General features: G+C 49.6%; 80 protein-coding genes and 1 pseudogene (2 of these 81 cut by a window edge). 59 read left to right on the top strand and 22 right to left on the bottom strand.

The window, feature by feature from the left end; all coding sequences use genetic code 11:
• The 16 genes from EKO24_RS20235 to EKO24_RS20310 form a co-directional block, all read left to right on the top strand.
• Positions 1 to 1,070 carry the end of an ATP-binding protein gene (locus EKO24_RS20235; protein ID WP_161990637.1) on the top strand. The gene continues 1,684 nt to the left of window position 1, outside the view, so only the last 1,070 of its 2,754 coding nucleotides appear in the window; its start codon lies off the left edge, out of view; it ends in the stop codon at positions 1,068 to 1,070.
• Entirely contained in the window at positions 1,067 to 3,532 is a 2,466-nt protein-coding gene (locus EKO24_RS20240) for a two-component system response regulator (protein WP_127026992.1), read from the top strand. Before EKO24_RS20235 ends, EKO24_RS20240 begins: the two co-directional genes overlap by 4 nt.
• Positions 3,533 to 3,662: 130 nt before the next feature.
• Complete coding sequence (locus EKO24_RS20245; RefSeq protein ID WP_127026993.1) at positions 3,663 to 5,849, top strand: pentapeptide repeat-containing protein; 2,187 nt, start codon at positions 3,663 to 3,665, stop codon at positions 5,847 to 5,849.
• A gap of 204 nt (positions 5,850 to 6,053) precedes the next feature.
• The gene (locus tag EKO24_RS20250; RefSeq protein ID WP_127026994.1) at positions 6,054 to 6,632 is read left to right on the top strand and encodes an HdeD family acid-resistance protein; all 579 of its coding nucleotides are present in this window, start codon (positions 6,054 to 6,056) and stop codon (positions 6,630 to 6,632) included.
• An 11-nt stretch (positions 6,633 to 6,643) separates the two neighbouring features.
• Entirely contained in the window at positions 6,644 to 7,000 is a 357-nt protein-coding gene (locus EKO24_RS20255) for a hypothetical protein (RefSeq protein ID WP_127026995.1), read from the top strand.
• 162 nt (positions 7,001 to 7,162) lie between these two features.
• Positions 7,163 to 7,657: a low molecular weight protein-tyrosine-phosphatase gene (locus EKO24_RS20260; RefSeq protein ID WP_277752515.1), complete on the top strand. Its 495-nt coding sequence runs from the start codon at positions 7,163 to 7,165 to the stop codon at positions 7,655 to 7,657.
• Between the two features lie 12 nt (positions 7,658 to 7,669).
• Positions 7,670 to 8,389, top strand: a complete 720-nt coding sequence (locus tag EKO24_RS20265; RefSeq protein ID WP_127026996.1) for a dienelactone hydrolase family protein — start codon at positions 7,670 to 7,672, stop codon at positions 8,387 to 8,389.
• Between the two features lie 258 nt (positions 8,390 to 8,647).
• Positions 8,648 to 11,278, top strand: a complete 2,631-nt coding sequence (gene gyrA / locus EKO24_RS20270; RefSeq protein ID WP_127026997.1) for a DNA gyrase subunit A — start codon at positions 8,648 to 8,650, stop codon at positions 11,276 to 11,278.
• On the top strand, positions 11,278 to 12,357 hold the full coding sequence (gene serC / locus EKO24_RS20275) for a 3-phosphoserine/phosphohydroxythreonine transaminase (protein ID WP_127026998.1): 1,080 nt from the start codon (positions 11,278 to 11,280) through the stop codon (positions 12,355 to 12,357). Before gyrA ends, serC begins: the two co-directional genes overlap by 1 nt.
• Before the next feature lie 119 nt (positions 12,358 to 12,476).
• Positions 12,477 to 13,562, top strand: a complete 1,086-nt coding sequence (pheA, locus tag EKO24_RS20280; RefSeq protein ID WP_127026999.1) for a prephenate dehydratase — start codon at positions 12,477 to 12,479, stop codon at positions 13,560 to 13,562.
• 102 nt (positions 13,563 to 13,664) lie between these two features.
• Positions 13,665 to 14,774, top strand: coding sequence for a histidinol-phosphate transaminase (hisC, locus tag EKO24_RS20285; RefSeq protein ID WP_127027000.1), 1,110 nt, complete (start codon positions 13,665 to 13,667; stop codon positions 14,772 to 14,774).
• Positions 14,767 to 15,645, top strand: a complete 879-nt coding sequence (locus EKO24_RS20290) for a prephenate dehydrogenase (RefSeq protein ID WP_127027001.1) — start codon at positions 14,767 to 14,769, stop codon at positions 15,643 to 15,645. Before hisC ends, EKO24_RS20290 begins: the two co-directional genes overlap by 8 nt.
• 1 nt (position 15,646) lies before the next feature.
• Positions 15,647 to 16,966, top strand: coding sequence for a 3-phosphoshikimate 1-carboxyvinyltransferase (aroA, locus tag EKO24_RS20295; protein ID WP_127027002.1), 1,320 nt, complete (start codon positions 15,647 to 15,649; stop codon positions 16,964 to 16,966).
• Positions 16,966 to 17,622, top strand: coding sequence for a (d)CMP kinase (gene cmk / locus EKO24_RS20300; protein WP_127027003.1), 657 nt, complete (start codon positions 16,966 to 16,968; stop codon positions 17,620 to 17,622). The genes aroA and cmk overlap by 1 nt, the downstream gene beginning before the upstream one ends.
• Positions 17,623 to 17,721: 99 nt before the next feature.
• Entirely contained in the window at positions 17,722 to 19,389 is a 1,668-nt protein-coding gene (rpsA, locus tag EKO24_RS20305; protein ID WP_127027004.1) for a 30S ribosomal protein S1, read from the top strand.
• A gap of 64 nt (positions 19,390 to 19,453) precedes the next feature.
• Positions 19,454 to 19,759 carry an integration host factor subunit beta gene (locus tag EKO24_RS20310; protein WP_006893893.1) on the top strand — a complete coding sequence of 102 codons (306 nt, stop codon included), beginning with the start codon at positions 19,454 to 19,456 and terminating at the stop codon, positions 19,757 to 19,759.
• 75 nt (positions 19,760 to 19,834) lie between these two features.
• Here the strand turns inward: EKO24_RS20310 and EKO24_RS20315 are convergent, their stop codons facing one another.
• Together EKO24_RS20315 and EKO24_RS20320 are read right to left on the bottom strand one after the other, a co-directional pair.
• The gene (locus tag EKO24_RS20315; protein WP_127027005.1) at positions 19,835 to 20,434 is read right to left on the bottom strand and encodes an NUDIX domain-containing protein; all 600 of its coding nucleotides are present in this window, start codon (positions 20,432 to 20,434) and stop codon (positions 19,835 to 19,837) included.
• Positions 20,427 to 21,554: a PQQ-dependent sugar dehydrogenase gene (locus tag EKO24_RS20320; RefSeq protein WP_127027006.1), complete on the bottom strand. Its 1,128-nt coding sequence runs from the start codon at positions 21,552 to 21,554 to the stop codon at positions 20,427 to 20,429. The genes EKO24_RS20315 and EKO24_RS20320 overlap by 8 nt, the downstream gene beginning before the upstream one ends.
• A gap of 114 nt (positions 21,555 to 21,668) precedes the next feature.
• Here EKO24_RS20320 and htpX point away from each other — a divergent pair, with 114 nt between their 5' ends.
• From htpX to galU, 6 genes are all read left to right on the top strand, one after another.
• Positions 21,669 to 22,544 (top strand): protease HtpX, encoded by an 876-nt coding sequence (htpX, locus tag EKO24_RS20325; protein WP_196240043.1) that lies wholly within the window; start codon positions 21,669 to 21,671, stop codon positions 22,542 to 22,544.
• Between the two features lie 86 nt (positions 22,545 to 22,630).
• Positions 22,631 to 22,861 carry a DUF2835 domain-containing protein gene (locus EKO24_RS20330; protein ID WP_127027007.1) on the top strand — a complete coding sequence of 77 codons (231 nt, stop codon included), beginning with the start codon at positions 22,631 to 22,633 and terminating at the stop codon, positions 22,859 to 22,861.
• 74 nt (positions 22,862 to 22,935) lie between these two features.
• Positions 22,936 to 24,273: a dihydrolipoyl dehydrogenase family protein gene (locus tag EKO24_RS20335; protein ID WP_127027008.1), complete on the top strand. Its 1,338-nt coding sequence runs from the start codon at positions 22,936 to 22,938 to the stop codon at positions 24,271 to 24,273.
• Positions 24,270 to 24,989 carry a DUF445 domain-containing protein gene (locus EKO24_RS20340; protein WP_127027009.1) on the top strand — a complete coding sequence of 240 codons (720 nt, stop codon included), beginning with the start codon at positions 24,270 to 24,272 and terminating at the stop codon, positions 24,987 to 24,989. Before EKO24_RS20335 ends, EKO24_RS20340 begins: the two co-directional genes overlap by 4 nt.
• The gene (locus tag EKO24_RS20345; RefSeq protein WP_127027010.1) at positions 24,989 to 25,771 is read left to right on the top strand and encodes an alpha/beta fold hydrolase; all 783 of its coding nucleotides are present in this window, start codon (positions 24,989 to 24,991) and stop codon (positions 25,769 to 25,771) included. The genes EKO24_RS20340 and EKO24_RS20345 overlap by 1 nt, the downstream gene beginning before the upstream one ends.
• A 132-nt stretch (positions 25,772 to 25,903) precedes the next feature.
• Positions 25,904 to 26,785, top strand: coding sequence for a UTP--glucose-1-phosphate uridylyltransferase GalU (galU, locus tag EKO24_RS20350; RefSeq protein ID WP_143733268.1), 882 nt, complete (start codon positions 25,904 to 25,906; stop codon positions 26,783 to 26,785).
• 270 nt (positions 26,786 to 27,055) lie between these two features.
• Here the strand turns inward: galU and EKO24_RS20355 are convergent, their stop codons facing one another.
• From EKO24_RS20355 to EKO24_RS20365, 3 genes are all read right to left on the bottom strand, one after another.
• Positions 27,056 to 28,384: a hemolysin family protein gene (locus tag EKO24_RS20355; protein WP_127028804.1), complete on the bottom strand. Its 1,329-nt coding sequence runs from the start codon at positions 28,382 to 28,384 to the stop codon at positions 27,056 to 27,058.
• Positions 28,385 to 28,556: 172 nt separating this feature from the next.
• Positions 28,557 to 29,909, bottom strand: a complete 1,353-nt coding sequence (locus EKO24_RS20360; RefSeq protein WP_127028805.1) for a sigma-54-dependent transcriptional regulator — start codon at positions 29,907 to 29,909, stop codon at positions 28,557 to 28,559.
• Positions 29,906 to 31,381, bottom strand: a complete 1,476-nt coding sequence (locus EKO24_RS20365) for an ATP-binding protein (protein ID WP_241674729.1) — start codon at positions 31,379 to 31,381, stop codon at positions 29,906 to 29,908. Before EKO24_RS20365 ends, EKO24_RS20360 begins: the two co-directional genes overlap by 4 nt.
• A 218-nt stretch (positions 31,382 to 31,599) precedes the next feature.
• Between EKO24_RS20365 and EKO24_RS20370 the strand changes: the two genes are divergently transcribed.
• The 12 genes from EKO24_RS20370 to EKO24_RS20420 all read left to right on the top strand — a co-directional run bounded on the left by EKO24_RS20370 (position 31,600) and on the right by EKO24_RS20420 (position 47,421).
• A complete protein-coding gene (locus EKO24_RS20370) occupies positions 31,600 to 32,712 on the top strand; it encodes an efflux RND transporter periplasmic adaptor subunit (RefSeq protein WP_127028807.1) in 1,113 nt (370 codons plus the stop codon).
• Positions 32,713 to 32,729: 17 nt separating this feature from the next.
• Positions 32,730 to 35,888 carry an efflux RND transporter permease subunit gene (locus EKO24_RS20375; RefSeq protein WP_127028808.1) on the top strand — a complete coding sequence of 1,053 codons (3,159 nt, stop codon included), beginning with the start codon at positions 32,730 to 32,732 and terminating at the stop codon, positions 35,886 to 35,888.
• Between the two features lie 5 nt (positions 35,889 to 35,893).
• Positions 35,894 to 36,316, top strand: a complete 423-nt coding sequence (locus tag EKO24_RS23440) for an outer membrane factor lipoprotein domain-containing protein (protein WP_277752516.1) — start codon at positions 35,894 to 35,896, stop codon at positions 36,314 to 36,316.
• Positions 36,238 to 37,320 (top strand): TolC family protein, encoded by a 1,083-nt coding sequence (locus tag EKO24_RS23445; RefSeq protein WP_277752517.1) that lies wholly within the window; start codon positions 36,238 to 36,240, stop codon positions 37,318 to 37,320. Before EKO24_RS23440 ends, EKO24_RS23445 begins: the two co-directional genes overlap by 79 nt.
• Positions 37,321 to 37,593: 273 nt before the next feature.
• Entirely contained in the window at positions 37,594 to 39,279 is a 1,686-nt protein-coding gene (locus tag EKO24_RS20385) for a SulP family inorganic anion transporter (RefSeq protein ID WP_127028809.1), read from the top strand.
• Between the two features lie 38 nt (positions 39,280 to 39,317).
• Complete coding sequence (gene hyfB / locus EKO24_RS20390; protein ID WP_127028810.1) at positions 39,318 to 41,444, top strand: hydrogenase 4 subunit B; 2,127 nt, start codon at positions 39,318 to 39,320, stop codon at positions 41,442 to 41,444.
• Positions 41,444 to 42,388: a respiratory chain complex I subunit 1 family protein gene (locus EKO24_RS20395; RefSeq protein WP_127028811.1), complete on the top strand. Its 945-nt coding sequence runs from the start codon at positions 41,444 to 41,446 to the stop codon at positions 42,386 to 42,388. Before hyfB ends, EKO24_RS20395 begins: the two co-directional genes overlap by 1 nt.
• Complete coding sequence (locus EKO24_RS20400) at positions 42,388 to 43,065, top strand: formate hydrogenlyase (protein ID WP_127028812.1); 678 nt, start codon at positions 42,388 to 42,390, stop codon at positions 43,063 to 43,065. The genes EKO24_RS20395 and EKO24_RS20400 overlap by 1 nt, the downstream gene beginning before the upstream one ends.
• Positions 43,062 to 44,525 carry a hydrogenase 4 subunit F gene (locus tag EKO24_RS20405; RefSeq protein ID WP_127028813.1) on the top strand — a complete coding sequence of 488 codons (1,464 nt, stop codon included), beginning with the start codon at positions 43,062 to 43,064 and terminating at the stop codon, positions 44,523 to 44,525. Before EKO24_RS20400 ends, EKO24_RS20405 begins: the two co-directional genes overlap by 4 nt.
• Positions 44,522 to 46,099: a hydrogenase large subunit gene (locus EKO24_RS20410; protein WP_127028814.1), complete on the top strand. Its 1,578-nt coding sequence runs from the start codon at positions 44,522 to 44,524 to the stop codon at positions 46,097 to 46,099. Before EKO24_RS20405 ends, EKO24_RS20410 begins: the two co-directional genes overlap by 4 nt.
• Before the next feature lie 9 nt (positions 46,100 to 46,108).
• Positions 46,109 to 46,624, top strand: coding sequence for an NADH-quinone oxidoreductase subunit B family protein (locus EKO24_RS20415; RefSeq protein ID WP_127028815.1), 516 nt, complete (start codon positions 46,109 to 46,111; stop codon positions 46,622 to 46,624).
• A gap of 128 nt (positions 46,625 to 46,752) precedes the next feature.
• Positions 46,753 to 47,421 (top strand): DUF2490 domain-containing protein, encoded by a 669-nt coding sequence (locus tag EKO24_RS20420; RefSeq protein ID WP_421743947.1) that lies wholly within the window; start codon positions 46,753 to 46,755, stop codon positions 47,419 to 47,421.
• Between the two features lie 58 nt (positions 47,422 to 47,479).
• On the opposite strand, the gene EKO24_RS20425 is transcribed toward EKO24_RS20420, so the two are convergent.
• Entirely contained in the window at positions 47,480 to 48,028 is a 549-nt protein-coding gene (locus EKO24_RS20425) for a ribonuclease E domain-containing protein (RefSeq protein ID WP_127028817.1), read from the bottom strand.
• A gap of 293 nt (positions 48,029 to 48,321) precedes the next feature.
• On the opposite strand from EKO24_RS20425, the gene EKO24_RS20430 reads away from it, so the two are divergent.
• The 6 genes from EKO24_RS20430 to mtaB all read left to right on the top strand — a co-directional run bounded on the left by EKO24_RS20430 (position 48,322) and on the right by mtaB (position 54,614).
• The gene (locus tag EKO24_RS20430) at positions 48,322 to 49,251 is read left to right on the top strand and encodes a peptidylprolyl isomerase (RefSeq protein ID WP_127028818.1); all 930 of its coding nucleotides are present in this window, start codon (positions 48,322 to 48,324) and stop codon (positions 49,249 to 49,251) included.
• Between the two features lie 61 nt (positions 49,252 to 49,312).
• Positions 49,313 to 49,912 carry a PilZ domain-containing protein gene (locus EKO24_RS20435; RefSeq protein WP_127028852.1) on the top strand — a complete coding sequence of 200 codons (600 nt, stop codon included), beginning with the start codon at positions 49,313 to 49,315 and terminating at the stop codon, positions 49,910 to 49,912.
• Positions 49,913 to 49,918: 6 nt separating this feature from the next.
• Complete coding sequence (gene birA / locus EKO24_RS20440; RefSeq protein WP_127028819.1) at positions 49,919 to 50,914, top strand: bifunctional biotin--[acetyl-CoA-carboxylase] ligase/biotin operon repressor BirA; 996 nt, start codon at positions 49,919 to 49,921, stop codon at positions 50,912 to 50,914.
• The gene (locus tag EKO24_RS20445) at positions 50,911 to 51,642 is read left to right on the top strand and encodes a type III pantothenate kinase (RefSeq protein ID WP_127028820.1); all 732 of its coding nucleotides are present in this window, start codon (positions 50,911 to 50,913) and stop codon (positions 51,640 to 51,642) included. The genes birA and EKO24_RS20445 overlap by 4 nt, the downstream gene beginning before the upstream one ends.
• Positions 51,643 to 51,967: 325 nt before the next feature.
• Positions 51,968 to 53,197 (top strand): nucleoside recognition domain-containing protein, encoded by a 1,230-nt coding sequence (locus EKO24_RS20450; protein ID WP_127028821.1) that lies wholly within the window; start codon positions 51,968 to 51,970, stop codon positions 53,195 to 53,197.
• A 118-nt stretch (positions 53,198 to 53,315) separates the two neighbouring features.
• Entirely contained in the window at positions 53,316 to 54,614 is a 1,299-nt protein-coding gene (mtaB, locus tag EKO24_RS20455) for a tRNA (N(6)-L-threonylcarbamoyladenosine(37)-C(2))-methylthiotransferase MtaB (RefSeq protein WP_127028822.1), read from the top strand.
• A gap of 66 nt (positions 54,615 to 54,680) precedes the next feature.
• Here mtaB and EKO24_RS20460 read toward each other — a convergent pair whose 3' ends face one another.
• Positions 54,681 to 55,925: a vWA domain-containing protein gene (locus tag EKO24_RS20460; protein WP_127028823.1), complete on the bottom strand. Its 1,245-nt coding sequence runs from the start codon at positions 55,923 to 55,925 to the stop codon at positions 54,681 to 54,683.
• A gap of 146 nt (positions 55,926 to 56,071) precedes the next feature.
• On the opposite strand from EKO24_RS20460, the gene EKO24_RS20465 reads away from it, so the two are divergent.
• Entirely contained in the window at positions 56,072 to 57,622 is a 1,551-nt protein-coding gene (locus tag EKO24_RS20465; protein ID WP_143733269.1) for an ABC1 kinase family protein, read from the top strand.
• Between the two features lie 152 nt (positions 57,623 to 57,774).
• Here the strand turns inward: EKO24_RS20465 and EKO24_RS20470 are convergent, their stop codons facing one another.
• Entirely contained in the window at positions 57,775 to 61,011 is a 3,237-nt protein-coding gene (locus tag EKO24_RS20470; protein WP_127028825.1) for a bifunctional diguanylate cyclase/phosphodiesterase, read from the bottom strand.
• Between the two features lie 376 nt (positions 61,012 to 61,387).
• On the opposite strand from EKO24_RS20470, the gene EKO24_RS20475 reads away from it, so the two are divergent.
• Positions 61,388 to 61,744 (top strand): hypothetical protein, encoded by a 357-nt coding sequence (locus EKO24_RS20475; RefSeq protein WP_127028826.1) that lies wholly within the window; start codon positions 61,388 to 61,390, stop codon positions 61,742 to 61,744.
• A 108-nt stretch (positions 61,745 to 61,852) separates the two neighbouring features.
• Here the strand turns inward: EKO24_RS20475 and EKO24_RS20480 are convergent, their stop codons facing one another.
• Positions 61,853 to 62,131 carry a hypothetical protein gene (locus EKO24_RS20480; protein WP_127028827.1) on the bottom strand — a complete coding sequence of 93 codons (279 nt, stop codon included), beginning with the start codon at positions 62,129 to 62,131 and terminating at the stop codon, positions 61,853 to 61,855.
• A gap of 313 nt (positions 62,132 to 62,444) precedes the next feature.
• Here EKO24_RS20480 and EKO24_RS20485 point away from each other — a divergent pair, with 313 nt between their 5' ends.
• Positions 62,445 to 63,311 carry a hypothetical protein gene (locus EKO24_RS20485; protein WP_127028828.1) on the top strand — a complete coding sequence of 289 codons (867 nt, stop codon included), beginning with the start codon at positions 62,445 to 62,447 and terminating at the stop codon, positions 63,309 to 63,311.
• 150 nt (positions 63,312 to 63,461) lie between these two features.
• Here the strand turns inward: EKO24_RS20485 and EKO24_RS20490 are convergent, their stop codons facing one another.
• The 7 genes from EKO24_RS20490 to queF all read right to left on the bottom strand — a co-directional run bounded on the left by EKO24_RS20490 (position 63,462) and on the right by queF (position 67,377).
• Complete coding sequence (locus EKO24_RS20490) at positions 63,462 to 63,704, bottom strand: CopG family antitoxin (protein WP_127028829.1); 243 nt, start codon at positions 63,702 to 63,704, stop codon at positions 63,462 to 63,464.
• Positions 63,701 to 63,988 (bottom strand): BrnT family toxin, encoded by a 288-nt coding sequence (locus tag EKO24_RS20495; protein WP_127028830.1) that lies wholly within the window; start codon positions 63,986 to 63,988, stop codon positions 63,701 to 63,703. Before EKO24_RS20495 ends, EKO24_RS20490 begins: the two co-directional genes overlap by 4 nt.
• Before the next feature lie 480 nt (positions 63,989 to 64,468).
• A complete protein-coding gene (locus EKO24_RS20500) occupies positions 64,469 to 65,104 on the bottom strand; it encodes a hypothetical protein (RefSeq protein ID WP_127028831.1) in 636 nt (211 codons plus the stop codon).
• Between the two features lie 209 nt (positions 65,105 to 65,313).
• Positions 65,314 to 65,553 carry a hypothetical protein gene (locus tag EKO24_RS20505; protein ID WP_127028832.1) on the bottom strand — a complete coding sequence of 80 codons (240 nt, stop codon included), beginning with the start codon at positions 65,551 to 65,553 and terminating at the stop codon, positions 65,314 to 65,316.
• A gap of 170 nt (positions 65,554 to 65,723) precedes the next feature.
• Complete coding sequence (asd, locus tag EKO24_RS20510; protein WP_127028833.1) at positions 65,724 to 66,584, bottom strand: archaetidylserine decarboxylase; 861 nt, start codon at positions 66,582 to 66,584, stop codon at positions 65,724 to 65,726.
• Entirely contained in the window at positions 66,581 to 66,865 is a 285-nt protein-coding gene (locus EKO24_RS20515) for an EscU/YscU/HrcU family type III secretion system export apparatus switch protein (protein WP_127028834.1), read from the bottom strand. Before EKO24_RS20515 ends, asd begins: the two co-directional genes overlap by 4 nt.
• Before the next feature lie 122 nt (positions 66,866 to 66,987).
• On the bottom strand, positions 66,988 to 67,377 hold the full coding sequence (queF, locus tag EKO24_RS20520; protein ID WP_127028835.1) for a preQ(1) synthase: 390 nt from the start codon (positions 67,375 to 67,377) through the stop codon (positions 66,988 to 66,990).
• A gap of 109 nt (positions 67,378 to 67,486) precedes the next feature.
• Between queF and smc the strand changes: the two genes are divergently transcribed.
• The 5 genes from smc to EKO24_RS20545 all read left to right on the top strand — a co-directional run bounded on the left by smc (position 67,487) and on the right by EKO24_RS20545 (position 74,915).
• Positions 67,487 to 70,999 carry a chromosome segregation protein SMC gene (smc, locus tag EKO24_RS20525; protein WP_127028836.1) on the top strand — a complete coding sequence of 1,171 codons (3,513 nt, stop codon included), beginning with the start codon at positions 67,487 to 67,489 and terminating at the stop codon, positions 70,997 to 70,999.
• Positions 70,999 to 71,694 carry a cell division protein ZipA C-terminal FtsZ-binding domain-containing protein gene (locus EKO24_RS20530; RefSeq protein WP_127028837.1) on the top strand — a complete coding sequence of 232 codons (696 nt, stop codon included), beginning with the start codon at positions 70,999 to 71,001 and terminating at the stop codon, positions 71,692 to 71,694. Before smc ends, EKO24_RS20530 begins: the two co-directional genes overlap by 1 nt.
• Positions 71,695 to 71,858: 164 nt before the next feature.
• A complete protein-coding gene (locus EKO24_RS20535; RefSeq protein ID WP_241674730.1) occupies positions 71,859 to 73,781 on the top strand; it encodes a helix-hairpin-helix domain-containing protein in 1,923 nt (640 codons plus the stop codon).
• Between the two features lie 75 nt (positions 73,782 to 73,856).
• The gene (locus EKO24_RS20540) at positions 73,857 to 74,360 is read left to right on the top strand and encodes a hypothetical protein (protein WP_127028839.1); all 504 of its coding nucleotides are present in this window, start codon (positions 73,857 to 73,859) and stop codon (positions 74,358 to 74,360) included.
• Positions 74,361 to 74,669: 309 nt separating this feature from the next.
• Positions 74,670 to 74,915, top strand: a complete 246-nt coding sequence (locus EKO24_RS20545) for a nucleotidyltransferase family protein (protein ID WP_241674731.1) — start codon at positions 74,670 to 74,672, stop codon at positions 74,913 to 74,915.
• 69 nt (positions 74,916 to 74,984) lie between these two features.
• Here EKO24_RS20545 and EKO24_RS20550 read toward each other — a convergent pair whose 3' ends face one another.
• The 3 genes from EKO24_RS20550 to EKO24_RS20560 form a co-directional block, all read right to left on the bottom strand.
• Complete coding sequence (locus EKO24_RS20550) at positions 74,985 to 75,257, bottom strand: type II toxin-antitoxin system RelE/ParE family toxin (RefSeq protein ID WP_127028840.1); 273 nt, start codon at positions 75,255 to 75,257, stop codon at positions 74,985 to 74,987.
• Positions 75,254 to 75,466 carry a TA system antitoxin ParD family protein gene (locus EKO24_RS20555; protein ID WP_127028841.1) on the bottom strand — a complete coding sequence of 71 codons (213 nt, stop codon included), beginning with the start codon at positions 75,464 to 75,466 and terminating at the stop codon, positions 75,254 to 75,256. The genes EKO24_RS20550 and EKO24_RS20555 overlap by 4 nt, the downstream gene beginning before the upstream one ends.
• A 171-nt stretch (positions 75,467 to 75,637) precedes the next feature.
• Entirely contained in the window at positions 75,638 to 76,087 is a 450-nt protein-coding gene (locus EKO24_RS20560) for a helix-turn-helix domain-containing protein (RefSeq protein ID WP_127028842.1), read from the bottom strand.
• Between the two features lie 49 nt (positions 76,088 to 76,136).
• On the opposite strand from EKO24_RS20560, the gene EKO24_RS20565 reads away from it, so the two are divergent.
• From EKO24_RS20565 to nifJ, 6 genes and pseudogenes are all read left to right on the top strand, one after another.
• A complete protein-coding gene (locus tag EKO24_RS20565) occupies positions 76,137 to 76,337 on the top strand; it encodes a hypothetical protein (RefSeq protein ID WP_127028843.1) in 201 nt (66 codons plus the stop codon).
• A 240-nt stretch (positions 76,338 to 76,577) separates the two neighbouring features.
• Complete coding sequence (locus EKO24_RS20570; protein ID WP_127028844.1) at positions 76,578 to 76,922, top strand: hypothetical protein; 345 nt, start codon at positions 76,578 to 76,580, stop codon at positions 76,920 to 76,922.
• Positions 76,923 to 77,329: 407 nt separating this feature from the next.
• Positions 77,330 to 77,689, top strand: a complete 360-nt coding sequence (locus EKO24_RS20575; protein WP_127028845.1) for a hypothetical protein — start codon at positions 77,330 to 77,332, stop codon at positions 77,687 to 77,689.
• A gap of 239 nt (positions 77,690 to 77,928) precedes the next feature.
• Positions 77,929 to 79,548 carry an NAD(P)-binding protein gene (locus tag EKO24_RS20580; protein ID WP_162853377.1) on the top strand — a complete coding sequence of 540 codons (1,620 nt, stop codon included), beginning with the start codon at positions 77,929 to 77,931 and terminating at the stop codon, positions 79,546 to 79,548.
• Positions 79,549 to 79,590: 42 nt separating this feature from the next.
• Positions 79,591 to 80,037: pseudogene (locus EKO24_RS23335) on the top strand (GxxExxY protein).
• A 65-nt stretch (positions 80,038 to 80,102) separates the two neighbouring features.
• A complete protein-coding gene (nifJ, locus tag EKO24_RS20590; protein ID WP_127028846.1) occupies positions 80,103 to 83,684 on the top strand; it encodes a pyruvate:ferredoxin (flavodoxin) oxidoreductase in 3,582 nt (1,193 codons plus the stop codon).
• A 226-nt stretch (positions 83,685 to 83,910) separates the two neighbouring features.
• Here the strand turns inward: nifJ and EKO24_RS20595 are convergent, their stop codons facing one another.
• Entirely contained in the window at positions 83,911 to 84,459 is a 549-nt protein-coding gene (locus tag EKO24_RS20595) for an RNA pyrophosphohydrolase (RefSeq protein WP_127028847.1), read from the bottom strand.
• Between the two features lie 156 nt (positions 84,460 to 84,615).
• On the opposite strand from EKO24_RS20595, the gene EKO24_RS20600 reads away from it, so the two are divergent.
• The 3 genes from EKO24_RS20600 (at position 84,616) to EKO24_RS20610 (ending at position 88,501) form a co-directional block, all read left to right on the top strand.
• The gene (locus EKO24_RS20600) at positions 84,616 to 85,302 is read left to right on the top strand and encodes a histidinol-phosphatase (protein WP_127028848.1); all 687 of its coding nucleotides are present in this window, start codon (positions 84,616 to 84,618) and stop codon (positions 85,300 to 85,302) included.
• 161 nt (positions 85,303 to 85,463) lie between these two features.
• Complete coding sequence (gene cysM / locus EKO24_RS20605) at positions 85,464 to 86,354, top strand: cysteine synthase CysM (protein ID WP_127028854.1); 891 nt, start codon at positions 85,464 to 85,466, stop codon at positions 86,352 to 86,354.
• A gap of 62 nt (positions 86,355 to 86,416) precedes the next feature.
• Positions 86,417 to 88,501, top strand: coding sequence for a translocation/assembly module TamB domain-containing protein (locus EKO24_RS20610; RefSeq protein ID WP_127028849.1), 2,085 nt, complete (start codon positions 86,417 to 86,419; stop codon positions 88,499 to 88,501).
• A 182-nt stretch (positions 88,502 to 88,683) separates the two neighbouring features.
• Here EKO24_RS20610 and EKO24_RS20615 read toward each other — a convergent pair whose 3' ends face one another.
• Together EKO24_RS20615 and EKO24_RS20620 are read right to left on the bottom strand one after the other, a co-directional pair.
• The gene (locus tag EKO24_RS20615; RefSeq protein WP_127028850.1) at positions 88,684 to 89,433 is read right to left on the bottom strand and encodes a 4'-phosphopantetheinyl transferase family protein; all 750 of its coding nucleotides are present in this window, start codon (positions 89,431 to 89,433) and stop codon (positions 88,684 to 88,686) included.
• Positions 89,427 to 91,550 (bottom strand): heavy metal translocating P-type ATPase, encoded by a 2,124-nt coding sequence (locus EKO24_RS20620; RefSeq protein WP_127028851.1) that lies wholly within the window; start codon positions 91,548 to 91,550, stop codon positions 89,427 to 89,429. The genes EKO24_RS20615 and EKO24_RS20620 overlap by 7 nt, the downstream gene beginning before the upstream one ends.
• 765 nt (positions 91,551 to 92,315) lie before the next feature.
• On the opposite strand from EKO24_RS20620, the gene EKO24_RS20625 reads away from it, so the two are divergent.
• The gene (locus tag EKO24_RS20625; protein WP_143733270.1) at positions 92,316 to 111,302 is read left to right on the top strand and encodes an SDR family NAD(P)-dependent oxidoreductase; all 18,987 of its coding nucleotides are present in this window, start codon (positions 92,316 to 92,318) and stop codon (positions 111,300 to 111,302) included.
• On the top strand, positions 111,299 to 115,343 hold the beginning of the coding sequence (locus tag EKO24_RS20630) for an SDR family NAD(P)-dependent oxidoreductase (RefSeq protein ID WP_143733271.1). Its footprint extends 11,099 nt past the window's final position; 4,045 of the gene's 15,144 nt are visible here — the first part of the coding sequence; the start codon lies at positions 111,299 to 111,301; its stop codon lies beyond the right edge, outside the window. The genes EKO24_RS20625 and EKO24_RS20630 overlap by 4 nt, the downstream gene beginning before the upstream one ends.

Genomic DNA, 115,343 nt, shown 5'->3' on the forward strand with positions numbered 1-115,343 from the left:
TGCAACTGTTCATTCATATTCATAAAACCGTCCCCGATGTCGTATGGGGAGACGAGCAACGCATCCGGCAAATTTTAATTAATTTGATAGGCAATGCTGTCAAATTTACCGAGCATGGAGAGATTCATGTAATAGTCGACGCGGTAAAACATCGGAGCCGTTATGGCGTTCGATTTTTAGTACGGGATACCGGGATCGGCATTTCTACAGAGTCCATTGAGCATTTATTTCAAGTTTTTACCCAAGCGGATGTTTCTATCTCCCGTAAGTTTGGCGGAACGGGATTGGGGCTTGCCATCTGCCAGCAGTTAGTGAACTTGATGGGAGGCGCGATCAATGTTTCAAGCCGGTTAGGGGAAGGTAGTGCTTTTGAATTCACTGTAGAATTGCCGGGAGAATTCACAGCGGATAGTTCAACGGTGAAACTTCAATCCGGTTTACGGGTAATCGTAGTTGACGGCAGCCGGGCTTCTTGCGAGGTACTGCAATATTATTTGCAAGAATGGCATTGTCATGTTTGCTTGGCATATTCCGTTAATCAAGCTATTGATATAATTAAACAAGATTCGACGCCTTTCGATTTGATGCTGCTCGATGCAGAGCTGTTGCAAGAAGATTTTGGTGGCCGTACTGACTTGCACGCTATACCGAATATCATTCTCCTGACTGACAGCTATTACCGGAAACCTTTGCAACTCCCGATGGATTTGAACGCCAATACTACAGTCTTACTGAATAAACCCGTGTTGCGCACAAGCTTATTGCATGCGATTCGCAGTAGTTTTCAAGCATGTTCCGAGCAAAAGACGATAGTCGGCACTGATGATCAGGTTACAAGTAATAAACTATCGCAGGACTATATTCAGTTCTTTCGCGATCTCGATGCGCTATTGCTTGAAAACGCCTATATCGATAGCGAACTATTGAACAAAATCGATTGTCTGGCAGGAGATGGAAATGAAAGCAGGCAATATAAAGCTTTGTTAGACTGCCTGATGGCTTACGATTACCCAAAAGCAAGAGATATGTTGTCAGATATTATAAATTCGCTGCCAGGAGATACGGCATGATTTTTTCAGTTTTGGACAGACCTGTTGTACTGATCGTTGACGACGAGCCGGCTAATATTGAGATTCTTGCTGCATTATTAAGCCGGGACTATCAGGTAAAAGTAGCAACTAACGGTGAAACGGCGCTGTATATTGCCAATCAGCTCCCTCAGCCCGACCTGATATTGCTGGACATTATGATGCCCGGCATGGACGGCTTTGAAGTCTGTAAGACGCTGAAAGCGAAAGAGGAAACTAAAGACATTCCGGTGATCTTTGTGACGGCGGCCGGACCCGAATCGGAAAGCATGGGCTTTGATTTGGGGGCGGTCGATTATATAACCAAGCCTATCAATCGTCAGATTACAAAACTACGCGTAAAAGCCCATATTGAGCTTGTTCAATCCCGGAAATACATCAGCCAGCATTTAGCTTTCCTGCATAACCTGATTGAAAATGCGCCCTTATCCGTTTCGGTGTTATCGACGGATTATCGATGGTTGTTGCTTAACAAGATAAGTCTTGTGCTGCAAGAATGTGAAGACTTGCATCAGGCAAATCAACAACATCCGTTTTTATTTATCGATGCCGATGATCGAGATAATTATAGCGGTATCCTTCAGGAAGTTTTTGCCGGCAAAAACCAAGATTTGCAGGTACATATGGTTGGCATGCAAGGAATGCGGCGTTGTGTCGATCTCAGATTGTCGCCGTTATACGATGCGCAGGGCAAGGTGATTGGCGCCTTAAGTTTGGGGGTCGATGTAACCGAAAGTCAGCAAGCGCAAACTCGATTAAGATTATTAGCGAAAGTTTTTGAAAACTCCCAGGAGGGCATCGTTATTGCCGATTTGAACGGCAATATAGTGGATATTAATCCGGGCTACAAAAAAATTACCGGCTATTCACGTTTGGAAGTATTGGGCAATAAACTAGCGTTGCAGAACTTTGGTGTTCAAGACCAGGCTGCTCACAGCATGATCTGGAAAGCGATTAATGAAACCGGCCAATGGCAAGGTGAGATTGTTAACCGTAATAAAAACGGAGACTTATTTTCAGAGTGGCTTTCGGTGACATTGATAAAAGATCAGCATGGTAATCCTGAACATTATCTGGGCGTATTTAGCGGTATCAGCCTGATTAAAAAATACCAGAAAGACCTGAAAAAGATTGCTCATTACGATAGCTTAACCAGCCTGCCTAATCGCCAATCGTTAGATGAGCAGCTGAAGCAGGCAATTGCGGAATGCGATCAAGATCAAGGTTTATTGGCGATATGTTACTTTGACTTGGACGGTTTCAAAGTTATCAATGACAAATGGGGCGCTGAAACGGGCGATGAAGTATTAATTGAATGGGGCAAGCGTATCAGTCATGCGGTAGGGGGAGCGGATACCGTTTTCCGGGTAGGCGGCGACGAGTTTGTGACTTTATTCTACGGTATTCCGAATAAATACGAATGCACCGTTCTTTTAGAAAAATTATTCGCGTCGATTTCAAATAAAATCATAGCGAATAACGTCGTTTACCCCGTTACTGCGAGTGTGGGAGTAACGCTTTATCCATACGATAACGACAACCCGGATATGCTATTGCGTCACGCACATCAAGCGATGTGTACAGCGAAAATTTCAGGTAAAAATCGCTATCATTTTTTTGATGTTGACGAAGACCTGCGCATGCGCAGCCTAAACAGCGAGCAGAATCGTATCCAGAAAGCCCTGGAGCGTGGTGAACTGGAATTGTTTTATCAGCCTAAGAGCAATTTTCAGAGCCAAGCTACTACGGGTGCTGAAGCCTTGATCCGTTGGCGGCACCCTGAGCGCGGAGTGCTGTCGCCCGTAGAGTTTCTTCCGTATATTCATCAAACCGATTTGGAAATAAGTGTCGGGGAATGGGTGATCGAGACCGCCTTGGCGCAGCAATATCACTGGTATAAGCAGAACGTCAAAATTGAGCTGTCTATTAATATTTCCGCCTGCCATCTTCAGTCTGCCGGCTTTATAAGTTATTTACAGCAACAACTGGCCAAGTATCCTGATTTGCCGAGGGGAGCAATACAGATAGAAGTTTTAGAAACAGCCGCATTAGAAGACTTTGACGCCGTTACCGAAACGATGCGCGAATGCCAGAAACTCGGTGTGGATTTTGCGTTGGATGATTTTGGTACGGGTTATTCTTCGTTGGCTTATTTATGTAAATTGCCGATCAGTACCATTAAAATCGATCAAACATTTGTCTATAACATGTTAAACGATCAAGCCTCGTATGCGATTATTGTTGGCATTGTGGCATTGGCAAAATCTTTATCTCGTGAAATTGTCGCCGAAGGAGTTGAAACGCTTCAGCAGTACGCCGCTCTAGCGGAGATGGGGTGCAACCTTGCCCAAGGTTATCTAATTGCGAAACCAATGTCGGCAAGTGAGTTTTATAGATGGTTTCTGGAGAGTCCGGATTTGAACGCCAACCAGAGAGCAGGATAAGACATGCGGCAGGTTGATCTTGGTTAAGGATAAGTCGATTGCCAATAGATAAATAGGATGGAGGATATAGCTTTTGATTTTAAGTGCTAAGCGATGATAGGTTATCCTCAGCGCAACCCGCCTAACCGCCATGTCTAATTCGCTACCACAAAGCAACGAAGAACTCTCTACGCATATCGAGAAACTTCTGGAGTCTGCCAATTCGGCATCTCAGACCGTGGCTGCACTCCATGTCGCATTCATGGCCTTTGTGACCTATCTCGGCGTCATTATCTGGGGCACAACCCATGAAGACCTGTTACGCATCAGCCCGGTCAAATTACCGATTCTGGATGTGGAATTGCCGCTGACGACTTTTTACTCTTTTGTGCCGTGGATGGTCGTTCTATTGCATTTCAACCTGCTGATGCAATTGGAATTGCTCTCCTGCAAGCTTTGGAATCTGGACCACGATCTTCCCGATACGCCGGCCGGCCAACAAGTGCGTAACCGCTTGTTCATCTTTCCGTTTACTCACCTTATTGTCGGACGTTCCGAGGTCTGGTTGATTCGTCAGCTGCTATCCTTGGTGGTCGGTATTACTGTGATCGCTTTACCTTTGTTAGTCTTGTTGGCCGCACAAATCCGCTTCTTGCCGTTTCATGACGAAGCCATCACCTGGTCGGAACGGCTTGCCGTTTGGGGCGACGCCGTCATGCTGATTACCTTGTGGCCGTTGATCGCTTCTCCCCAAGACCGTGCTTGGGAGTGGTGGCGGAGTTTCAAGTTCCATCTGCTGGGATATTGGCCCGCCTGGCTCCGGTATTTGAGTGCTCTCGGATGGAGTTGGCTCACGAGATTGATTCAGCGCATCCGGCCGAATCTGTCCAACGCTGAAGTCGTCTCCCGGCCTGTGCTGCAATCGAGAGCCGAACCTAAGGGGATGATTTTCCTGATGATCTCAGTGCCGTTGATTGTCCTGCTCAGCATCGTTGCGGTGATACCGGGCAGTATTACCGTTCAGGCTTACTACGCTGCGGAGCAAGGCGCGCCTGAGCATACTTCCGGTCACTTCGAGGATTGGTTGATCCGCAGGGTGCCCGAGACATGGCTGAGCGTCGCCGCGTATAAATATGATGTCGTTTCTTGCACGTCGCTGACAATGGCCGAGAAAGCGGATGCGTCTATTCTCCAAGTAATGCTCGGTCCTTGCTCATGGTTTAACTTGGGCTTATTTCCACGCAACCTGAATCTCAGGGAGGCAAGGTTAGTGCCCAAAGGGGTCTCTTTATCGCTGTTGACTCAAGCAATAGACCCGGATAAGCAGGTACGTGATGCGGCTTTTAAGGAATTCGACGGGCTCAACTTACAAAATCGCGACCTGCGCTTTGCCAATTTTTTCGGGGCCGTGCTGCCTAAAGCCGATCTTCGCCATGTCCAGTTGCAAGGTGCAATCTTGTTGAAAGCAAAGTTGCAGGGCGTGATCGGTTGGGATAAAACGCAACTACAGGGTGCGATTTTGGGCGGGACTCAACTACAGAGTGCGACTCTGACCGAAGCTAATTTGCAGGGCGCGGACTTACGCGGGGCCAATTTGCAAGGCGCTGATCTAAGTTGGACTAAGTTGCAAAGCGCGGACCTGCGCGGCGCGAATTTGCAGGGGGCGGACCTGAATGGAGCAAATCTTCAGGGCGCCGACTTGCGCGGAGTAAAGATGCAGGGAGCTTATTTGCGCGATGCGAGTTTCCAAGGTGCGAATTTAGTCTATGCGCATCTGCAAGGCTCTGATTTAGCCTTGGCAGGGCTACAGGCCGCGGAGTTGCGCAAAGCCGAATTGCTTGGCGTTGATTGGTCGCAAGCTAATCTTGACGGGATATTTATCGCCGAAAGTCTGGCGCCGGAATGGAATGAACAGCAATATCGTAAGTTGGAAGCAATGCTCAAGCCTATACTGGATAGTGAGAAATTCAGCGCATTCCAGACGCGTATCGGTTCTGTGGGCGCGAATTTATTGTTGGGTAAGCCGATTAGCCAGACAAGTTGCTATAGCGATAATCCAACCTTGTTGGCATGTGAATATCGTAATTTGTTGCAGTTGGATAGTTATCGTACCGAGGTGCTGCACCCGAAACTGATCGAATTGGCTTGTTCGGACGAGGCGGTTGCCCCAGGCATTGCAAGACGCGGTATTAACAAATCCGTGGGGGGCGATCCTGATTTTGGCTTGGCGGCGGCCCTGCTTAAAGCGTTGGATGCTCCAAATCCTTGCCCGGGCTTGAGCGCGTTGTTCGAACAAACGCGGCAAAAATTACGTGAAGCGGCGGCGCAGCAGAAATAAAAGCCGGTACAACCGACGCGTCGGCAGGGAGGCTATCGTTATTCCCCAAAATATAACTACTCTTTGGAATTCGTATTAGTGCATGATACAGCTATTGGATCGGCAGCCGCCGTTCCATATCACTCAGTTACTTGTCGTTACAGTTTTAAAAAAAGCCTACATGCCAGGCTACCGGTATTTTTGCAGATATGACAGGAGGAGACTATGACTAAAGTAGACGATATCAATGCTGAACTAAAACAGATGCAGCAGCAAATGCGGGGCTATTTGCAAGCGCATTGGCAGTTGTTTCTAGCGGAAGGTATCTTTTTTATTTTTCTTGGGTTTTGCGCAATCGTAGTTCCGCAACTTTTTACTGTGGCGACGGCCATATTCCTGGGATGGATTTTGCTGTTCGGCGGAATAGTTCATGTTAGCCGGGCCTTTATGTTTTCCAGTATGCCGGGTTTTGGCTGGTGGCTGTTCATGGGGATTTTGCAGATTATCATCGGCTATTTATTTATCGCCAACCCGGTTGCCGGGGCAGTGACGTTAACGATGTTATTGACGATATTCTTCGCTCTGGAGGGCATTGCCAAAATTTCCCTGGCATTAATGATGCGGCCTCTGGCTAACTGGGGATTGATTCTGTTTAGCGGGGTTACGGCTTTGCTTTTTGCTGTGATCATCTGGATTTATTGGTCTGAATCGGCGCACTGGCTGTTAGGTTTATTTGTGGGTATTAATATGCTGTTTCTGGGCTGGTCTCTGGCTAGAATAAGTTTGCATCACAAGGAGACTTGAGTAGATTATTTATGAAACGGAAAAATAATAACCAGCTGATTGTAAAGGTACTGCTAGTTGGTGCGGTAACTGCGGTTTTGAGTTATTTATTTCATCCCAACGCTGGGCAGCTCAGTATTTTATTTAATGGAGAGCCGGTTGCAGAGCCATTGGTGCGCTTTGCTGCCGGCCCCACATTCTTGTTGATCATGGTTATCACCGGCGCGCTCACCGTTTTGTTGTTTTTAGGCGTCGGTTTCTTTCTGTTTCTATTCTTCATGTTCGCGGCATTGATGGTAATTTTTATCATGGCGCCTTATTTTTGGCCGGTGTTGGCTATCATCTTATTGGCGATAATGTTGATGATGGTGGGGCGTGGTAAAGAATAATTGTTTGGGTATTGCCGCTTTAGGCCCTGAATCATGGGCTAGTTTAAATACGGTATTTTCGTTGTTCTAGTTCCCCAAAAAATCAAGTCATAACTATCTGATATAATTGAACTTAAAAATACAAAAAACGATCGGGAAACTTTTATTTGCGTGGGTAAGATTTTGAATAATAAAGAAAAAATAAGCGTTTTGTTTGTGTGTATGGGCAACATTTGCCGTTCGCCGACTGCCGAAGGCGTTTTTACGAAATTGGTTAAGGATCATAAGCTGGACGCCTATTTTGCGATCGATTCGGCCGGTACGCATGCATACCACGTCGGCAATGCGCCGGACTTGCGTTCGCAGTCCGCAGCTCGTGAGCGAGGTATAGACCTGTCTAATTTGCGGGCCAGGCAAGTGGTTTTTGGCGACTTTGAGGATTTCGATTATGTATTAGCGATGGACGACGACAATTATTCAATATTGGTTAATTCGTGTCCTGAGCAGCATAAAGCGAAGATAAAGTATTTTCTTGATTATGCGCCGCACTTAAACGAACGCCAGGTGCCCGATCCTTATTATGGCGGCGCATATGGTTTTGAGAAAGTGCTGGATATGGTAGAAGAAGCTTCCGCCGGTTTTTTACAAGCCTTGCGGGAATCGGGCCGCATTAGATAAGGAGAAAATATCATGGCAATAGTGTCGAATACCATAACTTACCTGGATGACGACGTCGTTCTGGAAGCTTTTTTCGCGTTTGACGATGCGATTCCAGCGCGCAGGCCGGCAGTGTTAATTAACCATACCTGGGCCGGAAGGGATGAGTTCGTTGCCGAGAAAGCTAAAAAGCTCGCAGCTCTTGGCTATGTCGGTTTTGCGGTCGATATGTACGGCAAGGGCGTTCTGGGTTCGGGGCCGGAAGAAAATATGAAGTTGATGCAGCCTTTTATGGATGATCGTGCCATGCTGCAAAAACGCATGAAAGCAGCTTTGTCTGCCGTGAAATTAATGCCTTGGGTTGACGATACTAAAATTGCCGCTATCGGTTTCTGTTTCGGCGGTTTGTGTTCGTTGGACTTGGCTAGAACCGGCGTTGACATCAAAGGCGTGGTCAGTTTTCATGGCTTGCTGAGTGCTCCTGGCAACGCTCAGGGTAATGCCATCAAAGCAAAAATCCTGGCTTTGCATGGGCGGGACGATCCGTTGGCGCCGGCGGAGCAAGTATTAGCTTTCGAACAGGAAATGACCGAAGCCGGCGCCGACTGGCAGTTACATGCTTACGGTCATACCATGCATGCATTCACTAATCCGGTCGCTAACGATCCGGCGCGCGGTATGCTCTATCAGCCCGACGCAGACCGGCGCTCGTGGATAGCGATGCAGAACTTTTTGGCGGAAATATTCTGCTGATATTAAACCGCAGGTTGCGGTTCAAATCTCTTATGCCTGAGTCCCGGCAGCTTTTGCCGGGAGGATAAGCTTTGCCGGATTACCTCATTGCAAAAAACTATCCGCTTCGACACTATGGCGACAATTTGTTATAATTTGCGACTTAATTTCTTGTCATGTAGTCGCACTTAAAACAAAAAAAACAGGAAACGTGTGTTCGTACTGAATCACAAAACTATGCCGGCATTCATTAACGGCGCACTGTGTATATAGGGATCAATGTCAAACTTCGCTAAAGAAATATTACCTGTCAATCTCGAAGATGAGATGAGACAGTCCTATCTCGATTACGCCATGAGCGTTATCGTCGGCCGAGCCCTTCCGGATGTCAGGGACGGCCTAAAGCCGGTTCACCGCCGTGTATTGTATGCGATGAGCGAGTTAGGCAACGACTGGAACAAGCCTTATAAAAAATCGGCGCGTGTGGTCGGTGACGTGATCGGTAAATACCATCCGCATGGCGACACCGCGGTTTACGACACGATGGTGCGTATGGCGCAGGATTTCTCGATGCGTTACATGTTGATCGACGGGCAGGGTAATTTCGGTTCTGTTGACGGCGACTCTCCTGCCGCGATGCGTTATACCGAAGTGCGGATGGCGAAAATCGCCCATGAGTTGATGGCCGACTTGGATAAGGAAACGGTCGATTTTGCACCAAACTACGACGAATCGGAATCCGAGCCGACAGTATTGCCGACGCGGGTGCCGACTTTGCTCGTTAACGGTTCGTCCGGCATCGCCGTGGGCATGGCGACCAATATTCCGCCGCATAATCTATCCGAAGTGATCAGCGCCTGTTTGGCGATGATCGATAAACCCGATTTAACCGTTCATGAGCTGATGGCTCATGTGCCTGGCCCCGATTTTCCGACTGCGGCGATTATCAACGGCGCTTCCGGTATTTACAACGCTTACACCACCGGGCGCGGCAAAATCTATTTACGCGCGCGTTGCCATTTTGAAGACATCGGCGACGGAAGCCGGCAAGCGATCATTGCCACCGAACTGCCTTATCAGGTCAATAAAGCCAGATTGCTGGAGAAAGTTGCCGAATTGGTTAAGGAAGGCAAACTTGAAGGCATTTCCGGTTTGCGCGATGAGTCGGATAAAGACGGTATGCGCATGGTGATCGAACTGCGTCGCGGCGAAGTGCCCGACGTGGTGTTGAACAACTTGTATAAGCAAACGCAATTCCAGACCGTGTTCGGCATCAATATGGTTGCGTTGCTGGATGGCCGTCCGCATTGCATGAATCTCCGCGAGATTATCGGAGCATTTATCAATCACCGGCGTGAAATCGTTACGCGCAGAACGATCTACAACTTGCGTAAAGCCAGGGAGAGAGCGCATATCTTAGAAGGACTTGCAGTCGCTTTGGCTAACATCGACGAGATGATCGCATTGATCAGAGCCGCGGCTACTCCGGCAGAAGCTAAGGTCAAGTTGTTGGAGAAAGATTGGGAAGCAGGATTGGTCGCAACGCTGTTGGACCGCGCCGATGCGGATCGTTCGCGGCCCGAAGATTTGGCGATGGAGTTCGGCCTTCATGACGGCATTTACCGTTTGTCCGAAGCCCAAGCTCAGGCAATTCTCGATTTGCGCCTGCATCGCTTGACCGGTCTGGAACAAGATAAGATCGTCAACGAATACAAAGAACTGTTGGCGCTGATTGATGAGTATCTGTTTATTCTGAGTAGCGATGTACGCCTGATGGAAATCATCAGGGAAGAACTGGTAGCTATCAAGGAACAATATTCCGACGAGCGTCGCACGGAAATCGTCCAAAATCACGCGGATTTATCCGATGAAGACCTGATTACCGAAGAAGACATGGTGGTAACCATGTCGCATGAAGGTTACGTCAAATCCCAACCGCTCAGCGACTATAAGGCGCAACGGCGCGGCGGCCGAGGCAAGTCGGCAACGCAAACCAAGGAACAGGATTTTGTCGATAAGCTGATTGTAACGAATACCCACGATACTATCTTGTGCTTCTCTTCGTTGGGCAAAGTTTATTGGCTTAAAGTTTATCAATTGCCTGTTGCCAGCCGTGCGGCCAGGGGCAAGCCGTTTGTTAATCTGCTGCCGCTGGAGCAAGGCGAAAAGATTAATGCGATGTTGCCGATCCGCGAATTTACCGACAATAAATTCATTTTTATGGCGACATCGGCGGGTACTGTCAAGAAAACGCCTCTGGGAGAATTCGAGCGTCAACGCACTAGCGGCAAGCTTGCAATCGAACTCAGGGACGGCGACAACCTGGTCGGCGTTGCGGTGACCGACGGCCAACAAAACGTGTTGCTGTTCAGCAGCGACGGCAAAGCCGTTTGTTTCAATGAAGACGATGTGCGCTCGATGGGGCGGACGGCAGCCGGTGTGCGTGGTATTCGTTTGCAGGAAGGGCAAAAAGTCATTTCGCTGATTATTGGCACCGAAGGTACCGTGCTGAATATCACCGAGAACGGTTTCGGCAAGCGAACCAAGCTGGAAGAATTCACCTGCCATAAACGCGGCGGCCAGGGCTTGATTGCAATACAGACATCCGCGCGTAACGGCGCTGTAGTCGGCGCCGTGCTGGTCAATGATCATGACGAAATCATGCTGATTACCGATGGCGGCACATTGGTCCGCACCCGGGTTGACGGTATTTCGGTCGTCGGCAGAAATACCCAGGGTGTGACGATCATCAGGCCGGACAAAAATGAAAAAGTAATCGGTGTTGATCGTATCGAAGGTTTGGCAGGCGTAGACGATACCGATGAAGAAGTTTTAGACGATGCCGAATCGGAGCAGGGCGGATCGGAAGAAATAACTAATGACGATATTGAATCAGGTGAGGAATCGTAATGTCCAGAGTTTATAATTTTAGCGCAGGTCCGTCCGCATTCCCCGAATCGGTGTTACGGCAAGCGCAGCAAGAAATACTCGAATGGCGCGATAGCGGCATGTCGGTCATGGAAATGAGTCATCGCGGCAAGCATTTCTCTATTATCGCCGAAGAACTGGAAAGCGATTTAAGAGCGCTGATGGCTGTTCCTGAAAACTACAAAGTTTTATTCCTGCAAGGCGGGGCATCGGGACAGTTTTCCCTAATCCCGCAAAATATCCTGAACGGTAAAAGTAAAGCCTGTTACCTGAAAACCGGCGCTTGGTCGGAAAAAGCGATTAAAGATGCCGGAGCTTATTGTGACGTAGTCGTCAGCGCCAGTTCGGAAGACACGAAGTTCACCACGATTCCCGATGCTGCAAGTTGGACCATCGATAGTCAGGCAGCTTATCTGCACTATACCTCGAACGAAACCATTCATGGCGTGGAGTTCCAGTCTTGCCCGGACAGCAAGGGCTTGCCGCTGGTGTCGGATATGTCGTCGAATATCCTGTCGCGCAAAATCGACGTCAGCCAATACGGTTTGATTTATGCGGGAACGCAAAAGAATATGGGGCCGGCAGGCGTCACTGTGGTCATAGTCAGGGATGATTTGGTCGGCCATGCGCCTAAAACGGTGCCGCCGGTTTTCGATTATGCCGAACAGGCTAAAAACCAATCGATGCTGAATACGCCGGCAACTTATAGCTGGTATTTATGCGGACTGGTGCTGAAATGGTTAAAAGAGCAGGGCGGCGTTGAGGCTATAGAACAACGCAATATTGCGAAAGCGGCGAAACTGTATCAAGCCATCGACCAGTCGGCTTTGTATTCGAACCCGGTAGAAGCGGCATCCCGTTCGCGGATGAACGTGCCGTTTATCTTGGCCGACGAAAGCCTGGACAAACCGTTTTTAGCGGCTGCGGAAGCCAATGGCTTGTTCGAGCTGAAAGGTCATCGCTCAGTCGGCGGCATGCGGGCAAGTATTTACAATGCGATGCCGGAGGCTGGCGTGCAGGCCTTGATTGATTTCATGGCTGAATTTGAACGCACTCATTAAATTGAAGAAAGATAAGCGGAACACGGATGACACAGATTAGACGGATTTAAACGGATTTTTTATCAGTAATCATCCTGTTCTGAGTAGTCACAAAAATAAAATAATTAAATCAGGCCGCCATGACATCTGTCACCCCCCTTTCTGAACTAAGAGACAAAATCGATGCGATCGATAAGCAGATTCTACAATTGATGAATCAGCGCGCATCTTGCGCAATGGAAGTCGCCAAGACCAAGATCGCGCTGGGCGAGAATGGATCGTTTTACCGCCCGGATCGCGAGTCGTTGGTATTGCGGCGCATCAAGGATTTGAACCAGGGGCCTTTATCCGATGATACCGCCGCGCATTTTTTCAGGGAATTGATGTCGGCGTGCTTAGCGTTGGAAAAACCTTTGGATGTAGCCTATTTAGGGCCTGAGGGCACATTTACTCAGCAAGCCGCGATTAAGCATTTCGGTTCGGCCGTTAAAACCGTACCGGCCTCGACCATTAACGATATTTTTAATGCCGTGGAAAACGGCAACTGCCAGTTCGGCGTCGTGCCTGTCGAAAACTCTACCGAGGGCGTGATCAGTCATACCTTGGACAGGTTTTTGCATTCGCCGCTAAAAATATGCGGCGAGGTTGAAATCAGGGTGCACCAAAACTTGTTGGGATTGGTCGATAGCCTGGATGAAGTGACCGAGGTGTTCTCGCATCAACAATCGCTGGCCCAGTGCCGGCAATGGCTGGATAGGCATCTGCCGCATGCGAAGCGAACTGCCGTCAACAGCAATACCGAGGCGGCAAAATTGGCGTCAACCCATAAACAGGCCGTTGCGATAGCCGGCATTGTTGCGGCTGAAATCTATCAATTGAATGTCATCGAGAAGAATATCGAAGACGAATCCAACAATACCACCCGCTTTATTATTATAGGCCAGCAAATATCGTCTTCTACCGGTAACGATAAAACCTCATTGGTTGTGTCGACGGGCAATCAGCCCGGGGCGCTGTACAGGATACTTGAGCCTTTCGCGAGATTTAATATCGGTATGGTGCATATCGAATCCAGGCCGTCACGCCAGGGATTATGGGATTATGTATTTTTTATCGATATTGAAGGTCACAGTGAAGATGAAAACGTTGCCCAGGCTTTGGCGCTGTTGAATGGTGGCGTTAACATGCTGAAGCTTTTGGGATCTTATCCCAAAGCCGTACTTTAATTATTAGAACACGGATGCGCCGATTAAGCGGACGATGGTTTATCCGTGTTTCTCCATGCTATTGAATCATCCTCTCATTTACTTCTTGCCACAGTATTACCCATGAATAACGCTGACAAAATCTATAGCCTTGCAGTATCCGGCGTACAAAAGCTTATCCCTTATACTCCGGGAAAACCAATCGAAGAGCTTGAACGCGAGCTTGGGCTTTCTCACATCATAAAACTTGCATCGAATGAAAATCCTTTGGGTCCGGGAAAAAAAGCCTTGGCCGCGATACAGGAAACCTTAAAGGATTTGGCCCTGTATCCCGACGGCAACGGTTTTAATTTAAAGCAGGCATTGGCGAAAAAGTATGCGGTTGATATGAGCCAAATTACGTTGGGCAATGGCTCCAATGAAATTTTGGAGCTGGTAGCCCGTGCATTTTTGACGCCGGAATTTGAAGTGGTTTTTTCTCAGCACGCTTTTGCTGTGTATCCGTTAGTGACCCAGGCGATTGGTGCTAAAGCGGTTGTTGCTCCGGCGCTGAATTACGGTCACGATCTTGACGCCATGCTGCAAAGAGTGACCGATAAAACGCGCTTGGTTTTTATCGCAAACCCGAATAATCCGACAGGTACTTTACTGGCCCACGCTGACGTCGAAGCTTTCATCGCCGCGTTACCGGATACCTGTATTTGCGTATTGGACGAAGCTTATTGTGAATTCGTCGGAGACGGTAGCGCCGATACGTCTATTGCATGGCTGAACTTATATCCCAACTTGCTGATTACCCGTACTTTTTCTAAGGCTTACGGTCTGGCCGGACTTCGCGTCGGCTATGGCTTATCCAGTCCGCAACTAGCCGACATTCTGAACCGGGTGCGTCAGCCTTTTAACAATAACATGCTGGCTTTGGCAGCAGCTGAAGCCGCGTTGACGGATACCGAGCATTTGCAAAACACGATTGCTGTTAACGCCCAGGGCATGCAGTTTATAACCGAAGGCTTTAAAAAACTGGGGCTCGAATGGATTCCATCGGCAGGCAATTTTGTGCTGGTCAATATGAAACAGCCCGCGATACCGATTTATGAAGCTTTGCTGCGCAAAGGAGTTATCGTCAGGCCGGTCGGCGTCTATGAGCTACCTAATCATCTGCGCGTTACGATTGGCACCGAGGCAGAAAATCAGCAGTTTTTACAGGCACTAGCTAAAGTAACCAATGTTTAACAGACTTTGCGTTATTGGCGTCGGTTTGATCGGCGGGTCTATTGCTCGCGCGGCCCGACAGCATGGTTTATGCGATAGCATAGTCGGCTACGGTCGGGAGCAGGATAGGCAAAACCTGCAAACGGCAAAGCAGTTGGGCGTTATTGATGATTATACCCTGGAGCTGTCAAAGGCAGTTCAAGGCGCCGATTGTGTTGTACTTGCTACGCCTGTCGCGAGCATCGAAAGCATTTTTGCGCTGTTGAAGCCGCTGTGGTCGGATAGCGCAATTTACACCGATGTCGGCAGCACCAAGGGCAGTGTTATTGCTGCAGCGGAGCGAATTTTTGGCTTTGTTCCCGATAATTTTGTTCCGGCTCATCCGATTGCCGGAGCGGAGCAGAGCGGTGTTACGGCTTCAGTCAATGACTTGTTTTTGAATAAGCGCCTGATTATTACCCCGATAAAAAACACCAACCCGATAGCGGCGCAAAAAATCCAACGTTTTTGGGAGCAAATGGGCTCATTAGTGTCGGTAATGGATGTGGTTCACCATGACGGCGTATTGGCGGCCACCAGTCATTTGCCGCATATCCTGGCTTTTGCTTTGGTTGATATGCTCGGCCATAAAGACGAGCAAAGCGAGATTTTTCAATATGCGGCCGGCGGATTCAAGGATTTCACCCGGATTGCTTCCAGCGATCCGACGATGTGGAAGGATATTTGCGCCGCGAATAAAGACGAAATCATCCCTTTAATTGAGCAGTTAAAGGGAGAATTGGATAAAATACAACGTTTGCTGGAAACTAACGATACCCGGCAACTTTTTGAAACCTTTACGTATGCCAGAAATGCACGGCAACGCTTTCTTGACCAGTTCGATAATAATTAATATGTCAAAATCAATAACATTTCAGGTTCAACCAGGCGGTAAATTACAAGGCGAGGCACGTGTGCCCGGCGATAAATCCATGTCGCACCGATCCATCATGCTGGGCTCGCTGGCCGAAGGCGTTACGCATGTAAAAGGCTTTCTTGAGGCCGAAGATGCGTTGGCAACGTTGCAGGCTTTTCGCGATATGGGGGTTGAAATCGAGGGTCCGGTCAATGGCGAATTGACTATACACGGCGTCGGTAAGCACGGTTTGAAAGAGCCCAAGAATGAGCTGTATTTGGGCAACTCAGGAACATCGATGCGTTTGCTGAGCGGTTTGCTGGCTGGTCAGGCATTTAATACCGTGTTAACCGGCGATAAATCGTTGTCCGGCAGGCCGATGAAGCGGGTTACCGAGCCGTTGGCGGCGATGGGCGCAGAGATAGAAACTACTGAAAAAGGCACCGCGCCTCTGCGCATTATTGGCAAAGCAGGACAGTTGCAAGGCATCGATTATGTAATGCCGATCGCCAGCGCGCAAGTTAAGTCGTGCCTGTTGTTGGCAGGCATGTATGCGCAAGGCGAAACCAGCGTGACCGAACCGGCACCGACTCGTGACCATACTGAACGCATGTTGGCCGGATTTAACTATCCGGTTAAAAAAGAAGGCAGCAAAGTTACGATTACGGCCGACGGTAGTTTAACGGCAGCCGATATTGATGTGCCCAGCGATATTTCGTCGGCGGCGTTTTTCCTGGTTGGGGCGTCGATTGCTCCAGGCTCTGATCTGTTGTTGAAACATGTCGGCATTAATCCTACGCGTACCGGCGTGATCGATATTCTCAAACTGATGGGCGCTAACATCGAAGTGTTGAACGAACGCACGGTTGGCGGCGAACCGGTCGCCGATTTGTATGTGGTTTATAGTCCTCTTAAAGGCATAGATATTCCTGAGCATTTGGTGCCGCTGGCGATTGATGAGTTTCCTGTTTTATTTGTTGCCGCGGCCTGTGCTGAAGGCCAAACTCGGTTAACCGGCGCGGAAGAGCTACGAGTGAAAGAGTCGGATCGCATCCAGGTCATGGCCGACGGGTTGCAGATTTTGGGCGTCGATGCCCAGCCCACGGCGGACGGCATGGTTATCCAAGGCGGCCCGATTGGCGGCGGGGAAGTAATCTCGCACGGCGACCACAGAATCGCAATGTCGTTCTCAATTGCCGGGTTGCGCGCCAGTGCTCCGATTACGATTCATGATTGCGAGAATGTGAACACCTCATTTCCTGAGTTCAGGGATTTGGCAAAGCGTTTAGGTGTTAACCTGACTTGCAGGGAAGATTAATGACTGTCCCAGTATTGACTATCGATGGTCCTAGCGGCGCCGGAAAGGGCACTGTCAGCAGGGCTGTTGCGAAAAAGCTTGGTTGGCATTATCTGGATAGCGGTTCTATTTATCGTTCTTTGGCCATTGCAGCATTAAAACAGCATGCGGATATAAAAGACGAAACCGCGATTGTTAACATAGCGCAAGCAATGCAGCTGGAGTTCGATTGCGGCGATGAATTGGTCGTCAGATTGGACGGCGAAGATATTACCGGCGAGTTGGGTCTTGAAAGTACCGGCAATACTGCCGCAATTGTTGCTGTTTTTCCGAAAGTAAGAGAAGTTCTTCTGCAAAAACAGAAGGATTTCAAACGCTTGCCTGGACTTGTCGCGGACGGAAGGGATATGGGGACGGTGGTTTTTCCTGATGCCGAAAATAAGGTGTTTTTAACCGCCAGTGCGGATGAAAGAGCTAAAAGAAGATATAAACAGTTGATAGAAAAAGGAATTGATGTTAATCTTGTACAGATAACAAGAGAAATAGAAGAGCGAGACCGCCGGGATACGGAGCGTAAGACAGCTCCATTAGCGATGGCGAGTGACGCGCTTTATATTGATTCTTCGGATATGACGTTAGAATCCGTTATTGAAGAAGTGCTGAATTTAATCCGTTAAGGATTTCTTACGTGTCACCTCAAAATGGTTTGAGTGTGATTTCTTTTAACTTTGATAAAGAAAAGGCTTGTCCGTGTCTGACAGGCTTGGGAATGGAAAATGAGCGAAAGCTTTGCTGAATTATTTGAAGAAAGTCTAATCAAGACGGAAATGCGTCCTGGTGCCATGTTGATGGGTACGGTTGTCGATATCGAAAACGATATGATCATCGTCAGCACCCATTCTAAATCGGAAGGTGTCATTCCAAAATGGCAGTTTCTAAATAACGATGGCGAATTAGAAGTTGCCATTGGCGACGAAGTCGAGGTTGCTCTTGACTTATTTGAAGACGGTCTTGGTGCTACACTGCTTTCTCGTGATAAAGCGAAGAAAAATAAAGCTTGGTCCGAACTTGAAAATGCGTTTGAAAAAGAAGCAACCATTATCGGCCGTATTACTGGTAAAGTTCGCGGCGGTTTCACCGTGGCTGTTGGTGCTTTGCGCGCCTTCTTGCCTGGCTCGCTGGTTGATGTTCGCCCAATCAGGGACACGGCTTTCCTGGAAAATCGTGATTTAGAATTCAAAGTTATAAAAATCGACCAAAAACGTAACAACGTAGTTCTGTCTCGTCGTGCTGTTGTAGAAAAAGAATACAGCGCAGAAAGAGAAGAATTGTTGAAAACGTTAGAAGAAGGCGCAGTTGTTACCGGTGTGGTTAAAAACCTGACCGATTACGGCGCGTTTATCGACCTTGGCGGTATTGACGGTTTGTTACATATCACCGATATGGCATGGAGACGCGTGCGTCATCCGTCCGAATGTGTAGAAATCGGTCAAGAAATTAAAGTTAAAGTCCTGAAATACGACAAAGACAAAAACCGCGTTTCATTGGGCATGAAGCAAATGGGTGAAGATCCATGGCAAAACATCGCTCGCCGTTATCCAGCGGGCACACGCGTATTCGGTAAAGTCAACAACCTGACCGATTACGGTTGCTTCGTTGAAATCGAAGAAGGCGTGGAAGGCTTGGTTCACGTTTCTGAAATGGATTGGACCAACAAAAACGTTAATCCTTCTAAGCTGGTTCAATTGGGCGACGAAGTTGAAGTTATGGTTCTGGAAATCGACGAAGAACGTCGGCGTATTTCTTTGGGCATGAAACAATGCAAAACCAATCCTTGGGATGAGTTTGCTGCAACACATAACAAAGGCGACAAAATCTCAGGAAAAATCAAGTCAATCACTGATTTTGGTATTTTCATTGGCCTGGATGGCGGTATCGACGGTTTGGTTCATATGTCCGATATTTCATGGGCGGATGAAGGCGAAGCCTCGGTTCGCGACTTCAAAAAAGGCGATGAACTGGAAACTGTTATTTTAGCGGTTGATTCTGAGCGCGAACGTATCTCTTTAGGTATCAAGCAACTTGAACAAGATCCTTTCCAAAACTTCCTGGCTACTCATGAAAAAGGCAGCCTGGTAAAAGGAACTGTTAAAGAAGTTGATGCCAAAGGCGCAGTTGTCACTTTAGCCGATCATGTTGAAGGCTATTTGCGTGCTTCCGAGATTCAACGCGACCGCGTTGAAGATGCGAGAACGTTGTTAAAAGAAGGCGATGAAATTGAAGCTAAATTCATCGGCGTTGATAAGAAAAGCAAGTCAATTTCTTTGTCTATAAAAGCTAAAGATACAGATGAAGAAGCTCATTCTATTAAAGATCATTCTCAGCAATCAGTTGGTGCTGCTACACCTACTTTTGCTGATATCTTTAAGCAAATGGAAAAATAAAAATCATGAGGGGTATGTGCTTACTCATACCCCTTTAATTTTATTTGTTTTCGCAGGATAGAATGTGACAAAATCAGAATTAATTGAAGCGCTTGCCAAGCATCAGCCTCATTTGGCACAGAAAGATGTAGAAATAGCGGTAAAATGCATCATCGAACAAATGAATCAGGCGTTATCTTCCGGTGAAAGAATCGAGATTAGGGGATTTGGTAGTTTCTCGCTACATTTGCGTCCTCCTCGTATGGGACGTAACCCTAAAACAGGTGAATCTGTAGCATTATCAAAAAAACATGTGCCTCATTTTAAACCTGGTAAGGAATTGCGTGATCGAGTGGATGCTTCACGTGAAAAATGTAAGATAGTCGATTAATTGTTAATACATTGAAGCTCTGCAATGTTTAATTGCAGAGCCTTTCAATAATCTGAAAAAGCTTTAACCCCTTTTCTATACTCCCCATTCCTGTTTGAGTTTCTGTTTATTCAATGCCAACCATTGGATAGCAATAATCGGGATCGCCGATTCTATCTCGCCGTTCTCCAACATCTGATATGCCTCGTCAAAATCAACGGCGCGTACCAATATATCCTCATCCTCGTGATCCAAGCCGTGAATGCCCCCTACTTCAGAGCTATCTACTTTGCCGCAAAACAGTGTGATCCATTCGGAAGAACCTCCCGGTGTGGTATAAAACTTATTGATGACCATTAATTGTTGAATTTCACAGCCTGCTTCTTCCATCGATTCCCGGTAAGCAACTTGTTCGGCAATTTCGTCTTCTTCGATCGCTCCTGCAACGATTTCCACCAGCCAAGCCTTATCAGGGTTTGAAACTGCGCCGACCCTGAATTGCTCGATCAATACTACTTTATCGGCATCGGGATCGTATAACAAAACCGCAACGCAGCTGCCGCGCATGAATAACTCGCGAGTTATTTCGCTGCTCCATCCTCCGGCAAACAATGTGTGTCTAAGTCGATATTTTTCCAGACGGAAGAAACCTTGGTAAACGGTTTCCTTGTTTATGATTTCAAATTGTTTATCCATTATTACCTTTGTATTCAACCTTATAAATGATGCCAAGCGCATCGTCACTGATTAATAAACTGCCATCGGGCATTTCCAGAATATCAACCGGACGCCCAATTACAGTGTGATCTTTGGTCAGCCAGCCATCGATAAATACCTGTTCAGAGACCGGCTTGCCTTGATTGAACTTTATTAATGCGACTCTATAACCTTGAGGTATTGACCGGTTCCATGAACCGTGCTCTGCAACAAACAACTGGTTTTTAAATTCTTTCGGGAATCGTTCGCCCCGATAAAAATGCATTCCCAACGGAGCCACATGCGCTTTGAACTTCCAAACCGGCGCGGTGAATTGGCGGCAGTTTTTTCCTGTGCCAAACTCGGAATCAAGAATATCTCCGCCGTGACAATAAGGAAAACCGAAATGTTCGCCGGTAGCTGTCCATTGGTTAAGCTCGTCAGGCGGCAAATCATCACCCAAATAATCGCGGCCATTGTCAGTAAAAAACAAAGCATTGGTTTCCGGTTGCCAGTCGAAGCCAACTGAGCTTCTGATACCTCTGGCAAGAATTTCGCTACCGGTACCGTCGGCATTTAACCTGACCAAAGAGGAAAAGATCGTTTTCCCCGGTTCACAAATATTACAAGGTGCCCCAATTGCCGTGTACAGCTTATTATCGGGACCAAAACGCAGGTATTTCCAGCCGTGATGTTCTTCCGATGGGAGTTGATCGTAAATTACGACAGGTTTTGGCGGATTGGCTAATTGCTGCGTGATACGGTCGAAACGGATAATGCGATTGATTTCGGCTACATAGAGCGAGCCGTCTTTATAAGCAACGCCGTTGGGCATAAATAAACGGTTAGCGATGATAAAGCGTTTGTCGGCTATGCCATTGTTATCGCTGTCTTGCACCGTATAAACCGAATCACCGGCTCCGGTGCCAACAAATACTATCCCGTTATCGCCTAAAGCTAAACTGCGCGCATTGGGCAGATTATCGGCAAAGACAGAGATACTGAAACCGGCGGGGACATGCAGTTGCTTTAGAATGTTCTGGTGACTTTCTTGTAAGGCAAAGCTTAAACAGGGATTAGCTAAAAACGAGGCAAACAATATTACTTTTACAATATGCATAAGAATCCCCTCCATTTATAAACTTTAAGTTATATTAGCACCCTTAAGAAGGGTTGGAATATGTTATTCAACCCCCATATCGATCAAACCTTAACTTATCAAAGGCTCAAACATATGATGCGCATTTTTCTTTTTATTGCAACCAATGCGGCGATATTGGTTGTTGTCAGTATTATTTTTAATGTTTTAGGTTTAAGCAGCGCTCTCGATGCTCAGGGTATCGATCTTAATCTGAATGCTCTGCTAGTTATGTCGGCAATAATCGGTATGACAGGTTCGGTTATTTCATTAGCGATGTCTAAATGGTCGGCAAAAAAAGCGATGGGAGTTTATGTGATTGAACAGCCGCAAAACCAAACCGAGCGTTGGCTGATTGACATCGTCGCCAGACAAGCCAGGCAAGCCGGTATAGGCATGCCGGAGGTCGGTATATTCGATACGCCCGATGCCAACGCATTCGCTACCGGCATGAGTAAAAACAGTGCGTTGGTAGCGGTTAGCACCGGTTTGCTGCACAACATGAATGCCGATGAAGTTGAAGCTGTCGTCGGTCATGAAATCAGCCATGTTGCCAACGGCGATATGGTGACGATGGCGCTAATGCAAGGCGTGGTAAATACCTTCGTTTATTTTTTCGCGACAGTGATTGGCCATGTTGTCGATCGCGTTGTATTTAAAACCGAGCGCGGTTACGGCCCGGCTTATTACATCACGCAAATGGCGGCTCAAATCGTCTTGGGAATTTTAGCTTCCATGTTGGTCATGTGGTTCTCCCGCTACCGGGAATTCAAGGCCGATGCTGGCGGCGCCAACTTGGCCGGACGTGAAAAAATGATCGGAGCCTTGCGCGCCTTGCAGCGTGGACACGAAGCGGAAGACTTGCCGGGTCAGTTGGCGGCTTTCGGCATTAACGGCGGCGGTGTGAGCAAATTGTTCATGAGCCATCCGCCATTGGAAGAGCGTATTGCCGCGTTGCAAAACAGCCGTTAATTGATAAAAAACGTATAACCACGAAGACACGAAGAGCGCGAAGTTTTATTTTTTCATGTCCTTCGTGTTTTCGTGGTGAATTCAACATGACCCAACATCAAACCATCCGCTTTACAATAAAATTGTCATACGACCAATATCTGAAGGTCTATCAAGGCATTGCCAAAAATGTATCCGTTATTGCCGATGACGGCCGAAGGATCGCTTTTCCGGCAGGACGAATACAGCCTTTCCTGACCAAGCAGGGCATCAACGGATATTTTGAAATGGAATTAACGTCCGAAAACAAATTCGTCAGTATTAAAAAACTGAGCTAAAAATCAAATACGAATTAAACGGATTTTTTAACAGTGCTGATCCGTCTAATTCGTGCCGTCCGTGTTCTATTTATATTGAAGGTGCGCAATTGAAAACAGAAGTTTTAGTGCTGGGAGGCGGTCCAGGAGGCTACACAGCAGCGTTTCGAGCGGCCGATTTAGGTAAGCAAGTCACGTTGGTTGAGCGTTATCCGGTTTTAGGCGGCGTTTGTTTAAATGTTGGTTGCATTCCGTCAAAAGCCCTGCTGCATGTAGCTGCGGTACTGAATGAAGCGAAAGAGCTCAGTGCTGCCGGGATCGGGTTTGCCGAACCTGATATTGATCTTGAAAAACTGCGTAGCTGGAAAAATAACATCGCTTCCCAGCTGACTACAGGCTTGGCGGCGCTGGCCAAGCAACGCAACGTGACGGTCGTAAAAGGCGTTGGACGGTTTATTTCCGACACTCAGGTCGTTGTTGAAGATGGCGATGATAGCCAAACGATAGAGTTTAAACAGGCTATTATTGCGGTAGGTTCGCAGCCGGTAAAAATTTCGTCATTTCCTAATGATGATCCCCGGTTAATGAATTCAACCGATGCGCTCAATGTTGAAAGTATTCCGCAAAAACTGTTGATTATCGGCGGCGGCATCATCGGACTGGAAATGGCGACTGTCTATAACGCGCTGGGCAGTAAAATCACCGTTGTAGAAATGCAGGACCAGATTATCCCCGGCTGCGACAAAGATCTGGTCAGGCCGTTGATGCAGCGGATCAAGAAACAATACGATAATATTTTCCTGGAAACCCAAGTAAAAAGTATCGAAGCGTTGCCGGAAGGATTAAAAGTCAGCTTCGACCGCGCGATCCCAGACGATCAAGACAAAAATGTACCCGAAATCGACCTATTCGATAAAGTGCTGGTTGCAGTAGGCAGGCGGCCCAACGGCCATTTAATCGATGTCGACAAAGCCGGTGTTAATGTCGATCAGCGTGGATTTATCCGCGTCGATAAACAGCAGCGTACTAATGTAAAACATATCTTCGCAATCGGCGATGTAACCGGAAATCCAATGTTGGCGCATAAAGCGACGCATGAAGGTAAAATAGCGGCTGAAGTCATTGCCGGTATGGCGACCGAGTGGCGGGCATTGACCATTCCTTCCGTTGCTTATACCGACCCTGAAATAGCATGGATGGGCGTGACTAAATTGCTGAGCGACAAACAAACCGGCCGCATCCTAGGCGCCGGTGTCGTCGGTACCCATGCTGGCGAATTAATTGCAGAAGCGGTGTTAGCGTTGGAAATGGGGGCCGGTGCCGAAGATTTGGCATTAACAGTACATGCGCATCCCACTTTATCTGAAACCCTGGGCTTTTCGGCTGAAATGCTGGAAGGAACTATTACTGACTTATTTGTTAGGAAACGATGAAAGAACAATTACAAAACAAAAGTGTTGTTACCAATTTTCTCGCAGTTATTATTATTTTTATCGGCTACATTGGCTCGTCAGCATTCATCAAATCCGTTGGATTTTTTGCTTTGTCAGGTGCTGTAACCAATTGGCTGGCCATTCATATGCTGTTTGAGAAAGTGCCTTATCTATATGGTTCCGGCGTTATACCGGACCGGTTTGAAGAATTTAAACTATCGATCAAGCAGTTGATGATGGAGCAGTTCTTTACCGCACAAAACATCGAACAGTTTATTGAAAACGAAGAGCAACAAGGCAAAAACTTGTTGAACATGGAACCTTTGTTGGATGCAGTCAATTATGACAAGATTTATGAAGGTTTAGTGGCTTCGATTATGGGTTCTTCTTTCGGCGGCATGTTGATGATGATGGGCGGCGAAGAAGCGTTGGTACCTTTAAAAGAACCGTTTACCGAAAAAATGAAAATCACCCTGGCTGAGATGGTCGAGTCCGACCGGTTTAAAGAGGCGTTAAAGCACGGTTTGGATGCGCACAAAATCGGCGGCGATATTGTCGGTAAAATCGAATCGGTCATCGATAAACGCCTCAGTGAATTAACGCCGCAACTGGTTAAGGAAATGGTTCAGGCCATCATTCGCGAACACCTGGGCTGGTTGGTCGTTTGGGGCGGTGTTTTCGGCGGCTTGATGGGCGCACTGTTCGTTTTCGCCTGATGGAAACTGTAAAACTGGCCTTTGATGAGTTCGGCGATCCGGCCGGCAGGCCGCTGATTATCCTGCACGGTTTTTTTGCTTCCTCGCGGAACTGGCGGCAAGTAGCTCAAAGACTGGCTGTCCGCTTTCATGTTTATGTACCGGATATGCGCAATCACGGCGCATCGCCGCATCATCCGTTAATGGATTATCCGTCCATGACGGCGGATGTGTTGCAATTCATGGATGACAACGGCTTGAAAACAGCCAATCTATTGGGCCACAGCATGGGTGGAAAAATAGCCATGTGGCTGGCGCTTAAGCATCCCGGACGGGTAGACAAATTGATTGTGGCCGATATTGCACCGGTCAGCTACCAACACAATTTCGACAACACCGTTTCAGCGTTAAAAGAGTTGCCGCTGGCTGAAATAAGCAATCGCAAACAAGCCGAAACGCTATTGGTGTCGCGCATACCCGAACTCAGTTATCGCCAGTTTCTGTTGCAAAACCTGATCTTGAAAGACGGTAAATATTGCTGGCGGGTTGATTTGGATATTTTTGAACGGATGGGGCCGAATATAGCCGCTTTTCCCGCGGCCGATCATTTAGCGCCATTTAACGGCAAGGCCGTGTTTATTGCCGGAGGCGATTCAGCATTCGTTAAGCCGGAAGATATTAACTTATTATTTCCAACAGCGGCTTTCAGCATCGTAGCTAATGCCGGCCATTGGCTGCATGTACAACAACCGGATCAGTTTATTGCACTGGTTGAAAAATTTTTAGTTCTTGAACAAACGTAACTACTTATTGGTTTTTCGGGTTTTATTTTTCTGACTGTTAAATAGTTGCAATTGCTCTTTTTGAAGGGCAGGGATAGCCAAATGCTGTGAGCAGGATTTGGTTTTTAAATCGGTATTATTGGAGTGTTTTAAATGAATAAAAAAATAAAAAAAGCTGTTTTTCCGGTTGCTGGTCTTGGAACCCGGTTTTTACCCGCAACTAAAGCCAGCCCTAAAGAAATGTTACCGGTTGTGGACAAACCCTTGATCCAGTATTGCGTTGAAGAAGCGGTAGCGGCGGGCGTCGATACGATGATCTTCGTCACCGGCCGAACCAAAAACGTCATCATGGATCACTTTGACAAAGCTTATGAGTTGGAAAATGAGCTGGCTATTCGCGGCAAGACTGAAATATTAAAAATGGTCCGGGCGATGGTGCCGCCAAACGTGTCTTTCGTATTTATTCGCCAGCCGGAAGCCTTGGGATTGGGGCATGCTGTACTTTGCGCCAAGTCGGTGGTTGGCGATGAACCGTTTGCCGTTATCTTGGCCGATGACTTGATCACTAACCGTAACGGCGATGGCTGCATGGCGCAAATGGTCGAACAATACGGCAAAAATCAGTGCAGCATATTAGGTGTTGAGCGAGTGGATGCGCAAGAAACCGACAAGTACGGTATCGTTAAAACGACAGAAGTCTCTCCGTCGGTAGGCAAGGTTGAATTGATTGTCGAAAAACCGGCTCCTGAGCGTGCTCCGTCAAACCTTGGCGTAGTCGGGCGCTATATTTTAACGCCTGCGATTTTCGAAAAAATCGAAACGACAGAACGCGGCGCCGGCGGCGAAATCCAGTTAACCGATGCTATCGCATCGTTAATGACTGACGAGCAGGTGCTGGCTTATGAATTTGAAGGTAAACGTTATGATTGCGGATCAAAGCTCGGCTATCTGCAAGCAACCGTTGAGCACGGTTTGATGCATGACGAGTTGAAGGGCGATTTCAGGGATTATTTAAAGAATCTGGCTCTTGATTAAGTTTAAGTCAATTTGTAAAAACGGATTTATCGTCTGAAACAAGCACAACCCCGGCAAAGCCATTGCCGGGGCGCCGGAATAACCGGGTTAGTCCTATGCAAACATACGGTTCAATATTCGGTTAAAGCTCGACCATTGCATTTCCTTCTGTTTGCGTGTTCGTCATAAATCTTCCTAATCTAAGCAAATGGTATGTTCTCAAGCGGCAGGACTCCGGTTTCAGCGGCAACGCCAATATAAAGCGTTCAATCGCTCGATCAGGCAATCATGTCATGCCGATTGATCTTCATTTTGCGATGTTAAATTCGGGCTAATCAAAACCTTGTCAATCCGTGAACCGTCCAGGTCGACGATTTCAAAGCGCCAAGCCTCGGTTTCATAAATTTCCGCCAACTGGGGAAGCCTTTCCAAATTAAACAAAATCATTCCGGCTAAGGTGTGGTACGCATTGCTCGATTCGCCTGGAAATTGACCGTTTATGCCGATGGCCGATTTAAGCTGGGTAATGGATATATCGCCATCGATCAACCACGAACCGTCAGGCCGTTGCGTCACTTCAAAACCGGATTTAGGAAAAATAGAAGGAAGTTCGCCAACAATCGCGATGAGTATATCCATCACAGTTACAAGTCCTTCTATGTCGCCGTATTCGTTCACAATCAGTGCCAGATCCGATTGGGCCTCCCGAAAGTGACTGAGCAGGCATGTCAGCGTCATCGTTTCCTGAACATAAAACAGCGGCCTTAACTCCTTTTCAATGTTGAATTCAGGATTGCTCAGCATTACTTTCAGCAACTCGCCGCAATGCAGAATTCCCAGTACATTTTCAAATCCGCCCCGGCAGACGACTATTTGATTATAAGGACAGCTTTCGATTTTACTGCGTAATTTATCGGCTTCCTCCAAGAGGTCGAGCGTATAAATTTCTTGACGAGGAACCATAATTGCCCCGACACGCACGCCATCCATTTTCATGACATTATTGACTAATTGGCTTTCGCTAGCATGGAATGCGCCGGATTCGGAACCCATTTCCATCATGATGCGAATATCTTCATCGGAGACGCCGGACTCTTGGGTTCGGTGCATTCTCAACAACCTGAGCAACACATGGCTGGAGGCGGACAGTAGCCAAACTAAAGGCCTTACCAATAATGACAAGCCTTGCATCGGTTTTGCAATCGTGGCGGCGATAGCTTCAGGATTTTGCAAAGCCAAATGTTTAGGCACGAGTTCTCCAAGCACCACTGAAAAGTAGGTAATTACGCTGACTGTCAGGATTAAAGCCAGCGTTTCGGCATAGGGCGCCAGTAATGCGACTGTTAAAATCGCCTCATGCAAAGGGGTGCGCAACACCTCCTCGCCCAATGCCCCGCTCAAAATTCCGACCGCGGTAATGCCGACTTGCACCGTCGATAAGAAATGTGTTGGCTTGTCGTGCAGCGCAAGCGCGGCTTTAGCCCCCCAACGCCGTTCTGAGATTAATTTTTGCAGCCGTGCTTTAGTTGATGAGACGACGGACATTTCCGACATGGAAAAAAAACCGTTTATCACTATCAACAACAGTATAAGGACTATGTTTGTGTAAAAATCCGTCATCTGATTACTCCATTAGCCCTCATAAGATTATTTCCATGAAATGAGCATATCCGAATTACGCATTTTCTCTCACCACGAAGACACGAAGAAAAAACATAAACTTCGTGTTTTCGTGGTGAATAAAAAATCGGATATGCCGGGTATATTTATTGGACATCGCCTTGAGCGGGCACTATCCCAATTTGCGGTATAAAGTGCTGCGGTCCAGGCCGAGTATCCGGGAGGCCTGGATTTTATTGCCGCCGGTTACTTCCAAAACATGGCGAATATAAGCATGTTCAATATCTTCCAGCGTCCAGCCTTGCGTCATTGCCAAGTCCAGGAAATTCTTATCGTTGACCGGTATTTTTGATGCTTGCGCCAAATCTTCCAGCAAAAGCGTGTCATGTTCGGCAAGCACGATAGCCCGCTCCAAGGTATTGGCAAGCTCCCGGACATTGCCCGGCCAATGATAGGCTCGAATCCAGCGTAAGACTTCCACCGAAATATTGACCGGCCCCTGTTTGCCAAGGCGTAAGCAAATGCTGTCGATTAAGGTCTTGGTTAATTCGTCAAGATCTTCCTTGCGCTCTCTTAACGGTGGCACTTCAAGGCTGATCACATTCAATCGGTGATATAGATCGGAGCGAAATTGTTTGTCGTTGACGCGCTGCTCCAACGGCTGGTGGGTTGCGGCAATCAATCGGACATTAACCTTGGTTTCCTTGGTATCGCCCAATGCGCGGATTTTTCCGGTTTCCAAGATCCGCAGCAGCTTGGGTTGTATTTCTAAAGGCAGTTCGGCAATTTCATCAAGAAATAATGTCCCTGAATCGGCTTGTAAAAACAGTCCGGGCCTGTCTTTGGCCGCATCGGTAAACGCGCCTTTACAAACTCCGAACAATTCGCTTTCCACTAAACTGTGCGGCAACGAGGCGCAATTAAGGGCGATAAAAGGCCCTGAATGATGTTGGCTGTTGTCATGAAGCCAACGGGCCACCGAGCTTTTGCCGGTGCCGCTTTCGCCGGTCAGGAGTATCGTGGAATTGACCGCCGCGGCCCGTTTTGCCAGGCTGATCAATTGCCGCATGCACGGGCTATGGGTTATAAAAGCACAGGCTTTGCTATTTTTATCGCCGGTAAAGCCGATTTTGACAGCCGTGCGCCGCATTTGCCGGTCTTCAAGCGCGCCGGCCACGGCGGCGTAAAGTTCTTCAATACGAAAAGGCTTGGTTAAAAAGTCGCAAGCGCCGGCGCGCATGCTTTGCATCGCTAAATCAATGCTGCCGAAAGCGGTCATTAGCAACACCAACTGTTCAGGCCGTTTATGGTGTATAGCGGCCATCAATTCCAGGCCGCGCATCCCAGGCATGATGATGTCGGATATCACCAGGTCAAAGGATTCGGTTTCGATAGCCTCAAGCGCTTTGGCAGTGTCTGTGCAGCCAACGGCCGAATAATCAGCCTGCCGTAACATGTCGATTAGATAATCGACAACACCGGGATCGTCATCGATCACTAAAAGCCGGGCGCTTGTTATCGTCATAAGAATTTTCTCCATGGCAAGTGAATAATAAACAGACTGCCTTTTCCCTGTTCCGATTCCGCCGCGATGCTGCCGCCCATTTCGGTCACCAAGGTCTTGACTACGGCTAAACCGAGGCCGGTGCCGCCTTGTCTGCCGCGGGTCGTGAAATAATGTTCAAACAGTTGGGATAGGTGTTCCGGGGCAATGCCCGTTCCGGTATCGCCTACGGTAAGCTTTAGTGCCGGAATTGTTTGATCGGCATAGCTAAGCGAAGTCCGGGACAACTCAATGGTTATCGCTCCTGTGTTGTCAATGGCCGCTAACGCGTTAGTGAGCAGGTTTAAAACGATCTGTTGAACGCTATCCTTGTTGAGCGATACCAACGGCAGTATTTCAGGGTGGACAAACGTCATTGTCACGCCTTGACGCCGCGCTTCAAAACCCAGCATATCGATCACTTCAGCGATAGCCGCGATGACGTCGCAGTTCATCGGCTCGGCCGGATGACGGGGCGCGAATTCCAGCAGGCGCTGGACAATTCGCGTGATACGGTCGGTTTGGTCGACCAATATATTGGCAATGCGGCGAACCTCATCATAATCGTCGTTGCATTTTGCGAGCGCTCTTGCTCTGCCGTTGACAATTTGCAACGGGGAACCGATTTCATGCGCAAGCCCTGCCGATAACTGACCGATCGTAATCAATTTATCCGCGTCTTGTAACGCCCGTTGTAGTTGCCGCCTGTGTTGTGTTTCGGCATCAAGTCGACGGTAAGCCGAAAATAGCTCGGCAGTCATCCGGTTAAATTCCTGCCTCACGGAAGCAAGTTCGTCCTTGCCGCTTACCGGTAAAGGCTCCGGCGGTTCCCGGCTGTTCCTGAAAGCCAACATGGCTTGACGAAGCTCCCGTAGCGGCCGGGAAATATAAACAAGGCCTAAAAATAAACAGAGCAGGGAGGTAAATACAACGAAAGAAAAAAAAGACCAAAGGATATAAGTCTTAGTTTTACTTAAATCTTCTTTCATTTTTTGTAATGATCGCACGATAGCCAAGTTGCCCGGCATAGCAGCTGAAATCTTATTAAAAGGCAGGGACAGTACCAGGAAGTCAGGTTTATCGGCGGGGAAATAATATTGTTTCATTTCGCCGTCAAGGGCAGTTTGCTGTAAAGTCTGCTCGACCTTTTCCGGCCATGCCAAGCTTTCCGCACCCGAACGGATCACAATGTGATTTTGAATGTAGATACGAACGTCAATAGAAGGCTTTAGGCGTTCTATTTGTTGCAAAAGTTCTTGCACGTCTTCAGTTTGCCGATCCCGTAAGGCATTTTCGACTGAAACGAGCAAACTGTAAGCTAATAAGCGTGTTTCTTTCTCAACATCATCGCGCAAATCTTGTGCTTCGGTTCGAAGCTGATACGTTCCATAGATGCCGAAAACCAGCAAAGATAAGGCAAACAGGGATAACGTTAATTTATAGATGATCGACATAATGCTGGATTCTGCACCGTTATGTTGCAAAAAGCAACGGCTGTATAAAAAAGCCAAACTTAACGGATTAGCTAACTATAAGAAATATAAGGTATTGTTTTTATAGCGACTTGGCTTGATTATTGCTATTTCGTGAACAGAAAGCCCATTAACTGGCCGTGCTGTTAACAACAACTCATGCGATGGGGGCAGAAATTTAATTAGCCTAATTACTTAAAATGAAAACCAGCCAAATACTGTTTATTGCATTCTGCTTGATCACTGCATCCTGCAACACAAAAAAAGAACCCGATAAGTTCGACGATAGTCATGCCGTAGTAAATCCTATAGTAAAAGACGCCACCTACAGTAAAGAATATGTAGCCGAAATTCATTCGTTGAAGTATGTAGAGGTAAGAAGCAAACTTAAAGGCTACATTGAAAAAGCCTATGTAGATGAAGGTCAGCCGGTAAAGGAAGGACAGCTGTTATTTGCGATTAGCTCTCTAACACTTGAAAAAGAGTTGCAAAAAGCTAATGCCGCTTATAAGAATGCTATGGCAGATGTGGAAATAGCTGAAGTTGAATTAAAAAACGTGAAGCTGTTGGTAGAAAAAAACATTGTCTCCAAGACCGAGCTTGATGCGATAAAAGCAAAAGTGGATGCATTAAAAGCCAATGAGGAAGAAGCGCTGGCACATAAAGAGCAGGCTGCCTTAAGACTTTCATTTTCAAAAATAAAGGCGCCTTTCAACGGCATTATCAACCGTATTCCGAATAAAGTGGGCAGTTTGATAGCGGAAGGCGATATGTTGACCTCTATATCTGACAGCCGGGAGGTGTTTGCTTATTTCAATCTATCGGAAACAGATTATCTCAATTACATTGCCGTTGGAGAAAAAAAGACCAAAACAGTGAGTTTAAAGCTCGTCAATAATGCGCTCTATGGTTACGAAGGAAAAATAGAGATGATTGAAAGTGAATTTGATCGCGCAACAGGTAATATTGCGTTCAGGGCAAGATTTCCAAATCCAGAGGGGCTTTTAAAACAGGGATCGAATGGCAAAATTATTGTAAATAAACAACTTAAAAATGCTTTACTGATTCCTCAAAAATCAACTTTTGAAATTCAAGACAAGCTTTATGTTTACGTAGTCAACCAAGATAGTGTACTAGAGCAAAGAAATATCATTCTCAAAATGCGGCTGCCGGATTTTTATGCGGTGGAATCCGGTTTAAGCAAAGACGATAAAATCGTGTTTGAAGGCGTCGAAAACGCAAGAAACGGCAGCAAAATAGCGCCTGTTTATGTTGATTTAGCTAAAACCATGTCTTCCAGTAGTATCGATTAAGCGGGGGCGATATTACTATGACATCTAAATTTATTCATCGTCCGGTATTGTCTATTGTTATATCGGTGCTTATTACTCTAATGGGTTTATTAGCGTTAACCCGGATTCCTGTCACTCAATTTCCCGACATCGCTCCGCCTGAGGTCACTGTCACGACAAAATTTACCGGCGCCAATGCCGAAGTAGTCGTCAAAGCCGTCATTACGCCGCTCGAAAGGGCGATCAATGGTGTGCCGGGCATGACCTATATGTCATCGGTTGCCGGTAACGACGGCAGTGGCCTGATTAGTATCATCTTCAAACCGGGCACCAGTCCGGACGTAGCGGCCGTTAACGTCCAAAACCGGGTGTCAGCGGTATTGGACGAATTGCCCGCGGAAGCGATCAAGGCAGGGGTTATCGTCGAAAAAGTGCAAAACGCCATGCTGCTTTACCTCAATATCCTCAGCTCTGACCCGACATTAGATGAAAAATTTCTATTCAACTTCACCGATATCAACATTTTAAAAGAGCTGAAAAGAATAGAAGGCGTCGGCTTTGCCGAAATCTTGGGCTCCCGCGAATATGCGATGCGTGTATGGTTGAAACCCGATAAATTGGTAATGTACAACATTTCAGCAACAGAAATCATTGAAAAACTGCAGGCCCAAAACGTGGAAGCTGCGCCTGGAAAAATCGGCGAAAGCTCGGGTAAGGAAGCGCAGTCTCTGCAATACGTTTTGCGATATACCGGTAAATATAATACCAAGGAGGGTTATGAAAACATCGTTTTGAACAGTGCTGAGAACGGTGAAATTATTCGCTTGAAAGATGTGGCCGAAATCGAATTCGATTCTAAGGATTACAACGTACTTTCCAAGGAAAACGGCCGCCCTTCTGCCGCCATTATGTTGAAGCAGCGTCCTGGTAGTAACGCCAAAGACATCATCGAGAATATCAAGAAGACCATGGCTGAAATTAAAGCCACTTCTTTTCCGCCAGGCATGACCTATACGGTAAGTTATGACGTTTCCGAGTTTTTGGACGCTTCAATTCACGAAGTACTCAAAACATTATTCGAAGCCTTCATACTGGTGGCTTTGGTGGTGTTCATGTTCCTGCAGGATTTCCGCTCGACACTGATACCCATCATTGCCGTGCCGGTGTCGTTGGTAGGCACTTTTTTCTTCATGCAATTGCTCGGATTTTCGCTGAACCTCGTCACGCTGTTTGCATTGGTGCTGGCCATCGGCATCGTCGTCGACAACGCCATTGTCGTGGTTGAGGCGGTGCATGCCAAAATGGAGCATTCGCACATGGGGCCGAAACGAGCAACGGAAAGTGCCATGCGTGAAATTAGCGGTGCGATCATCGCAATCACGCTGGTCATGTCGGCAGTGTTTTTGCCGGTCGCGTTCATGGAAGGTCCGGAAGGGGTTTTTTACCGGCAGTTTTCGTTGACCATGACGATCTCTATCGTACTTTCCGGGATTACCGCCTTAACGCTGACCCCTGCGTTGTGCTTGATGTTTCTGAAGAATCTACACGACAACTCTCATGGCAAAAAGACCGGCATGCAAAAATTCTTTGCCGGTTTCAACCGTTGGTATGACGGACTGGCCGATCGTTACAAGGTGCTAATTAGCGCAATCGGAAACCGTAGCGTCATCACCTTTGCAATATTGCTGGGCTTCTCGGCCGGCGCCGGCCTAATCGGGAGATCCGTTCCAACCGGTTTTATCCCGGAGGAAGACCAAGGCACGGTATACGCCAATATCACCACACCCTCAGGCGCAACGCTGGAACGCACCGAAAAAGTGTCCAATGAGGTTCAACGCGCAGCATCGGAACTTAAAGGGGTAGCCTCGGTTTCAAGCCTTGCCGGATTTAGTATTCTATCGGAAGGCACTGGCGCCGTTTATGGTATGAACCTGATCAGCTTGAAAAATTGGGAGGAACGCGAAGCTTCCGACAAAGACATTATTCGCGAGTTGAAAGAAAAAACCAGGCATATCAAAGATGCCAGTGTGGAATTTTTCACACCGCCGCCGGTGCCGGGCTACGGTAATTCCAGCGGATTTGAAATGCGCTTGTTGGATAAAACCGGTTCCGATGATTTAGGAAAATTGCAGAAAGCCGCAGAAGCCTTTGTCAAAGAATTAAATAAGCGGCCCGAGATTACCAATGCCTTTACCACTTTCAATGCTAATTTTCCGCAATTTGTATTGCATATCGACGGCGACAAAGCCGCACAAAAAGGTGTTACTGCTGACAATGCGATGAGTACTCTGCAAACACTGATCGGAAGTGAATATGCAACCAACTTCATCCGTTTCGGCCAGATGTATAAGGTCATGGTGCAAGCCTTGCCGGAATACCGTGCAGAGCCTGAAGATCTGATGATGCTATATATTAAGAATGACGCAGGAAAAATGGTACCTTTTTCATCTTTTCTGAGTATCGAAAAAGTCTACGGCCCGGAACAGGTCACCCGCTACAACATGTACACTTCGGCCATGGTCAACGGCCAGCCTGCCTCGGGTTACAGCAGTGGACAGGCGCTTACGGCGATCAAGGAAGTGGCGGCGGAAAAATTGCCGAAAGGTTTTGGCTACGACTGGGCTGGTTCGTCGCGCGATCAAGCCAATGCGGGCAACCAAGCCATCTATATCTTTGCAATCTGTTTGCTGTTCGTCTATTTGTTGCTTGCCGCGCAATACGAGAGTTTTCTATTGCCTTTTGCGGTGATTCTATCGCTGCCTATCGGCGTGTTCGGCGCTTTGTTTTTTCTGATGATTATGGGCTTGGAAAATAATATCTATGCGCAAATAGCAATGATCATGCTCATCGGTATTCTCGGTAAAAACGCCATTCTGATCATTGAATTTGCCACATTGCAACACCGCCAAGGAAAAACGCCGTTTGAAGCGGCAGTTGAAGGCGGCGTGCTGCGCTTGCGGCCCATTTTAATGACCTCGTTTGCCTTTATTGCCGGTCTTATTCCATTAATATTTGCCTCAGGCGCAGGAGAGATAGGCAACAATACCATAGGTGCCGCCGCCGCGGGAGGCATGATTTTTGGGACTATTTTCGGGGTCATTGTCATTCCGGGGTTATATGTGGTCTTTGCAACCCTGGCAGAAAAGCATCATCGCGGCGAAAAAAAAGAAGAAGCCGCATTCACTGAAACTATTTAACACTGATGAAAACTAGAATTTTTTACCCCTTTGGCATGTCGTTATTGCTGATAGCTTTCAGTGGTTGTTCGCTAAATACCAACTTATCCATTCCGGAAAAGGCAATACCGGCAAGTTTCAAAAATCAAAAAAGCGGCACTTCAATGGCTGGCGTCAAGTGGCGACAATACTTTGCCGATGTGCGGCTGCAAAAGCTGATTGATACGGCTATAAGCAACAACATTGATTTGCAAATAGCATTACAGCGCATTGAAATGTCGCGCTCCAGCGTGAAATTGGCAAACGGCGCACTGCTGCCGAAAGTCAGTTTGAATGTAGAGGCAGTGTCCGCAGGTTCGGGCTCTATACAATGGATGGGGCCGGTAACGCCAGTACCGAAATCACACCCGGCCAAACCGTTCCGGTCAATTTGCCCGATATGTATGTAGGCTTGCAGTCATCCTGGGAGGTCGATATTTGGGGCAAGCTACGAAACCAACGCAAGTCGGCCATTTCGCACTATCTGTCCAGTATCGAAGGGACAAACTTTGTCATTTCGAATCTTGTCGCCGATGTTGCCATTTACTATAACGAACTGCTGGCATTGGATAATGAACTGGACATCATCAAGCAGACCATCCAAAAACAGCAGGAGGCGTTGATGGTTGTTAAACTTCAGAAAGAAGCGGGCAGAGCAAATGAATTAGCGGTGCAGCAATTTAATGCCCAGCTGCTCAATACCCAGGTATTGGAAAAAAATACGCTGCAACAAATTACCGAAACCGAAAACAAAATTAACTTTCTGTTAGGGCGCTATCCGCAAGTCATTGAGCGGGCGAAAGATGTTTTCTTCAAAGACATGCCGCAACAAATTTCAGCAGGCGTGCCTTCGCAATTATTGGCGAACCGCCCCGATGTGCGTGAAGCGGAATTCCAGATTGAGGCCAGCAAGTTCGATTTAAAAGCAGCCAAAGCCGCGTTTTACCCGAATTTTAACATTACGGCGAGTTTCGGTTTTCAGGCCTTCAATCCCGAGTTTTTATTTTCATCGCCGGCCTCAATCGCCTATTCGGCGATGGGAACTTTGGTTGCTCCGCTAATCAATATGAATGCGTTGGCGGCTCAGTTCAACACCGCGAAGGCTAATCAGCTGATCTCCATGTATAACTATCAGAAAGCTATTTTGAACGCCTATGTTGAGGTAGCCAATGAACTCTCCAATATTCGGAATTTGCAGCAAATTAACGCGCTAAAAAAGCAGCAAAGCGAAGTGTTGAAACAGGCTGTCGAGACCTCTAACGAGCTTTATAAATATGCCAGGGCAAGTTATTTAGAGGTGCTTATGGCGCAACAGAACGCCTTGCAAGTCAGCCTTGAATTAATCGAGGCGACCAAACGGCAACGGCTATCGGCAATTAATATTTACAAAGCATTAGGCGGCGGCTGGAGATAACAGATTCTCCGGTACGCGCTGTTTTAGCAGCGAAAAATGGTTTGATAATTACCTGCGCCATTACCGGCTATACATCTTCTAAGCGTTACGCTCCCTGTATCCTTTCATCGGTGCAAAACAACCGATAGGTTGTTTTGCACACACTCGTCTCCTGTTTTTAGTCGTATAACGCTAATATTAATATTCAAAATCAGTTGTTTATAAGGATATTTTGAGTTGGCACGATAATCGCTTGCAGGGTAATTAGAATTTTTTATCATTGCGAGGATTTGTATGAGCGGTGCATCCCTGTTAGCGTTACCGAAGTCCGGTTTAGCCGGGTTAAAAGAAAACTGGCGTAGCGATTTGCTATCCGGTTTTCTTGTTTTTCTTATTGCCCTGCCGTTGTGCTTGGGCATATCGATGGCTTCCGGCTTCCCTCCATCGGCAGGCATTATTACGGCTATTATTGGCGGAATGCTGGTTTCGCGTATTAACGGAGCGTTTGTAACTATTAACGGCCCAGCCGCGGGCTTGATTGTTGTGGTGCTCGGCGCCGTCCAGGAGTTGGGGGAAGGCGATGCAATGGCGGGTTATCGTTATGCGTTGGCGGCTATTGTGGTCGCCAGTGTGTTGCAGATTTTACTGGGCGTATTTAAAGCCGGACGGTTGAGTTCGTTCTTCCCCGCGTCGGTCGTGCACGGCATGTTGGCGGCGATCGGCATCATCATTATGGCTAAGCAAATCCACGTGATGCTCGGCACTACGCCGGAAAAAGGCAGCAGCCTGTTTTCAACTATCGCGCAAATTCCGCATAGTCTTATGGATCCTAACCATGAAATTGCGATTATCGGTTTTACCGGTTTGGCGATATTGATTGTTTGGTCGATGATAAAAAATCCGACTTTAAAAATGATCCCGGCACCGCTTATTGTCGTGTTGGCGGGGATGGCTTTAGCACAGTATTTTGACCTGGAACATGACCACATGTATTTGTTCCTGCCGGATGCCAGTTTTTTACAGCATCATGAAGAAACGGTCGGCCCGAAATTCCTGGTCGCAATTCCGGAAAACTTTATGTCCAGTTTTTATTTTCCGGATTTTTCAAAATTCGCCACCCCGGAGTTTTGGGAAGCCGTGGTCAGCATCAGTTTGGTTGGCAGTTTGGAGAGTTTGCTCAGTGCGATAGCGGTGGATAAACTTGATCCTTACAAACGCCAATCCAACCTTGATCGCGATTTAACAGCGGTCGGCGCCGGTAACCTGTTGTCCGGCCTGGTTGGCGGTTTGCCGATGATTGCGGAGATCGTGCGTAGTTCCGCTAATGTCAATAACGGCGCGAAAACCCAATGGGCCAATTTCTTTCACGGCACTTTTATGTTGTTGTTCGTGGTGTTGTTTCCGCGATTAATCCATAGCATCCCGTTGGCTGCTCTGGCGGCGCTATTGGTTTACACCGGCTTTCGCCTGGCTTCGCCGAAAGAGTTCGCTAAAGTCATGGGCGTAGGGAAAGAGCAGTTGTTCATGTTCGTGGTGACTATTATCGGCGTGTTGGCGACCGATTTATTGATAGGTGTCGGTATCGGCATTCTGACCAAGTTTGCTATTCACATGTTGCGCGGCGTCAGGCCGAATAATCTGTTCAAAATTCATTTTGTAATTGAACCGAGAGACGTCGATTCTGTTGTGGTTTCCATAGTAGGTTCCGCGATTTTTTCTAACTTCATGGCGCTGAAGACTGCGCTAGCCAACCTGGAAAGCGGCAAGACAGTCATCTTTCAATTGAACAACGCCTACCTGATAGATCACACGGTGATGGAGTTTATTCATAACTTTCAACATAGTTATGAAGGGCAGGGCGGAAAATGCAAGTTTTTCGGCATGGAGTATCATGATACTTTCTCGGAACATCCTTTAGCCGTGCGCAGGATGAAACGCAATAACATGAGCCGTCGTAAAAGCGATCATCATGGCGTATAAAGGAAATATCGTGTTCCATATTGAATAGCGAGAAATTTATGATCCTTGTATTAGCTTATAGCGCCGTTCTTCTAAGCTTTTTTTCAGGCTTGTTGGGATTAGCGATGCATCACCGTCGGCATCTGATACTGTTTAGCCAGTATTGGTTTAAAAAATTTCCCGGCGATAATCACAACTGCCGGGCTTTGATTATTGATTGTCTGCAAGAAAAGCGTTTTCCGGTTTTTTTAAGGCAAGCGGTATTTGTTTTACTAGGATTATCCGGCGCTTTTGCGGTGTTGGCCGGGGTCGGCGTAATGATCGGTCAAGGGCTTATTACCGACCAGGTCAGTTTAGGCTTGCCGTGGCTGCCGTGGCATGTCCGCTTTGACTGTTTGTCCGGTTTTTTCTTCCTGATCGTCGGTATTGCGGTCGGCGCGGTCAGTTTTTACGGACCGGGCTATGTGAACAGTTATCAGGAAAATCAGCATCCTTTTGCAATCTTAAGTTTATTTACCGGACTGTTTGTTGCCGGAATGTTATTGGTGTTGCTGGCCGACGATGCGTTCTTTTTCATGATCGCCTGGGAATTGATGTCGGTCGCCAGTTATTTCCTGGTCGCGTTCCAGCATGAAAACCCGGCCAATCGCCGCGCCGCTTTTCTTTATTTGCTGATGGCGGAAGTCGGAGCGTTAGCCATTATTTTGGGTTTCGGCGTACTGGCCAGTTTTGCCGGCGGTTTCACTTTCGATGCTTTGCGCGAATCGCAGCTATCGCCAACCTGGGCCGGCATCGCTTTTATGCTGGCATTGCTGGGTTTCGGCATGAAAGCCGGCATTGTCCCGGTGCATGTCTGGCTGCCGGAAGCGCATCCTGTCGCACCTTCGCATATTTCCGCGCTAATGAGCGGCGTAATGCTTAAAGTCGCGCTTTACGGCCTGATCCGTTTTTGTTTTGATTTGCTCGGCGAGGTGCATTGGGAGTGGGGCGTAGTGTTGCTGATATTGGGTACTCTTTCCGCACTCGGCGGTATCTTGTACGCGATGATGCAGCCTAATTTAAAGCGCCTTTTAGCCTACAGCTCAGTCGAGAACGTCGGCATTATTTTCATGGTGTTGGGGCTGTCGATGATTTTTATGGCAAACGGTCATCCGCAGTTGGCTGTGCTGGGCTTTTTGGCGGCGTTATTCCATGCTTTCAATCACGCGCTGTTCAAGAACCTGCTGTTTTTGGGCGCAGGCATGATTCATCATCAAACCCATGAGTTAAATATCGACATGATGGGCGGATTGATCAAAAAGATGCCGAAAACCGGCGCGTTATTCTTAATCGGCTGCATGAGCATCTCGTCATTACCGTTGTTTAACGGCTTTGTTTCGGAATGGCTGGCGTTCCAGACCGCGTTGCAGGTCGACGTGCTGGACAATGGCGTATTGCGCAGCCTGATCCCGGTCGCCGCGGCTGCATTGGCGCTGACGGCGGCGTTGGCGGCAGCCTGTTTTGTCAAAGTGTTCGGTTTAATTTTCCTGGGACAGCCGCGTTCACATCACTGCGAGAAAGCGCATGAAGTCCAAGATAACGGCATGCTCGCAGGCCCTGCGTTATTGGCTGGTTTGTGCTTTTTATTCGGAATTTTCCCCGGCCCGGTCATCACGCTGATCAACAGTGTTGCCGGACAATTATTAGGTCAAACCTTGCCGAACGACGCCGCGTTAGGCTGGCTGTGGTTGGCGCCGGTTTCTACAACTCAAGCTTCTTATGCTCCGCCTTTGGTTCTGATCGGTGCGCTGATTGCCGGCGGCGTCAGTTTCTGGTATCTGCGGCGTAATCCTGCGACGGCACTGCGCCGTGCTGAAACCTGGGATTGCGGTTTTGGCGGCGTAACGCCCCGTATGCAATACAGCAGTAGCGCTTTTACGATGCCTTTACGGCGGATTTTCGCCAAAGTCTGGATTATTGACGAGCGGATCGATAAAGACATGCAAGGCGCAATGGACCAGGATGTTGCGGCCGTTCATTACCACTTGCGGATTCAGGACCATAGTTGGCCGCATTTATATCAGCCGGTTGAACGCGGGGTAAACAAATTAGCGCAATTGGTGGGTCGCATTCAGACCGGAAATATCCGTGTTTATCTGGGCTATTCGTTTGTGACGTTAATTATTATGTTATGGGTGGTCAGCTAATGAACTGGTTAATCGCTATTTTGCAAACCACGTTATTTGTTTTACTGGCGCCGTTGCTGGCAGGTTGGGTTAAATGCTGCAAATGCCGTTTACAGAATCGCAAAGCGCCGTCCGTTTTCCAGCCCTACCGGGATTTGCTTAAATTAAATTGCAAGCAACCGGTCGTTGCGGAGCAGGCTTCCTGGTTGTTTACCAAGGCGCCGTACATTATTTTCTCGGCGACTGTGCTGGCGGCAACCGTCGTGCCGTTCATTGCCGTTGATTTACCGACTTCGGCCAGCGCCGATGTGATTGTAATGGTCGGTTTTTTCGCTTTTGCCCGATTTTTCCTGCCATTGGCCGGGTTGGATGTTGGCACCGCATTCGGCGGCATGGGCTCGTCACGGGAAATGACCATTTCCTCGTTGGCCGAACCGGCCATGTTGATGGCTATTTTTACGCTGACGATGACTGCTTCAACAACCAATTTATCGTTTGCTATCACCCATGTATTGAATGAAGGTTTGGTGCTGAGGCCTTCGTTTGTCTTTGCGTTAGCCGCCTTGACACTGGTTGCGGTCGCCGAAACAGGGCGCATTCCGGTCGACAATCCGGCGACGCACCTGGAACTGACGATGATTCACGAAGCGATGATTCTTGAATACAGCGGCCGTCATTTGGCGCTGATCGAGTGGGCAAGCCAGTTGAAGCTAATGCTGTACGGCGTATTGATCGCGAATATCTTTTTCCCGTGGGGCATCGCCGAAGCCTTTAGCATGCAAGCTTTAGCTTATGGCTTGCTGGCAATTATCGGCAAACTCGCGTTGCTGGCGATTTTTCTGGCGATAGCCGAAACACTGGTTGCAAAAATGCGTTTATTTCGCGTTCAGGAGTTTCTCAGTTTTGCTTATTTACTCGGGTTGCTCGGATTGTTGAGTCACATTATTTTGGAGGCGGCACGCTGATGAATATTGAACAACTGGATTTTTATACGCAAGCCATTCTATCAATGGCTGCGCTGATAGGGCTTACCTCGTTTCTTATGTTGGGGCAGGGAAGATTGTTGCGGCTGATTTTCGGCTTTGCAATGCAGGGTTTTTTATTAACCGTAACGACAGCATTGGCCGCATACAGCTTGAATAATCATCATCTCTATATTTCAGCAGTGCTGACTTTGGTGCTGAAAGTCATTTTTATTCCGTGGATGTTAAGACGCGAGGTGTTGCGGATGAATATGCATCGCGATATTGAAGCGCTAAAAAATAATACTGCTGTGATGCTGGGCGGAGCCAGCTTGATGGTGTTCAGTTATTACGTATTGCATCCGATTGTGCAGTCCTCATCGGTGGTTATGTTGAATGCATTGGCAGTCAGTCTTTCAGTGATGCTGCTGGGCATGCTGTTGATGATTTCTCATCGGCAGGCTATCGCCCATGTGGTTGGTTTTATGTCGATAGAAAACGGCTTGTTTTTCGCCGCGGTCGTTGCCACCAACGGTATGCCGATGGTGGTTGAACTGGGCGTTGCATTTGACGTATTGGTCGCAGCGGTGCTGTTCGGCATTTTCTTTCTGCATATTCGCACCAGCATCGATTCGCTGGATGTCGATTTGCTGAATAAGTTGCATGAGGTGGATAAATGATCGCCGCCTATTTAGTCTTATTAATACCGTTGGTCGGCATCGTGTTTTTCGCGTTGTCGGGTCATAAGGAAAACACCGGCAAATTGAACGTCCAGTTCAACGCCGTCTGTTTATTGGCGACGATCTGGTTGGCGATCAATGTGTTGAACCAGGGTACGATTGTTTCATCCGGCAAGGCTTTCCTGGTCGATCCGTTCAATGTGTATTTGATCGTATTGACGGCTTTTGTCGGGCTGACCACGTCGATATTTTCGTCGCCGTATATGGAGCACGAAAAGGAAATCGGCAAGCTCAACGACAAACGCTTAAAACTTTATCATTCGATGTATCAGGGCTTTATGCTGGCCATGTACTTGGTTTTGACGACCAATAACATGGGTATTATGTGGGTGGCGATGGAGGGCGCTACACTGGCTACGGTATTGCTGGTCAGTTTGTATCGCTCCCCGGAGTCCATCGAAGCGGCCTGGAAGTATTTTATTTTGTGCGGCGTCGGCATCGCCCAAGCGTTGTTCGGGACTATTTTGTTGTACTACGCGGCGGTGCAAATCGGCGACGGCGAGAACGCGCTGCTGTGGTCGGTGCTTTATGAAAACGCGGTCAAGTTGAATCCCGAGATCCTTGAAATCGGTTTTGTGTTCCTGCTGATCGGTTACGGCACAAAAATCGGCCTGGTGCCGTTGCATAACTGGTTGCCGGATGCCCATTCCGAAGGCCCGACGCCAATGTCGGCGGTGTTGTCCGGCTTGCTGCTGAACGATGCGTTGTACGCGGTCGTGCGCAATAAAATGCTGGTCGACGGTGCGACACATTCGAATATGGCCGGTTACCTGATGATGGGTTTTGGCCTGCTGTCGTTCCTGGTCGCGGCGATATTGCTGCACCGGCAGAAAGACATCAAAAGACTGTTCAGCTATTCGTCGATCGAGCATATGGGCTTGATGACATTCTCATTCGGCATCGGCGGAGCGCTGGCGACTTTTGCCGCGTTGCTGCATATGACTGTGCATTCGTTGACCAAGTCGGCCATTTTCGTGACGGTAGGTCATGCGTCGCAGCTTGCAGGAACCCAAAAAATAGACCAGATCCGCGGGTTAATTAAAACCCAACCGGAGATCGGTTGGGGATTGTTGATCGGCACCATTGCCATTGCCGGTTTTCCGCCGTTCGGGGTGTTTACCAGCGAGTTCCTGGTGCTGTTGGCAACGATGCACAGTTATCCCTGGTTGACGCTGCCGCTGCTGGTCGGTATCGGCATCGCCTTTGCCGGGCTGTTCAGGCATATACAACCGATGGTTTACGGTGAAAAGCCTAAAGATCAACAACCGATTACGGCTAACTTATGGCCGGTCATGATACACCTGGCCCTGGTGCTGTGGCTGGGCTTGGCTATTCCCGGTTTTCTGGGTAACTGGTTCTCGCAGGCAACATTATTGATTTCCGGGAGTACGCCGTTATGAGTTCGTTAAATTGGACTGAGGATTTTTTAAGCGAACTAAGCGCGGATATGACTGTCGCCGAGAGCGCCATTTCATCCGATGTAACATTGTGGCAAATTGACAACTATGCATGGCAACGCTTTGCGGAAATTGCGCTACGGCAAAAGCTGCGTTGGGCGGCCGGATGGGCCGAACAGGTTCAGGACCGGTTCTTGGTCAACGCCTGTTTTGAAAAACAGGGTAAATATATTCTGCTACGAACAGGTGTGGACGCTTCAAATCCCGAACTGCCAAGCCAGGCGACAGTTTATCCGGCGGCGAACCGCAGCGAGCGCCATACTCAGGATATGTTCGGTATCAGGTTTAGCGGCCACCCCGATAACAGGCGCTGGACGCGGCATCAGGCTTGGATTGAACATAACTATCCGTTACGGAAAGATTTTCCGGTCCAAGGCACACCGGTTGGCATTACCGCGCCCGATATGCATTATCCGTTTATTAAATCCCATGGTGCGGGTACCTATGAAATTCCGGTTGGCCCGGTTCATGCCGGTATTATCGAACCCGGTCATTTCAGGTTTCAGGCTGTCGGCGAACTGATCTTGAATCTTGAAGAGCGTTTGGGCTATGTGCATAAAGGCATAGAAAAAATTGCCGAAGGCAGGGAGCCTGAATCTTTGGCCAGATTGGCCGGCCGCATCTCCGGCGACACTACCGTTGGGCACTGTTGGGCCGCCTGCATGGCAATGGAACAAGCCGCGGGCATTGTCGTTCCTGCTCGCGCCGCACTGATTCGAGGCATTCTGGCGGAACGGGAGCGCGTCGCCAACCACATGGGCGATATAGGCGCGATTTGTAACGATGTCGCGTTTGTATTCGCGCAAATGCAATTTACCCGTTTGAGGGAACTCTGGCTGCGCACCAATGCGACGGTTTTCGGTCATCGTTTGTTGATGGACAGCATCGTTCCCGGCGGTGTTGCATGCGAACTGTCGGATGAGTCCTGCACGCTGATCAAGAAAGAGCTTGTTGAATTAAAAAATGAGTTGAACGAGGTCATTCTGGCATTGGACCTGAATTCTTCGCTGGAAGATCGCTTATACACGGCCGGTTTCCTGTCTGAAGAAATCGCCGCCGCATTCGGAACGGTCGGTTACGTCGGCCGAGCCAGCGGACAAGACTTTGATGTGCGCCGGGATGCGCCTTATGCGCCTTACGATCAAGTTACAGTTAAAGTCGCGTTGGAAAATCAGGGCGATATCGCCTCCCGATTATGGGTTAGGTACAAGGAAATCAGGGCGTCTTTACGATTAATCGGAGAATTTATCGAGCGGCTTGTCGACGGCGATATTCGTACTGAATGGCAAACGCCATCGGCCGGCGCTGAGGGCCTGGGTATTGTTGACGGCTGGCGTGGCGAAATTATCACCTATGTTCGTTTTGAGGCCGGCAACAAAATCGCCCGTTTTTATCCGCGCGACCCCAGCCAATTGAACTGGCCTGCATTGGAAAAACTGGTGTTGAATAATATCGTGCCGGATTTTCCTGTATGCAATAAATCCGTGAACGGCTCTTATTCAGGCAATGATTTATAGGAAAGGAAAATGCTGAGAATTTTTAAAAAAATCCTGACCACGGGCGTTGTCACAGAAAAAATTAAAGCCCCGAAAGATGCCGAACTTGAACAATTGGGTATTGAGCTTAAGACCCACATTGACAAGAAATTTTCCGGCAGCATCGCGATACGCCAAGTCGACGCCGGCTCCTGCAACGGTTGCGAGCTTGAAATTCATGCGTTGAATAATCCTTTTTACGATATTGAACGTTTCGGTATTCATTTTGTGGCTTCGCCAAGACATGCCGACGTGTTGCTTGTCACCGGGCCGGTTTCAAGACACATGCAGACCGCGTTGCTTCGTACTTACGAAGCAACGCCGAACCCGAAATGGGTGGTTGCAGCCGGCGATTGCGCGGCCTGCGGCGGCGAGTTTGGCGTTTCTTATGCCAGTTGCGGCGTGGTATCCAACGTGATTCCGGTCGACCTGACGATTCCCGGCTGTCCGCCTACGCCGTTGGCGTTGATGAAAGGCTTGTTGGGTTTAATTAGCGCTAAAACTTAGTAGCTATTCCTGTTGAACGCTAAATAATTACAAAAATGGGACAGGGCCGCGGTTATCGGGAACTGTCAAAACTGCTATAGGTAAATAACATGGTTAAAAAAGTGAAAACATGGGCAATCGCGGCCTTGATGTTAGGTTCTTTCAGCACTGCTTCTACGGCTGACGATTTGCTTCAGGATGCCGGCAGCTGGTTGCAGATTGTCGGCGAGGGTAGCCTGAAAGTTGTGGACCCTAAGTTGGAAAAAGGCCGTATCTGGCTGGAAGGCCAATCCCGTTTCGATGACAACTGGAACCATTGGTATCAAGGTATGGTGCGGACGGCGGTGGGTTATTCGCTCAGCGACAGGGCGACTATTTGGGCCGGCTACACATGGTTGCCTACCCAAAACGTCGGTAAGAGCTACGTTTCTCAGCAAGATGTCTGGCCGGCGTTTCGCTATGTCTTGCCTACCGATATGGGAACTTTCACGTTTAGAACGATGTTTGAAAGCAACTTTATTCAAGGCGACGATGTTCGTTTCAGGCCGCGCCAGATGCTGCGCTTTATGCACCCGCTTGAATTTGAGCCGCGTTTAAGCCTGATTACCTGGGACGAGTTTTTCATCCGGGTAAATTCAACAAAGTTCGGTGGGCAGTCCGGTTTCGACCAGAACCGTGCCTTTGCAGGCCTCGGTTGGAGTTTTAATAAGAGTTTTCGGGCTGAGGCAGGGTATCTTAACCAATATTTGGATGACGCTACTCACACTAACAATACGATGCACCACTTGATCATGGGATCGTTATTTATCAATTTTTAAGAGCGGTCGGGATAAAGGGAGAGGGATTATTCTCTCCCAATCTACGGATTAGCAGATTCTACGCGCTGAGATGCTGATAATCATTAATCAGCTTTTCCATGGCTTTTTTATCATGCAGGCATTGATCGATTTCACTGATCAGCAACGTATAGTGGTGGCGGCGTAAAACGGAATCCTCAGGGCATTCAGGAGAAAGCGCTTCAACCATAGTGAATATATGAGTGAAATAATGGCGCTTCAGTATTGAATCTTCAGGAAACTCAATATCTTTTTCTACAGTTGGTGCCGGCGCCTCTTTTGCTTGCTGCTTTACAGGCGCAGGCGTTTCAACAGGTTGTTTGACGGGCTCAGGCGCTGGGGTAGAAGCAACAGCTACCGTATCGGTTATTTGTGAGTTTACGGCCGTAGGTTCAGCATTGACTTCAACATCTGCAACCGGTTTTATTTCCGGTTCGGGCTGTTGTTTTTGCTGTTCAGCAGCTTTAGCTTCGGGGGCGGGGGCGCTGACCGGTGTTTCTTTCGCTGAGCATGCTTCCTGTTTTTTCGGACAGAATATTGCCGTCAGCGACGAAACAAGTCCGGATAAACTTTCAAGTACGGTTTTCATGATGGATCTCTCCCGATTCAAGTTGTAATTATTAGATGTTAAAGTGTTTTAAAAACTACCATGAATTGGAGATAGGGACAATATATATCGGCGAATCTTATCGGATGGAGTCTTGCCGGAATCGTAAGCTGCAACGGGAGTTATAAATCCGTATTTAATTTATCGAATACAACGGCCGGTTACACGTTATGCAAAATTATTTAAACCAAAACGAATGTATTTAATGGACGGCAATTAACCGTGCATAAGCCGGTCACTCTGATAGAATATTTGTATTATTTTCTAGTAAAACCATGAGTATTATTCAACGTATGAAGCTGTCATTTACCAAGCTAGTTCTAGCTTTTTTACTGTTCTTTCCCGTCGTCGGTTCAACAACCGTCGTCCGCATGCAGACATCATTGGGAGTCATTGATGTACAGTTATTCGATTCGGCTGCGCCATTGACGGTTGCGAATTTTTTAAGTTATGTCGATAGCGGCGCTTATAACCGCTCATTTATCCATCGCAGTATGAAGAGTTTTATTATTCAAGGCGGAGGGTATGTTTGGGATGGATCGACCAATAATACAGTGAAAACGATTCCTTCCGGAACTCCGGTTGTGAATGAATTCAGCCCCAGCCGGTCCAATTTGCGCGGCACCATTGCGATGGCAAAGCTTGGCGGAGATCCTAATAGCGCGACCAACCAGTGGTTTTTCAATTTGGCGGATAACTCGGCAAATCTCGACTCTCAAAACGGAGGCTTTACCGTATTCGGCCAAGTGGTTGGAAAAGGGATGGCGGCTGTCGATGCAATTGCGGCTTTGCAAGTTGTTAACGGTGGTGGAACTAATGGCGTATTTTCAAACTTACCGCTTATCAGTATTCCTGCAACAGGAACTTCTATAAAAGAATCCAACTTGGTCATGATTAACTCGGTTACGTCTAATCATTCCAAGCTCGAAAGCGATTCCGATCGTGTGTTTGCTTATCTGGAAGGACTTTATCCGGAGTATTTGTCTCCCGCCAATTCTTTTCCAACAGGCAGCGTACTATCTCCTGTTAGTTCCGCTTCCTCGACTTCCGGCATTTACTATTACCGTTATTATCCAACAACAAAATCGTATATTGCTACAGCCAATGGAACGGTGTATTACCTCGGTTCGGCTTCTCAAAACCAGATTATGTCCTTGGGCTCCTTATCCGACTATCTTGCAGCAGCGGCAGCAAAAGGTTATTGATTGGCTTTTAGCGCTTCAAGATAATTCATAGCTTAGATATTAAGTTTAGAGGCTGAAGATGATGGATAACATCAATACGACAAAATCGGAAGACCGGAGAGGCTTTTTTCGAATTGATGACGAAGTTAATCTGTTTTATAAAAAAATAGATGCAAAACTGGCCGAAGAACCGCACCATGTTTCCGACAATATTTTGAACAGTTGTTCGCTGACTACGGCGCTTGAAACCGTATCGGAGGAATCCAACCTGTTATTGTACAGGTTGGAGAAAAGCATGCCGGAAGTCGCGGATTACTTAAGGATAGTTGATAAAAAAATCGATCTTCTTGCTCAAGCTATTATGATGCAAGGATCGGATTTCAAGGAAAACAACACCCGCAATGTTAATATCAGCGCAACCGGTATCGCTTTCGATTGCGAAGAAATACTTAAAGAGGGCGATTATCTGGAGATCAAAATACTGCTGATATCGTATATGACAGCCATAGTCACTTACGGAAAAGTTATTTATTGCAAAAATAGTCAATCCGATAATAGCCAGTATCCTTACGTTGTTGGCGTTAATTTTATTAATATGAAAGACGAGGATAGGGAAATGCTGATTAAATATGTAGTTAAAGAACAATTGCATCAGATCAGGGATAAGAAACAGATTTCTTAAGCGGCTGTGAATATTTCAGACAAGCAAAAAAAAATCCTTGCCTTACTGGCTGACGGGGAGTTTCATTCCGGTACTGAATTGGCCGAGGTATTAGGTATTAGCCGTTCGGCGGTCTGGAAACAACTGAGCGGTTTGGCCGAATTAGGCTTGCAACATTCAGCCGTCAGCGGCAAGGGTTATCGTCTCGAAAATCCATTGGAATTGCTGGACGCGTCAAAAATCAACGAAGCGATTAACGATCAAGCCTCCAGGTTAATTTCATCGTTTGAAATTCATGATCAAATCGACTCAACTAACCGTTATTTAGTAGAACGTGCGCAAAACAACGCGCTTTCGGGCTCCGTTTGCTTTGCAGAGCATCAAACCGCCGGTAAAGGCAGGCGAGGGCGGCAATGGGTTTCGCCTTACGGAAGTAATATTTACTTGTCGATACTTTGGCGTTTTCAGCAAGGGCCCGCCGCTATTTCAGGCTTAAGCCTGGCTATCGGCGTGGCCGTGATCAGGGCTTTAAAACAGCAGCAAATCAGCGATATTGGCCTCAAGTGGCCTAACGATATTTACAGTCAGGGTAAAAAACTGGGCGGCATCCTGGTTGAAGTCTCGGGCGAGACTGGCGGCCCGTGCAGCGCAGTGATTGGGTTGGGATTGAATTTGTTTTTGCCGGAAACCGAAGCTGCAAGCATCGCCCAAGCTTGGACCGATCTGGCTAAAATTACCGGGCAAAGCCGGTTGCCCAGGAATAAACTGGCCGGCACCTTGTTGAACCATTTGCTGCCGGTTATTGCCGAATATGAAAATGTCGGCATTAAAGCCTATCTCGATGAATGGTGCGGCTATGATTGTTTATCCGGCAAACCTGCGACGTTGTTTATCGGTCAGCAACAGTTTGAGGGCATCGTGCAGGGCATCGACGATAACGGCATGCTGTTAATTGAGCGTCCCGATGGCAGCGTGCAGACATTTGCTTCCGGTGAAGTCAGTTTCAACGGTTCGGCGCAATGAATCTGTTGATAGATATGGGCAATACCCGGCTTAAATGGGCGGTAACAACCGCAGGTCTGATTATGGCGGGGCCGCCTCTACCCAACAACCGGATTGATCGGGATGAACTGATTCAACTCTGGAAAGGCATCTACCGCCCCCGGCGTATTGCCATTTCCTGCGTCAGTGCAAATCGCTTGCTCGAATTGGTCCAGACCGTAGCGCGCGGGCTTTGGCTTGATGTCGATATTATCCTGGTTAAATCACAGTCCCAGGCTTTCGGTATTATTAACGCCTATCAACAACCGGAAAGGCTCGGCGTCGACCGCTGGCTGTCTTTAATTGCGACATGGCATAAATATCGAAGTCCGGCTTGTATAGTCGATTGCGGAACGGCCATTACCGTCGATTTAATCGATGCGAATGGCAGGCATCAAGGCGGCCTGATCAGCCCCGGTTTGACGTTGATGAAAGCATCGCTCGGTCAAGGTACGGAGGCGCTGCCGTTTAGCGAAACAAAACATGCATTCGCGCTGGCTAACTATACCGAGGCTGCAATCTACAGCGGTACTCTGGCGTCGGCTATTGGCTTAATTGAGCATGTGCTAACAAAGTATCCAGTGACTATGCGCTTGATTTTAACCGGCGGCGACGCTGAACTTATCGCCGGACATCTTGAGGTGGCATCTATCGTTGAGCCGGATTTAGTGCTGCAAGGATTGCTGTGTGTTTTGGAAGGGCATACTTGAACTGTCCGGGAGGCCGTCTTGCTTCCACTGTTTTAGTGGAAAAACGCCTCATTATTCCCATATCGTAACTACTCAGCGTATGCTTAATAGAACACGGATTAAACGGATAAGCACGGATTTAAAGCTGAGTTGAGCGGCTTGCCCGCTCAAACGAAACTTATGGCCTTTGGCTATAAAGCTGAGTTGAGCGGCTTGCCCGCTCAAACCCTACTTAATGCCCTTTGGGTATAAAAACTCAAACAAACCGGAGGCGGGCTAAAAATCCGTACCATCTGTGTTCCATTTTTCTGCGTACTAAATACCCCATATCTAACTTACTCCTACCGTGCTAAACATCATCTGGATCGGCTTTTTCCTAATCGCTTTTTGCACCGCCTTATTTAAACTGATTTTCTTGGGCGACCAGCAGATTTTTGCGCGGATCATCGAAGCGATGTTCGCATTGTCGAAATCGGCTTTTGAAATATCGCTGGGCTTGACCGGCGTATTGGCCTTATGGCTGGGCATTATGCGCATCGGCGAAAAGAGCGGATTCATCCAGTTGTTGACCCAAAGCCTGACGCCGTTATTCAGCCGCTTAATGCCCGATGTACCGAAAGGCCATCCTGCCTTGGGCGCGATCGTAATGAATATTTCCGCCAATGCACTGGGCTTGGACAATGCCGCAACGCCGCTCGGCATCAAGGCAATGCAGGAACTGCAAACCCTGAATCCGAATCCTGAAACCGCCAGCAACGCGCAAATCCTGTTTTTAGTGATCAATACCTCAAGCGTTACGCTGTTCCCGGTGACGATTTTTACTTACCGCGCCCAGTTAGGGGCGGCGAGCCCGACCGATGTATTTATCCCGATCCTGATTGCGACTTATATGTCTACGCTGGCAGGTTTGCTGGCCGTCGCGTTCGTGCAAAAAATCAATTTGTTCGATAAAGTCATCATGGCTTATCTGGGCGGCATTACATTGGCGGTCGGCGGCCTATTGGCTTATTTTTCCAGCTTGCCGCAGCAGCAGATGCTCGAGCAATCGGCGCTTATCAGCAATTTGCTGCTGTTTTTATTGGTCATCGCTTTTATTCTGGGCGCTATACATAAAGAGATCAACGCTTACGAAGCCTTTATTGAAGGCGCGAAAGAAGGTTTTCATACCGCGACGACGATCATTCCTTATCTGGTCGCGATGCTGGTTGCAATCGGCGTATTCAGGGCGAGCGGCGCATTGGAGTTGTTGGCCGATTTAGCTAGAACTGCGGTGCGTTACTTCATGATCGACGACCGCTTTGTCGATGCGTTGCCTACCGCCTTGATCAAGCCGTTCAGCGGCAGCGGGGCCAGGGCGATGATGATCGATGCGATGAAAACTTTAGGGGCGGATTCGTTTGCCGGACGCTTGTCATGCATCGTGCAGGGTAGCACTGAAACTACCTTTTATGTACTGGCGATTTATTTCGGTTCGGTCGGCATCAAACATATTCGTCATGCCGCCGCCTGTGGGATAATAGCGGATTTTGCGGGCGTCGTTGCCTCCATATTCGTTGCCTATTGGTTCTTTGGCTGATTTTATAATGGAACGCGGATTTGACTGATCGGCACGGATAACAAAAAACAAAATCCGTTTAAATCCGTCTAATCAGTGTCATCCGCGTTCTATTTTTTCTAACTGCTGTATACGTAAAATGAAAGTTCATCTTAAAACACTCGGCTGCCGCCTTAACGAAGCCGAACTGGAAACCTGGGCCCAAGCTTTTCAAAAATCCGGTCATCAAATTACCAAGCACGCCGAAGCCGCCCAACTGATCGTGATCAATTCCTGCGCGGTAACGCAGGATGCGGCCAGGAAATCACGCCAACTGATACGCCGCATCCATCGCGATAACCCTCAAGCCAAACTCGTGGTTAGCGGTTGTTACGCGACATTGAACGAAGATGAAGCCGCATCGTTGTTGGGAGTCGATTTGATCGTCAGCAACAAGGATAAAGACCAATTGGTCGAAAAAGCCCTGACCGAGCTGAACATGGACACCATGCCGGCCTTATCGACAGAACCGGGTGAAATATCGCTGTTCACACGCGGCAGGCAGCGCGCTTTTGTGAAAGTGCAGGACGGTTGCCGTTACCGCTGCACATTCTGCATCGTTACCGTTGCGCGCGGCGAGGAAAACAGCCGACCGGTACAGGCGGTCATCGACGAAATCAATGCGCTGCATAAACAAGGTATCACTGAAGTCATTTTGACCGGCGTGCATTTAGGCGGTTACGGCAGCGATTTGGGTAACAATCTGTCCGATTTGATCAAAGCCATTCTGGCCGGAACCGACATTCCCCGGCTTAGATTAGGTTCGTTGGAACCTTGGGAACTGCCGGACGATTTTTTCGAGTTGTTCGACAATCCCCGCCTGATGCCGCATTTGCATTTGCCGTTGCAAAGCGGTTCGGATACTGTGCTGCGCCGCATGGCAAGACGTTGTAAAACTGCGGAGTTCGCCGCGATTGTTAAGCAACTGCGCGCAAAAATTCCGCACTTTAATATCACCACCGATATTATCGTCGGCTTTCCCGGCGAAACCGAACAAGAGTGGCAACAGAGCTTTGATTTCATCAAGCAAATCGGTTTCGGCCATATTCATATCTTCACCTATTCCAGCCGCGAAGGCACCAAAGCCGCCGGCTTGCCTAACCAACTGAGCAACGAGATAAAAAAACAGCGCAGCAGGCAATTGCACGAGTTGGCCGAAGAAATGAAGCTGAAGTTTTTTGCGGATAATGTCGGCAATGAATTTCCGGTGTTATGGGAAGGCTATACCGAGGCATTGGACGATGATAAGCAACGGGTGTTCGGTTATACGCCGAATTATCTTCGCGTCGGTTGCGTGATCGGCAATGATATGTCGGTGGAGAATCGGACGATTAATTGTGTTGTGGCGGCGGTTGATGAGGGTTATGTGGTTGGGGAGCTGGTGGGACCACCACAATAACTAAGAAATTTTATATTTTTCTTCGTAACGCTTCCTAAGCGAGACGAAGTTACTCAATTCATCCGACTAATTCACAATATTTTTAACTTTGGCGGCCTTATACCATAAAGGAAATTCACTCAATAAACGGTCATACAACACTTGTTCACTGACGCTGTTGAGATCATCCAAAGCAAAAAAGCCGCAATTATCGACGATTCGTCCGGATAAGGTATCGAGTTTTTCTAAAATCCCGTAATTACGTCCACCAATACCGACAAACTGCCAAAAAATGGGTAATTGGGCGGCATCTGTTAATAGTTGTTTGATTTTATTGTTTTGACTGATACCGCCGTCACTGACAAAAATAATCAATACCGGTAAACGTGTGTTTTGGTAATGGTCAATAACTTGTTGAATAACCAGCGGTTCATTGTTGATGCCCATCATTCCCCAATTGCGCCAGCCGCATTCAGCGGTGTTAATATAATCCGCATAGTTTTCCAGGGTAGCCTCCGGCAAAGCAAGAGGGCGTGTCGAAAACGCCCAAACATCCAGTGCCGCATCGTCATCAAAATGAACCGCTAACGGCAATAGGCGTTCAATAACACTTTGTACCTTGCCGGTGCTGTATTGACTACGCATGGAGCCGGATGCATCCAGAACCAAGCCTACGCGTGCGGTGGTGGATGACAAATGGTGCTTTTCTAATGAAATTGTTGCCTTTTTAGCCAAGTCGATCAGCTTCGGGGCTTGAGCTGCTATTTTCTTTTCCAATGACACCTTAGCAGCCACTGTTTGCGTTGCCTTTGCGACCTCGCCGCCAAAATAGTTGACCAATGCTTCTAAGCCGCCGTTAAAACCTTGTGCAACGGCGCTAAATCGCCATTCACCATCTTTACGGTACAGTTCGCCTAGCATTAATGCTTTCTCTTGTTGAAAATCAGCGCCTGTAAAAGCAAAGCGTGCCGTTTCCTGGGAACCGTATAGGAATCGTAAATAACCCTCGTTGATCTGCTGCATTGTTCCTTGACCATCAATCGATGCGGTTATTATCAGTCGATCAATAGATTGGGGTAATTGATGCAGACATAACTGAAAAGCGACGGGGTCCTCATTAACAACGGAAAGCTTAATGCCGCCGCAAGGTGTTTCCGGTTGATTAAAAAATATCATGTAGCGATCATCGGATAGATTACCGGCTGCATCTAAACCAAAGCATGCAAAGTCAAGGGCTAATCCAGGAGTCTTAATGTTGGTAGCAATTTGAAAAGACTCATTATTTTGTACTATCCGGGCTAACGGAAAGCGTTGACCTTTAGTTATATTCATATGTAGACCTTAACAAGAGATGACCACATCGATTTAATCAATGCGATCAGGAGTGTAACTGATTCCGGGCTGTGCATCTATAATGGCTTTGGGTCTATTATTCCGTTTTTGCATGGCAAACTTAAAATCAGCAAAACTCAAATACCATGACTATCCTCAACACAGCAAAACGCGCCCTGCAATTCTTCCGCATCGGACTGGCCGCCAAAAAGCTCCAACGCAGCCAAAGCGAAACCGAACGCCTGCTCGCCAAACAAGCGCTGGCCGGACTGTTCGCCGACGCGCGCGGCATGACGATGAAAGTAGGACAATTATTTGCCGGAAACGACGGCACGACGCCGTTCCAGGAACTTGTCGAAGGCATAGAACCGTTGCCGTTAAAAGCGATGATTCCGCTGCTTGAAGCAGAACTTGGACAAAAATACAAAAAAATCTTCCGCTCTATCGAGCCGGCCGTCGCGGCGGCATCTCTCGGGCAAGTGCATCCGGCCGTGCTTAAAAACGGCGATAAGGTCGCGGTAAAAATCCGCTACCCGGATATTGGCGATGCGGTCGATGCGGAATTGCGCCTGGTCGGCCTGATGCCCGGCGTGGGACCGGTCAATCGCTGGGGTTTCGATCTTGATGCGTATAAAAAAAGCCTGCGCGACAATATGCATCGCGAGCTGGATTACCGCTCGGAAGCGCAAAGACAGGATTACTTCAGGCAAACTGTACCCGTTCCTGGGCTGAACGTTCCGAAAGTGTATATGGACTTATGCCGGGAAAGGGTGCTGGTGCAAGGCCGGGCGGAAGGCGTGTTGATCGACAAGACCGGCAACTGGCCGGAACAGGACCGTCGGGCTATCGGCCAAACGCTGATGCTGACGTTGTTTAAAAGTCTATTTGTGGCCGGCGAAGTACACGGCGACCCGCATCCTGGCAACGTTTTTTACAGCCGCGACGAGTACGGCCAAGTGCAAGTGACATTGCTCGACTACGGCTGCACAATCAGCATTGCCGAACAACGCAGACTAGCGCTACTAAAACTGATCGTCGGCTGCCGCGAGCGGAATCCTACCAACCCGCTGGATTGTTTTGCAGCGTTGGGTTTTGACAGTAAAAAACTGGCGCCGATCAGCGGTTCGTTGCCCGCCTTATGCCAAATATTATTCCGGCCTTTTTTGATAAACCATGCGTTTGATTCCGAACAGTGGCAATTAGGGCAGGGCGTTAACGACTTGCTCGGCGATTTTCGCTGGTGGTTCAGGTCGGCCGGGCCGTCCGACCTGTTTTTACTGATGCGCGCCTTCCAGGGTTTGATCCAGCAATTACAACAGTTGGACGTTAAGCTGCCGTGGTGGACATTATTGCAGCAAGCGGTCGGCAAGGACCTGATCCAGCAGGCGATAGCGTATGAATTGCCGGTTGTCTGCCACGAGCAGACAACCAAGTTATTGAGCTTCGATCAGCAAGCCACCGAGCTCTGCGTCCGCGTCAGCGAAGGCGGCGAGCAACGCGTTGCGCTTAAAATGCCCGCCGAAGCAGTGCTTGATTTAGAGCATCTTATTCCTGAAGACGTATTGGAACGCATCACGGATTCGGGAACCATCGATCTGAAGCAATTGGGCAATTCGATCCGTGCCAACGGAATTACACCTCAGCAATTGTTTGTTTTTGAAGACGGGCAAAAAACTTATAGGGTTTGGCTGGAGTAACGTTTATTCGCACAGAACTCCGGGCGGGGCGTTTTATCAAGAAATAATAAGTACCTGAATATAAGTTTACAACTGGAGTGCAAGCTCTGCTTGCAAAGCAGGCAAAGCCTGCACTCCAAAATACCGGAAAACTTTAGCGGGATTACTTACCGCTAACTCGGCAAAGGTTTTAACAACTGCTCAAATTCCGCCAGCGGTGCAGGCTTGCTGAACAAGTAACCTTGGCAAACCGGGCAGCCATGCTGTTCCAGAAAAGCGCGTTGCGCTTCGGTCTCGACGCCCTCGGCGATAACTTCCATACCCAGGTTGTTGGCCATGCCGATGATGGTTTGCACGATCATCGAATCCGACGGTTTCATGCCGATGTTGCGGACAAACGACTGGTCAATTTTTAATTGATCTAACGGCAATTGCGTCAGGTAGGCCAATGATGAATAACCGGTACCGAAATCGTCCATTGCAAAGCGCACGCCGATTTCCCTAAGCGCGTTCATTTTAAAGATGGTGTCGTCTATATCGTTGAGCACCAGGCTTTCGGTCAATTCCAATTTAAGGCTGGCGGGTTTGATTTCGTTACGATCCAAGGCCTGACGCACTTGTTCGACAAAATCGGATTGATGGAATTGCCTTGCGCTGACGTTAACGGCCAGTTGTAAATCCCGGGTATGGTCGCCGGCTTCCCAACGTTTTATTTGGGCGCAAGCCGTTTCCATAACCCATTGTCCAATGGGCAGTATTAATCCTGTTTCCTCGGCCAGCGGGATAAAGTCCGACGGGCATACCCAACCCTGTTCAGGATGTTGCCAACGTATCAATACTTCGGCGCCTATGATTTGACGGTCGTGGCAAACCTGCGGCTGGTAATAGAGTATGAACTGGCTTTCCGCTACCGCTAAGCGCAAATCGGCTTCCAGCGCCACGCGGGCATTAATGCTGGCCTGCATTTGCGGATCGAAGAAACGCAGGGCATTGCGGCCGGAAATCTTGGCTTGATACATCGCAATATCGGCCTGTTTCAACAGCTCATTGGCTGCCTGCCCGTGATTATTGAATAAGGCTGTGCCGATACTGGGGGTGCTGTAGTATTCGTGCTGGGCCAGTTGATAAGGCTGGTTGAGAGTGGCCAGGATTTTTTCGCCGATCATTTCAGTTTGGGCGGCGGCTTCAACGGCTTGGGTGCTCAAACCTTCGAGCATAACCACAAATTCATCGCCTCCCAGACGGGCGACGGTATCGCCTTCGCGTATGCATGAGCTCAGTCGTTCGGCAACCTGCTGCAACATTAAATCGCCCATATCGTGACCTAGCGTATCGTTCAGCGTCTTGAAATTATCCAGGTCGATAAACAGCAAGGCACCGGTACGGCCGCTACGATGGCTGGAAGCCAAAGCCAGGTTCAAACGGTCCAGCAGCAGGCGCCGGTTAGGCAGATTGGTAAGAGGATCGTAGAAAGCCAAACGTTGTATTTCATCTTCAGCCTTCTTGTTCAGGGTAATATCAATCAGCGTCGCAACGTAATTGGTGACGACATCGTCCTTGTTTTTTACGGCGGTGATGATCAGGTATTCCGGATAAATTTCGCCGTTTTTGCGTTGATTCCAGATTTCGCCCTCCCAGTTTCCCTTGTTCTTGAGTCTCTCGGCCATAGCCGCATAAAATGCTTCATCCTGAAGACCGGATTGGAACAGGCGCGGGCTCTTGCCGATAACTTCTTCCGCGCTGTAACCGGTAATACGGGTGAAAGCGCGGTTTACCCGCAGGATAATCTTATCGGCGTCGATGACCATGATGCCTTCCTGCGATTCAAAAGCCGTAGCGGCAATGCGCAGTTCCGTCTCGGCCTGCTTACGTTCGGAAATGTCGCGGACAGTGGCCTGGAGAACCGGGTTGCCGTTCAATTTCATAGGGCTCAACAGCACTTCGGCAGGAAAAATCTCGCCGTTATCCGCTCGCTTATGCAACCATTCGAAGCAAAGCCCGCCTTTCTTCATGGCTGTGTCGATGTGCTGCCGGGCTAATACCAGTGAACTTGAGCCGCAGGCTTGCTTCGGCGGCGACAGGTCATTAGGCTGCTTAGCGCAGAATGCCTCCAATGTCTCGAACCCGAAAAGCGCCAATGTCGCCTTGTTGCAATCCAGGAAGCCGGTCTCGTCAAGCAGTATTACCGCGTCGCTGGTCGAATCGAAAAGCGTGCGGAATTTGGATTCGGAACGTTGCAGGGAGTGTTCGGAATGTTTGCGATCAGTGATGTCGGTGTGTGTGCCGATCATTCGATAGGGGCGTCCGTTTGCATCGCGACTGACTAATTTTCCTCGGGCCAATATCCATTTCCAGGAGCCATCCTTACAACGTATGCGATACTCAATAACAAAAAAAGGCTGGTTGCCGGCAAAATGTTTCCGAACAGCGGTTAACGCTTGTCTCTTATCATTGGGATGAATATCTTCTATCCAAATTGTTCGGATATCCGGTAGCTCGTGTTCGCTGTAGCCGAGCATTTCTTTCCAGCGTTCGGAAAACAAGGCGTCGCCGGTCTGAAGGTTCCAATCCCACACACCGTCTCCTGCGCCTTCCAATGCAAACTTCCAGCGTTCCTCACTATTGCGGAATTGTTTAGTCATCTCTCGGCTAGACGAAAAGGCGGCCAGAACTAAAACAGCTAAAGCCAGAAAGACGGTAGTGAGAGCGATGAAGATGGGAAGGTTGTTGGTGGTAAAGCCGGGAGACGGCAACTTGACCATATCGTCTCGTACAAAATATGAGGCCGACATGGCGGTATAATGCATGCCGGATACCGCGCCGCCCATAATAACGGCAACTACTGCATTACGGCGCTTATTGATGCAGATTACATCGCTCTTCACACGCAATGCGAGGTAAGACAGGCCAATGGCTACGGCAATCGATAAGACAAATAAAGATAAATCGTAACGCACTGTACCTTCCAGCCGCATGGCGGCCATACCGCTATAGTGCATGAGTCCGATACCTGAACCGAGTAAAACGCTACCGATCAGCGGCGGCAGTCGTTGGCTTCCATGACGCCGGACAATGCCCAAAGCGACGCCGCTGGCTAAAATGCTCGGAATCATCGAGATTAAGGTAATTAACGGATCATAGTGAATGCTGCAGGGTAAGCTTAATGCCAGCATACCGATGAAATGCATTGACCAGATGCCGACACCCAAGGTGACCGCGCTGATCATGGTCCAAGAGAGTTTGGATGTGCTCTCATGCAGGTGTTCAATCCGTGCCGAGGCGTTTAAGGCTGCATAGGACGCAAAAATAGCGAGAAGCACAGAAATAATAATCCATGCAGGGTCGTAGGAACCGAGATAAACAAAATTAGGAGCGGGCGGTGAGGACTGAAAGTGAAGGACGTCGATCATAGCGATAGCTTCTTATTATGCAACCGGTAATACCTGAATAGCTGCCATCATTGCAGAATATTTGCAAAGCCTGCTGGAAAGATAAGCCGGTTGTCCATAAGCAGAACAGTAAGGAATTGACGACAATAATTTATTGAGATGCGGACGAATCATGAACGAGTTGAATTTATTGGCTAGTTTTTATTATATGGATTCATGAACTAACGTGGATACTAACGCAACATTTCAAATGCAACAAGGTAAAGATGAATGGCCTTGGCAGGGCAATCAGGATATGTTTTGCCCTGGATATTATTTGAATCGTAAAAACGCAATACAGGCTATCCCGGCAGGTTAAAATAAACACCAAAAAACCGGATTGAATAAGGCTTGCCGGATGATAGAAACAAAACTTCGCGAATATGAAAATCTTCATATCGTATTATGGCTTTTGAAAGATACTTGCTGGTTGATGGAATGGCGGCTTGAAGGTGTTTTTATGATTATGCCGACGGTTGCAGCGGCTTTTCACATTACCTGGTTGGGACGAAAAAACACCGCCGACTTATTTCATAACTTAGCCGTCAGTAGCTGGATATGCGGCAATGCGCTGTGGATGATCGGCGAGTTTTTTTTCGACGATACGTTCAGACCGTTTGCCAGAATCTTTTTCGGCATCGGTTTTGTATTTCTTGGTATCTATTATTTCGGCGTGTTGCCGAGGGAAAAGCGTTTGCGGCGGTCGGAATTGTGATTTTTTGTTCTCGCGCTGTTTCCCCGGCCGAAGTTGGAAAATGGCATAAATTCAGGAGTGCAAGCTTTGCTTGCGCTTGCAGGCGAAGCCTGCACTCCGGCTCTACTTTTACGATTCACTCTGCTTAAAGTGCAGGAACTTAACCCCGATAGCGCAGGCCGTGCCGACCAAGATATAAGCGTAATTGACAAACAAGCCGGACACGGTGCCGGGGTTATGTTCAACCGCATCGCGTAGGCTTGGCGTTATCGCAAAGGTCCAAACCACGCAGGGAAGCAGATAGGACAGGAAACCTACGCCAGCCGACGATAGCGGGTTCTTGCCGGTCGCTTCGGCGCTTTTGTAAAACCAGTAAGAGATCAGTAACGCGGTAATTGTGCCTATCATGATAAAACTCCGTGGGTGATGTTAAAACCGAGCGTCACAGTATCAAATTGCCTTGTTCCGCTCAAGCGCCACTCGTCCTTTCAGCCGCTAGCGTTGAATTTTCATTAGATTCAAATTAAAACCCAGTTAAATATCCTGATTTTTCGATACTTCCAATGAACTTACGTACAAATATCTATTTACCGGCCATTATTTAAAGCGTTTTATAGAGTCGTTTTCTTGCCAAGTTGTAGTTTTTTAAGCTATTTCATCCGAAAGCTATTTTTTTCATGGTGATGTTGAAAGTCAATGAATCTTAAACAGGAGCGACGCAATGAGGACTAAGAGAAATATCACGGCAGCCATGACGTTGGGCCTGATCCTGATTATTCCGGGGCTGGCAAATGCGGCATTTACCTTTACCCCAATCGACGCGCCCGGCTCGGTCGCTACCTTTGCCAACGCAAACAGTACGGATGCGATTGCGGGAGAATACGACGATGAAAACGGCAACACGCACGGCTTCATATTGAAAAACGGCGCTTATACGGTAATCGACGTGCTTGGCGCAGCCGGGTATTCTTCCGTCAATGGAATCAATGCGAACGGCCATATCACCGGAACCTATCTGGATGGGAGTCCATCCCATACATTCCATGCCTATTTCTATAATAACAGCGTCTTAACCACGCTCGACCCTCCCGGTTCAAACAGATCAGAAGGCGGCTTCCTTAACGAGCAAGATCAAACCGTGGGAACTTACAGGGATTCTAGCGACAAACGGCATGGTTTTTTCTGGGATAAGGGCGTCTACGCTACCGGCAATGTACCACCGGCGTTCGACACGATTGCTTTCGGAATTAACGACCGGGGGCAGATAGTCGGAGACTATGTGGATACAGAGGGGAAACGTCACGGTTTCCTGCTAAGCAATGGTACTTATACAACACTGGACGTGCCCGGCGCGACCTTAACCGTAGCGGAAGGAATCAACAACGCCGGCCAGATTGTCGGATTGTATATAGACGCCGATAAACATCAGCACGGCTTTATGCTTGAAAATGGTGTTTACACAACGGTCGATGTGCCTGATTCTTCCGCGAGTGCGATCTATTCAATTAACGCCCAAGGTGAGATCGTCGGGTTTTACGAGGATGCCAACGGCGTTGCTCATGGTTATATTGGTACGCCTGGGCGTTGAGTTGTTTTGATTGTTCGATGGGCGTAATTCATGTTCGGAAAACATGCGGTGTAATACGTTTCATCGTACTATGTTTGGTTCTTTAGCTTGGAAATCGCAGAAACGTTAGGGACGGGAGTTACAAACCCCGTCCCGCTCGAAAGCGAATTTTTATTGGCTTGAAACTGTCTTTGAGTTTGATTGCCAAGAAATATCAATTGTCCGATGCTGGCGCACACAGTCCCGAAGATATAAATTGATCAGACTTTGATAAGGTACACCAGTAGCTTCAGCCATTTCTTTGAAATAACCGATCACATCCTCGCCCAAGCGGATAGTAACCGATTTCTTAAGTTTGGCAGCATAAGGGTTTTTTCGCGATTTCATTTGGGAAAGATCATATTCTGCTTTCATGGCACGTTACCTTTGTAATGGCTACATTCGCGTTTAGTTGCTTTGCGGGCCGATATTATCCTGATTGTATTGCCGGATTCGCGTTCGCAGTGGCAGACAAGAAGCATTCTGGATTCAGAGCTAAAACCAAGCATCAAAAAGCGGTGTTCTTCTTCCGAATGCCCGTCATCATAAAATTGCACTGCAAATTCGTCATAAAAAACAGACTTGGCTTCTTCAAAAGAAACGCCATGTTTTTTCTGGTTGCTGGCAGCCTTTGTTGAATCCCATTCAAACTTAATCATGGTTACATTGTATGTACAAAGGCTGGTATGTCAAGCAATGCCTAAAGAGCTAACCGGGCGCGGCACGGAAAGCTGAAGGATTACGCCTTATTGTGTTAGTGAATAAGTCGAGGATATGAAATGACTGTAGATTGGCGGATTGCTAGCGTGAATCTGCCTTATATAGCATTGCGGCTTTTGAATTAAATATTAAGCCGTACCCTGGGCTCACGGAAAACTCGAAACATTAATTACATGTAGGCCGGAATAAGACCTCCAAGCGCGTAGCGCGAGGTGGCGTTTCCGGCGAATTTTGGCTGTGTTTGCCGGAAACACCAGTTCTCGCTACCGCTCGAACCGGCTTATTCCGGCCTACGGGACTTCTGCCTCAGTACCAAGGTAGCTAACCATGGCGGAGCTTAAGATACAAGGGTACGTTGCGCGTACCATTCAAGATCACACATAAATTCAACAAGGTACGCACAGCGTACCCTACCGGGCTTATTCGCAAACATACCAATTTTTTGGAATATCCCAAATAATCGATTCCTTAAAATCGCCTGGTTTTAATGTCGAGGAAGATAATAAACGTGAATCAGAAACTCTGATTTTAATCTTTTTCGGTTGAATCCCTTCTATATACCCGACATAACCGATATTTCCCTCATCTCTACAAACTTTGGTGCCGATTTCCTGCAACAAATGACGGTTAGTTTTCCATTGCTCTTCTTGTTTTTTCGACACAATGGCCTCGATAACTGGTAACGCTTTTTTATTGATGTATTTTAATTCCGCACCAATCTCCATCATATGATAAGGCTTTAACCACATCTTCTCATCACTACTAGGCGTTTTAGAAAAACAGGGCAAGTCATAGATCACATTCATTAGTTTTTCTGTTGCTTCCTGATCCGAGTATATCGCGTCGATAGTTTTTTGATAGATGTTGTTCGTATTCAAGATCAGTCCATAATCCAGTGCGTTCGCGACTTTCATTTTGGGATTGATATTCAGATATGACTCATGAATTCTATTCCGACACTCCACATAATCGATCACCTGAGGTTTAGTCGGCGAGAAACAGCCAACCAAGATTAGCGACATAAAAGCGCCGCAAACTATCATTTTAAGCTTCATGATTTTTTATCATTCCGTTTTGATACGTGCAAACCTATTGTCTTATCCAATCTCATTGGTTACTCGTTTGTGTTGAATTACTACGACTTAACGCTTTTGGCTGCTTTATTACCTGACTTTAAGCCATAATGCCAAGCTAAGCGTTCCTTTGAGAGATGTGTTATGCGAAATATAGGCAGCTATCATACCTACTTATGCGAGTGAGGATTTTAAACCAAGAACATTGGTTGATTACGATCAACCCACTCAACCCCTATTGCTTTTCCATCGATAATATTGCACATTTGTTCCTGTTCACCTTGCTTCAAGGTGTAAATATTGTCGGACACTACTTCGCCAGATTCAGAAAAATACAATTGAAGATAACTGTAAGCTTGATTTAATTGCATTCCCACAGGACCAAGAGCTGAAATGTTCTCAACCACTTCACGGATTTTAACTTCTACCATTTACGTACCCTTTTAATATTGAAGCATAATGTTAAGTAGACACCTAAACAGGTGTGCAATACGGCTCTTGTAATCCGTTAGAGAGGATACTATAAACAGGGAAATTGCTGATAGTAACCGTGATTTAACAAACCAAAAATACACATTAATCCTGTCCGCCCGACATAAAACTACCCAACAACCCTCCCAATAATCTCCCCCAACCTAACCGTTTTCCCCGCTTCAAACCCAACATCCCACTCCGCCTTATCCTTGCCGAACAAAACAATAATCGTAGATCCCATATTAAACCGGCCCATTTCCTCGCCGATTTTCAATGTAGGCGCATCGTCGCCATACTGCCAACTTTGCACGGAAGTAACGCTCGGCGGCGTAACGACGCCATGCCAGACGGTTTCGACGCTGGACACAAAAATTGCACCAACCAGCACCAACGCTATCGGACCTATTTCGGTATCGAAAATCGCGGCGACGCGTTCGTTGCGGGCGAACAAGCCGGGGACCGAGTTGGTCGTGGCCGCATTGACGCTGAACAAGCGGCCGGGAATATGCACCATTTCCCGCAACGTGCCGGTTAGCGGCATGTGCAGACGGTGGTAGTCTTTCGGCGACAGGTAAATCGTCGTGAAGATGCCGTCGTTAAACGGTTCGGCCCTGGCCGCGTCGCCGCCCAGCAAATCGGTCGCGGTAAAGCTTTTGCCTTTGGCCTGGAAGATTTGCCCGCCGGTAATAGCGCCGGCTTGGCTGACTGCACCGTCGGCAGGGCAAACAATCGCGTTTCTTTCGCTGCTGAACTGTCTAACGCCGGGTTTTAGTTCGCGGGTGAAAAAATGGTTAAAGCTCTTGTAGGCGCCGATGTCCTGCTCCAGCGCTTCGTCCATATTGACGCCGTAATGCTTGACGATCTGTTTGATAAACAGGTTTTTAAAAGCTTTATTTTCGCAATGCGTCAGCTTGCTCATCAGTTGCGACAACGCGTGGTGAGGCAGTACGTATTGGGGCAGGGTGGTCAGGGCTTCTTTAAAATTCATGGTTGGTAATTGTCGGGTGTTTTGCCGCTGAGGAAATACGCAAACGCAATGATTTCCGCGACGGCGACATAGAGTTCATTGGGGATTTCATCGCCTAGAGGAATCTGGGCCAGGATTCTTGCCAGCTCCGGCTCGGTTTGTAGCGGTATTCCGTGCTGTTCGGCGATTTGCAGGATTTGTTCGGCGGTAAGACCCGAGCCTTTGGCCGTCACCTTGGGCGCATTCTTGCCGTCGTATTTTAATGCGACGGCAATGTCCGAGGTGTAATAGGTCTTAGCCATGATGGATTACCGCCAAAACAACATTATCCACGAAAAAGCACGAAAGGCACGAAAATACAATAATGTTCGTGTTTTTTGTGTTTTTCGTGGACGATGCTTTTGGCGGATTCATTATTAATAATTTAAGGCAGCGTAACCAATGCCGGCGCTTGCCAATCGGGATTTCGGTGTTCTACAACAACGGTGGTGTAAATGCCGCCGCGCACGTTGAACTCGGCGCGGATGCGCATGAAATTCGGCGCTATGGCTTTGACGATGTCGTCCAGGATTTCATTGGTGACCGCTTCATGGAATGCGCCTTGCTCCCTGAATGCCCACATATACAGTTTAAGCGATTTGAGCTCTACGCATGATGCTCCCGGTACGTATTCGATGCGGATAGTGGCAAAGTCCGGTTGGCCTGTTTTGGGGCATAGGCAGGTGAATTCGGGTATATCGATGCGAATGGTGTAATCACGGCCCGGTTGCGGGTTGTCGAAAGTTTCCAGGTCTTTGCTTGGTTGAGTTGTCATTTTCTGCTTATAGATGAAAGGGATATATAAAAAATTCGATACTAGTTTAATTATCGTTAATAATAGTCGGTTATTTTAATTCAACTGTCGAGATATTCATACCAGTACTATGAAACTGGAAAAAATCAAGCTTTCAGGTTTTAAATCCTTTGTTGATCAAACAGTCATTCCTATCAGCGGCAATTTGACTGCCATCGTCGGGCCTAACGGCTGCGGCAAATCCAATATTATCGATGCAGTGCGTTGGGTTATGGGCGAAAGCTCCGCCAAGCATTTGCGCGGCGGCAGCATGGCCGACGTGATTTTTAACGGTTCATCGGGACGCAAGCCGGTTAGTACGGCTTCGGTCGAGCTGGTTTTTAACAACACCGACAGCAAGCTGGGCGGCGAATATTCCCAATACGATACGATCGCGATCAAGCGCCAAGTCAGCCGCGACGGTACCTCCGTATTTATGTTGAACGGTTCGCGTTGCCGCCGTAAGGATATTACCGACATATTCTTGGGCACCGGTTTGGGATCGAGAAGTTATGCGATCATCGAACAGGGCACGATTTCCCGCATGGTTGAAGCGAAACCTGAAGATTTAAGAATCCATATCGAAGAAGCGGCCGGCGTTTCTAAATATAAAGAGCGCCGTAGCGAAACCGAAACCCGGATGAAGCACACCCGCGAAAACCTGGAACGGCTTGACGATTTGCGCGACGAAGTTGAAAAGCAAATCAAGCACCTGCAAAAGCAGGCCGAAAAAGCCGAAAAATATACCGAGCTAAAAAAGCAGGAACGCCAATACAAGCTAGAGTTATTGGCGATGCGCTGGAACGCCTATCATCAGGCCGCAAAACAACTGGATGCCAGACTTCAGGACATAGCCCACGAGCACAACCGTTTGTTTGTGGAACTGCGCGACATCGATAACAACGTCGAGGCCAAACGCGCCGAGCATAAAACCCAGCAACAGCAGACCAATAGTTCACAGGGCGATTATTACCGGGTTGTCGCCGAAGTCAGCGGTTTGGAGCAGACCATCAAGCACAGCGAGAGCAGCCGCGAGCAAACGATGATCGAAATCAACCGTTTGCGCCAGCAAGCCGACCAGTCGTTAAAAGAACTGGAAGCCGACGTGCAGCAGTTGGAAGCGATTAAAGAAGCGTTGCTTGAAGCGGAAGAAGCGTTGATTGTCGCCGAGGAACAGCAGGAAGACGTGTTGTACCGTCAGCAGGAAGTCCAGCAGCAAAGAAGCAGTTGGCAACAGCAATGGGAAGCTTACCGGACGACCAGTTCCAGTTATAGAGAACAGTCCGAAGTGCAGCGGGTAAAAACGGCGCAGCTGGAAAACCAGAACCGCCAGTTGCAAATCCGGCTGGATAAATTGCACGACGAACGTAGCGATTTGGAATCCAGCGATCTGCAAAGCGAGATTGAATCGTTGGATGCCGGCATTGAAATGATAGAGACTCAGCGCGATGAGTTGCAAAACCGGCTCGAAGACCTGCATCAGCAAATACGCGAACAGCGCCAGCATATCAAGCAGTATCATGACGAATTGCATCAGCGCCGTTCGGAAATGCAAACGGTAAAAGGCAAAATCACCTCGCTGGAATTATTGCAGCAACATGCGATGGGCAAGGACAACAAGCACCTGAGCGCATGGCTGGCCTCCGTGGATTTGACAGAAAACCGCCGTCTTGCCGAATTCCTGGACGTGCAGGCCGGTTGGGATACCGCCGTGGAAACGGTCTTGGGCAGTTATCTGGAGGCGATTTGCATAGAGAGCGCGGACCAGGTTATTCCGGGCTTGCAGCGATTGACCGATGAGTCGTTGATGTTGGTTGAAACCGGCGTTAAAACGTTAGGCTATGCCGGCAACCCGGCCTATGTCAGTCTGCTGGACAAGGTCAAAGCGCCGTGGGACCTGAGCAATCTATTGGCCGGAGTTTACTGCGCCGACGATGCCGAAACCGCCAGGACATTATCCGCCCAGCTTAAGTCGCACGAATCGGTCATCACCCCGGACGGCACTTGGTTCGGCGCCGGCTGGATAAAAATCATCCGCGCCAAGGACAGTAAAACCGGCGTATTGCAACGCGAAAAAGAATTGCGCCTGTTAAAGCAGCGCCAGGAAGATTTGCACGTTGAAATTGAAACGTTCGAAGAGCAATTGGAAAACGCCGAAACCGGTTTAAAAGATGCCGAGGCCATGCGCGAAACGCTCCAGCAACAGGACAATAGCCTGGGCAGCGAATTGTCGTTGAAAAGCGCCGAATTCAGCGCGCATTCGGCCCGCCTGGAACATCAGCAGCGCCGGCTGGAGCAAGTCTGCAACGATATTGACGAGATAAGCCGGGAAGTCGCGGAAAACGCCGAGACGATGGCCGAATCCCAGCTGTTGCAGGAACAGGCCGAGCAAGTCATGTTCGAGCAGGAGCAAAAAAAGCAGGATCTGGACGCATCGAACCTGGAACTGCAATCCGAACAACAGCGTATCGACCAGGCCGCCAATGAAGCCCGGCAGCAGGTGTACAGTATCAAATCGCAGATCGAATCGTTGCGGTCGTCCGAAAGCTTAACCGGCAAACAGCTGGAGCGCTTGCAGCTGCAACATCGACAATCGGTCGAACGCATTGCCGAATTGGAGCTTAGCCTGCACCAAACGCTAACGCCGATGGACCAGGAAAAAAAGCAGCTGGAACAGATGGTGATCGATAAAGCGCAATTGGAAGCCCGCCTGAAGACGCAACGCCAGCTTCAAGAAGACCTTGAAGCGGAAATAACCCGGTTATCGGAGCAACATATCAAAACGCAGCGCGCGCTGGAAAAGCAAAAAGAAGCGCTGGATAACATCCGTTTTGAATTGCAGGAAAGCCGGGTCCGCCAGCAAACCGTCAACGAACAGCTAAAAGAAATCGATGCCGATGTCGAACAGGTGCTGCAAAACTTGCCGGAACAGGCCGAGGAAAACAGCTGGAAAAGAACGGTTGACGACCTGGTCGCGCAAATCGAAAGATTAGGCACGATCAACTTGACTGCGATAGAAGAATACAAGGCCCAGTCCGAGCGGATGAATTTTCTTAACGAACAACACGCCGATTTAGTCGAGGCGTTACAGACCTTGGATCAAGCGATCAACAAGATCGATAAAGAAAGTCGGCTGCGTTTTAGGGAAACATTCGATAAAATAAACAGCGGTTTGCAAGAAAAGTTCCCCAAGTTATTCGGCGGCGGCCATGCTTATCTGGAGTTGACCGAGCAGGACGAGCTGGAATCGGGCGTAAACATCATTGCCAGGCCGCCCGGTAAGAAAAACAGCTCCATTCATTTGTTGTCCGGTGGAGAGAAAGCGTTAACGGCGGTTGCCTTGGTGTTCTCGATTTTCGAACTCAATCCGGCGCCTTTTTGTTTGTTGGACGAAGTGGATGCGCCATTGGATGATGCTAACGTGGGACGGTTTTCAAAAATGGTTGAAGAGATGTCGGCATCGGTGCAGTTTTTGTATATTTCCCACAACAAAGTGACTATGGAAATTGCAAAACAGCTGGCAGGTGTTACTATGAAAGAGCCGGGCGTGTCCCGGATGGTCGCAGTTGATATTGAAGAAGCAGTGAGTCTGGCGGAAATCTAATGGATAAAGAAATACTAAGAATTGTAATTATTGCAACCGGCATGGTTGTAGTTATCGGCATGTTGATCCTGGCTTATATAAAGGATAAAAAAGCGCAAGAAGACATGGATTTTTATGATGACGATGCCGATGATGAAGAAGAGTTGGATATCGATGATAAAGACGATTTTGAAATTGCCCCGCTCAGAACAGCTCCCGGCAGCCGTCAAGCCCATGACCGGTCGGATCGTTATTACGATGAAGACGATGACGACAATGAATACTATGAACAGGATGAAGACGACGTAGAGCCGCCGCCACGCGCAGCCGCCCCGGCGATTATCCAGTTCAGCATTATCACCAAAGCGGACGAAGATTTTAACGGCGCCGATTTGGTTGAAGCGTTTAAGATGGTCGGGCTTGAGTACGGCAGTTTGAAAATATTCGAACGCCTGGACGCGAACCGCTTGGTTGACTTCGGCGTCGCCTGTATCGTGGAACCCGGCACGTTCCCGGAGAAAGACTTGGACAAGTTTTACTGTCCCGGCATCGTGTTTTTTATGCAGCCTGAAGCGCTGGATGACGCACCGGCAGTGTTTGACGACTATATCGAAACCATTCACTTGCTGGCTGACAAACTGGATGGCGTCATCCTCGATCATAGAAGACAACCGCTGACCGAAGCGACTATTCAAGCGATTCGGCAAAGTTTGTGATGTTGATGTAGCGTTTCCGGCTACTCATCGTCTTCAACTTAAACATTACTCTGGTTCCCAAGCTCCAGCTTGGGAAACCTGCCTCGTAGGGTACGCTGTGCGTACCATTGAACGCTGTTCGGATTATTTACGTGCCATCCCTTAGCAATATCCAATTAGACCTTTTGAAAGAAGCCGATCTTTCAACCTATTTGACCCCGGAGCAAATCGCTCAAATTGCAACACAAGCCAACCCGCAGCAACTGACCGACGAGCAGTTGCTTGAGTTTCTGCAAATCTGCAACGCCTTGTACCGTAGCGGCGAGCCGCTTATTTCCGATGCGGACTATGACTTTATTTTCCTGGCCGAACTGCAAAAGCGCCATCCGCTGCATCCGTATCTACAAACCGTCGAGCCGGAAGTCGTCGCTGTCGGCAAGACCGTCGCGCTGCCGGAGCCGATGCTGTCAACCGAAAAAGCCTACACCCGCAGCAGCATCGAAAAATGGCTGGCCCGGCTGGAAAAAGCAGCCAAAGAACTTGACGAAGACCCTGCCGCATTGACGGTCCGGGCCACGCCGAAGCTCGATGGTTATGCGGCTTACGACGACGGCAAACTTTTATATACCCGCGGCGACGGTCGTAAAGGCACCGACATTAGCCGGGTTTTCGAGCGCGGTTTGATCGTCGGCGGCAACGGGCTAAGAGGGCAGGGCGCGGGCGAAATTGTTGTCAATCAAAATTATTTCAACACCTATTTGGCCGATTATTTTGAAAACTCCCGGAATTTCCAGGCCAGCATCATCAAAGAAAAAGACCTGGAGCAACACGCGTTGGAAGCGATACAAAATCATGCCGCCGTGTTTTTCCCGTTCGCCCAGTTGCCGTCATGGCAAGGGCCAGCTATTGAGCTGTTGGCCGATTTTGACCGCATCGTCAAAGACGTTTATGCCAAGGTCGATTATGACGTAGACGGAGTCGTGTTCGAGCTGGTAAACAACGACCGCATCAAGCAACATCTCGGCGCGACCCGCCATCATCACCGCTGGCAGATCGCTTTCAAGAACAACATCGAAACCGCCGAAGTGACCGTGTTGAGCGTTACCCCGCAAACCTCGCGTTCCGGCCGCGTCAACCCGGTCGCCGAGCTGACGCCGACCAAACTCAGCGGTGCAATGATTTCCAGGGCGACCGCGCATCATTACGGCATGGTCAAGGAATTGGGCATCGGCCCCGGCACGTTGATCGAACTGACGCGCTCCGGTTTGGTGATACCGAAAATCGAACGCGTCATCACCCCGGCAGCGCCGCAGATTCCGGATCATTGTCCCAGTTGCGGCGGCGAGCTGGTTTGGGACAGCGATTATCTTTATTGCTTGAATACGACAAAATGTCCTGCCCAGATTGAAAACACGATCGAGCATTTTTTCAGGACGCTGGCCAACGTCGACGGCTTCGGCCTGAAAACCGTCGAAAAGCTGCATGCCAATGGCGTCAACTCGGTCTATGCCGTTTACCGTCTGGAGCTTAAGCAATTACAGGACATGGGTTTTGGCGATAAAACCTCGCAAAATCTGCTGGACCAATTGCAGCGCAGCCGGACCGAAGCCATAGAAGATTGGCGTTTCCTGGGCGCTTTCGGTATCCTGCGGATGGGCCTCGGCAATTGCGAACGGCTGTTGCAACATCACCGCTTGCTGGATATTTTCAATTTGAGCGTTGAAGACGTGATCAATATCGAAGGCTTTGCCGAAAAAACCGGCGCCGCCGTGGTTGAATGCTTGGCAAAAATCAAAACTGATTTTATGCAGATTTACGAATTGGGTTTTAATCTAATCCAAACACCGTTGCTTGCCGAACAACAGCAAAGCACCAGCCCGATTGCCGGCAAAACCATTGTTTTTACCGGCACGATGGTTCACGGCAAGCGCGATGAGATGAGCAAGGAGGCCAAGCGTCTGGGCGCTAAAGTGGCTAGTTCTGTCACCGGGAAGACGGACTTTCTGGTGACTGGAACCGATGTGGGTGCGGCGAAAATTGCGGCCGCTATGGAAAAAGGAGTGCGGGTGATTAGTGAGGAGGAGTATTTGGGGTTGTTGGAGGAATGAGTTTGGGGGTGATGTGTCGCTCTATTTGTTTGCGTGACATCAATGTCATATATATTAGATTAGATGAGATAGAACATGGATCGCGATAACGAGAATGAGTTGAAAGAAATAGAGGATCGAGAGTTTGCCATTTATACAAACGAGGTAAAGGTTGCCAAGGATCCAAAGCTTCACGTATTACTTGCCCATCTATACGTTGAACACCTTATAGAAAGATATTTAGCAACACGACTACAGACAACAAAAGGGCTATTTGGGAAGAACGGCTTAACGTTCGAAAAGAAAGTGCGACTGCTGGCGGCATTCGGAGAAATGGACACTCAAGTTATTGACGGAATGAAAAAGTTAAATGACATGCGAAATGACTGCGTACATGAGTTCAAGTGGTCTATTGAAAATGATGCCGTTGAGGAATTTGGCCGGATTCTAGGCAAGACCTACAAGGACATCTTCTGCAAACATCCAAACCAAGACGAACGCTTAAGTTGTTGTATAGACTACTTTTGCGGAAAAGTTCTCGGTCATGTTGTGAAAGTTGAACAAACGAGTGACAGAAGCCAAGCCCGCCCGTCCATTTAGCGATTGATCCTAGATTACTCACAAAAGATTCGTAGAATGTGGTTAGGCACGAACCGCACCAACCGCGAAAAATGCTTCAACGCGGGATGGAGCTTCAAGCCCTGGCAAACCGGAATTACTTGAAATGTGGGAACGCTGTAAGGTGGATTCGCCGCAATTACGAAAGGCTTTTATCAACGTTCTGCGTTCATTAGCGGTTCGTTACGCGAAACCGCCCTACACTATGTATAATCAGCATAAGCAAGGAGACCATTAACATGACTGAACTATACGAAACCTTACAGCACCAAAAGACCAATATCCTTGATATTGCCAAAATTATCACGCAGTAAATATCCGCGTGTTTGGTTCCGTTGCGTTGTTCGCGGTGAAGAACGCGAAGACAGCGATATTGATTTATTGGTCGATTTTTTACCCGGCACAACGCTGTTGGATCAGGTCGGCCTGATTGATGCGCTATCGAACGCATTGGCTCGCAGGGTCGATATAGTCAGCGAGCGTGCATTAAACAAGCATTTGCGCCAGCGGGTTTTGCACGAAGCTGTTTTGCTATGACCTCAAAACTTCCTTTTACAACGGTAATAGGGTTGTAGAATGAGCTGAGGCGCGAACCGCATTAACTTTTTAATGCTTCAAATCACGATAGAAGTTTTCATGCGGGCCAAGCGCCAGCAATATCCGTTTGGTTTCATCCCACTGATAGGCAAGTAGAAATAGTTGGCTGACACAGTCGAATTTGTAAACGAAAACGCCGGCTAAATCGCCTTTCTTCTCTTCGCCGAGGTTCGGATCGGCAATCACCGCGCGAATTGCCGAATGCACGGCTTCGCGCTGGTTGTTATGCAATTTCTTGTATACGCGCTTGAAAGCAGGCTTTTGCTCAAGCTGCACATTCATGCATCGGGCAATTCAAAAGGTTCCGATTCATCTTCCATGGCTATTAACGTATCGCGCACGAACTCGATGGGCAAGTCCGGGTTGTCCAGCGCGGCACGGCCTATTTTGGCCCAGTAGGATACTTGTTGCGGGATGGAACGCATTTCGGCTTTGGCGCGCGCCTTGGCAGTTTCGTAGAGTGCATCGTCGATGCGGATGGAAATACTCATTTTTGCTCCTGGTAAAGAGTTACCACAAATGTAGTATAGCGGGTGCCGATTTTGCCGTGCAAGACTAAATTAAAATGCGACAAGGCAATCCAACATAAAGCTGAGTTGAGCGGCTTGTCCGATCAAACGAAACTTATGCCCTCTGGGTATAATTACGATTAGCCCAAGGTCCTATTTCTGTTCATGATTTTGCGCCGCCAGCATTTGCTGGTATTGACGCATTGAGAATTTGAAGTGCGTCTCCAGCCACGCCTGCTCGTCAGACGAGGCCGAACTCATCAATTCCTGGATAAAGGCGCACATGCGTTGGACTCGTAGGTCGTTGCTGGACGTGACCTCATAAACACCGGCGGGCTCATTGGCTTGGCCTAGCAGCATAGCCCCCGTTCCGGATAATAGCCAATCGATTGAAATCCCATATTGAGCGTGTAACTCCCGCAATAATTGCGCGCCAATCGGCGTATCGCTCCAAATAAAATTGTTAATTGTTCGCTCGGATATTTTAGTTTTACTTGCAATATCAGCGGCTTTTAACCCTAGCGCATCCATAACCAGAAGAAGCCTCGTAATTTCAGGTGTTTTATTTCTTGACCTCCTGTTTTTACGTGTTATTGTGTTCATCGCATTTCTTTTGATTCATAAGTTTTCTTTTATTATACAAGGATTCACCATGCAGATAGAATCTATCTCAACAAGAAATAAAAAAGTCGTGATGAATTTACGCCATAGCGCTGAAGTTAAAGCTTTTGTCGATGCTAAAGCCGCTGAAAGCAACTTGCTGCCCAGCACTATGTACCGCAATGTTTTTAATGCCGGGCTTAAGGCGATGTTCAACTTGACCATACGGAATAACCAAATTGTTCAGGAATAACTCATTGTTTCGTTGACGTTCTCTTTTGGGTTATTACCAACTTGACTCGTTAAAATAGGCGTTTTCACTCAAAACACAGTGAATAGGCATGCTAGGGTTGATGACGAGTCGTTTATTGACATGAGCCTTAATACCGGGATTGCCGCGCGCCTTCAAGGCTCTTAAAAATCGCTGCCGAATGCTTATCCGCATGGCGCCGTATAACGGCCGTTTGGCTCAACATCGATAGAGGATAAAACCATGACCGATCAATTCGGAGTAAAAAAAATGGCCCAGATATTGGGCGCAATTGAAATTTATATTTATAAAAACAGTCATGATTATTTGCCCCGGCAGCGCAGCCGTTTTATTGACTTATGCGCGATTGGCCTGGCTGAATTTGAAGACGATTTTTTTACCTATGAGCAGATTAAGAATTTGGTTGTTAATATGGTTAACCAATACGAATCGTCGTCTACCATTAAATGGCGCATTGATATTGATAATTGTACTGCCGAGCAAATAGCCGTTATTTGCCAGCCCAGCCAAAAGCGTTACGTAATGCCGTTAAATTTGTTTATGGCGTCGGCACTGACGAGTAATTAAACGCGAAAAATCCATCATAGGGGGATTAGGATTCAGCATCACTGTTGCTGGATATTGTCAAACCGGAGAGGGATACTCCTCCTTGTCTCAAGCATTGAAAACTAAGCCGAGCCCATATATTAATTCCTAAAGCTGGTTTGAGCAGCTTGCCTGCTCAAACCCTACTTATGCCCTTTGGGTATAAAGCTGAGTTGAGCAGCCTGTCTGCTCAAACGAAACTTATGCCCTTTGGGTATAAAGCTGAGTTGAGTGGCTTGTCCGCTCAACCGAAACTTATGCCCTTTGGGTAAAAGAATGAGCTAAGGCGCGAAACCCGTTAGTCACAAACAATATCCGCTATGCTTTTTATGCATGGCATTGTTATGCTTAAATTCAACGATGAATTTTGTACAGCTGGGATAAATGGAATGGCTGATGAACAACGCAGGGCAAAAGCAAAAAAAATTATTAACGACGTTGCTAACACCGCAGCCACTACAACGGCCGTTTTTTCGCAAATTCCCGGAATGGGAGTTGCCACATTAACCAAGCTTTATGTGGATATGGCTAAAAAAATTGCCGTTCTGTTTAATCGAGAATTGGAATCAGGAGCTGCCAGAATGCTTGTTTTAGAAGGCTGTAAACATCATGCCGGTGCGATTTTTAAAAAATCGGTGTTAGGCTGGGTGCCTTTTTTGGGCAATATGATTAATGCCAAGATAACCTTTGATTTAACTAAAAAAGTAGGCTGGTTTTTTTATGATTACTTCAACAGCACTTCCGAGTAGCCGGGGCGTATCTTAGTTATCGGCTTATGAAAACTTGCCAATCATTGATCAATTGCAATAATCGTCCGCTATTATTAAGTTTATTGTGTAGATTCCTAATGACGACTTGCCTTGATAGCCAAAATACAGAATAAGGTAGTCATATCATATCAACGAGGGTATTTTAGTTTGAAGTGAAGGCCTGACTGAGCCATTGCAAGCAGTAAATTTAAAAAAAATAATCATAAGGTTAAGCGCATATGAAATACCAAGATATGACCACTCCGCCGGATCTGACGTTAACCAACGGCACCGGACCGCTGCAACGGCGCATGCCTGTTTACGAAAATTACCTGCCGCCTTGCAACAATGCCTGCCCAGCCGGCGAGAATATCCAGGCGTGGTTGGACTTGGCCCAAGCAGGGCACTATCAGCAAGCCTGGAACCGGCTACTTGAGAACAACCCGATGCCGGCCGTGCATGGCCGCGTTTGTTATCATCCTTGCGAATCCGCCTGCAATCGCGTTGCTGTCGACGGTGCGGTCAGTATCCATGCGGTCGAACGTTTTCTGGGCGATATGGCTTTTGAGCAAGGCTGGACGCCGCAAATCGTCGGCGAAAAATCCAATAAGCGCGTGTTAGTGGTCGGGGCAGGACCGAGCGGCTTGTCGGCGGCTTACCATCTTGCCCGTTTGGGCCATGAGGTTGAGATCAGGGACGCCGGGTCGATAGCTGGCGGCATGATGCATTTCGGTATTCCGTCGTATCGATTGCCGCGCGAGGTACTGGCGGCCGAAGTTAAGCGTATTGAGGACATGGGCGTAAAAATCACGCTGAACCGGAAAATCGAGGATTTAAAAGCCGAAAAAGAAGCCGGAAACTTCGATGCGGTTTTTGTCGCGGTAGGCGCCCATATCGGCCGTTCGATCGATATTCCTCTATACAGCGAAAGCGATACCAGGGACGCGGTGACTTTCTTGCGCAACATCGGCCTGGACAAACCGGCCAACATCGGCAAACGGGTTGCCGTTTACGGCGGCGGCAATACCGCGATGGATGCGGCGCGGACCGCTAAACGCTTGGGCGCGGAAACGATGGTCATTTACCGGCGCGACCGCAAAAATATGCCGGCACACGATTTTGAAGCCGCCGAAGCGATGGAAGAAGGCGTGGTATTCCACTGGTTGCGCAGCATCGTCGGCATTGACGGCAGTCACATTCAGGTTGAAATCATGGCCCTGGACGAAAAAGGCCGTCCGCAAGCGACCGGCGAATATGAAATCCTCGAAGCCGACACGCTGATTCTGGCACTGGGACAAAATATCGATTCCGAATTATTAAAAACCTTCCCGGAAATTGAAGCGCAAAGCGACGGCGTGGTTCCTGTCAACGATCAGATGATGACCGCCGCCGAGGGTGTTTTTGCCGGCGGCGATATGGTGCCCAGTTTGCGCACGGTGACGATTGCGACCGGACACGGCAAAAAAGCCGCCCGGAATATCGACGCTTATTTGCGCGGCACCCAATACCAGCATCCGGGCAAAAAACACATCGTCCGGCGCGAAGAACTCAACCTTTGGTACAGCACCGATGCCGACCAGTCCGCACAGCCCTCTATACCGCCGTCGATACGCAATAAAACCTTCGATGAAGTGTTGGGTGGCCTGAGTCAAGACGAAGCGACTTACGAAGCCAGCCGTTGTTATTCCTGCGGCAACTGTTTTGAATGCGACGGTTGTTACGGCGCTTGCCCTGAAGGCGCCATTACCAAGTTAGGCAAAGGCCGTTACTACGAGGTGAATTACGACCTTTGCACAGGCTGCACGGCTTGCACCTTACAGTGCCCGACTGCCGCCATTCATATGATTGATAAAAAATAGCACACGGATAAGACGGATTTAACGGATTAGCACGGATAAAAAATGCTTCTTCATAAAGATATTACCGATGAAGTTATTAAGGCCTTTTATAAGGTATACAACGAATTAGGTTTTGGCTTTTTAGAGAAAGTTTATCAAAATGCTTTGTTTCTGGAATTAATTGCAATGGGCTTGTATTGTGAAAAACAGAAACAGATAAATGTCCATTATAACGGGCAAATTATTGGTGAATACTTTGCGGATTTAATCGTAAATGGTTGTGTGATTGTTGAATTGAAAGCAGCCGAAGCATTAGCTGAAGAACATGAGGCACAGTTAAAGCTGAGTTGAGCAGCTTGCCTGCTCAAACGAAACTTATGCCCTGTGGGTATAACTAATTATTTGAAAGCAACACGCATAGAAGTTGGTTTACTGTTGAATTTCGGAAAAAAGCCGCAGTTCAAAAGAAAACTATTTACCAATGACAAAAAGAAAAAACAATCCGTGTAAATCCGTCTAATCCGTGCCATCCGTGTTCCATATATTAAGCAATTAAAATTGTTAGGAAATTCACCATGACCAAACAAGTTACTATCGACGGCGGCGAAGCGGCTGCCTATGTTGCGTACCGGACCAATGAGGTTTGCGCAATTTATCCCATCACGCCTTCGTCAACGATGGCCGAGTTTTGCGACCAATGGACGACCGAACATAAAACCAATCTGTGGGGCGGCATTCCGACCGTTGCCGAAATGCAAAGCGAAGGCGGCGCCGCCGGCGCTTTGCACGGGGCCTTGCAAACCGGCGCTTTGGCGACAACGTTTACAGCCTCGCAAGGGCTGCTGCTGATGATCCCCAATATGTACAAGATTGCCGGGGAGCTGACTTCGACCGTCATTCATGTTGCCGCGCGTTCTTTGGCAACGCAGGGGCTGTCGATTTTCGGCGACCATCAGGATGTGATGAGCGTGCGGATGACCGGTTTTGCGCTGCTGGCATCCTGCAATGTCCAGGAAGCCCACGATATGGCCTTGATCGCCCAGGCTACGACTTTGAGATCGCGGATTCCGTTTTTGCATTTCTTCGACGGTTTCAGGACGTCGCATGAAATCAATAAAATCACGCTGTTGGAAGACGAGCAAATCAGGGCCATGATCGACGATGTGCTGGTGTTCGCGCACCGCGACCGTGCGTTAAACCCGGACAAGCCGATGATGCGCGGCACGGCGCAAAACCCGGATACCTACTTCCAATCCCGCGAAAGTTCGAATATTTTTTACGAGCGCACTGTTGAGGTGTTCGATGACGTATTGAAACAGTTTGAACAACTCACCGGCCGCCGTTATAAACCGTTCGAATACTTCGGTCCCGAAACCGCCGAGCGCATTATTATATTGATGGGTTCCGGCGTCGAAACCGCCGTCGCGACCGCCGAAAAACTGAATGAAAAAGGCGAAAACGTCGGTGTGCTGAATGTTCGTCTGTATCGCCCGTTCAGCGCCAAGAACTTTCTGGCGGCGCTGCCGGAATCGGTGCGCCATATTGCAGTGCTGGACCGTACCAAAGAGCCGGGCAGCAGCGGCGAACCGCTCTACAAAGACGTTGTCGCCGAGTTGAGCCAGGCTTTTGCCAACGGGCGGATTAAATCCATGCCGCGCATCATCGGCGGCCGTTATGGTTTGTCCAGCAAGGAATTTACGCCGTCGATGGTGGCCAGGGTTTACCGGGAACTGCAAGCCGAGCAGCCGAAAAACGGTTTCACGATCGGCATCATCGACGATGTGACGTTCACCAGTCTGGCGGTAACCGAACATCTGGATATTGAAGCGGACAACGTGGTCCGGGCGCTGTTTTACGGTTTGGGTTCCGACGGTACGGTCGGCGCGAACAAGAACAGCATCAAAATTATCGGCAACGAACCGCAGTATTTCGCGCAAGGCTACTTTGTTTACGATTCGAAAAAAGCCGGTTCGCAAACCGTATCGCATCTGCGTTTCGGTCCCGAACCGATTAAAGCGCCTTACCTGATCGAATCGGCGAATTTTGTCGCCTGTCATGATTTCAATTTCATTCAAACCACCGATATGCTGGTGCGCGCTAAACAGGGCGCAACCTTCCTGTTAAACAGCCCATTCGATGCCGAGCATATCTGGGAACAATTGCCGGCTCGCGTACAACAGCAGTTGATCGACAAGGATATCCGGTTTTACGTGATCGATGCGGTCAAAGTCGCTCGCCAAACCGGCATGGGACGGCGCATCAACACGGTCATGCAAACCTGTTTCTTTGCGTTGTCGGGCGTGATGCCGAAAGATGAAGCCATCAAGAAAATCAAGCAATACGCCGAAAAAACCTACGCCCGCAAAGGACCGGAAGTGGTGCAAAAGAATTTTGAAGCGATAGACCAGTCGTTGGCGCATTTGGAAAAAGTATCGTTGCCGGTTACTGTGACCGCGCCTGCCGACAGCGGACCTGGAAAATTTGCCAACGCACCGCGCTTTGTCCAGGAAGTGACCGCGCAAATGATTGCAGGCAAAGGCGACTGGATTCCGATCAGCTTTTTGCCGATCGACGGCACGTATCCGACCGGCACCACGCAATGGGAAAAACGCAATATTGCGCAGGATATTCCTATCTGGCAATCCGACATGTGCATACAATGCGGCAACTGTTCGGCGGTTTGCCCACATGCCGCGATTCGCGCCAAATTCTATGATAAAAAACAGCTGGAACAGGCGCCGGAAGGCTTTAAATCGGCCAAGGTAACCTCGCACGGCTTCCCCGATACGCGTTATACATTGCAAGTGTTCCCGGAAGATTGCACCGGTTGCAGTTTATGCGTCAAAGCCTGCCCGGCCGTTTCGGAACACGATGACGGCATTAAAGCCATTAACATGACGCCTAAAGCCGAGCATCTTGAGGTCGAGAAAAAATCCGTCGCGTTCTTTGAAAGTCTGCCGTACAACGATCGCGCCCGAGTCGATTTTTCCAATGTCCGCGGCGTGCAATTTTTGGAACCGTTGTTCGAATTTTCCAGCGCATGTTCCGGTTGCGGCGAAACGCCTTACTTGAAAATGATCAGCCAATTGTTCGGCGACCGCATCCTGGCGGCCAACGCGACCGGCTGTTCGTCGATTTACGGCGGCAACTTGCCGACCACGCCGTGGTCGAAGAATGCGGAAGGTAAAGGCCCTGCCTGGTCTAATTCATTATTCGAGGATAACGCGGAATTCGGCTACGGCTACCGGCTAACTACCGATCAACATGTCGCGATGGCGAAACGTCTGTTGCTTGAATTAAAAGACGACTTGGATGCAACGCTGGTTGACGAAATACTGTCTACGCCCCAAAGCAAGGAAAGCGATATCCGCAAACAACGCGCCAGGGTTTTGCAATTACGCGAACAGTTGGAAAAGCTGGGAACCCACAAGGCGATGGAATTATTATCGATTGTCGATCATTTTGTGCGCCGCAGTATCTGGATTATCGGCGGCGACGGCTGGGCTTACGATATAGATTACGGCGGCATCGACCAAGTGTTGGCGACCGGGGCGGACGTGAATATATTGGTCATGGATACCGAAGTCTATTCCAACACCGGAGGGCAGGCGTCGAAGTCCACGCCCATCGGCGCTGCCGCCAAGTTCGCTTCGGGCGGTAAAGTCACGCCGAAAAAAGACTTGGCTTTGCAAGCCATTGCCTACGGCAATGTGTATGTCGCCAGAATAGCGCTGGGCGCAAGGCCCCAACAGGCTTTGCAAGCTTTCCGCGAAGCCGAGGCTTACAACGGCCCGTCGTTGATTATTGCCTACAGCCCCTGCATCGCTCACGGCATAAACTTGGAAAACGGCCTTGAACAGCAAGAGATGGCGGTAAAATCCGGTTACTGGCCGCTCTATCGCTATAACCCGACCTTGCGCGGCGAAGGCAAGAATCCGTTTGTTTTGGACTCGTTGCGTCCGTCTATTCCGCTGAAAGAGTACGCTTATCACGAAACGCGCTACAGTAGCTTAAGACGAACCAACATGGAACATGCCGATAAACTGATGGATTTTGCGCAACGGGTGGTCGATCAAAAGTGGGCGCTGTATGAAGAAATGGCCACTCGCGACGAACACGAGTTTTTGCCGGCTACCTGGATGGCAAGCAAACTATAAACGGCTGTTGAAACCACAGGGACGTGGTTATGAAGATGACTCCCTTGAAAGGGAGTCATCTTATTTCGTAACTATTTAGCGTATGCTAAAAATGATTAATGGAACACGGATACCACGGATTAAACGGATAATCACGGATTAAAAACTCAGAATATTTTAAAAATCCGTGCAAATCCGTCCTATCCGTGTCATCTGTGTTCCATTTCTTTTTTGCTGAATAGCTACCTTATTTCTTGCGTTTTTTGTTTTTGGTTTTTTCGTTGCCCTTGGCTAAATATCCTGCCGCATTAACCGGTACGGTATCAGCCATTAAAATCGCGCCCAGTTCGCTCATCGCTTTTTGATAAACCTTGCGTTTGAAGTACACGACGTCTTTAAGCGGTTCCCAGTAGTCTACCCAACGCCAGTCGTCAAACTCCGGTTTGGCGCTCAAGTCGAAACGCACGTTGGATTCATGCGTTATCAAGCGCAGCATATACCAGATTTGTTTTTGTCCTATGCATAAAGGCAGGGAGTTCTTGCGTATATAACGTTCGGGCAATTGGTACCTTAGCCAATAGCGAGTGCGGCCAAGCACCTGGACGTGCTGCTGTTGCAGTCCGGTTTCTTCGCACAACTCACGATACATCGCAGCTTCAGGGTCTTCATCCGGATTAATTCCGCCTTGCGGAAATTGCCATGAGTTTACACCCATTCGTTTTGCCCAAAACACGCGACCCTCGTCATTGCAAAGGATGATCCCGACGTTCGGCCGGTATCCTTTAGAGTCAATCATGTTAAAACCTGTGTTTTTACCTTTCCTAGTTCTTTAATCTTGCTAATGGTAAAATTAATTAAAGATAGGTCAGTAAGTTAAATTTAATGGCCGCATTGTTCCACAAATAAAGTCCATACGCCATAGGCTTTTTAATTACTCAAGACAGGATTAACCGTGAGTTTAGCGATTTTTGATTTAGACAATACCCTGATTGCCGACGACAGTGATTATCTCTGGGGGCAGTTTCTTGTTGACCAGGGCATCGTCGATAAAAATCACTATGAAAGCGCCAACGCCAAGTTTTACGACGACTACAAACAAGGCACGCTGGATATCGTCGAATTTCTGCGCTTTTCGCTACAACCGTTGGCTGACAACGATCCGGAACAGCTCTACCAATGGCGGTCGCAATTCATAGAAGAAGCGATTAAACCGCTGATGTTGACGCCGGCCCAGCAACTGATCGACAAGCATAAAGACCGGGGCGACACTCTGCTGGTCATTACCGCAACCAATCGTTTTGTTACCGAACCGATAGTCCGCCTGTACGGCATTGAAAACTTATTGGCGACCGCGCCGGAATTCGTCGATGGCCGGTACACCGGCGGATTTAACGGCATTCCTTGCTTTAGGGAAGGTAAAGTCAAGCTGCTTGAAGCCTGGCTAAAAGATTCAAGCGAAACGATGCAGGGCAGTTGGTTTTACAGCGACTCTCATAACGATTTGCCGCTGCTGAAGCTGGTAGATAATCCGGTCGCAGTCGATCCCGATGAAAAATTGACTGAATTTGCGAGCGCTGCCGGTTGGCCGATTATCACCTTAAGAGACGGTCAATGCCCGACGCATCATTTTCAAAAATAGAAGACTCAATAATCAGAAAAATAGAACACGGATGGCACGGATTAGGCGGATTTACACGGATTTTAAAAGAGCTTGCATTAGCTTAATCCGTGGTTATCAGTCTTAATCCGTTCCATCCGTGTTCTATTAAAATTCCAATTAACTTAATCACAATGACTACCATGACATTCCCAACCATCGAATCTTTCGTCGGCAATACCCCTCTTGTTAGACTGCAACGCTTACCCGGCAATACCAGCAATACGATTCTGGTGAAGTTGGAAGGCAATAACCCGGCAGGTTCGGTCAAAGACCGCCCTGCGCTTAGTATGATCAAACACGCCGAGGCACGAGGCGAAATCAAACCCGGCGACCGCCTGATCGAAGCCACCAGCGGCAATACCGGCATCGCCTTGGCAATGGCGGCGGCGATTAAAGGCTACAAAATGACCTTGATCATGCCGGATAATATGAGCGAAGAACGCCGGGCATCGATGAAGGCTTACGGCGCCGAAATCATCCTGACTCCAGCCGCGGGCAGCATGGAAGCGGCGATTGATTTAGCCAGGGAAATGGAAGCTGCCGGTAAGGGTAAAATTTTGGATCAGTTTTCCAATCCCGATAATCCGCGGGCTCATTATGAAGGCACCGGTCCCGAAATTTGGCGTGATACGCACGGCAAAATCACCCATTTCGTCAGTTCAATGGGAACGACCGGCACAATAATGGGCACTTCAAAATTCCTGAAAGAACAAAATGCCGATATTCAGGTTATCGGCGTGCAGCCGGAAGGCGAATCTAAAATTCCCGGCATCAGACGCTGGCCCCAAGAATATTTGCCGAAGATTTACCAATCCGACCGGGTCGATCGGATTATCGACGTCGATCAAGACTCGGCCGAAAACGTCACTCGCGCTCTGGCCGCTCAAGAAGGCATTTTTGCCGGCATTTCATCCGGCGGCGCTGTCCATGCAGCCTTGAAATTATCCGAACAAGTCGAGGATGCAGTGATTGTGGTGATTATCTGCGACCGGGGCGACCGCTATTTATCGACAGGTGTTTTTCCTGGTTAATGCAGGAAGGATTTGTAAATAATACAGTTGACTTAAGCCGTTCGTGCTGAGCTTGTCGAAGCATGAACGGCTTAAGTCATTGCCTGAACTACCCATGGGTCACGATCAGATTCATCCTGACCATCATCTTTGTTCTGATAACGCCCATTGCCAATGCACTGGACAGTATATCGCTTAATCTCGGCATTATTGCTGGAACGCAATGGCAGTTGGAAGGCATCAGCGTCGCCCTAACCGGCTTGCCGCAAAAAACGCAAAAACTGGCCTTAACGATCGCCAAGTTAAGCCTGCCCAAACCATTCAACGATCTCAACCTGGTCAACATCCGCTGTACGTCTTTCAGTTGGCAAAACAAAGAGCTGTTGTGCGAACAGGGCAGGGCGGAGATTCATTCAAAACGCCGTCAATTGCCGCCGACGACGGCTAACTTTTCATTTCAGATCACCGAGAAACGCAGCTCACTCAAATTAACCGATTTACGCTTGGCTGGCGGAATCGTTGCGATTGACGTAGAAGAGCAAGGCGAGCAATGGCAATTGCAAATTGACGCCAAGGCTATCGATGCCAAATCGGTTCAACAACTGTTGCCGCAAGAACAGTTCAAGCTGAAAGCCGGAAAGATCGATGTTAGGTTAAACGCGTCCGGCAGCCATGCGTTGGTCAACATCTTTACGTTAACCGGCCAATTCGATGGCGTGAGCGGCCAGAGCAAAGACGGACAGCTCGCAACTGAAGCATTGGTACTGGGGGCGACTTTGAACGCCCAAAACAATAACGGCTTATGGCAATGGCAAGGTCGTATCGAATTTAATGGCGGCGCATTGTATGCAGAGCCGTTATATCTGGAATCGACAGGGCCGCACATTACTTTGGATGCACAAGGCGATTGGGGCGCATCGAACGAACAAATCGAAATCAAATCCGCAAATTACCGGCATGCAAAAGCCGGGGAATTAAGCGGCAGTGCAACGGTTCGATACAAGGATGGCGTCAGTCTCGAAAAAGCACAATTCTCATTGCTCAGCGATAATTTGCAAGATTTGTCGGCGATCTACCTGAAACCGCTTTTTGAGCAGACCGCGCTGCAAGGCGTGTCGCTGGCAGGCCATTTAAAAGCCGATTTCTCAATCGATAAACAAGCCTTAACCAGGCTAGCCGCAACGTTCGATAATCTTGACATTAACGATGTTTCAGGCCGCGGCGGAGTTCAGGGTGCCGCAGGCCGGTTGAACTGGTCGAACGATGAACGCTTTGACCAGCCGTCGAAAATTGCCTGGCGGCAATTGCAGGTTCATGCCGTGCCGCTAGGTCCTGCAGGGCTTTCTTTCCTGAGCCGCGATCACAGCATCCGGCTGCTAAAAAAGACCCAACTGCCTTTGTTGGACGGAGCAATCGCAATCAACCAGTTCAGTTGGCTGGGTAGAAAACAGCAAGATCCGGAAATATCTTTTGAAGGCGATTTAAACAATGTATCGCTTGAACAACTTACCCAAGCGCTGAATTGGACGCCGTTATCCGGTACTATCAGCGGGCATATTCCCCGCATCGAGTACAGCAACAAAACCCTGAGCCTAGGCGGCGAACTGATCGTCAAAGTTTTTGACGGCGAGGTTAGAGTCAGTAATCTTGCATCGTCGGGATTATTCACCAACCTTACGAAGTTTCACGGCGATCTGGAAATCGACAACCTGGACCTGGATCAATTAACCGGCAAGTTTAAATTCGGCGGCATTACCGGCAAGCTGTCGGGTTATGTCCGCCAGCTGTATATGGAAAATTGGCGGCCGGTCAGTTTTTTCGCGTGGTTGGGTACGCCGGAAAACGATGATTCGCGGCACCGGATCAGCCAAAAAGCGGTGCAGAATATCGCCAACATCGGCGGTGGCGGTGCGGCCGATCTACTGTCCAAAAGCTTTTTACGGTTTTTTGAAACTTTCGGTTACGACAAGCTGGGCCTGGGTTGTTATTTACATGACGGCGTCTGTCAGTTGATGGGAGTGGAAGCGACGGAATCCGGCTATGCGATTATCACCGGGGGCGGACTGCCGCGGATCGATGTGATCGGCTATAACCCCCGCGTTGACTGGAATGTGTTGATGGAGCGCTTAGGACGTATTACGACTTCGGATGAAGTGATTGTTGAATAATTTGGGTATAAGGTAATGACCTGGATGGTTCCGCAACTTCGAGCCCCCGAATGTCGGATGCGCCGCGCGGAGGCGGATACAGGCCCTTGCACTGCATCACGTCGGGGCGATTGATGCCGGCTGCGGCTTTAATTTATTGACAGTGTTGGGCCGATTTTAAAATCCCGTTATCAATATTCTCATCATCCAAGAACGGTTTCGTTCCAGCAGCAACGGCCGGAAGGATCCATGATCTGAACGCTCAATTCTCGGTTGGAGCCGTAGTTTCCGGTCTGAACGCAATAGGCCAGGTAGTGGCTTTCTCCCAGGCGGCGGGTATTGAATTTCCAGCTTTCGCCATCGTGCTGAAAGTCCGGAGCGTAATGAAGCCGCCAATTCCGATTGGCTTCCCGGACGAACGAAAACTGTTGCAAAGGCAGGCTCAGGCCCATTCCGCGAGCTTTGATATAAGCTTCCTTCAGGGTCCAATAGCTGAAGAAGCGTTGTTCTTGCTCGTCCGGAAGCCGCGCTGACAGCACATGTTCCGCTTCCCGCGAAGAAAAGGCATGACGGCAGAGTGAAGCTAAATCACTTATGCGTTTGTGCCGTTCGACATCCACGCCGACCGCCCGTTGACGGGCGACGGCGCAAGCGACGCTGCCTTGGGTATGGGATAGGTTGAACTGTAGCCATTCGTAACCGGGATTGGCAATAGCGGGTTTGCCGTAGGCATTATTAACAAAGCGCCAGTCTTTTTCGGGAACAAAAGCGTAGCGGCTTAATACCCGGCGCATAAAAAGATGGGCCGCAACATATAAATCCCGGTCTTTATCGAATTTGAACGACCGTGCCCGTTGCCGCTCCGTTTCATCAAGGCTGCCGGCATCGATATTTACGGCGAGCTCGGGTTGCAGCAGGTGGATATGAACGTCATCGTTTCCTAGGGTCAGCATTTTTCGGCTACAAGCTCCTCTTCTTCTTGTTTTTCTTGCGCAGGGGCCTCTTCCTGATACTTGACCAAGGGCAATAATGAATTCCCCAAGCCGGCAAAACAACCCAGGTACAACAGCTCCATTGCCGCGGGGATGCCGAAATTGAAGAAGTAGATACCGCCGATGCTGATAATCCCCGGCGCAAGGCTGGTGGTCAGGTTTTTACTCATCGTGTCTTCAAACTCATCCATAAAGCGGAAAAGCTGCTCCAGGTGGTTTAATGTGCCGTCCATGAAAATAATCTGGGCGGTATCTGTCGCCGCCGTGGAGGCGCCTTTTAGCGAAATCGACGTTTGCGCCGATTTCAGCGCAATCGCGTCATTGATGCCGTCGCCGATAAAGCAGACGAAATCGCCTTCGTCGCGCAGTTGCCGGACTAGCGCGGCTTTGTTTTCAGGCAGGGTTTCGGCGAAATAATGTTCGATGCCCAGGGTTTCGGCCATCCGCCGCGTGGGCTCTTGATGGTCGCCGGAGATGATGACCAATTTAAAGCCCCGCTGTTTCAAATAGCGGATAATACCTTCGGCTTCGGGGCGAATAGACGGCTGCATTTCCAGGATGCCGGCGAGTTGCCGGTCGATGCCGACGTAAATCAGCGAGTGGCTGTTTGCTTCCGCCTGCTGCTGGATAGGCAGTATGCTTGCAGGCCATTCGACGCCTTCGCGTTGCAGAAAGCGGGCGCTGCCCACGCGCACGACTTTTCCTTCGACGATGACCTTGATGCCGTAACCGACTTCGTAGCTGGCTTCGTCCCGTTCGGGCAATTCCAGTTGCAGCTCCTCGGCCTTGGCCAATATGGCTTTGGCAATAGGATGCGGCTGCCGGTATTCCGCCGCCGCGGCATGGCTCAAGACGGTGTCGGCAGAGAAACCGCCGATGTTATAGATGGTCGCCACTGTAGGCTGTTCCAGGGTCAGCGTGCCTGTTTTATCGAAAACAATGGTATTGACCTGTTTCAGCGATTCCAGTACCCGCCCGTCTTTGATCAAAATGCCTTGCCGCGCCAAAATTTGCGAATAAATCAAAACGCTGACCGGTCCCAGCATGCCCATGGTTGAGCCGAGGCCCGACCAGAGCACAGCGGTGGCCGAATTCGGGCCGAGCAGCGGCAAGGTTACCGCGCTGATACCCAGGGTGACCGGTACGAAGCGATCCGATATGCGCCGCCCCCGCGTGACCAAGGTGTCTTTATAACTTTGCGTGTAGTTCAGGACATTGCCGATCCGGGCGGCGGCCGTGGTTTCGCCGGACGTTTCAACGCGAATATAAATGCGCCCGGACAGCAGCAAGGTAGAGGCAAAAACCTTATCGCCGGCGGACTTTTCAGCCGGATGGCTTTCTCCGGTTAATATATGCTGGTCGATGTTGGCTACGCCGGACTGAATGGTGCCGTCGACCGGGATAATCTCTCCGGCATTGACGACAACAATATCGTTGATCCGAACGTTCTGAAAATCGGTTTGAATTTCGACATTGTCTTTTAACACCCAGACTTTTTCAGGGTACTGGCTGAAGGTATTGATTAACTGCTGTTGGGTGCTGCCTTCCACCCGGTCGATAATTTTTGCAAAAAAACTGCCCATCACGCCGGCAAAGGCCGCCAGCAGCAAATGGCCCGTAGCCAGCATGCCGAGCGTCATAACCAAGCCGACCAGGTTGCTGCTGATATAGTGTTTTAGTTTAAAGTCTCTCCAAACCCGGACAAACATACGGCGGGATAAATAAAGCACGCCGGCGACCCCGAAAACGGAAAAAACAGGATAGACACTGCCTAACAGGGCCAGCCCCATCGCGCTTAACGCGAGCTTCAAGCGTTGGTTGGCTCTTAGGCGCTCTTTTTCGATAGTCTCAAGAACTTTGGGGTCGATATCCACCAACAGTTGCTGACGGCCATCCGCGGCCATGGCTTTGTTAATATCTCGCAGAAACTGACCGGTATTGAAAGGACGTGCGGGTAGTTGATCGTCTTGGCTTGTTGCTGGCGGTTTATCCGGCATCGATTGTATTTGCTCGGCTTTGTGCTGCTGTTTCTGGAAAAAGTAGCCGACTCCACTAATCAGCGCCAGTTCAATCAACATAATAAATCCTTCCTGTGTATAAAGCTGAGTTGAGCAGCTGGTCTGATCAACGAAACTTATGCCCTTTGGGTATAAAGCTGAGTTGAGCAGTTTGCCCGCTCAAACGAAACTTGGGGATAAGACGGCTGATTTTACGCGCTGTGCTTGAGACCGGCAATGTTAAAACCGAGCTTTATCCGTGATGATTCCGCACCGGTTTTTTAGACATTGTAATTTTTTGGCAACTGGTTTTGATGGTTTTTATCTTACAACGCCGGGTTGAGTTGTTTTTTTGCTGTCATGAGACTGCTTTTGTGTTTTTTCTCTTGCTATACGGCAGAATTAAGAAAATTTATAAGCGTATGACTCTGCTAAATTATTTTGCATTTTGCGCAGTTTGCAAAGGTTTATAAAACCATGCCTTAAGGTTTTTTGTCGTGTATCGAATTTTTTTTCGAGATATAATTTTAAGAAAACGTTTGTTGTTTTTATATAAGCATTTGAATTTGATATATATTTTAATATCGCAGTTTGGGGCTTCCGGTTATTTAAAAATACGGTTTTAAATGACTGACAACTACACTTTGATACCTAAAGGGCATAAGTAGGGTTTGGGAGGCTTCCATGTTTGAATACTTTTGCAAATATTTAATTAATCGGTACCGGTTAAGTTTGGATGTTAGCCGTACATAACACTTAAACTAAGCGATGTTGAACCGCTAAGTCAATGCTTCAGGTAGCTACACAAGAACAACACACAACACATTTTTGGATGCACCTGAACTTATGAGTAACGCCCGCGTAAAGAATAATGCAATTGCCGTAGTCGGTATGGCCTGCCGGTTTCCGGAAGCGAATCATTATGCGGATTTTTGGAGCAATCTTAAAAACGGTAAAAATAGTATCCGCGAAATCCCCGCATCCCGTTGGCCGCAGGATGTCTATTCTTCCGAGTTTCAGAGCCCAAATAAAAGCACCGGTAAATGGTGCGGGCTGTTAGACGATATCGATCGCTTCGATGCGGCGTTTTTCGGGATTTCGACGCGTGAAAGCAAAAGCATGGACCCGCAACAGCGGCTGTTATTGCAGGAAACGCAGCATTGCATTGAAGATTCCGGAATCCCGTTGGCGGCGCTGCAACAATGCAAAACCGGCGTTTATATCGGGGTCATGGCGCTGGACTACCTGATTGAATCGACAGCAAAAAATGTCGTTACGGACAGTTACTCCTGCCTCGGCAACTATGAATGCATTCTTGCCAATCGCCTGTCTTATTGCTTCGGCCTTCAAGGCCCCAGCTTTGCTATCGATGCGGCCTGCGCTTCGTCTTTGGTCGCCATGCATCAAGCCAAGCTTTCCTTGCTGTCGGGCGAGACCGATTACGCTATCGCAGGAGGGGTGAGCCTAAACCTGCACCCGTGGAAATATATTTCTTTTTCAAAATCAAGGATGTTGAGTCCGGACGGGCAATGCAAAACTTTCGACCGGGATGCGAACGGCTATGTGCCGGGCGAAGGCGTCGGCGTGGTGTTGCTGCAAAGGCTCGAAGACGCGGTGCAACAGAAAAACCATATTTATGGCGTCATATTAGGATCGGCAGTTCATCATGGTGGCAGCAGCCCATCCATTACCTCGCCGAGCGTTCAATCCCAGCAAGACCTGATTGCCGAGGTTTTGCAAGACAGCGGCGTTAATCCGGAAACCGTTTCTTACGTTGAAGCCCACGGAACCGGAACTTCGTTAGGCGACCCGATTGAAGTGGCGGCATTGTCCAGGGTGTTTGAACAATACACCGACAAAAAGCACTTTTGTCTATTGGGTTCGGTCAAAAGCAATATCGGGCATTTGGAAGCGGCGGCGGGCGTGGCCGGCGTGATCAAGGTGCTGTTGATGATGAAGCATCGGCAAATTCCGCCGACGCTGAATGTGGTCCGTACCAATCCGCTGCTTTTTCTTGAAGATTCGCCTTTCAGGTTGCCGATGAAAGGCGAGCCGTGGCAGGCTGAAACCGATGGGGAATGTTTACGGGCCGGGATCAGTTCTTTCGGCTTTGGCGGGACCATCGCCCATCTTATCCTTGAGTCTGCCGCCGCTGTCGAGCCCCGGCGCTCTCCGGCCGGCGCTTATCCTTTCATGCTATCGGCAAAGACAGAGAGTTCGCTACAGCGGCTCCGGGACAAGTGGCTGGCCTTTAGCGAACGAGAGGATTTCGGCAAAGTTTCCGTACTGGATTATTGCGCTACCTTGGCGACAGGTAGGGAGCATTATCCTTACCGATGGGGCTGCCGGATCAAGAGCCATCAGGATTTAAAGACGCAGCTTCGGAACCCCGAAAGCACCGCCGCCCCGGATACCAATACCGCTTGGTTGCTGAGCATAGGCGATTCCTTGTGGAGCGGATTCAACGAGGTCAAACCCTTTTTCCGGCAAGCCTCCCTGATGCGGGAAAAGTGGAACGCATTAAAACAGGATATGACGCTTTCGCCGTGGTTCCAGCCGCAAGATCGACTGCTGCTGCAATCGGGTTGGAGCGAAGCAACGAGACCGGCGCAGACGTTTTTAGTCAATTATCTTTATCTTTCCAGCCTGATGGAGCTGGGATTTGCTCCGGCCTTAATAGCCGCCGGCGGCTCCGGAATCTGGCAAGGTCTCGTATTGAGCGGCATGCTGTCGCCGATCGAGGCGTTTGCTGTGTTACAGCGCAAAATGCCGCTGGACAAGGTTAAGCTCTCGCTGCCCAGCATTCCTTTTTACGATGCGCTTGGCGGGCAAGTCATTACTCCCGTTCGTTTTCAGCCGACTTATTTCATCGAGCTGGTGCAAAATCTGGATATTGCCGCCCAGGACTGGACTCGTTATCTGGAAGACGCAGTCGCTTTGGAAAAAAGCCAGTACACGTTTAAAAGCTATTTGAACGAATGGGCTCCGGAATTGGAAGCCAAGGGATTGACGATTGAAAAGCTGTTTTACCACCAAGGGCTTTCCGATACTGAAAAAAAGCTGAGCCTCATCGTCATCCAAACAGCGCTGTTAAAACTGTGCCGCAAATGGAATTTCTCGCCGAAAGGCAAAATAAACGATGCCCATCTGCGCGAGCTGGCCTGTCTAATTGTCAGCATAAATATCGATAAGAAACTTATTGCCGATTTGGTTTTCGGCGATGCCTCAGGTCTAGGCGATGTCATCGAAGACTTGAACCGACGCGCTTCAGCCGACTTTTCCCGGCAGGATTTTCCTATTTTATATCGGCAAAACAGCTTGCCCGAACCGTTGACGGATTTTTCCCGGTGGTTCGGCCAGGTCCGGCAACAGGCGTTTTCCTTGCCTCCTTTGGAAACCAGTGCTTGCCTGCAATTTGGAATCAATAACGGGGCGGCTTCGTCTTGTGCTACTGTGCAACTCTGCACGCCTGTCTCGCTACTCGATGCCGCTTTGGCGCTGTGGCAAGCAGGCGTAAATATCAATTGGACAGATTATTTCCTGCAAAAACCGTTTTATAAAGCGCCTTTGCCTGTTTATGAATTCGGCGGCGACACTTATTGGATAAGCAAGCAAAACGATCCGGTCGGAACCCCGATGAATGTTAATCATAATGAACTCAGTATGAGCGCAAGAAAGAGCATAGAGACGAACCGCCGGTTAATCCGGGACCCCGAAAACCTCAATAAATTTACTCGCCGGTTATCGCCTGTCGAAGACGCCGTGATTCGCGATACTGTTGTCGAAGGACGCTGTATTACGCCCAGCCCGCTGAGATTGGCGTTGGCGCTGCAAGCCGGAAAACAAAGGCTGACTGCCGATGTTAACCACTTAAGCGACGTTTATTTCCCCAAACCGGGCATTATCGATAAACAGGTAAGCCTGGTTGTAGATATTAACGACAGCGGCAACTTCCAACTGATCAAGAGCGTCGGCAACGATACCGAAGAAGCGGACGAAATATTGGCAAAGGGACGGGTCGAACAGGTTGGCGGTATTGAATGTCCGGGTTTTGATGCGGCTGCGCTTACGCTGGAAAGCACTGTTGCCGAAGAGGCAATTTACGCGCTTTTTGAGCAATGGGGATACCGGTACGGCCCCGGTATGAAGCTGATTACAAAGATCGAGCAAAGCCAAAACGCCTTCCTGGTTCATATTCGGGCCAAGCCCACCGACGAAGCCGAGGATACCGGCTTGGACCCTTTTGTGCTGGATTGCATGTTTCAAGGCGTTTTTTACGTAGCGCATGCCTTAGGCGATTTATTGCAAAACCGCTTTTTGTACGTCCCCATCAGCATTAAACACCTGACACTGCTCGCCGGTTTGGATCGGGATTGCTATGCGGTCATAGAAAAAGCGGATTTTCATATTACCGAACAGGGCGATATTCGCCTGAGCTTCAACGCCTACGATCTTCGCGGAAAAGCTATTTTGACGGTCGACAGCATCTATTTTCGCCGGGTTCAGCGTAATTTCCTGTCTTCTTCCGCTGCAAAAATCCCGGAGCCTGCCCGCTACGATACGGCGCTACTGTCCGCCAAAACGACACAGTATTTAAAGCAAACCTTTGCCGACGTGCTTGGCCAGTCCGGCAGCGATATTGACGACGACGCAAGATTCCAAGGCATCGGGGTCGATTCGCTAATCAACCAGGAGATTGTCGATAGACTGGCGCGTATTTTTCCCGAGCTGCCGAGCACCATCCTGTTTGAATACACCACTATCAGGCAGTTGGCCGCGTATTTCATTAAAACTTATGAAACAACGCTGTGTGAGGTTTTAGCTTTACCTATGTTGGAAACTGCCGAAACGACGGCAGCGGAAGTCAAGCCGTCCCCGGTTCTTCAGTCCGTACCGGCCGCCGCATCCGGCGATTCCGCAGCCGCAAACGACGAGCCTATAGCCATCATCGGATGCAGCGGCCGCTTTCCGCAATCCCCGGACATTGAAGCGCTCTGGGAAAACTTAAAACAAGGCAAGAACTGCATTAGCCAAGTGCCGGAAGAGCGGTGGAATTACCGGGACTACTACGATGCGGCCGGAAAACAAAAAGGCAAAAGCTACACCAAATGGGGCGGTTTCTTAGAGGGGTTCGACCAATTCGATCCGCTGTTTTTCAATATCACGCCGAAACAGGCGCAATTCATGGACCCGCAACAGCGGATTTTCCTGCAAGCCGCCTGGAGCAGTATCGAAGATGCCGGTTATACCCGGCTCAGCCTACCCAAAAATACCGGGGTTTTCGTCGGCGCAACCACCAATACTTACGGATTGTGGGCTGCGCAACAAGGCAGCTCGCAATACCCGGATACCGATAGTTACGACATCGCCAACCGCGTTTCGTACTTTTGCGATTTCCAGGGGCCGAGCATGACTGTCGATACGGCCTGTTCGTCGTCGCTGAGCAGCGTTCATCTGGCCGTGCAAAGCCTGCAACGAAAAGAATGCGAAATGGCTATTGCGGGAGGCGTCAGCCTTACACTGCACCCCAGCCGCGTGGTCCAGTTCTGCCAAAAAAACATGCTGTCCGGCGAAAACTATTGTCATCCGTTCGGCGAAGGGAAGGGCGGGTTTGTCGATGCGGAAGGCGTTGCTGCGGTTGTATTGAAGCCTTTGTCGCAGGCTATTAAAGACCGCGACTGTATTCACGCCGTAATTCGCGGCACGGCGATCAATAGCGGCGGCAGAACCGGAGGCTACACGGTGCCGAGTCCCCGTGCGCAAGCCCAACTGGTCTTGAAAGCGATTAACAATGCAGGAGTTTCGCCGCGCACGATCAGTTATGTCGAAACTCACGGTACAGGCACGACGCTGGGCGACCCTATCGAAATCGAAGGGCTTACCCAGGCTTTTCAGCAATACACCGACGCCACCGGGTTTTGCGCGATAGGTTCGGTAAAATCCAATATAGGCCACTTGATTGCCGCTGCCGGTATTTCCGGTTTGATTAAAGTGCTGTTGCAGATGAAATACCGGACTTTAGTGCCATCTCTGCATTCGACGCCGTCAAATCCGCGGATTCCGTTTGCCAAAACGCCTTTTTACGTGCAACGGCAACTGGCCGAGTGGAACGCGGAATATCCGCGCCGGGCGGGTGTCAGCTCATTCGGCGTCGGCGGTTCCAACGCCCATGTGATTTTGGAGGAATACCTTACTCCGGTTGAAACCGGTTTACCTGACTGCCCCTGTTTGATCGTGCTTTCCGCCAAGAACAAGGACCGGCTGCTTGCGTCTGTGCAAAAGCTGCTTGATTTCTTGCGCCCACGCCTGGAACAACTGAATCTTCATAATATCGCCTATACCCTGCAAGTTGGCCGGGAAGCGATGGAACAACGGCTGGCCTTTGTGGTAAGCGACTTGTCGGAGCTGGTGCAAGCGCTGGAACAGATTTCCGCAGGCAATGAACTCCAGGTTGCCGACTATTTTCAGGGCAACATCGAAACCAACAAAAAGAACCGTTTACTGCCGCTGGAAGGAGAGGCGGGCTCGGCTTATATCAATGCCTTGGTTCAGCAAAAGCAGTTATCGCAACTGGCCCAACAGTGGGCGCAGGGCGCGGATGTCGATTGGCGTGGTTTGTATTCCGGGTTGGGTAATGCCGGCGCCGGACCGAGAAGAATTTCCTTGCCGGGTTACCCTTATGCCAAACAACGCTACTGGTTGCCGGAAGAACAGCGGCAGTCCGCAATTGCGGCTTTGCATCCCTTACTGGACCGGGTAGATTCGGCATCGAGTTTTACGCTTGAGTCGGGCGTGGCTTTTCAAAAGACGCTGTCCCGGTCGCACTGGCTGCTCAAGGACCACCGCGTCAATGAACAGCCTGTATTGCCGGGCGTAGCTTACCTGGAACTGGCTTGGGCCGCTGCCGCGCAAATCGGCCAGGCTCCGGGCAAAATTGCCGACATGGTTTGGCGGGAAGCCTTGGCGCTGCCTTCATCGCAGACGCAGGCCGAAATTCGCGTGCTGTTGACGAAGCAAGGCGACAGCACGGCTTTCGAGGTGCAAAGCGTTGTTCCCGGCATGCCGCCCCAACAGCATGCTTACGGCAAGTTCGAGCCGTCGGCAATAGCTTCCGCTGAGCCGTTTTCATGGCAACAGATTCAGGCGCGCTGCCCGGAAACGATTGATAGACAAGCCCTGTATGACGGCTTTAGCAAATCGGGCATACGGTACGGTCAGGCCTTCCAGTGCATTACCCGGCTGCACAAAAACGACTGCGAAGCCTTGGCCTTTTTAACTTTGCCGGACTGCTTAAGCGGCGATTTTTCCGCTTACCGGCAACACCCGGCGCTGATGGATGCGGCCTTGCAAACAGCGCTTGCATGGAGGGATAGGGATTCGGCGCCGCAACTTCCGTTCATGGTTGAGGAAGTCGCAGCTTATCACGCGTTAACAACGCACATGATCGCCTATACGCAGAAGATCGATGCGCAACGTGCAAACGTTTACTTGCTGGATGAAGCCGGCAAGGTTTGCGTGCAGTTCAAAAATGCGGTGTTCCAACAGGCCAAGGATTCTTGGGCCGAGTTTTGTTACATGCCGCAATGGCTGCTCGATGCTCCAGGTCCTGTGCCTGCAAGCTCCGCCGTTTCTCCGCAGACCATCCTGGTTTTCCTGCCGCCGCCGGACGATGCGGAAGCCGCCATGCAGCTTGTTGACGCGTTGCAACGACACTATGCCCAAGACCGAGTTATCCCGGTTCGCGAGGATGATTTCGACGTAAACGCTTTCCCGGAGATAGGCCGGATTTACTTCTTGGCAGGCTTGATCAGCCGCACTCCCGACCCGCAACAGCCGCAACAACTGGAAGCGATACAAGCGTTTGGCGTGCATGCCTTGCACAGACTGGTAAAAGCTTTGTCGCGCAGCGTTCATGCCGAAAGACATTTACGGCTTACGGTGCTGACTTCCCAGATCCACGATATTGACGCCGGCGTCGAGATTTTTCCCTGGGTTGCGGGCTTGGCGGGCTTGACTAAAACGCTGATCAGGGAATATCCGCATTGGCATATTAATCGCTTGTCGCTGAATCCGGCCGAAGTCGTCCGGGGCGAAGTCTCTTTGACAACCATCCTTACCGAACCGCACCATGCGGGGGCTGAGGAAGTCGCCTTGCATCGAGGACAGCGCTATAGCCGGCAAATGGTTCCGGCGCGGCTCGCTGCCGTTGCCAAGACGCCTTTTCGTCAGCGCGGCGTATACCTGATTGCTGGCGGTCTTGGCGGCGTAGGCCGGCAACTCGCCGAGTACCTTGCCGAAAACGTGCAGGCACGGTTGATCCTGCTCGGCAGGAAACCTTTGGATGCGGCGCGTATCGCGCAAATTGCCGATATTGAAAAAAAGGGCGGCGAAGTGCTTTATTTGCCTACCGACCTGACTTCCCCGATGCAAACGCAAGCTGCTATTGCCGAAGGCAAAGCGCGTTTCGGCGAGATTCACGGCGTGTTCAATTCCGCCGTGATTTTGCAGGACAAAGCGCTGGAAAACATGGACGAAGCGGCTTTCCGTAGCGTGTACGACACCAAGGCGAAAGCCAGCGTCAACCTTTGCGATGCGCTCGAAGGACAGGACCTCGATTTCATCCTGTTTTTCTCGTCGATCCTGTCGATTATCGGCAATCCCGGACAAGGCAATTATGTCGCCGGAGGCACATTCCAGGACGCTTTTTCCCGTTACCTGAACCAGCGCCGGCCCTACCCGGTCCAGGTCGTCAATTGGGGCTACTGGGGCACCGTCGGCATTGTCGCGACCGAGGATTATCAGCGCCGCATGGGCAACCAAGGCATGAGTTCGATCCGGCCCGACGAGGGCATGGAAGCGATCAAACGCATTCTGGCCCGGCGCGCGGAACAAGTCGTGGCGGTCAAAGCGAGTCCGCAATTGCAACAAAGAATGTTTGTGAGTCAGGAAAAACAACATCAGGGAAAAACGCAGGAACTTCCGGCTTCGCTAAATAAACTGAGCGTTGCGTTGAACCCGTCCACATTGGTTCAAACCGATCTTTTCCGTTTCCAGGCGGGCTATTTGGCGTTGAAACAGTTCGCCCATCAATTACTTTTTGCCTGTTTCCGGGACATGGGCTTTCTGGACGCCGAGCCACCCGCGGCGATACCGCCGCGCTTTAGCCGGTTTTACGATGCGGCCCGGCGGATGTTGGCAAGTTCCGGTCTGAGCGCTACCGCGCCGGTCGATGCAAACCGCCGGCAAACAGCGCTTGCCGAACAATATCCTGAAATTCGCGCGCATCTGGAGCTATTGGTCAATTGCGTCGAACATTACCCGCAGTTATTCCGGGAAGAAATCCAGCCCACGCAAGTCATGTTTCCGAATTCCTCGATGGCGAAAGTGGAGGGTATTTATAAGAACAATCCGGTCGCTGATTACTTCAATGCGCTGGCTGCGAATAGCGTCTTGGCTTTTATTGAAGAGCGCGTGAAGACCCTGGCGGACGGTGAAAAAATACGCATCCTGGAGATCGGCGCAGGCACCGGCGGCACTTCTTCCTGTGTTTTAGAAGCAATTGCGGCTTACCGCAATAAACTGGAATACGTTTATACCGATGTTTCCAGCTTCTTCCTGACGCACGGCAGAAAACAATTTGCCGAACGTTATCCGTTCGTGACTTTCCAATTGCTGGATATAACCAAAGAACCGGCCGCCCAGAAGTTTCAGCCAAACAGCTTCGAGCTGATTGTCGCGACCAACGTGCTTCATGCGACGCCCGATATTAAAACCACCTTGGGCAATGTCGGCTCGCTGCTGAAAACGCACGGCTGGCTGGTTCTGAACGAAATGACCGGGACCCAGGATTTGCTGACCTTGACTTTCGGCTTGCTCGACGGCTGGTGGCTGTACGAAGACCGGCAATACCGGATTCAGGACAGTCCGCTGTTGACGCCGGAAAACTGGACGCAGTTGTTTCGGGAAGCCGGCTTCCAGCAGGCCGAAATACTGGGGCCCTCGGCGATAGTCGGCCTGGATTTGGCGCAGCATGTGCTGGTGGCCGAAAAATCCGCCCGGACGCAGCAGGCTGTAGCTGATCAAGCTGCCGGCGAAAATATCGAACCTGTCCCCGCTGTCGGCGTGAAGCCGGCCAGAGAGGCAAATTGCAAGTTTCAAAACGAGACCAAGCACATGGCGCATAAGCACGACGAAGACTTTGAACAACGACTGCTGGACATCGTATTAAAATGCGTAGAAACCGCCTCGGGCATTGCGGCTCAAGAGATTGACGAGGACCGGCCTTTTTCCGAATACGGCATCGACTCGATTACCGGCATCGAGCTGATCAACGAGCTTAATCAAACCTTGTCCGTGTTCTTGAGCAAAACGGCGCTGTTCGATTACACCACGGTTGCCGCGCTGACGGCGTATATCGGCGAAGAATACGGTGACGACATCGCAGCGGTCGCGGAGAAAGCGGCGGCAACTGCCGTGGCGCATAATATAGGGTCCGAAGTGAATGAAGCGACATCGTTCCCACGCTCCGGCGTGGGAATACCGGAATACCGCTCTAGCGGTGAGGGACGCAGGAGCGTCCTTCACTGCGTTCCCACGCCGGAGCGTGGGAACGATATAACTGCCAACGAAGACCTTCAGCAAAGGCTACTGGACATCGTATTAAAATGCGTAGAGAGCGCTTCGGGCATTGCGGCTCAGGAGATTGACGAGGACCGGCCTTTTTCCGAATACGGCATCGACTCGATTACCGGCATTGAGCTGATCAACGAGCTTAACCAAACCCTGTCCGTGTTCCTGAGTAAAACCGCGCTGTTCGATTACACCACGGTGGCCGCGCTGGCCGCGTATATCGGCGAACAATACGGCGACGACATCGCTGTGCCCGCAACGGTGCCGGTCGAAACGCCCACCGTTCAAACGAATAATCCTATTGCCGAACAAGCGCAGCCTGGCGCGATAGGTCCGCATTGCCAGCATTACGGCTTTCAACAGCAGGGCGACTGGTTGCGGGGCGAAGAGGTAGTTCAACATTACCGGATTACCGTCGAAGATAACAACTGTATCCGCGACCATGTGATTTACGGCCAGTACATCATGCCGTCCGATGCCTATCTTGAAATGCTCTATATCGGAACGCGGAAATTGCTGGGTTTTACCGGCGGATTGCAAGTGGAAAATTTCAATCTGCAATTTCCGATGATCACCTTCCCCGGCATTGCGCTCGATTGCCGGTTGAAATTAACGCCCAACGCCAAAGGCGACCGTTTTGCGATTCAGAGTAAAAAGGACGGTCAACCGGACGCTTATAAGGTCAGCGTCGACGGCAGGTTTAAGCAGATTACCGAGGCGGCCACGGTTAATCGGGATTTCAGGCAGGTTTGGGAGCGCTTTGAAATAAAAGTGCATCCCGCGGAAATCTATACGCCGGACGCCATTTTGAAAGTCGGCCCTTCGTACCAAACCATCGGGGAAATCCGCATCCAACAGCAAACCGCGGTAAGCCAATTGAGACGAAGCCATGAAGGCGCGTTGCTGAAAGACCGGTTTGTGCTGGAGCCTTCCATTGTCGACGGTCTTTTCGCTACCGGGCTTTATTTTGCCAGCTTCCTGTCCGGCGACCGGAAAAACTTTTTCATCCCGGTATTGTTCGACAAGATAAAAGTCTTCCGTGAATTGCACGATGAAAGCTATTACGGCGTGGTTAAAGCCGTTTCGGTCAAGGCCGAACATATCACGCTGGACTTGACGCTGGTCGACCGGCAAGGCAACGAAGCTTTATCGTTCCAGGGTTTTCATTTGCAGAAAATTCTCGCCGAAGACTTGAAAAAGAACGCGCAAACGCCGGCGGATAAGGCCGCTGAAGCAAAACAGTCCAATGCCGGCGAAGTGAGCGAGCAGGGCATGAGCATAGCCATTATCGGCATGGCCGGCCGCTTCCCGATGGCGGACGGAGTCGATCAATATTGGCAAAACCTGGAGCAGGGAAAAAACTGCGTGATAGAAGTCCCGCAGCAGCGTTGGAGCATCGACGAGCATTACGATCCCGATCCCGCTAAAAGAGACAAGACTTACTCCAAATGGGGCGGCTTCCTGAAAGACGTCGACCGCTTCGACTCGCTGTTTTTCCAGATTTCAGGTAAGGAAGGTGAGCTTAGCGACCCGCAGCAGCGTATTTTCCTCGAAGATTGCTGGCATACATTGGAAGATGCCGGCTATTCGGACGTAGCGCTTTCAGGCCTTAAACTGGGCGTTTTTGCCGGTGCGACCAAAGGCGACTACCAAACTAAAATGCATCATGAACAAGGCGCGGCGATTGAAGGCTTTTCGTTTGCCGGCAACGAACCGTCGGTGATGGCGGCGCGAATTTCGTATTTCCTGAACCTGAAAGGCCCCAGCATTGCAATCAACACCGCCTGTTCCTCGTCGCTGGTCGCGATTAATCTTGCTTGCCAGAGTCTGAACGCCGGCGAAAGCGACATGGCCCTGGCTGGCGGCATCCATATCTGCACGACGCCGTTGTTTTACAAACTGACCAGCAAGTCGGGCATGCTGTCCGCTACCGGCCAATGCCGGGCTTTCGATAACGACGCCAACGGTTTCGTTCCCGGAGAAGCATCCGCGGCGATACTGCTGAAGCCTTTGGCTAAAGCGCTTGCCGACGGCGATCACATTTACGGCGTGATTCGCGGCATCGGCGTTAACCAGGACGGCAAAACCAACGGCATGACCGCGCCCAGCTCGATTTCGCAAGCCGAACTTGAGGCTTCGGTTTACCAAAAATACGGTATTTCCCCGGACAGCATCGGCTACATCGAAACCCACGGCACCGGCACCAAATTGGGCGATCCGATAGAAGTCGAAGCTTTGACCAATGCTTTCCGCAAATTTACCGATAAAAAACAGTTTTGCCCGATAGGTTCGGTAAAAACCAATATCGGCCATACCGCGTATGCGGCCGGCGTTTCCAGCGTAATCAAAGTGCTGCTTTCGATGAAGAACCGGAAAATCGCGCCTTCGCTGCACTGCGAACAGCCGAATGAATATATCAATTTTCAGGATAGCCCGTTCTATGTCAACCGCGATCTGCAAGACTGGACTGTGCGCGACGGCGGCGTCCGCCGGGCAGCCGTCAGCTCGTTCGGCATCAGCGGCACCAATTGCCATGTGGTGATAGACGAAGCGCCCGCGCTTCCACTGTTTAATCCTTTACCGTCCCGGCCTTGTTTCCTGATTGCTGTTTCGGCGAAAACGGCCTCCGCGTTCGCGCAAAAATGCGTGGAGTTGCTCCAGTGGTTAACGCAACAGGGCAACGACGCCAATCTTGGCGACATTGCTTACACCTTGCAGGTCGGACGCAGTCATTTTGGCTACCGTGCGGCTTTCCTGGTACGCAGCAAACAGGAATTGATCGATTACCTGAGTTCGAAGTCGCTTGAGCCGGAACGCAACAGCGCAAGCCGGGACCTGAAAAAACAGGGAGAGCAATTGTTGCGGCAAATTTCCGGCAATGGTTTTAGCGGCGCGCAAGCTTACAGCGAACAACTGGAGCAGTTGGCGAAACTGTACGAACAAGGCTACACCCCCAATTGGAATCTGTTAAACCCGGCCGGAGAAGGTTGGCGGCGCGTATCGATGCCGGCTTATCCTTTCGAACGGGAACGTTTATGGATTCCGCAGACGGCTGTCGACGAAGTTCGCGGTCCTGCCGCGAACGCCGCTCTTCACCCGTTGCTGGACAGGATTAATCCGCTGTTGAGTCTGGAACAAGGGCTGACTTATGAAAAAACTTTCACTGCTTCCGACTGGCTGTTGCAACAGCACCAGATCGGCGGCAAAGGCATCCTGCCCGGCGTTGCTTACCTGGAAATGGCGCGCGCCGCGTTTGCATTATCGGTAGACCGGCCGTTCGAATTGTCCCGTATCGTTTGGTCGAAACCGTTGATAGTCGAACGGCAAACACCGGTTCGGATAGTCCTTGAACAGCGGGGAGACCGGTATTCTTTTAGCGTGCAAAGCAGCGACGGCGGCATTCACGGCCGCGGCGAGCTGGCGTTCGCGGCCCCGTCCGTTATTGCGCCTATGCCGGATAGGATAGAGGCATTGCGGCTGGCGGGCTTGCCCCAGCTTTCCGGCGATAAGCTTTACTCGCAACTGCAAAACATCGGCGTTCACCACGGCAGCGGCTTCCAGTGCGTGCAGCGGATTTATCTCGGCGACAATGAGGCCTTGGCGGAATTGGCCTTTAATCCCGGACACCGGCAATGCCAGGCTTATGCTTATTCTCCCTCGCTATTGGACGGCTGCTTACAACTGGGCGCGGCTTTCATATTGAATCGGGCCGGCGGTCAGGCGATCAGCAGCCTGCTTCCGCATTCGCTCGAAAAAGCGGAGTTTTTGGCGCCGTTGTCCGAGACCGGCTACGTCCATCTGGAAAGCGTCGGCCCGATGCGTTTCCATCTTTCGCTATTAAACGAGCAGGGACAGGTTTGCGTGGGCTTGCGCGACGTCTTTTACCAAGCGCAAAAAGACATGTTCGGCGACTTTTTTTATAGGCCGCGATGGGAAGCTAAAGCGTTCAGCGAAAGCAAGCCGGTTCAGGCGGGCAGAAACGTGCTGTTCGTTTCTGTCGATCAACAGACCGCGCTCGATTTGCAGGATAAGCTGAAGCGGCTGCACGCTGCCGATAGCGTTTGGGAAATCAAGTTGGCGGCACAGGCCGGAAAGCTCGACGAGCGTTGTTGGCAAGTCGATTACTCGAACCCGGCGTCGATTTTAGAGTGCTTGCAGGCGGGCGGGTTTCCGTGCCCCGAGCGGGTCTATTTTATGGGCGGGATTCAGGACGAACCGGACGTTACGCTGCCGGACGGGCAATTGCAACGCAGCAAGCAATTGGGCGTTCTTTCGCTGCTCAGGTTAATTCAGGCAATGATCAAGCAGCCATGGCTGCATAACCGGATTCAGTTAAGCGTGTTGACCGAAAGCGCGCATGCGGTCGAAGCGCGGCAGCGGACTAATCCTTTGGTCGGCAGTATTTTCGGCGTGGCTAAAACAGCGCTTAAGGAATACCCGCAATTGCAGGTCAGTTGCGTGGATTTTTGCAAAACCGACGACATGGCTGAGCTGGCCAAGCAAATCCAGGTCGAACCGTTTACCGATAAAGGCCGGGAAGTGGCGTTGCGCTCCGGCCGACGCTTTGTGCTGACGTTGGAGCCGTTGGAGATTTCGGCCGCGCCGCAAACCGTGTTCCGTCATCAAGGCGTATACCTGATTTTAGGCGGCGCGGGCGGCATAGGCTTTGCGTTTAGCTGTTATCTTGCGGAAAAAGTAAATGCCAGGGTCGTCTGGATAGGCCGTAGCGCGCTTAATCTTGACTTGCAGGACAAAATCGCCGCGATTGAGGCCAAAGGCGGCAAGGCAATCTATGTGCAGGCCGATGCCGGCGATTTATTGTCATTGAGAACAGCGGTCGCCCAGGTTAGGGAGCGCTTTGGCTCCATACACGGCGTTATTCATTCGGCCTTGGTGTTAAAGGATAAATCCCTGCCCAATATGGATGAAGCCACTTTCCTTGAGGCTTTGGCGCCCAAGGTCCAAGGCAGCGTTAATTTGCATAAAGCGCTGGACGGCGAGGCGCTGGATTTCTTTTTGTTTTTCTCCTCGGGCGAATCGTTCACCTGTTATCCGGGGCAGAGCAATTACGCCGCCGCTTGTACGTTCAAGGACGCCTTTGCCCGGCATTTGCAAAATACGGCTCCGTACCCGGTGAAAATCCTGAATTGGGGTTACTGGGGAACGGTCGGCGTGGTTTCCAGCGAGGCCTACAATCAAAAATTGGCCGCCAGGGGCGTCTATTCGATAGCTCCCGAGGAAGGCATGGAAGCTATTGAGCGGATCATGGCGAGTCCGTTCGAGCAAGTCGTGCCGATGAAAGTGAGCCGTGAGCATTTAAATGAGCTTGGCATCGAGCTGTACGGCCGCGCGGCGGCGCATAATCCCAAAGCCGCTACTGAGGCAGCCGCGCCGCTTAGCGGTTCCGGTTTCGACGAAAAAGTCGAGGATTTCGTTAAAACGGTGCTGGCCCAAGCGCTGAAAATCAGGAAAACCAGTATCGATCCGCAAGCAAGCTTTGAGATTTACGGGATGGATTCATTGGACATCAGCAGCGTGCTCCAGGCTTTCGAACGCCATCTGGGCAAACTGCCGGTGGTGACGCTGTACCAGTACAATACCACCGAAGAGCTGAAACAATATTTTATCGAGCACCATCGCCAAACCCTGGAGAGCATTGTCGGCGCCGCGGTCTTATCTGCGGCTTTACCCGAATCGGCAGCCGCTAAACCGGCGCAAGCATCGATCAGCAGGGACATCTCTAGCGGCGATATAGCCGTTATCGGTCTCAGCGGTAAATACCCGATGGCCAAGGACTTGGATCAATTCTGGCAAAACCTGAAACAGGGCGAAAACTGTATTCGCGAAGTGCCGAAAGAGCGCTGGGATTGGCAGAGCTATTATTCCGAAAACAAACACGAACCCGGCGCGATATATAGTAAGTGGGGCGGTTTTATCGATGACGCGGATAAATTCGACCCGCTGTTTTTTTCGATTCCACCTAACGAAGCCAGGTTAATGGACCCCCAAGAGCGGCTGTTTATCGAGAGCGCTTGGACGGCGCTGGAAGATGCGGGGTACACCCGTCAAGCCCTCGCCAAGCAAAATAAGCAAGTCGGCGTGTTTGTCGGCCTGATGCATGCCGACTACGAGTCGCTGGCCGGAGAACGCTGGTCGGCCGACGATCCGGTGGCGGCCCATTCCTCGTTCTGGTCGGTGGCGAACCGGATTTCTTATCTATGCAATTTCAACGGCCCGAGCATGGCTGTCGACACCGCCTGTTCCAGCTCGCTGACTGCCGTGCATCTCGCCTACGAAAGTTTGGTTAGAGGCGAGTGCGATCTGGCGATTGCGGGCGGCGTTAATTTGATCCTGCATCCCAAGCATTATTTACGCTTGTGCGCGGCGACGATGATAACTCAAGACAGCCGCTGCAAGAGTTTCGGCGCCGATGCGGACGGTTTTGTCGACGGCGAGGGCGTCGGCGCGGTGTTGTTAAAGCCGCTGGCGCAAGCTGAAATTGACGGCGATCATATTTACGCAGTGATCAAGGCCTCGGCGATGAACTCGGGCGGTAAAACCAGCGGTTACACGGTACCCAATCCGAATGCCCAGGCCAAAGTGATCGGCAGCGCACTGCGCAAGGCGAACATCGACCCCAACACGATTAATTATGTGGAAGCGCATGGGACCGGGACATCGATAGGCGATCCGATTGAAATCGCCGCCTTGACCCAAGCCTACCGGGAGTTGGGCGTGCAAGCGCGGCAACAGTGCGCGGTCGGTTCGGTCAAATCCAATGTCGGCCATTTAGAGTCCGCCGCGGGCATGGCGGGCTTGACCAAGGTGCTGCTGCAAATGCGGCACGGCGTCTTGGTGCCTTCATTACATGCCAAGACCTTGAATCCTTATATTTCTTTTGAGGATACGCCTTTTTATGTACAGCAGGAACTTGCCGAATGGCAGCCGGTTATTGTCGATGGAAAACGCTGCCCCAGACGCGCCGGGCTCAGTTCGTTCGGCGCCGGAGGCACCAATCATCACCTGATTGTCGAAGAATATCCGGAAGCGTATAAGCAACCGGCGTCCGCGCCCGGACCGCTGGTATTTCCGCTGTCGGCCAAGACCCCGGAACGCCTGCTGGCTTACGCCGAAAGCTATCTGCATTTCCTGGAGGTGCAGCCGGTCGATATGGAAAACCTTAGCTACACCCTGCAACAAGGGCGCGAGGCCATGGCGGAACGGCTGGCAATCGTATTCTCGACGCAACGCGAGCTGATCGACAAATTAAGCCGTTGGCTGCGCGAACAGAGCGGCAGCGAGGACGTTTTTCAAGGGCGGGTACAGGCCGAAACTCAAACGCAGGCTCAATACGCGTCTATTCGGGAGCAGGCCCAAGCCTGGGTTGCCGGCCATAAAATCGATTGGCAGGATTTGCATGCCCGGCGAATGTCTTTGCCGACCTATCCTTTCCAAAAGGAAAGTTACTGGATTCCGGCTAAAGCTGAGTTGGGCAGCTTGTCCGCTCAAACGAAACTTATGCCCTCTGGGGATAAGCAAACGCCTATTGCCGTGGACATCGGGGTTGCGAAAAGCGCGAGGGTTGAGTTTTTGCCAGAAGGAAGGCGCGGCTCTGCTTCCTTGTCCGTTGCGGTTATCGGTGCCGGTCCCGCGGGTTTGGCGGCGGCGAAATGCTTGCTCGAAGACGGACACTCGCCGACGGTATTTGAAAAAACCGACCGTATCGGCGGAATATGGTGCTTCCGGGACGGTCATCGCGGCGGGCCTTATCAGGCAACGCGTTTGCAGACTTCAAAGTTCACTTCGCTGTATTCCGATTTTCCGCCGCCGGAGTCGATGTCGATTTTTCCGGGAGTCGACGAGTTAAACCGGTATTTCAACGACTATGTCGATCACTTCCAATTCAGGTCGCATATTCAGTTGAATACGGGCTTGGAACAACTGGTCCGGGACGGGGACAAATGGTCGTTGACCTTACGTAAGGCTGACGGCGGTCACTATACGCAAAGTTTTGACGCGGTCAGTATTTGCATAGGTAATTTTTGGCGGCCCAAGACGGTTTCCTATCCCGGCATGGAGCGCTTCCAAGGCGAGTATTTGCATGCGGCAAATTACCATTCGCCGGACATTTTCCACGGCAAACGCGTGCTGGTTATCGGCAACGGCGTCAGCGGCATGGATATTTCGGTCGACGCAAGCAAAACCGCGAAAAAAGTAACCATGAGCCTACGTTCGAAAAAAATGGTTATTCCGCGAATGTTCGGCTTTACCACCAACGATGGCTCCATTTCCTCGGTCAAAAGGCTGATCATCAACCAGCAGCGCCCAGCCGATGTTTTGAACGAATGGCGGGCGTCTATCCCTCAACATATGGCAGAGATGGAAAACAGCGGCCTGATGCCCGAGTTTCCGGTTAAAGAAAGCATCCTGCTGGTCAGTTGCGATTTTCCGCGCACCGTCAGCGAAGGCAAGATTCAGCTCAAGCCGGAACTGCGGAGTTTTTCGGAAAACGGCTGCGAATTTGAGGACGGCAGCTACGAACAATTCGATATTATTGTCGATTGCACCGGCTATGAAGAACCCGCTTTCCCGTTCCTGCCGAAGTCCGTCAACGTTAACGAGCTGTACAAGCACCAGTTTTCGCCTGAGCATCCGAACCTTTGCTTTATCGGCCGCAAACATGCCTCGCTGAGCGTGGTTCCCACGTTGGAGCTGGAGGCACGCTGGTTTTCCAAAGTGTTAACCAAGGAATGCAAGCTGCCCGATGCGGACACCATGCGTTCGGTCATTCAAAGCGACCTTCGTAAGGAAAGCAAGCGCGGGCAGTTGTTCCCCAGTATCGATTCCGCGCAGCAAAACATGTGGCTGGCCGAACAGATCGGCGCGTTTCCGAGTCCGGTCAGCGACTGGAAGCGGTATTGGCAATTGATCAATATGCCGGCTATTCCGGCCGTTTACCGGCTGGTCGGACCGAATCGCTGGCCGGAGGCGGAGCGCTTTTTGGAAGCAATCCGGCAGAAACTGTACATCAACAAAAACGATCCCCGGCTTGAGACGATGAAATACGCTTTATTGGCTAAATTGGGACCGGAAAATTTGGAAATCATGGTAAAGCTCGGCCAGATTTCAGCCGCCGAAATGGACAAAGCCCTCGTAAAGGAATCCGTTAAACCGCACTCATCCACCCCGGAGGAAACAGTATGACCAGCGGAGAGAACATGTTGTCGCAGATAGAAACATCCTTGATCGAAGCGGTCGCGGCTGTTCTGGGTATGGAAAAACACCGGGTGGACCCCAAGGAAAACTTGAGCGCTTACGGTTTCGACTCGATCACCTTAACCCAGTTGGCTAACCGTTTAACGCAAACGTTTCCTTTTGTGCGCCCGGATGCTTCGACTTTCTTGGAATACACCACGGTGGAGGCTTTGCAGGCACATTTGCACGACCGTTACCGGGTGGATTTTGAAGTTTACTTCGGTATTGCCCGTGCCGAAACCCGGACGCCGCCTGCAAGCCAGGCCGGGATAAGCTCCATCGCCGATAGCTATCCGCCCGCCGAACCTGTGCATTCGGAAGCGACGTTTGCGATTCCCGATATTTCAGGTTCGCTGTTACTGGATGCTTTCGATGCCGACGAACAACGCGGCCTTCATCAACCCGTGCCTAATGCCTTTGCCTCCGCGCCGGTTGCCGTTAACAAAACGCAAACCGTACCCGTCCGCGCGATGGACATCGCTATCGTCGGTGTGGCCGGCCGGTTTCCGGGAGCCGATAACATCATCGAACTGTGGGAAAACCTGTTCAACGAAAAAAACTCGCTGACCGAAGTCCCCGAAGATCGCTGGGATTGGCGCGCGATTTTCGGCGACCCGCAAGCCGACGGCAACCTGACCGACTGCTGCTACGGCGGCTTTCTCGACAAGCCCGGTAACTTCGATCCGTTATTTTTCGGCATTTCGCCGCTGGAAGCGCTGCAAATGGACCCGCAGCAGAAATTGGTCTTGCAATCCACCTGGGAAACCCTCGAAAACGCGGGTTATTCGATGGACCGTCTCAACGGCGAAGACGTCGGTGTCTACTTGGGGGTGCAACGCAATGAAAACCTGCTGCAATTGATGAAAGGCGGCAAGGATTTCGGCCCCTATACCAATATCGGCAACACTCATTCGATGCTGGCTAACCGCGTTTCCTATTTTTTCGACTGGAAAGGCAACAGCCTGACCGTCGATACGGCTTGCGCCGCATCTTCGAGCGCTTTGCACCTGGCCTGTCACGCTTTATTGCGCGGAGAAATCAAGTTTGCGCTGGTCGGCGGCGTTACCGTGGTACAAGACTCTTTTTCGCATATCGCCAATCGCAAAATGGGTTTGTTAACCAATGAACAACGGGTTTGTTCTTTCGATGAAAATGCGGGCGGCTACTTGATCGGCGAAGGCGTGGCGACAGCGCTGCTGAAACCCTTGGCCCAGGCTGAAAAAGACGGCGATTATATTTATGGCGTGATTAAAGGCTGCGCGGTTACCCAAAGCGGCAAAACGGTATTTTTGACCGCGCCCGATCCCAAATCCCACGTCAAGGTGATTCAAGCGGCGTTGCAGGAAGCGGGACTCAAGCCGGAAGCTATCGATTATATCGAAGGCCAGGGCATAGGCACGGAATTGTCCGACAAAGCCGAACTGAAGGCCTATGCCGAAGTGTTCCGCAACAGTGAAAACCACAAGCTGGGCATCGGCAGTACCAAGGGCAATATCGGCCATGTGGAGTCGGCTTCCGGCATTACTTCGCTGATTAAAGTCTGCTTGGCAATGAAAAACGGCCGGATTCCGCCGGTACTTAATTTCCAAAAATTAAACTGGAGCCAAAGCGAAGATGAGCTGCCTTTTACCGTGGTCGCCCAAAAGCAGGCATGGGAGCCGCGTGCCGATCGGAGTCCGCGCCGGGCGGGCGTTCACAACTTCGGCTATGGCGGTTTGACGGCCCATTTCATTATTGAACAACACACTAACGCCTGCGAGCGGCAAGTCTTGGATCACAACAGCGTGGCGCAGGAACAATTGCTGGTATTTTCGTCGAAAAGCCGGCCGCAGTTGGACCGCTATTTGGCGCGTTTTCTGACTTACATTCAAGGTTCGCAATACCGGTATTTCGGCATTCAACGGCTGAATTTGGCGGATGTCGCCTATACCTTGCAAACAGGCCGCCAGGAAATGGACGTGCGTTTGGCCGTGGTTGCTGCTTCGGTGGAAGAATTGGCAGCCAAATTGCAGCGTTACCTGAACGGCGACCGCCAAATAGCCCGGTTGCTTACCGGCACTGTGGCAGCGCGGGCAGCGCAAGAAAAAATTCCGCCGGCTTTATATCAAGCTCGGGCATGGGACCGGATAGCCGGGCATTGGGTCAATGGAAGTTCTTGGTCAAGCGTTGCGGGTAAAGGACAGCGAATTCCATTGCCCGGTTTTTGCTTTGCTCCCGAACCCGATTTTGAAGCCGCCGCCGACGGCATCAAACCTCAGCTAAACCCGGTGGATTGGCACCGATTCTCCGGCGCATTCGAAGAGCTTGAAGACATTGCCCGCCAGTTGCTGTTAGACCGTTTTCAGAGTTGGGGGATATGCCGGACGCCGGGCGAAGAACTGGAGTCCGAGCGTCTGCAAGCCTTATTGGGGATTGCGCCGCAATATCGCCGCCTGTTTTCGCTGCTGCCGGGTATTTTGGCGAAAGCGGGCATCTTGCAACAAAGCGCGGGCCGCTACCGCGTCATCGAGTTCGCGCCGGTGGATATGGCCGATCTTCAGCGCAGGCGCGACGACTTCCTTCGCAACTTTCCCGAGCTTAAAGCGCAAATCGGTTTGACTTGGGACTGCCTGGACTGCTTGCAGGACATTTTGACCGGCAAAATTCCGGTTACCCGAATCCTGTTTCCGGACAGCTCGATGGAACGTGTCGAGAGTTTCTATAAAGGCAATCCGGTAGTCGATTATTTCAACAAGCTGGTCAGTTGGCAGCTTGTCGCGGCGGTTTCGGAACTGGACCGTCAGCGCCCAGCCGGTGAAAAAATACGCATTCTGGAAATCGGCGCCGGAACCGGCGGAACCACCGAAGGCGTTTTGAAGTCGATTGCCCATTTCGGCGAGCGCTTAAGCTATGTTTACAGCGATATTTCCCCTGGTTTTACCCAGTTCGGAAAAAGCAGGTTCGGTGCCGAATTCGGCTTTCTTGAGTTCCAGGTGCTCAATATTGAAAAAGACATCGTCGAGCAAGGCTTTGCAGAGCATTCTTTCGACTTGATTATCGCCTGTAATGTACTGCATGCAACGGCCGATATGGACCGGACGATACAGAACACGCGCCACCTGTTGAAGAGCGACGGCAGCATCATCCTGAATGAAGTCACCCATGCGCAAGATTTTATTTCGCTGACTTTCGGCCTGTTGCACGGTTGGTGGGCATTTGCGGACGAGGATCGGCGCTTGCCGGGCGGGCCTTTGCTGAATTCGACTATGTGGGCCGGACTGCTTAAGCGGCAGGGTTTCGCTTCGGTCGAAATTTACGGGCAGTCGGGACCCGAAGGAGAGGATAGCGGTTACAACGTTGTCGTGGCCTCGAACAAAACCGAGGCGTTGGCGGCGAAACCGGCCGCCATCGCCGATGTTGCGCCAATGCTGCTGCCGGACCACGGCCTTATCCTGCAAGTACGCGAAATATTCGCCAAAGTGCTGATGATCGATGAAGGCCAAATCGACCCAAACGCCGCTTATGTCAATTTTGGCGTGGATTCGTTTACCTCGCTGACGGTGGTCAAGGAAATTAATGCCGCGTTTGGCGTTCAGTTGCGCAGCACCGAATTGTTCAACTTCCCCAGTATTAACGAAATCAGCCTGCATATTCAACAACAAATAGAGCCTGTAGCGCCAACACCGCAGCAACCGCTTCCCCGTTCCGTGGAAAAGCGCCAGCCTGCTACCGATCCGTCTGTTGATAATCAGGAAGGCATCGCGATCATCGGCATGTCGGGCCGCTTTCCGCACGCCAAAAATATTGACGAATATTGGCGAAACTTGGTGGAAGGCCGCGATTGCATCGATGACGTTCCGCCGGGCCGTTGGCAAGGTAAAGGCTTTTGGGGCGGTTTCGTTGACGATATAGACCGTTTCGATCCGCTGTTTTTTAACATTTCGCCGAAAGAAGCGGAGTGGATGGACCCGCAACAGCGCCTTTTTGTCCAGGAAGCCTGGAGAACTTTCG

Source organism: Candidatus Methylobacter oryzae (assembly GCF_003994235.2).
Lineage (GTDB): Bacteria > Pseudomonadota > Gammaproteobacteria > Methylococcales > Methylomonadaceae > Methylobacter_A > Methylobacter_A oryzae.

Excerpts from the sequence above, each read along its gene's own strand:
- cysM (WP_127028854.1), top strand. The coding sequence starts at position 85,464 with ATGACATTCCCAACCATCGAATCTTTCGTCGGCAATACCCCTCTTGTT.
- rpsA (WP_127027004.1), top strand. The coding sequence starts at position 17,722 with ATGAGCGAAAGCTTTGCTGAATTATTTGAAGAAAGTCTAATCAAGACG.
- EKO24_RS20485 (WP_127028828.1), top strand. The coding sequence starts at position 62,445 with ATGAGGACTAAGAGAAATATCACGGCAGCCATGACGTTGGGCCTGATC.
- EKO24_RS20550 (WP_127028840.1), bottom strand. The coding sequence starts at position 75,257 with ATGAATGTGCAGCTTGAGCAAAAGCCTGCTTTCAAGCGCGTATACAAG.
- EKO24_RS20505 (WP_127028832.1), bottom strand. The coding sequence starts at position 65,553 with ATGGTAGAAGTTAAAATCCGTGAAGTGGTTGAGAACATTTCAGCTCTT.
- EKO24_RS20405 (WP_127028813.1), top strand. The coding sequence starts at position 43,062 with ATGATCGCCGCCTATTTAGTCTTATTAATACCGTTGGTCGGCATCGTG.
- EKO24_RS20445 (WP_127028820.1), top strand. The coding sequence starts at position 50,911 with ATGAATCTGTTGATAGATATGGGCAATACCCGGCTTAAATGGGCGGTA.
- EKO24_RS20245 (WP_127026993.1), top strand. The coding sequence starts at position 3,663 with ATGTCTAATTCGCTACCACAAAGCAACGAAGAACTCTCTACGCATATC.
- EKO24_RS20540 (WP_127028839.1), top strand. The coding sequence starts at position 73,857 with ATGGATCGCGATAACGAGAATGAGTTGAAAGAAATAGAGGATCGAGAG.
- EKO24_RS20500 (WP_127028831.1), bottom strand. The coding sequence starts at position 65,104 with ATGAAGCTTAAAATGATAGTTTGCGGCGCTTTTATGTCGCTAATCTTG.
- EKO24_RS20410 (WP_127028814.1), top strand. The coding sequence starts at position 44,522 with ATGAGTTCGTTAAATTGGACTGAGGATTTTTTAAGCGAACTAAGCGCG.
- EKO24_RS20430 (WP_127028818.1), top strand. The coding sequence starts at position 48,322 with ATGAGTATTATTCAACGTATGAAGCTGTCATTTACCAAGCTAGTTCTA.
- EKO24_RS20570 (WP_127028844.1), top strand. The coding sequence starts at position 76,578 with ATGACCGATCAATTCGGAGTAAAAAAAATGGCCCAGATATTGGGCGCA.
- EKO24_RS20615 (WP_127028850.1), bottom strand. The coding sequence starts at position 89,433 with ATGCTGACCCTAGGAAACGATGACGTTCATATCCACCTGCTGCAACCC.
- EKO24_RS20365 (WP_241674729.1), bottom strand. The coding sequence starts at position 31,381 with ATGTCGATCATCTATAAATTAACGTTATCCCTGTTTGCCTTATCTTTG.
- EKO24_RS20345 (WP_127027010.1), top strand. The coding sequence starts at position 24,989 with ATGGAAACTGTAAAACTGGCCTTTGATGAGTTCGGCGATCCGGCCGGC.
- EKO24_RS20515 (WP_127028834.1), bottom strand. The coding sequence starts at position 66,865 with ATGGCTAAGACCTATTACACCTCGGACATTGCCGTCGCATTAAAATAC.
- mtaB (WP_127028822.1), top strand. The coding sequence starts at position 53,316 with ATGAAAGTTCATCTTAAAACACTCGGCTGCCGCCTTAACGAAGCCGAA.
- EKO24_RS20240 (WP_127026992.1), top strand. The coding sequence starts at position 1,067 with ATGATTTTTTCAGTTTTGGACAGACCTGTTGTACTGATCGTTGACGAC.
- pheA (WP_127026999.1), top strand. The coding sequence starts at position 12,477 with ATGACATCTGTCACCCCCCTTTCTGAACTAAGAGACAAAATCGATGCG.
- EKO24_RS20255 (WP_127026995.1), top strand. The coding sequence starts at position 6,644 with ATGAAACGGAAAAATAATAACCAGCTGATTGTAAAGGTACTGCTAGTT.
- EKO24_RS20555 (WP_127028841.1), bottom strand. The coding sequence starts at position 75,466 with ATGAGTATTTCCATCCGCATCGACGATGCACTCTACGAAACTGCCAAG.
- EKO24_RS20250 (WP_127026994.1), top strand. The coding sequence starts at position 6,054 with ATGACTAAAGTAGACGATATCAATGCTGAACTAAAACAGATGCAGCAG.
- EKO24_RS20480 (WP_127028827.1), bottom strand. The coding sequence starts at position 62,131 with ATGATAGGCACAATTACCGCGTTACTGATCTCTTACTGGTTTTACAAA.
- EKO24_RS20370 (WP_127028807.1), top strand. The coding sequence starts at position 31,600 with ATGAAAACCAGCCAAATACTGTTTATTGCATTCTGCTTGATCACTGCA.
- EKO24_RS20340 (WP_127027009.1), top strand. The coding sequence starts at position 24,270 with ATGAAAGAACAATTACAAAACAAAAGTGTTGTTACCAATTTTCTCGCA.
- galU (WP_143733268.1), top strand. The coding sequence starts at position 25,904 with ATGAATAAAAAAATAAAAAAAGCTGTTTTTCCGGTTGCTGGTCTTGGA.
- EKO24_RS20355 (WP_127028804.1), bottom strand. The coding sequence starts at position 28,384 with ATGACGGATTTTTACACAAACATAGTCCTTATACTGTTGTTGATAGTG.
- EKO24_RS20290 (WP_127027001.1), top strand. The coding sequence starts at position 14,767 with ATGTTTAACAGACTTTGCGTTATTGGCGTCGGTTTGATCGGCGGGTCT.
- EKO24_RS20620 (WP_127028851.1), bottom strand. The coding sequence starts at position 91,550 with ATGTTGATTGAACTGGCGCTGATTAGTGGAGTCGGCTACTTTTTCCAG.
- EKO24_RS20330 (WP_127027007.1), top strand. The coding sequence starts at position 22,631 with ATGACCCAACATCAAACCATCCGCTTTACAATAAAATTGTCATACGAC.
- EKO24_RS20565 (WP_127028843.1), top strand. The coding sequence starts at position 76,137 with ATGCAGATAGAATCTATCTCAACAAGAAATAAAAAAGTCGTGATGAAT.
- cmk (WP_127027003.1), top strand. The coding sequence starts at position 16,966 with ATGACTGTCCCAGTATTGACTATCGATGGTCCTAGCGGCGCCGGAAAG.
- EKO24_RS20470 (WP_127028825.1), bottom strand. The coding sequence starts at position 61,011 with ATGATCGACGTCCTTCACTTTCAGTCCTCACCGCCCGCTCCTAATTTT.
- EKO24_RS20575 (WP_127028845.1), top strand. The coding sequence starts at position 77,330 with ATGGCTGATGAACAACGCAGGGCAAAAGCAAAAAAAATTATTAACGAC.
- gyrA (WP_127026997.1), top strand. The coding sequence starts at position 8,648 with ATGTCAAACTTCGCTAAAGAAATATTACCTGTCAATCTCGAAGATGAG.
- aroA (WP_127027002.1), top strand. The coding sequence starts at position 15,647 with ATGTCAAAATCAATAACATTTCAGGTTCAACCAGGCGGTAAATTACAA.
- EKO24_RS20425 (WP_127028817.1), bottom strand. The coding sequence starts at position 48,028 with ATGAAAACCGTACTTGAAAGTTTATCCGGACTTGTTTCGTCGCTGACG.
- EKO24_RS20415 (WP_127028815.1), top strand. The coding sequence starts at position 46,109 with ATGCTGAGAATTTTTAAAAAAATCCTGACCACGGGCGTTGTCACAGAA.
- nifJ (WP_127028846.1), top strand. The coding sequence starts at position 80,103 with ATGACCAAACAAGTTACTATCGACGGCGGCGAAGCGGCTGCCTATGTT.
- EKO24_RS20395 (WP_127028811.1), top strand. The coding sequence starts at position 41,444 with ATGAACTGGTTAATCGCTATTTTGCAAACCACGTTATTTGTTTTACTG.
- EKO24_RS20580 (WP_162853377.1), top strand. The coding sequence starts at position 77,929 with ATGAAATACCAAGATATGACCACTCCGCCGGATCTGACGTTAACCAAC.
- EKO24_RS20475 (WP_127028826.1), top strand. The coding sequence starts at position 61,388 with ATGATAGAAACAAAACTTCGCGAATATGAAAATCTTCATATCGTATTA.
- EKO24_RS20610 (WP_127028849.1), top strand. The coding sequence starts at position 86,417 with ATGAACGGCTTAAGTCATTGCCTGAACTACCCATGGGTCACGATCAGA.
- EKO24_RS23445 (WP_277752517.1), top strand. The coding sequence starts at position 36,238 with ATGGATGGGGCCGGTAACGCCAGTACCGAAATCACACCCGGCCAAACC.
- EKO24_RS20490 (WP_127028829.1), bottom strand. The coding sequence starts at position 63,704 with ATGAAAGCAGAATATGATCTTTCCCAAATGAAATCGCGAAAAAACCCT.
- EKO24_RS20530 (WP_127028837.1), top strand. The coding sequence starts at position 70,999 with ATGGATAAAGAAATACTAAGAATTGTAATTATTGCAACCGGCATGGTT.
- hyfB (WP_127028810.1), top strand. The coding sequence starts at position 39,318 with ATGATCCTTGTATTAGCTTATAGCGCCGTTCTTCTAAGCTTTTTTTCA.
- serC (WP_127026998.1), top strand. The coding sequence starts at position 11,278 with ATGTCCAGAGTTTATAATTTTAGCGCAGGTCCGTCCGCATTCCCCGAA.
- EKO24_RS20385 (WP_127028809.1), top strand. The coding sequence starts at position 37,594 with ATGAGCGGTGCATCCCTGTTAGCGTTACCGAAGTCCGGTTTAGCCGGG.
- EKO24_RS20420 (WP_421743947.1), top strand. The coding sequence starts at position 46,753 with ATGTTAGGTTCTTTCAGCACTGCTTCTACGGCTGACGATTTGCTTCAG.
- EKO24_RS20265 (WP_127026996.1), top strand. The coding sequence starts at position 7,670 with ATGGCAATAGTGTCGAATACCATAACTTACCTGGATGACGACGTCGTT.
- smc (WP_127028836.1), top strand. The coding sequence starts at position 67,487 with ATGAAACTGGAAAAAATCAAGCTTTCAGGTTTTAAATCCTTTGTTGAT.
- hisC (WP_127027000.1), top strand. The coding sequence starts at position 13,665 with ATGAATAACGCTGACAAAATCTATAGCCTTGCAGTATCCGGCGTACAA.
- EKO24_RS20460 (WP_127028823.1), bottom strand. The coding sequence starts at position 55,925 with ATGAATATAACTAAAGGTCAACGCTTTCCGTTAGCCCGGATAGTACAA.
- EKO24_RS20495 (WP_127028830.1), bottom strand. The coding sequence starts at position 63,988 with ATGATTAAGTTTGAATGGGATTCAACAAAGGCTGCCAGCAACCAGAAA.
- asd (WP_127028833.1), bottom strand. The coding sequence starts at position 66,584 with ATGAATTTTAAAGAAGCCCTGACCACCCTGCCCCAATACGTACTGCCT.
- EKO24_RS20315 (WP_127027005.1), bottom strand. The coding sequence starts at position 20,434 with ATGGATAAACAATTTGAAATCATAAACAAGGAAACCGTTTACCAAGGT.
- EKO24_RS20400 (WP_127028812.1), top strand. The coding sequence starts at position 42,388 with ATGAATATTGAACAACTGGATTTTTATACGCAAGCCATTCTATCAATG.
- EKO24_RS20595 (WP_127028847.1), bottom strand. The coding sequence starts at position 84,459 with ATGATTGACTCTAAAGGATACCGGCCGAACGTCGGGATCATCCTTTGC.
- EKO24_RS23440 (WP_277752516.1), top strand. The coding sequence starts at position 35,894 with ATGAAAACTAGAATTTTTTACCCCTTTGGCATGTCGTTATTGCTGATA.
- EKO24_RS20435 (WP_127028852.1), top strand. The coding sequence starts at position 49,313 with ATGGATAACATCAATACGACAAAATCGGAAGACCGGAGAGGCTTTTTT.
- EKO24_RS20625 (WP_143733270.1), top strand. The coding sequence starts at position 92,316 with ATGAGTAACGCCCGCGTAAAGAATAATGCAATTGCCGTAGTCGGTATG.
- EKO24_RS20375 (WP_127028808.1), top strand. The coding sequence starts at position 32,730 with ATGACATCTAAATTTATTCATCGTCCGGTATTGTCTATTGTTATATCG.
- htpX (WP_196240043.1), top strand. The coding sequence starts at position 21,669 with ATGATGCGCATTTTTCTTTTTATTGCAACCAATGCGGCGATATTGGTT.
- EKO24_RS20360 (WP_127028805.1), bottom strand. The coding sequence starts at position 29,909 with ATGACGATAACAAGCGCCCGGCTTTTAGTGATCGATGACGATCCCGGT.
- EKO24_RS20320 (WP_127027006.1), bottom strand. The coding sequence starts at position 21,554 with ATGCATATTGTAAAAGTAATATTGTTTGCCTCGTTTTTAGCTAATCCC.
- EKO24_RS20465 (WP_143733269.1), top strand. The coding sequence starts at position 56,072 with ATGACTATCCTCAACACAGCAAAACGCGCCCTGCAATTCTTCCGCATC.
- queF (WP_127028835.1), bottom strand. The coding sequence starts at position 67,377 with ATGACAACTCAACCAAGCAAAGACCTGGAAACTTTCGACAACCCGCAA.
- EKO24_RS20560 (WP_127028842.1), bottom strand. The coding sequence starts at position 76,087 with ATGAACACAATAACACGTAAAAACAGGAGGTCAAGAAATAAAACACCT.